At 67.0% G+C, this 110886-nt stretch carries 108 protein-coding genes and 4 pseudogenes (1 of these 112 only partly in view); 52 read left to right on the top strand and 60 right to left on the bottom strand.

What is annotated here, in order from left to right; translation table 11 throughout:
- The 18 genes from tssK to SF06_RS10875 form a co-directional block, all read right to left on the bottom strand.
- Positions 1-224 carry the 5' end (the start) of a type VI secretion system baseplate subunit TssK gene (gene tssK, locus SF06_RS10955; protein WP_039561377.1) on the bottom strand. The gene continues 1108 nt to the left of window position 1, outside the view, so the window shows 224 of its 1332 coding nt (coding positions 1-224); its start codon is at positions 222-224; the stop codon falls past the left edge of the window.
- Position 225: 1 nt separating this feature from the next.
- Complete coding sequence (gene tssJ, locus SF06_RS10950) at positions 226-693, bottom strand: type VI secretion system lipoprotein TssJ (RefSeq protein WP_039561375.1); 468 nt, start codon at positions 691-693, stop codon at positions 226-228.
- 5 nt (positions 694-698) lie between these two features.
- Positions 699-1859: a type VI secretion system-associated FHA domain protein TagH gene (tagH, locus tag SF06_RS10945; RefSeq protein ID WP_039561374.1), complete on the bottom strand. Its 1161-nt coding sequence runs from the start codon at positions 1857-1859 to the stop codon at positions 699-701.
- A gap of 13 nt (positions 1860-1872) precedes the next feature.
- Entirely contained in the window at positions 1873-2001 is a 129-nt protein-coding gene (locus SF06_RS18320; protein ID WP_139182011.1) for a type VI secretion protein, read from the bottom strand.
- 27 nt (positions 2002-2028) lie between these two features.
- Positions 2029-2679 (bottom strand): DUF2931 family protein, encoded by a 651-nt coding sequence (locus SF06_RS10940; protein WP_027590239.1) that lies wholly within the window; start codon positions 2677-2679, stop codon positions 2029-2031.
- Complete coding sequence (tssI, locus tag SF06_RS10935; protein ID WP_039561373.1) at positions 2676-6173, bottom strand: type VI secretion system tip protein TssI/VgrG; 3498 nt, start codon at positions 6171-6173, stop codon at positions 2676-2678. Before tssI ends, SF06_RS10940 begins: the two co-directional genes overlap by 4 nt.
- A gap of 14 nt (positions 6174-6187) precedes the next feature.
- Positions 6188-7660, bottom strand: a complete 1473-nt coding sequence (locus tag SF06_RS10930; RefSeq protein ID WP_039561389.1) for a sigma-54 interaction domain-containing protein — start codon at positions 7658-7660, stop codon at positions 6188-6190.
- 19 nt (positions 7661-7679) lie between these two features.
- Complete coding sequence (gene tssH, locus SF06_RS10925) at positions 7680-10226, bottom strand: type VI secretion system ATPase TssH (RefSeq protein ID WP_039561372.1); 2547 nt, start codon at positions 10224-10226, stop codon at positions 7680-7682.
- 4 nt (positions 10227-10230) lie between these two features.
- Entirely contained in the window at positions 10231-11229 is a 999-nt protein-coding gene (gene tssG, locus SF06_RS10920) for a type VI secretion system baseplate subunit TssG (RefSeq protein ID WP_039561371.1), read from the bottom strand.
- Positions 11193-12977 (bottom strand): type VI secretion system baseplate subunit TssF, encoded by a 1785-nt coding sequence (tssF, locus tag SF06_RS10915; RefSeq protein WP_039561368.1) that lies wholly within the window; start codon positions 12975-12977, stop codon positions 11193-11195. The genes tssG and tssF overlap by 37 nt, the downstream gene beginning before the upstream one ends.
- An 8-nt stretch (positions 12978-12985) precedes the next feature.
- Complete coding sequence (locus SF06_RS10910) at positions 12986-13258, bottom strand: PAAR domain-containing protein (protein WP_039561386.1); 273 nt, start codon at positions 13256-13258, stop codon at positions 12986-12988.
- A 14-nt stretch (positions 13259-13272) separates the two neighbouring features.
- Entirely contained in the window at positions 13273-13683 is a 411-nt protein-coding gene (gene tssE / locus SF06_RS10905) for a type VI secretion system baseplate subunit TssE (protein ID WP_039561367.1), read from the bottom strand.
- 3 nt (positions 13684-13686) lie between these two features.
- Positions 13687-15165 carry a type VI secretion system contractile sheath large subunit gene (tssC, locus tag SF06_RS10900; RefSeq protein WP_039561365.1) on the bottom strand — a complete coding sequence of 493 codons (1479 nt, stop codon included), beginning with the start codon at positions 15163-15165 and terminating at the stop codon, positions 13687-13689.
- 22 nt (positions 15166-15187) lie between these two features.
- Positions 15188-15673: a type VI secretion system contractile sheath small subunit gene (gene tssB, locus SF06_RS10895; RefSeq protein ID WP_039561363.1), complete on the bottom strand. Its 486-nt coding sequence runs from the start codon at positions 15671-15673 to the stop codon at positions 15188-15190.
- A 16-nt stretch (positions 15674-15689) separates the two neighbouring features.
- A complete protein-coding gene (gene tssA, locus SF06_RS10890) occupies positions 15690-17198 on the bottom strand; it encodes a type VI secretion system protein TssA (protein WP_039561362.1) in 1509 nt (502 codons plus the stop codon).
- Between the two features lie 272 nt (positions 17199-17470).
- A complete protein-coding gene (locus SF06_RS10885) occupies positions 17471-18367 on the bottom strand; it encodes a D-hexose-6-phosphate mutarotase (protein ID WP_027590230.1) in 897 nt (298 codons plus the stop codon).
- A gap of 91 nt (positions 18368-18458) precedes the next feature.
- The gene (locus tag SF06_RS10880) at positions 18459-19835 is read right to left on the bottom strand and encodes a TRAP transporter large permease (protein ID WP_039561359.1); all 1377 of its coding nucleotides are present in this window, start codon (positions 19833-19835) and stop codon (positions 18459-18461) included.
- Positions 19828-20382: a TRAP transporter small permease subunit gene (locus SF06_RS10875; RefSeq protein WP_039561356.1), complete on the bottom strand. Its 555-nt coding sequence runs from the start codon at positions 20380-20382 to the stop codon at positions 19828-19830. Before SF06_RS10875 ends, SF06_RS10880 begins: the two co-directional genes overlap by 8 nt.
- Before the next feature lie 195 nt (positions 20383-20577).
- On the opposite strand from SF06_RS10875, the gene SF06_RS10870 reads away from it, so the two are divergent.
- Positions 20578-21675 carry a TRAP transporter substrate-binding protein gene (locus SF06_RS10870; RefSeq protein ID WP_027590227.1) on the top strand — a complete coding sequence of 366 codons (1098 nt, stop codon included), beginning with the start codon at positions 20578-20580 and terminating at the stop codon, positions 21673-21675.
- Between the two features lie 116 nt (positions 21676-21791).
- Here SF06_RS10870 and SF06_RS10865 read toward each other — a convergent pair whose 3' ends face one another.
- A complete protein-coding gene (locus SF06_RS10865) occupies positions 21792-22190 on the bottom strand; it encodes an acyl-CoA thioesterase (RefSeq protein ID WP_027590226.1) in 399 nt (132 codons plus the stop codon).
- A 171-nt stretch (positions 22191-22361) separates the two neighbouring features.
- Here SF06_RS10865 and SF06_RS10860 point away from each other — a divergent pair, with 171 nt between their 5' ends.
- The 6 genes from SF06_RS10860 to SF06_RS10835 all read left to right on the top strand — a co-directional run bounded on the left by SF06_RS10860 (position 22362) and on the right by SF06_RS10835 (position 29709).
- Positions 22362-23330 (top strand): phosphate ABC transporter substrate-binding protein PstS, encoded by a 969-nt coding sequence (locus tag SF06_RS10860; RefSeq protein ID WP_039561355.1) that lies wholly within the window; start codon positions 22362-22364, stop codon positions 23328-23330.
- A gap of 158 nt (positions 23331-23488) precedes the next feature.
- A complete protein-coding gene (locus tag SF06_RS10855; RefSeq protein ID WP_039561353.1) occupies positions 23489-25771 on the top strand; it encodes an ABC transporter permease subunit in 2283 nt (760 codons plus the stop codon).
- Positions 25772-25780: 9 nt separating this feature from the next.
- Positions 25781-27469 (top strand): phosphate ABC transporter permease PstA, encoded by a 1689-nt coding sequence (gene pstA, locus SF06_RS10850; RefSeq protein WP_169745304.1) that lies wholly within the window; start codon positions 25781-25783, stop codon positions 27467-27469.
- Positions 27470-27527: 58 nt separating this feature from the next.
- Positions 27528-28361, top strand: coding sequence for a phosphate ABC transporter ATP-binding protein PstB (pstB, locus tag SF06_RS10845; RefSeq protein WP_027590222.1), 834 nt, complete (start codon positions 27528-27530; stop codon positions 28359-28361).
- Between the two features lie 143 nt (positions 28362-28504).
- Entirely contained in the window at positions 28505-29230 is a 726-nt protein-coding gene (gene phoU / locus SF06_RS10840) for a phosphate signaling complex protein PhoU (protein WP_027590221.1), read from the top strand.
- A 50-nt stretch (positions 29231-29280) separates the two neighbouring features.
- Complete coding sequence (locus SF06_RS10835; RefSeq protein WP_052199786.1) at positions 29281-29709, top strand: DUF2269 family protein; 429 nt, start codon at positions 29281-29283, stop codon at positions 29707-29709.
- A 78-nt stretch (positions 29710-29787) separates the two neighbouring features.
- Here the strand turns inward: SF06_RS10835 and SF06_RS10830 are convergent, their stop codons facing one another.
- Positions 29788-30441 (bottom strand): histidinol-phosphatase, encoded by a 654-nt coding sequence (locus SF06_RS10830; RefSeq protein ID WP_027590220.1) that lies wholly within the window; start codon positions 30439-30441, stop codon positions 29788-29790.
- Positions 30442-30648: 207 nt separating this feature from the next.
- Here SF06_RS10830 and SF06_RS10825 point away from each other — a divergent pair, with 207 nt between their 5' ends.
- Together SF06_RS10825 and ptsP are read left to right on the top strand one after the other, a co-directional pair.
- A complete protein-coding gene (locus SF06_RS10825) occupies positions 30649-31128 on the top strand; it encodes an RNA pyrophosphohydrolase (RefSeq protein WP_039561349.1) in 480 nt (159 codons plus the stop codon).
- An 18-nt stretch (positions 31129-31146) separates the two neighbouring features.
- Positions 31147-33426, top strand: a complete 2280-nt coding sequence (gene ptsP, locus SF06_RS10820) for a phosphoenolpyruvate--protein phosphotransferase (RefSeq protein ID WP_027590218.1) — start codon at positions 31147-31149, stop codon at positions 33424-33426.
- A 59-nt stretch (positions 33427-33485) separates the two neighbouring features.
- Here ptsP and SF06_RS10815 read toward each other — a convergent pair whose 3' ends face one another.
- Positions 33486-33695 (bottom strand): hypothetical protein, encoded by a 210-nt coding sequence (locus SF06_RS10815; protein WP_027590217.1) that lies wholly within the window; start codon positions 33693-33695, stop codon positions 33486-33488.
- Positions 33696-33968: 273 nt separating this feature from the next.
- Between SF06_RS10815 and SF06_RS10810 the strand changes: the two genes are divergently transcribed.
- From SF06_RS10810 to SF06_RS10800, 3 genes are all read left to right on the top strand, one after another.
- Positions 33969-34229, top strand: a complete 261-nt coding sequence (locus tag SF06_RS10810; RefSeq protein ID WP_027590216.1) for a DUF4212 domain-containing protein — start codon at positions 33969-33971, stop codon at positions 34227-34229.
- Positions 34230-34235: 6 nt separating this feature from the next.
- On the top strand, positions 34236-35987 hold the full coding sequence (locus SF06_RS10805) for a sodium:solute symporter family protein (RefSeq protein ID WP_039561346.1): 1752 nt from the start codon (positions 34236-34238) through the stop codon (positions 35985-35987).
- Between the two features lie 224 nt (positions 35988-36211).
- Positions 36212-36583: a hypothetical protein gene (locus SF06_RS10800; RefSeq protein ID WP_211253774.1), complete on the top strand. Its 372-nt coding sequence runs from the start codon at positions 36212-36214 to the stop codon at positions 36581-36583.
- Between the two features lie 15 nt (positions 36584-36598).
- On the opposite strand, the gene mtgA is transcribed toward SF06_RS10800, so the two are convergent.
- Positions 36599-37336 (bottom strand): monofunctional biosynthetic peptidoglycan transglycosylase, encoded by a 738-nt coding sequence (mtgA, locus tag SF06_RS10795; protein WP_051587395.1) that lies wholly within the window; start codon positions 37334-37336, stop codon positions 36599-36601.
- Positions 37337-37378: 42 nt separating this feature from the next.
- On the opposite strand from mtgA, the gene SF06_RS10790 reads away from it, so the two are divergent.
- The 5 genes from SF06_RS10790 to SF06_RS10770 all read left to right on the top strand — a co-directional run bounded on the left by SF06_RS10790 (position 37379) and on the right by SF06_RS10770 (position 41130).
- The gene (locus SF06_RS10790) at positions 37379-37750 is read left to right on the top strand and encodes a DUF423 domain-containing protein (protein WP_027590212.1); all 372 of its coding nucleotides are present in this window, start codon (positions 37379-37381) and stop codon (positions 37748-37750) included.
- A gap of 68 nt (positions 37751-37818) precedes the next feature.
- Positions 37819-38019, top strand: a complete 201-nt coding sequence (thiS, locus tag SF06_RS10785) for a sulfur carrier protein ThiS (RefSeq protein WP_027590211.1) — start codon at positions 37819-37821, stop codon at positions 38017-38019.
- 77 nt (positions 38020-38096) lie between these two features.
- Positions 38097-38891: a thiazole synthase gene (locus SF06_RS10780; protein ID WP_039561344.1), complete on the top strand. Its 795-nt coding sequence runs from the start codon at positions 38097-38099 to the stop codon at positions 38889-38891.
- A gap of 56 nt (positions 38892-38947) precedes the next feature.
- On the top strand, positions 38948-39652 hold the full coding sequence (trmB, locus tag SF06_RS10775; RefSeq protein ID WP_039561342.1) for a tRNA (guanosine(46)-N7)-methyltransferase TrmB: 705 nt from the start codon (positions 38948-38950) through the stop codon (positions 39650-39652).
- 137 nt (positions 39653-39789) lie between these two features.
- A complete protein-coding gene (locus SF06_RS10770) occupies positions 39790-41130 on the top strand; it encodes a DUF1329 domain-containing protein (RefSeq protein WP_039561340.1) in 1341 nt (446 codons plus the stop codon).
- Positions 41131-41178: 48 nt separating this feature from the next.
- On the opposite strand, the gene SF06_RS10765 is transcribed toward SF06_RS10770, so the two are convergent.
- The 7 genes from SF06_RS10765 to ilvA all read right to left on the bottom strand — a co-directional run bounded on the left by SF06_RS10765 (position 41179) and on the right by ilvA (position 47287).
- Complete coding sequence (locus tag SF06_RS10765; RefSeq protein WP_027590207.1) at positions 41179-41502, bottom strand: DUF3392 family protein; 324 nt, start codon at positions 41500-41502, stop codon at positions 41179-41181.
- A 185-nt stretch (positions 41503-41687) separates the two neighbouring features.
- Complete coding sequence (hemW, locus tag SF06_RS10760) at positions 41688-42854, bottom strand: radical SAM family heme chaperone HemW (RefSeq protein ID WP_039561339.1); 1167 nt, start codon at positions 42852-42854, stop codon at positions 41688-41690.
- Positions 42851-43444 carry an RdgB/HAM1 family non-canonical purine NTP pyrophosphatase gene (gene rdgB, locus SF06_RS10755; RefSeq protein ID WP_027590205.1) on the bottom strand — a complete coding sequence of 198 codons (594 nt, stop codon included), beginning with the start codon at positions 43442-43444 and terminating at the stop codon, positions 42851-42853. The genes hemW and rdgB overlap by 4 nt, the downstream gene beginning before the upstream one ends.
- Positions 43441-43857, bottom strand: coding sequence for a DUF4426 domain-containing protein (locus SF06_RS10750; protein WP_039561337.1), 417 nt, complete (start codon positions 43855-43857; stop codon positions 43441-43443). Before SF06_RS10750 ends, rdgB begins: the two co-directional genes overlap by 4 nt.
- A 26-nt stretch (positions 43858-43883) precedes the next feature.
- On the bottom strand, positions 43884-44504 hold the full coding sequence (gene metW, locus SF06_RS10745; protein ID WP_027590203.1) for a methionine biosynthesis protein MetW: 621 nt from the start codon (positions 44502-44504) through the stop codon (positions 43884-43886).
- Between the two features lie 10 nt (positions 44505-44514).
- A complete protein-coding gene (gene metX / locus SF06_RS10740) occupies positions 44515-45654 on the bottom strand; it encodes a homoserine O-succinyltransferase MetX (RefSeq protein WP_027590202.1) in 1140 nt (379 codons plus the stop codon).
- Between the two features lie 118 nt (positions 45655-45772).
- Entirely contained in the window at positions 45773-47287 is a 1515-nt protein-coding gene (gene ilvA, locus SF06_RS10735; RefSeq protein WP_027590201.1) for a threonine ammonia-lyase, biosynthetic, read from the bottom strand.
- Between the two features lie 148 nt (positions 47288-47435).
- Between ilvA and rpiA the strand changes: the two genes are divergently transcribed.
- Both rpiA and SF06_RS10725 read left to right on the top strand, forming a co-directional pair.
- A complete protein-coding gene (gene rpiA / locus SF06_RS10730) occupies positions 47436-48110 on the top strand; it encodes a ribose-5-phosphate isomerase RpiA (RefSeq protein WP_039561335.1) in 675 nt (224 codons plus the stop codon).
- 215 nt (positions 48111-48325) lie between these two features.
- A complete protein-coding gene (locus tag SF06_RS10725) occupies positions 48326-48661 on the top strand; it encodes a YegP family protein (RefSeq protein ID WP_027590199.1) in 336 nt (111 codons plus the stop codon).
- A gap of 67 nt (positions 48662-48728) precedes the next feature.
- Here the strand turns inward: SF06_RS10725 and SF06_RS19035 are convergent.
- The 3 genes and pseudogenes from SF06_RS19035 to crc all read right to left on the bottom strand — a co-directional run.
- Positions 48729-49322 (bottom strand): annotated as a pseudogene (locus SF06_RS19035) (methyl-accepting chemotaxis protein); the annotation flags it as partial.
- A gap of 309 nt (positions 49323-49631) precedes the next feature.
- A pseudogene (locus SF06_RS19030) lies at positions 49632-50648 on the bottom strand (methyl-accepting chemotaxis protein); the annotation flags it as partial.
- A 204-nt stretch (positions 50649-50852) separates the two neighbouring features.
- Positions 50853-51632, bottom strand: coding sequence for a catabolite repression control protein Crc (gene crc / locus SF06_RS10715; protein WP_039561330.1), 780 nt, complete (start codon positions 51630-51632; stop codon positions 50853-50855).
- Positions 51633-51865: 233 nt separating this feature from the next.
- Between crc and pyrE the strand changes: the two genes are divergently transcribed.
- Entirely contained in the window at positions 51866-52507 is a 642-nt protein-coding gene (gene pyrE / locus SF06_RS10710; RefSeq protein ID WP_027590196.1) for an orotate phosphoribosyltransferase, read from the top strand.
- Between the two features lie 246 nt (positions 52508-52753).
- A complete protein-coding gene (locus SF06_RS10705) occupies positions 52754-54229 on the top strand; it encodes a DUF3360 family protein (RefSeq protein WP_065365680.1) in 1476 nt (491 codons plus the stop codon).
- Positions 54230-54399: 170 nt separating this feature from the next.
- On the opposite strand, the gene argB is transcribed toward SF06_RS10705, so the two are convergent.
- The 4 genes and pseudogenes from argB to coaBC all read right to left on the bottom strand — a co-directional run bounded on the left by argB (position 54400) and on the right by coaBC (position 58458).
- Positions 54400-55302, bottom strand: coding sequence for an acetylglutamate kinase (argB, locus tag SF06_RS10700; RefSeq protein ID WP_039561327.1), 903 nt, complete (start codon positions 55300-55302; stop codon positions 54400-54402).
- 86 nt (positions 55303-55388) lie between these two features.
- Positions 55389-56771: pseudogene (locus SF06_RS10695) on the bottom strand (phosphomannomutase/phosphoglucomutase); the annotation flags it as partial.
- 15 nt (positions 56772-56786) lie between these two features.
- Complete coding sequence (gene dut / locus SF06_RS10690; protein WP_039561323.1) at positions 56787-57242, bottom strand: dUTP diphosphatase; 456 nt, start codon at positions 57240-57242, stop codon at positions 56787-56789.
- A gap of 7 nt (positions 57243-57249) precedes the next feature.
- Positions 57250-58458, bottom strand: coding sequence for a bifunctional phosphopantothenoylcysteine decarboxylase/phosphopantothenate--cysteine ligase CoaBC (gene coaBC, locus SF06_RS10685; protein ID WP_039561321.1), 1209 nt, complete (start codon positions 58456-58458; stop codon positions 57250-57252).
- Positions 58459-58620: 162 nt separating this feature from the next.
- On the opposite strand from coaBC, the gene radC reads away from it, so the two are divergent.
- The 3 genes from radC (at position 58621) to rpmG (ending at position 59909) form a co-directional block, all read left to right on the top strand.
- On the top strand, positions 58621-59295 hold the full coding sequence (gene radC, locus SF06_RS10680) for a RadC family protein (RefSeq protein ID WP_039561318.1): 675 nt from the start codon (positions 58621-58623) through the stop codon (positions 59293-59295).
- A gap of 211 nt (positions 59296-59506) precedes the next feature.
- Positions 59507-59743 (top strand): 50S ribosomal protein L28, encoded by a 237-nt coding sequence (rpmB, locus tag SF06_RS10675; RefSeq protein WP_027590190.1) that lies wholly within the window; start codon positions 59507-59509, stop codon positions 59741-59743.
- 10 nt (positions 59744-59753) lie between these two features.
- Entirely contained in the window at positions 59754-59909 is a 156-nt protein-coding gene (rpmG, locus tag SF06_RS10670) for a 50S ribosomal protein L33 (protein ID WP_003464575.1), read from the top strand.
- A 204-nt stretch (positions 59910-60113) separates the two neighbouring features.
- On the opposite strand, the gene SF06_RS10665 is transcribed toward rpmG, so the two are convergent.
- Complete coding sequence (locus SF06_RS10665; protein ID WP_039561310.1) at positions 60114-61304, bottom strand: alpha-hydroxy acid oxidase; 1191 nt, start codon at positions 61302-61304, stop codon at positions 60114-60116.
- A gap of 201 nt (positions 61305-61505) precedes the next feature.
- Between SF06_RS10665 and SF06_RS10660 the strand changes: the two genes are divergently transcribed.
- Positions 61506-62996, top strand: coding sequence for an aldehyde dehydrogenase (locus SF06_RS10660; RefSeq protein WP_027590188.1), 1491 nt, complete (start codon positions 61506-61508; stop codon positions 62994-62996).
- Positions 62997-63158: 162 nt separating this feature from the next.
- On the opposite strand, the gene SF06_RS10655 is transcribed toward SF06_RS10660, so the two are convergent.
- Both SF06_RS10655 and SF06_RS10650 read right to left on the bottom strand, forming a co-directional pair.
- A complete protein-coding gene (locus SF06_RS10655; RefSeq protein ID WP_039561308.1) occupies positions 63159-64697 on the bottom strand; it encodes a phospholipase D family protein in 1539 nt (512 codons plus the stop codon).
- A 29-nt stretch (positions 64698-64726) separates the two neighbouring features.
- Positions 64727-65686 (bottom strand): AraC family transcriptional regulator, encoded by a 960-nt coding sequence (locus SF06_RS10650; protein ID WP_039561306.1) that lies wholly within the window; start codon positions 65684-65686, stop codon positions 64727-64729.
- 150 nt (positions 65687-65836) lie between these two features.
- On the opposite strand from SF06_RS10650, the gene SF06_RS10645 reads away from it, so the two are divergent.
- Entirely contained in the window at positions 65837-67162 is a 1326-nt protein-coding gene (locus tag SF06_RS10645; RefSeq protein ID WP_039561304.1) for a tetratricopeptide repeat protein, read from the top strand.
- Positions 67163-67165: 3 nt separating this feature from the next.
- Here SF06_RS10645 and SF06_RS10640 read toward each other — a convergent pair whose 3' ends face one another.
- Together SF06_RS10640 and SF06_RS10635 are read right to left on the bottom strand one after the other, a co-directional pair.
- Positions 67166-68464, bottom strand: a complete 1299-nt coding sequence (locus tag SF06_RS10640) for an NAD(P)/FAD-dependent oxidoreductase (protein ID WP_039561302.1) — start codon at positions 68462-68464, stop codon at positions 67166-67168.
- A 73-nt stretch (positions 68465-68537) separates the two neighbouring features.
- Positions 68538-69026 (bottom strand): Lrp/AsnC ligand binding domain-containing protein, encoded by a 489-nt coding sequence (locus SF06_RS10635; protein ID WP_027591898.1) that lies wholly within the window; start codon positions 69024-69026, stop codon positions 68538-68540.
- Positions 69027-69160: 134 nt separating this feature from the next.
- On the opposite strand from SF06_RS10635, the gene SF06_RS10630 reads away from it, so the two are divergent.
- From SF06_RS10630 to SF06_RS10615, 4 genes are all read left to right on the top strand, one after another.
- A complete protein-coding gene (locus SF06_RS10630) occupies positions 69161-70462 on the top strand; it encodes a D-amino acid dehydrogenase (protein WP_039561300.1) in 1302 nt (433 codons plus the stop codon).
- A gap of 46 nt (positions 70463-70508) precedes the next feature.
- Positions 70509-70865, top strand: a complete 357-nt coding sequence (locus tag SF06_RS10625; protein ID WP_039561298.1) for a RidA family protein — start codon at positions 70509-70511, stop codon at positions 70863-70865.
- Positions 70866-70980: 115 nt separating this feature from the next.
- Positions 70981-71529, top strand: a complete 549-nt coding sequence (locus SF06_RS10620) for a cupin domain-containing protein (RefSeq protein WP_027591315.1) — start codon at positions 70981-70983, stop codon at positions 71527-71529.
- Positions 71530-71684: 155 nt separating this feature from the next.
- Positions 71685-72107 carry a c-type cytochrome gene (locus SF06_RS10615; RefSeq protein WP_027591314.1) on the top strand — a complete coding sequence of 141 codons (423 nt, stop codon included), beginning with the start codon at positions 71685-71687 and terminating at the stop codon, positions 72105-72107.
- 167 nt (positions 72108-72274) lie between these two features.
- On the opposite strand, the gene xpt is transcribed toward SF06_RS10615, so the two are convergent.
- Positions 72275-72847: a xanthine phosphoribosyltransferase gene (gene xpt / locus SF06_RS10610; RefSeq protein ID WP_027591313.1), complete on the bottom strand. Its 573-nt coding sequence runs from the start codon at positions 72845-72847 to the stop codon at positions 72275-72277.
- 212 nt (positions 72848-73059) lie between these two features.
- Here xpt and SF06_RS10605 point away from each other — a divergent pair, with 212 nt between their 5' ends.
- Positions 73060-73698, top strand: a complete 639-nt coding sequence (locus SF06_RS10605) for a peroxiredoxin (RefSeq protein ID WP_039561296.1) — start codon at positions 73060-73062, stop codon at positions 73696-73698.
- A gap of 28 nt (positions 73699-73726) precedes the next feature.
- Here SF06_RS10605 and SF06_RS10600 read toward each other — a convergent pair whose 3' ends face one another.
- The 7 genes from SF06_RS10600 to rph form a co-directional block, all read right to left on the bottom strand.
- The gene (locus SF06_RS10600; protein ID WP_052199784.1) at positions 73727-74020 is read right to left on the bottom strand and encodes a cyd operon YbgE family protein; all 294 of its coding nucleotides are present in this window, start codon (positions 74018-74020) and stop codon (positions 73727-73729) included.
- Positions 74010-74126, bottom strand: coding sequence for a cytochrome bd-I oxidase subunit CydX (gene cydX / locus SF06_RS17835; RefSeq protein WP_027591310.1), 117 nt, complete (start codon positions 74124-74126; stop codon positions 74010-74012). The genes SF06_RS10600 and cydX overlap by 11 nt, the downstream gene beginning before the upstream one ends.
- A 67-nt stretch (positions 74127-74193) precedes the next feature.
- The gene (gene cydB, locus SF06_RS10590) at positions 74194-75339 is read right to left on the bottom strand and encodes a cytochrome d ubiquinol oxidase subunit II (protein WP_039561294.1); all 1146 of its coding nucleotides are present in this window, start codon (positions 75337-75339) and stop codon (positions 74194-74196) included.
- A 10-nt stretch (positions 75340-75349) separates the two neighbouring features.
- Positions 75350-76924 carry a cytochrome ubiquinol oxidase subunit I gene (locus SF06_RS10585; RefSeq protein WP_039561290.1) on the bottom strand — a complete coding sequence of 525 codons (1575 nt, stop codon included), beginning with the start codon at positions 76922-76924 and terminating at the stop codon, positions 75350-75352.
- 32 nt (positions 76925-76956) lie between these two features.
- Entirely contained in the window at positions 76957-77142 is a 186-nt protein-coding gene (gene cydP, locus SF06_RS10580) for a cytochrome oxidase putative small subunit CydP (protein WP_039561288.1), read from the bottom strand.
- Positions 77143-77407: 265 nt separating this feature from the next.
- Positions 77408-77779, bottom strand: coding sequence for a DUF4870 domain-containing protein (locus SF06_RS10575; RefSeq protein ID WP_039561287.1), 372 nt, complete (start codon positions 77777-77779; stop codon positions 77408-77410).
- 6 nt (positions 77780-77785) lie between these two features.
- Positions 77786-78508: a ribonuclease PH gene (gene rph, locus SF06_RS10570; RefSeq protein ID WP_039561285.1), complete on the bottom strand. Its 723-nt coding sequence runs from the start codon at positions 78506-78508 to the stop codon at positions 77786-77788.
- A gap of 138 nt (positions 78509-78646) precedes the next feature.
- Between rph and SF06_RS10565 the strand changes: the two genes are divergently transcribed.
- The 5 genes from SF06_RS10565 (at position 78647) to SF06_RS10545 (ending at position 83153) form a co-directional block, all read left to right on the top strand.
- Entirely contained in the window at positions 78647-79510 is an 864-nt protein-coding gene (locus SF06_RS10565) for a YicC/YloC family endoribonuclease (RefSeq protein ID WP_027591304.1), read from the top strand.
- Positions 79511-79520: 10 nt separating this feature from the next.
- Positions 79521-80141 carry a guanylate kinase gene (gene gmk / locus SF06_RS10560; protein ID WP_027591303.1) on the top strand — a complete coding sequence of 207 codons (621 nt, stop codon included), beginning with the start codon at positions 79521-79523 and terminating at the stop codon, positions 80139-80141.
- Positions 80142-80248: 107 nt separating this feature from the next.
- Complete coding sequence (gene rpoZ / locus SF06_RS10555; RefSeq protein ID WP_027591302.1) at positions 80249-80515, top strand: DNA-directed RNA polymerase subunit omega; 267 nt, start codon at positions 80249-80251, stop codon at positions 80513-80515.
- A 68-nt stretch (positions 80516-80583) separates the two neighbouring features.
- On the top strand, positions 80584-82710 hold the full coding sequence (spoT, locus tag SF06_RS10550) for a bifunctional GTP diphosphokinase/guanosine-3',5'-bis pyrophosphate 3'-pyrophosphohydrolase (RefSeq protein ID WP_027591301.1): 2127 nt from the start codon (positions 80584-80586) through the stop codon (positions 82708-82710).
- A 62-nt stretch (positions 82711-82772) separates the two neighbouring features.
- Entirely contained in the window at positions 82773-83153 is a 381-nt protein-coding gene (locus SF06_RS10545) for a RidA family protein (protein ID WP_039561283.1), read from the top strand.
- Between the two features lie 59 nt (positions 83154-83212).
- Here the strand turns inward: SF06_RS10545 and SF06_RS10540 are convergent, their stop codons facing one another.
- Positions 83213-84058, bottom strand: coding sequence for an NAD-dependent epimerase/dehydratase family protein (locus SF06_RS10540; protein ID WP_039561281.1), 846 nt, complete (start codon positions 84056-84058; stop codon positions 83213-83215).
- A 140-nt stretch (positions 84059-84198) separates the two neighbouring features.
- Here SF06_RS10540 and exbB point away from each other — a divergent pair, with 140 nt between their 5' ends.
- The 6 genes from exbB (at position 84199) to SF06_RS10510 (ending at position 90920) form a co-directional block, all read left to right on the top strand.
- Positions 84199-85128: a tonB-system energizer ExbB gene (gene exbB / locus SF06_RS10535; RefSeq protein WP_039561279.1), complete on the top strand. Its 930-nt coding sequence runs from the start codon at positions 84199-84201 to the stop codon at positions 85126-85128.
- A gap of 3 nt (positions 85129-85131) precedes the next feature.
- The gene (exbD, locus tag SF06_RS10530; RefSeq protein ID WP_027591297.1) at positions 85132-85560 is read left to right on the top strand and encodes a TonB system transport protein ExbD; all 429 of its coding nucleotides are present in this window, start codon (positions 85132-85134) and stop codon (positions 85558-85560) included.
- The gene (locus SF06_RS10525; RefSeq protein WP_039561278.1) at positions 85557-86321 is read left to right on the top strand and encodes an energy transducer TonB; all 765 of its coding nucleotides are present in this window, start codon (positions 85557-85559) and stop codon (positions 86319-86321) included. The genes exbD and SF06_RS10525 overlap by 4 nt, the downstream gene beginning before the upstream one ends.
- 82 nt (positions 86322-86403) lie before the next feature.
- The gene (locus SF06_RS10520) at positions 86404-87336 is read left to right on the top strand and encodes a hydrogen peroxide-inducible genes activator (protein ID WP_027588902.1); all 933 of its coding nucleotides are present in this window, start codon (positions 86404-86406) and stop codon (positions 87334-87336) included.
- Positions 87333-89408 carry an ATP-dependent DNA helicase RecG gene (recG, locus tag SF06_RS10515; RefSeq protein ID WP_039561277.1) on the top strand — a complete coding sequence of 692 codons (2076 nt, stop codon included), beginning with the start codon at positions 87333-87335 and terminating at the stop codon, positions 89406-89408. The genes SF06_RS10520 and recG overlap by 4 nt, the downstream gene beginning before the upstream one ends.
- Before the next feature lie 84 nt (positions 89409-89492).
- A complete protein-coding gene (locus tag SF06_RS10510; RefSeq protein ID WP_027588900.1) occupies positions 89493-90920 on the top strand; it encodes an aminoacyl-tRNA deacylase and HDOD domain-containing protein in 1428 nt (475 codons plus the stop codon).
- Positions 90921-91032: 112 nt separating this feature from the next.
- Here the strand turns inward: SF06_RS10510 and SF06_RS10505 are convergent, their stop codons facing one another.
- The 4 genes from SF06_RS10505 to SF06_RS10490 form a co-directional block, all read right to left on the bottom strand.
- Positions 91033-91407, bottom strand: a complete 375-nt coding sequence (locus SF06_RS10505; protein WP_027588899.1) for a hypothetical protein — start codon at positions 91405-91407, stop codon at positions 91033-91035.
- Positions 91408-91533: 126 nt separating this feature from the next.
- Positions 91534-91806 carry an HU family DNA-binding protein gene (locus SF06_RS10500; RefSeq protein WP_027588898.1) on the bottom strand — a complete coding sequence of 91 codons (273 nt, stop codon included), beginning with the start codon at positions 91804-91806 and terminating at the stop codon, positions 91534-91536.
- A gap of 204 nt (positions 91807-92010) precedes the next feature.
- Positions 92011-93165, bottom strand: coding sequence for an NAD(P)/FAD-dependent oxidoreductase (locus SF06_RS10495; protein WP_039561276.1), 1155 nt, complete (start codon positions 93163-93165; stop codon positions 92011-92013).
- Complete coding sequence (locus SF06_RS10490; protein ID WP_027588896.1) at positions 93165-93332, bottom strand: rubredoxin; 168 nt, start codon at positions 93330-93332, stop codon at positions 93165-93167. Before SF06_RS10490 ends, SF06_RS10495 begins: the two co-directional genes overlap by 1 nt.
- A 133-nt stretch (positions 93333-93465) precedes the next feature.
- Between SF06_RS10490 and SF06_RS10485 the strand changes: the two genes are divergently transcribed.
- Entirely contained in the window at positions 93466-94011 is a 546-nt protein-coding gene (locus tag SF06_RS10485) for a chorismate--pyruvate lyase family protein (RefSeq protein WP_027588895.1), read from the top strand.
- 14 nt (positions 94012-94025) lie between these two features.
- Positions 94026-94916 (top strand): 4-hydroxybenzoate octaprenyltransferase, encoded by an 891-nt coding sequence (gene ubiA, locus SF06_RS10480; RefSeq protein ID WP_039561275.1) that lies wholly within the window; start codon positions 94026-94028, stop codon positions 94914-94916.
- Positions 94917-95030: 114 nt separating this feature from the next.
- Here ubiA and SF06_RS10475 read toward each other — a convergent pair whose 3' ends face one another.
- Positions 95031-95402, bottom strand: a complete 372-nt coding sequence (locus SF06_RS10475) for a COG4315 family predicted lipoprotein (RefSeq protein ID WP_039561272.1) — start codon at positions 95400-95402, stop codon at positions 95031-95033.
- Positions 95403-95556: 154 nt separating this feature from the next.
- On the opposite strand from SF06_RS10475, the gene phoB reads away from it, so the two are divergent.
- From phoB to SF06_RS10460, 3 genes are all read left to right on the top strand, one after another.
- On the top strand, positions 95557-96246 hold the full coding sequence (gene phoB, locus SF06_RS10470; protein WP_027588892.1) for a phosphate regulon transcriptional regulator PhoB: 690 nt from the start codon (positions 95557-95559) through the stop codon (positions 96244-96246).
- Positions 96247-96248: 2 nt separating this feature from the next.
- Positions 96249-97571: a phosphate regulon sensor histidine kinase PhoR gene (phoR, locus tag SF06_RS10465; protein ID WP_039561271.1), complete on the top strand. Its 1323-nt coding sequence runs from the start codon at positions 96249-96251 to the stop codon at positions 97569-97571.
- A gap of 67 nt (positions 97572-97638) precedes the next feature.
- Entirely contained in the window at positions 97639-98979 is a 1341-nt protein-coding gene (locus SF06_RS10460; protein ID WP_027588890.1) for a hemolysin family protein, read from the top strand.
- Between the two features lie 102 nt (positions 98980-99081).
- On the opposite strand, the gene ligB is transcribed toward SF06_RS10460, so the two are convergent.
- A complete protein-coding gene (ligB, locus tag SF06_RS10455; protein ID WP_039561269.1) occupies positions 99082-100770 on the bottom strand; it encodes an NAD-dependent DNA ligase LigB in 1689 nt (562 codons plus the stop codon).
- Between the two features lie 251 nt (positions 100771-101021).
- On the opposite strand from ligB, the gene SF06_RS10450 reads away from it, so the two are divergent.
- Positions 101022-101255, top strand: a complete 234-nt coding sequence (locus tag SF06_RS10450) for a hypothetical protein (RefSeq protein WP_037008330.1) — start codon at positions 101022-101024, stop codon at positions 101253-101255.
- Positions 101256-101258: 3 nt separating this feature from the next.
- On the opposite strand, the gene yccS is transcribed toward SF06_RS10450, so the two are convergent.
- Complete coding sequence (yccS, locus tag SF06_RS10445; RefSeq protein WP_027588888.1) at positions 101259-103454, bottom strand: YccS family putative transporter; 2196 nt, start codon at positions 103452-103454, stop codon at positions 101259-101261.
- Between the two features lie 243 nt (positions 103455-103697).
- Between yccS and SF06_RS10440 the strand changes: the two genes are divergently transcribed.
- The 3 genes from SF06_RS10440 to ald are packed head-to-tail and all read left to right on the top strand — an operon-like array spanning position 103698 to position 106903.
- Entirely contained in the window at positions 103698-105029 is a 1332-nt protein-coding gene (locus SF06_RS10440; RefSeq protein WP_039561266.1) for an NfeD family protein, read from the top strand.
- The gene (locus SF06_RS10435; protein ID WP_039561381.1) at positions 105029-105775 is read left to right on the top strand and encodes a slipin family protein; all 747 of its coding nucleotides are present in this window, start codon (positions 105029-105031) and stop codon (positions 105773-105775) included. Before SF06_RS10440 ends, SF06_RS10435 begins: the two co-directional genes overlap by 1 nt.
- A gap of 6 nt (positions 105776-105781) precedes the next feature.
- On the top strand, positions 105782-106903 hold the full coding sequence (gene ald, locus SF06_RS10430) for an alanine dehydrogenase (RefSeq protein ID WP_027588885.1): 1122 nt from the start codon (positions 105782-105784) through the stop codon (positions 106901-106903).
- A gap of 203 nt (positions 106904-107106) precedes the next feature.
- On the opposite strand, the gene SF06_RS10425 is transcribed toward ald, so the two are convergent.
- The 3 genes and pseudogenes from SF06_RS10425 to SF06_RS18735 all read right to left on the bottom strand — a co-directional run.
- Positions 107107-107406, bottom strand: a complete 300-nt coding sequence (locus SF06_RS10425) for a hypothetical protein (protein ID WP_027588884.1) — start codon at positions 107404-107406, stop codon at positions 107107-107109.
- A 127-nt stretch (positions 107407-107533) separates the two neighbouring features.
- A complete protein-coding gene (locus SF06_RS18740) occupies positions 107534-108400 on the bottom strand; it encodes a methyl-accepting chemotaxis protein (RefSeq protein WP_330220466.1) in 867 nt (288 codons plus the stop codon).
- A pseudogene (locus SF06_RS18735) lies at positions 108398-109165 on the bottom strand (MCP four helix bundle domain-containing protein); the annotation flags it as partial. The pseudogene SF06_RS18735 and the gene SF06_RS18740, both read right to left, overlap by 3 nt.
- 163 nt (positions 109166-109328) lie before the next feature.
- On the opposite strand from SF06_RS18735, the gene mdtD reads away from it, so the two are divergent.
- Entirely contained in the window at positions 109329-110741 is a 1413-nt protein-coding gene (gene mdtD / locus SF06_RS10415; RefSeq protein WP_039561261.1) for a multidrug transporter subunit MdtD, read from the top strand.
- Positions 110742-110886 lie beyond the last annotated feature (145 nt).

Here is a 110886-nt window from a genome sequence, read left to right as displayed (position 1 = left end):
TCGAACAGCGTGCCGTCGGGCAGCAGACCGCTGGCCCGGCTCAGCACCAGCTTGCCCATGTTGAGGAACTGCCGGTCGATCTCCAGGCCGAAGAAACCCCACGGATAGTGCCCCAGGCGCTGGGTGCGGCTCTTCAGCTGGTGGTCGTGATAGCGGTCGTTCTGCTGGAAGTGCTGCGGCTTGAGCAGCATGCCTTCCTGCCAGATCACCTTGTCCAGGGCCATGTCAGTCGTCCTCCGGCTCGGGGGTATCCAGGCGCCGCACGCCCTGGTCGTCGAGATGCAGGCGCACCTTGTGCAGCGCCTGCTCCTCGAGCGGAATGACCTGGCGCCAGCGGGTTTCCTGCAGGTCGCGATAGGCGGCCAGCACGCCGACGTAGCGGCTGCCGGGCTGCACGCGCACCTTCAGCGCACGCCAGCTGCCCGGGCGCAGCTCGAACTCTTCCTGGGTGACGAAATCCGGCGCCAGCGCCTGGCGCGGGTTCTGATAGAGGGCGAAGAAATCCGCGTTCTCGAAGGCCGCCGGATGGCGCAGCTCGATCAGCCGCACCACGATCGGCGACGGCCGGCCGCCGAGATCGGGGTTCAGGCTGTTGCTCGCGGTGGCGAACATATCCAGCTTGGTCAGCGACGAGGAGCAGCCGCCCAGGCACAGCAGGGCGCCGAGCAGGACCAGGGGAGCGAGGCGAAACATGGACATCATCCTTGCGAGTCGGTGTTCAGGGTGGCGATCAGACGGACCTGTTCTTCATAGGCTTGAGCGAAGTCACGGGCGAACAGGCGCTGGCCCCAGTCGCCGTTCTGGTCCAGTTGGCGATGCTCGTGGCAGTACGCGCGCCAGCGGCTGCCGGCCGTGACCGGCCAGGGCTTGCGTTCATGGTCGCTGCGCGCGGCGATCCGCTGCGGTGCGAAGTGCTCGAACATGGCCTGCACCGCGGCGCGGCTGGCGGCCAGCATTGCCACCTGATGGGCCTGCAGGTCACGGAAGGCGTTGGCCACCGCCTGCTCGCCCTTCAACTGGCCGGATTTGGGGGCGCGCAGCAGGGCCTGCATTGCTTCCTCGCTGTTGACCGCGTGCTTGAGCGGGTTGTTGCCGGCGCTCTGCACGGTGGTCTGTTGCAGGCGCAGTTCGCCCTTGAGCTCGCTGCGGGTGCGCAGGCTCTGCTGCAACTGACCGACACACTGGCGCAGCAGGCGGGCGGCCTGCAGTGCCACGGCCTGACGGGCCGGTTCGTCGAACGTCTCCAGCGGCATGCCCAGCGCTTCGCCCAGCTGCTGCCAGAAATCATCCCGGCTCGCACGGACCGGCGCCGGCGTAGCGGCTGGCGTGGCGGCGGTCGCCGGCACCAGCCGCGGCACCAGCAGGCTTTCCGCCTCCACGGCGGCGTAGTCCCGCAGCGGCGCCTCGCTGGCGGCGAGGGACAGCGACAGATCGAGGTCATGGGCCGCCGTTTCCGCTGCCGTGGCGTCCAGCCCGGCCAGCGGGTCAAGCTCCAGAAAGGCATCGTCCGGAATGATGCTGGCGCTCGTCAGCAGCGCGTCCTCCTCCATCCCTGGCACCAGGCGGGCACGAATCTCCACATCGCCCAGGCAGAAGATGGCGCCATGTTCGATCTTCTGCGGCACACCCTTGATCAGGCTGGCGCCGTTGTCCTTGAGGCGGATGCCGTTGCTGCTGGTGTCGGTGAGGAAATAATCACCGTCCCGGTGAGTCACCCGGGCATGTCGCCCCGAGATGACCCGCTTGCTGTCGGCAATCACCCAGTCGCAGTCCGCCGCCCGCCCGATCACGCCGCCGCGCGCGGTGAAGCGGGCGCTGGAGGCCGGCCCGGCCCCGACCCTTTCGAAAACCAGTTCCATGGTTTGCACTCCCTTACTTGCGTTGAGCCGCCTGGGGTTCGCCCAGCGGGCGGTAGTCGCTGTCGCTCCAGCGCGGGTTGGCGCAGCCGGCGAGGGTCAGCACGGCTAACAGCCAGACGATTGAACGTGCGCGTATCGACATGGGATTCCTCCTTGAATGGATGAGCGGCTACCAGGAGCCATAGGGCACTCCGTGCCGCTCGATATAGGCTTTGGAAATTTCGTTGAGCGGGCGGTGTTTTCCGCCGGACTTGCCGCCGTAAGGTCCGACCTTGCTGACCGAGGCCTGGTAGCGGGTGATTTCGATATCGCTCAGGCAGGGGCCGGTCAGCCACGCCTTGACGATGCCGCCGGGCGCCAGGCCGAGAGTGATGCTGTCGCGGTACAGCCCATCGACCTCCTGGCCATCGAACTGGCAATAGGCCCGGTGCGGCTTGAGCATTTCCTCATGCACCCACTCGGGAATGCGGATGCGGGCGTTGTAGGTCTGGGGTTCAACCAGCGACTGCCAGGTTACGAAGATCAATTCGGGCAGGTCGATGCCGGTCATATGGCGGCCGGAGCCGAGGCCGACCTGTTTGGGCCACCCAGCGGGCTTGCCGTTCAGCAAGGGCGGGCGGCGCATGGAACTCACCCCCCCGGACACGTCCTCGTATACCCAGCCGTGGCGGTCGACCACATCAATGTGCTCCACCCAGGTGTCCATGTAATCGGGGGCCATAGTTCCGACAAACCAGGCGTCGTAGGGAAGATCGGGGCGGCTGGGCAGGTTTGAGCAGCCCGCGAGCACGCAGGCTAGGAGTAGCCAGAGGGGTTTCATGCTGGGTGGTCCTTCCGAGGTTGGTTGCCGTAAACCAGGCGGCCTTTCGGAGCGGGCTTGTTGATTAGCAGGCCCTTGAGGGGTGTCCAATGCGCGGATAGGTGGATGTAGCGAGCGTACAAGTGGCGCTCCTCCTCAAACGACAGGTTGAGGGCGGAGCCTTGTGCCGCAGCCAGAAGTTTTTGAGCAATGGCACCCAGATCGGCCGAAATCGCAAGGCGGGTATCGGCTGGGTCCAGTGGCTCCAGTGGGACGTCATTTGCGGTGGCGATCTGGTGCATGGCCTGCAAATACACTCGCGCCAGCTCACCCCTGACCTGGCGGTTCACTTCCAACAGCACCAGATGCCGCTCGGAACTGGCCGTCGAGCGCTGGCGCGAGGGCGACAGCGGTCGGGTGCCGATGCGCAGGGAGCCGGCCGGCAATCCTTGCAGTTCCAGTTGCTCGGCCTCGGCGAGGGCTTCCTGCCAGGCTTTGCTCTGCTCGGGCGAGCGGCCCCAATAAAGCAATACGGGTCTGGGTTTGCCGATCAGCAGCCTTTCGGTCATCAGCGGCGGATAGCCACCGCCGATATCCGAATGGGCGCCCGGCAACTCGATCTCCTGATGACCTGGCGCAACGCTGTTGAGTGCAAAATTCCAGCGCTTCTCGTCACGGGCGGTCAGGTGCACCACCTTGCGCGCGCAATCGGGGGGCAGATACAGATTGAGTCCCGGATTGTCATCGTTGGCCGGGCTGAAATCGCCCTCCAAGGGGGCCACCAGGGCGGCCACGGTATCGAACAGGCCGATGAAGTTGAGGCGTACCCGGTTCCAGCTGAAGTCGGGAGCAAAGCCGGCAGTCTGGGGGCTAAGCAGCCCGGCGAGCACGCCTTTTTCAGCCTTGAGCACTTCGTTGGCGAAATGCCGGGCGGCGGCGCCGCCGCGGCTGAAGCCGAAGATGTCGAACTCAACTGCGTCGACCAGGAGCGCGGGATTTTTTCTCAACAAGTCCCGCAACTGGCGGCTGATGTGCGTGGGGCTGTCTTGCACCCTGGCCAGCACGCCGGTTGTCCCGCCCCCGGTGCCCTGGCCAATCAGTGAGTCCGCATCACCGCTGGTTGTACCGATACCTTCCAGATACGCCTTGATGCACGCCGAGGTCTCGCCCGCACTCAAGGCGCGGTTGGCATCGTCCTGATACAAGCGAAACAGTTCAGCCACATTGCTGTGGGCATTGCCGTAGCTGTTATCCGGCGTGCGACGAAACACGCCGTTTTCATCCGGGTCGTCAAAACCGAACCTGCGGCAATAGTCGATGGCGCCCTGCAGCGTGTCTGGATCGAGCAGCGTCTGGTCATCCCGACGGCATTGTTCGGTCAACCCGGAATTTGCTGTGTTGTTTCCAGTGCCATCGAAAAACACGCCAATGCGCAACGTGATGCGCTGCTCGGCGGTTTCTTCCGGTTGCACCCGCTCCTCTTCCTGCGCTTCGGTTTCTTCTTCCAGTGACTCGGCTTCCTCTTCTTCCCAGCGCGCTTCCTGCGCTTCGATCTCAGGCTGCGAGGCGGGAGGTTGAGCGGGGGCCTGCAGTGATTTGCTGGGCTGCGCCGTCCCTGGAACGCTCGCCAGCACCGGCATCAGAACCTGCGCGCCGGAGCCGTGGCCCGCATTGCCGCCCGAGTTGAGGCGAATCTGCACGCCGCTCAGGCTCACGCCGGAGGGGTCGAGTTTCAGCCAGCTGCCCCCGGCGGCGAGGCTCATTTCCTGGTCGGCATCGATAACCAGCTTCTTGCCCGCGAACAGATGGATTTCCCGCCCCGCATCGACGAACCGGCCTTCGCCGACCTTCACATGCTGGCTGGCGCCCACGGTCAGGTGATCATCGGCCTTCAGCTCGGTCATGCGAGCCTGATGGACCAGGCGGTGCTCCTCGCCCTGCACCTCCAGAAGACAATTGGCACCGATATGCTCATGCTGCTCATGGCCCACGTAGAGATGATGGTCATGGCCGATGTGCTGCTCCCAATCGCGTTGCGCGTGCAGGTAGATCTGCTCCGCGTCCTTGCGGTCATCGATGCGTACCTCGTTGAAGCCTTCGCCACCGGGTGTGCTCTGGCTTCTGAACACGCTGCGAGTCTTGTGCTCCGGGAGGGGATAAGGAGCCGGAAGCTCCGCGTGGTAGAGGCAACCGGTGACCAGTGGCTGGTCGAGATCTCCTTCGAGAAAACTGACCAGTACCGACATGCCCACCCGCGGCACAGCCAGGGCGCCGTAGCGGTCACCCGCCCAACCGGATGCGACCCGCAGCCAGCAGGAGCTGTGTGCGTCGTTCTGGCCGTCACGGTCCCAGTGGAACTGCACCTTGATCCGGCCCAGCGCGTCGCAATGAATCTCCTCGCCTACCGGCCCGCATACCACGGCTCTCTGGACTCCTGGCAGTCGCGGCCTGGAAAGTGCCTGGGGGCGGAACGGGGTATCCCAGGGTGTCGCCTTGAAGCGGTTGCGGTAGCCCGGAATGGCCCCGTCGCGCACCGCATCGCCATAGGCTTCCAGTACCTGTGGCTGACGCCCTTCGTGTTGTATTTCGGTGAGCAGCCACAGCTGGTTCCAGTCCCGGCGGGGATGTTCCTGCAGGTCGAGAAAATAACCGCTGGCCAGCTGCGGCTGATCGCTTTCGCCCTGGGCCAGCACGACATCATGGCGGTGTGCTTCCAGAGCACGTTGAGCCCGTTGGCGCCCGCGATCCCGGTCGCGGAATCCTCCCGGATAGCGATAGTCCTCGCGCTGCCCGCGTTGCGCGGTGCTTTCCAGGTGCAGGCGGGGCTGCAGGAAATCGTGATCGCGCAGGGCCACCGTCTCGGTGCGCGACTCCAGGCGCACCGAGAACGCCTGGATGGTGGGCTTCCCGCATGCCTGGCCCGAACCCGGGACATAGGGGGCCGGCTGGCCGAGGCAGGGAAAGGCAGTCTGATCATCGCCAAACACCAGCCGGTGGCCATCCGTGCTGTGTTCGAAGTGATAGTGCAGGCCTTCCTCGGCACACAGGCGCTGCAGGAAATCGAGGTCCGTCTCGGCGTACTGCACGCAGTACTGGCGCGCCGGGTAGTGGCTGCCCAGCTGGAAGCCCCGGCGATCAGCCGGAATACCATGCTCGTCGAGCAGCGTTTCCAGGATCTGCGGGACCGTGCGCTCCTGGAAGATGCGGCAGTTGCGGCGCAGGGCGAGCCGCAGCAGGTGGGGTCCCAGGTCGAGTCGATAGTGACTCAGCGCCGGGCTGCACGCCGTCTGCTCGATGCGTTGCACCAGGCCGTGAATGCCCCTGCCCTGCGCCGTATCCAGGCACAGAAAGGCTGGCTGCTGCAGCAGCGCCGCGAAATCCACATCAGGGTTGGGGCTGACCAACTCCAGGCTGAAGCGGTAGGGCTGGCTGACGCCTTCGTGTCCGACGAAGGCGAGTACCTGCAGGTCGTCGGCACCATTGGCAAGGTGCAGGGTGAAATCGGGGTGGGCCATGACTCCTCCGTGACTCACAGCCGCGCCGGGCCGATGCCTAGGCGTTCCATGCGATACAGCAGCGTGCGGCGCGGCAATCCCAGCTCCCGAGCCGCCTGGCTCTGGTTGCCGCCGGTGCGGCGCAGGCAGTCGAGGACCAGGCTGCGCTCCACCTGCTCCAGGCGCTCGCGCAGGGTCTGGGCGGTGCGCGGACTCGCCGGGGCCAGGTTGAGATGCTCCGGCCGCAGCTCGTTGCCCTCGCAGAGCAGCACGGCCCGTTCGACCAAGGCCTTGAGCTCGCGCACATTGCCCGGAAAGTCATGCCCGCTCAGTGTGGCCAGGGCATCCTCGCTCCAGCGGCAGGCATTGCGCTGCAGGAAGGCGCAGGCCTTGTCGGTGAAGTGCCGGGCCAGCTTGAGCAGGTCGTCGCCGCGCTCGCGCAGCGGCGGCAGGTCGATGGGAAAGCTCGCCAGGCGATAGAACAGGTCTTCCCGGAAGCGTCCCGCGGCCACTTCGCCCGGCAGGTTCCGGTGGCTGGCGGCGATGATGCGCACATCCACCCGGTGCGTCCGCGTGCTGCCCAGCGGGCGCACCTCGCCCTCCTGCAACACGCGCAGCAGCTTGGCTTGCAGGCTGAGCGGCATGTCGCCGATCTCGTCGAGGAACAAGGTGCCGCCATCGGCGGCATCGAACAGGCCCCGGTGGTCGCGGTCGGCGCCGCTGAAGGCGCCTTTGCGGTAGCCGAACAGCTCGCTTTCCAGCAGGTTCTCCGGCATGGCCGCACAGTTCTGCACCAGGAACGGCTGGCTGCGTCGCGAACCGTGGTCGTGGATGGCGCGGGCCACCAGTTCCTTGCCGGTGCCGGTTTCCCCGCGCACCAGCACGGTGATCGGCACGTGCAGCACCTTGCCGAGCAGCTGGTAGACGCGGCGCATGCCGGCACTGTCGCCGATCAGGCCGTAGGCGTTGCCGGTAACGGTCGGGCCGCTGGCGGCGGCCGCGCTGGCCGCCTCCGTGCGGACCGGCTCGGCCCGTTGCAGCAGGCGCAGCTGGTTGATGACGAAGCCGCCCAGCTCGGCCAGCAGCGCAGCGGCGGTCAGATCGCGGCGCTGGCGGCTGGCGCTGACCAACAGGCCCGCCACCTGCCCCTGGGCATCCGGCAGCGGCAGGCACAGCAGGCTGCGCCAGGGCCGCAGGCTGGCGGGCAGGAACCCTGTGGCGTGCAGGCTGGCGTCCAGTTCGTCGAGGGCCAGGGTGCGGTTCTGGCACAGGCAGTACTGCAGTAACTGCTCGCCGCGGTAGTCGCTGGGCAGGCTGGTGGCCGAGTGAACGGACACTTGGCCATCGAGGGATTCGGCGCTGAGCGTCAGGCGCGTGTGGCTGTCGTCGAGCAGGTACAACTGGCTCAGCTCGCTGCCGGCCAGCCGTGAGCTGGTGTCGACCAGCGTCTCCAGCAGCGCTTCCCGGCTGGCGCTGCGGGCCAGGCGGATCAGCGAGAGCAGCGGCATATCCGGCTGCGTCCAGGCTTCAAAGGCACTCACAGTTCAGCCCTCCGTCGTGGTCCAGGCCGACATGCAATTGTTGCAATGACGCACCGGTGGCCAAGGCCTCCAGCAGCTGGTTGACCACCAGCGGCTGCAGGTGCCGGTCGAGCAACTGATCGATCAGCCGGGCACCGCTGTCGCCCTGCTTGCAGCGCTCGGCCAGCTGCGTCACCAGCGCGGGGCTGTGGCTGAAACGCACCTGGCGCGCGGCCAGGCGTGCGCCAAAGCGCGCCAGCTTGAGTTCGATCAGCTCGTGCAGCAGCGCGTCGGACAGTGGGTAGTAGGGCACCACCTGCATGCGCGCCAGCAGCGCTGGCTTGAAGTGCCGGGATAGCGCCGGGCGAATGGCCTGTTCCAGGCTGTCGGCATCCGGTCGCTGTGTGTCGTCCGCGCACCGCTCGGCGATCTGCTCGCTGGCCAGGTTCGAGGTCAACAGGAACACGCAGTTGCGGAAGCTGATCTCCCGCCCCTCGCCGTCGTTGGCCATACCCTTGTCGAAGATCTGGTAGAAGAGGTTCAGCACGTCCGGGTGGGCCTTCTCCACCTCGTCGAGCAGGATCACCGAGTAGGGCTTCTGGCGAACCGCCTCGGTCAGCCGGCCGCCCTCGCCGTAGCCGACATAGCCGGGCGGCGCGCCGATCAACTGGGACACCGTATGGCGCTCCTGGAACTCGGACAGGTTGAGGGTGGTGAGGAAACGCTCGCCGCCGTACAGCAGGTCGGCCAGCGCCAGGGCGGTTTCGGTCTTTCCCACGCCGCTGGGACCGACCAGCAGGAAAACCCCGGTTGGCGCCTCCGGGTTGCTCAGCCCGGTGGCGCTGGCGCGCATGGCGCGGTCCAGCGCCTGTACCGCCTGTTCTTGGCCACGGATGCGCTGGCGCAGGTCGTCGGCGAAGCTGGCGATGCGGGTGTTGTGTTCCTGGGCCAGCTGCGTGGCGGGAATGCCGGTCCAGTGGCTGATCACCTCGGCCACCAGGCGCGGGCTGACTTCGTGGCTGACCAGCAACTGCTGTGCCTGGGCGACGGCCAGCTCGGCCTGCGTGGCAGCCAGCGCCGCGCGGGTCTCTTCATCCGGCGCTTCAGCGCACTGCTGGCGCAGGTCCAGCAGGCGACTGGCCAGCTGGCGTTGCTGTTCCCAGCGGTCGGCCAGCTGGCGTTCCTCCTCGGCCAGGCTCTGCAGCTGTTGCCGCAGACGCTCCAGAACGTCCGAATCGGCAACCAGGCCCGCCGCCTGGTCGCGCTGCTGCGCCTCCAACTGGCGCTGCCCGGCCGCCTGCTCGGCGCGCAGCCGCTCCAGCGCCTCGGGCGGCGTGGCAAGGCTGATGCGCACCCGAGCGCAGGCAGTGTCCAGCACATCCACGGCCTTGTCCGGCAACTGGCGCCCGGTCAGATAGCGGGCCGACAGCTCGGCCGCGGCCTGCACCGCATCGTCGCGCAGGTAGACGCCGTGGCTGCCGGCATACACCGGCGCCAGGCCGCGCAGGATGGTGACTGCCTCGGCGACGGTGGGCTCGTGGACCTGCACCGGCTGGAAGCGCCGGGCCAGCGCCGGGTCCTTCTCGAAGTACTGCTTGTACTCGCGCCAGGTGGTCGCCGCGATGGTGCGCAGCTCGCCCCGCGCCAGGGCTGGCTTGAGCAGGTTGGCGGCGTCGCTACCGCCGGACTGGGCACCGGCGCCAATCAGCGTATGGGCCTCGTCGATGAACAGGATGACTGGCGTGGGCGCGGCGGATACCTCGTCGATCACCGCCTGCAGGCGGCGCTCGAACTCGCCCTTGAGGCTGGCGCCGGCCTGCAGCAGGCCGAGATCCAGGGTCAGCAGCTCGACGCCGTGCAGCGCGGGCGGCACCTCACCCTGCACGATGCGCAGGGCCAGGCCCTCGACCAGCGCGGTCTTGCCCACCCCGGCCTCGCCGACCAGGATCGGGTTGTTCTTCCGTCGCCGGGTGAGGATGTCGATCATCTGGCGCAGCGCGGCGTCCCGACACAGCACCGGATCGAGCCGGCCGGCGCGGGCCTGGGCGGTGAGGTTGTGGGTGAAGCGGTGCAGGGCGGTATCGGCCGCGTGGCTCGGGCTGCTGGCCTGGGCCCGGGCGAACGCCAGCAGGCGCTCGACATTCAGGCGCGCCAGCAGCGGCTGGTAACGGGTGCCGGCATGGCGCAGCGGATTGCGCAGCAGGGCGAGCAGCAGGGCTGCCTGGTCGATGTGCGGCTGGCCCAGCTCCAGGGTGGCAAGCATCAGCGCGTCCTGCAGCCATTGCACCAGGCCGGCACAGAACACCGGGTTGCGGGTTTCCTCGCGCTCGCCGCGCGGCTGCAGGCTGGCGGCCAGTTCGCCAGGTGCCACGCCTGCATCCCGCAGGGCACGCAGCAGCAGGCTGTCGCCGCGCTCGAGCAGAACCAGCAGCAGGTCCTCCACCAGCACCTTGCCGCCGGCGCGGGCCACGCAGCGTTCGGCGGCCTGTTCCAAATCGCGCTGGCTGTCGGCGTCCAGCGCGCGGATGAGTTGTTGCAGGTCGACGGTCATCATCTCTCTATCCTTGAGCAGGGCTTAGGGTCACTTCAGCGGCGGAGCGGGGCTGGCCGAGCCAGCTGGTCCAGCCGAGGCGGCAGGGGTTGTGGGCGCCCAGGCCGAGTGCCGGACGGTGGTCTGTCTGCAGTTCCAGGCGGATGTCGTAATCCAGCGGGTCGCGCAGGGTGAAGCGCACCAGCGCCAGCAACGGCGCGTAGTGCGGGCCGTTGGGCAGGAATTCGTGGAAGCGTTCCCAGGACAGCCGGCGCACATGAATGCGGAACTTGCCGCTGCGGTCGCGCACCGAGTCGCCCAGCACCAGGTCGCTGCCCAGCCGGCTGTTGGCCTGGCCCAGGCGGCTCTGCTGCTCGGCCAGGATGCTCACCCGGCGCTCCAGGCACTGCTCGATGTGCACCGCCGGATGCTTGAAGTAGTAACGCAGTACCGACTCGATCAGCGCCGCCGAATGGGCGCGCAGGCTGAGCAAGCCCAGGTAGGGCAGCAGGCGTTTCCAGTTCAGCGCGGCGCTGGCGCGGATCGGCTCGCCGCCCAGGCCGATCAGCGCGAACAGCCGGGCGGAGAAGGGGTCCGTGGCGCCGGGGCGAAAGCGCGCGTGGTAGCGGTACTTCTCCCAGATCGGCAGCAGCAGCCGGTACAGGCGCTCGTTGAACAGGTCGAGGAAGTCGCGGGTCGGGTTGTCCTCGCCCAGCGCCTGTTCCGCGTAGAAGGCCGGCAGCGGCGAGCCGCTGCCGAACAGCCCCGGCAGGTTCACCTGCAGGCGCGCGCGCAGCTCGCCGTGTTCCTCGAAGAACTGCACCTGTTCGATGTCGGCGCCCGGAAAGCCCAGGCTGGGATTGGCCTGGAATTCAAGGCGCTGGTACAGACCGTCCTCGTCCAGCTGCGGATGCTGTTCACGCAGCCGTTCCAGCACCAGGCGCACAGCCTGGTAGAGGCTGTACTCGCGGATGCCACGGCTGAGCGCGGTCACAGCAATGGCTGCTGACCCATGCGCGGCGTCCATTGATACACCTCTCCCTGTGTGCTCTGCACGCGCAGCTCGTGGTACGAGTTGAGGCTGGTGTACAGGGCAAAGAATTCGTTGAGCACGGAGGCGAAGAGAAACAGCTCCCCCTCGCCGAGAAAGCCGTCCGCATCGAGCGTCAGCTCGGTGCGCACGCCGCGCACCGGCAGGCCGCGCAGCAGGCGGTCGACGTGCTGGTGGCGGATCTGCTTGAGTCCTTCCAGGCGGCGCTGGCTGACCCGCGCGGCGTGCTGGTCGTAATGGCGCGGCAGGTCGTAGGTGTCCAGGATCACCCGCAGCGCCTGCACGTCGGCCAGCGACAGGTAGTTGAGCGACAGGTTGGAAATCAGCTTCCACAGGTAGTCGCCCTGCAGTGGCGGTGCGTAGCAGGGCGTCACCGCGCCGATGTTGCGGAAGGTGAGAAACTGCGGCGTGCCTTCGCTGGGCAGGCAGATGTCGCCCGGCGCCAGCTCGCGCGGCAGGTCCTGGTTGGTGCAGGTCAGCTCGACGGACAGCGTCTCGTGGCGGTCCAGCCGGCGCGGGCTGAAGGCCAGCCAGGTTTCCAGGCCGTCGCCCACCGGCGAGGGGTGCTGGCGCACGCTGTACCAGGGCCGCGCCGTCGGGCTGTCGAAGCTGGCGTCGTGCTCGAAGGACTCGAACGGCACGTAGTCCTCGTAACCCATGCCGCCGGGTTTCCAGCCGGTGACCCGCTCCACGGCGAACACCCCGCAGTGCTTGGCGGCGAACTCGGCGGGGCGCAGCAGGTAGCGGTCCTGGCGGCCGTCCAGGCGGATCGGCATGGCGTCGTGGGCGAACAGGTTGACCACCGGTGTGCAGTACAGGCGCACGTTGTCCAGGCTCGGCCGGATGCGCTGCACGCCGGTCTTCTGGATATCGAAGCCGAGCAGCAGGCCGCGCGTGCGCTGGCGGGTCTCCTCGGGCAACTGGGCCAGGCGCTCGAGCCCGCCCACGTCGACGAACAGGAACTTGTCCGCAAAGGCGAAGAACTCCTGCAGGTGGCGGTAGCCGCGGAAGCTGTTGAGCGGGTAGGGCACCAGCGCCTCGTCCTCGCCGAAACCGGCCGGCTGCACGGCGTCGGTGTCCAGACGCACAGGCGGCAGCGGCTCGCCTTGCGCGTCCTGCAGCGGCTGCCCCTGTTCATCCAGCAGCACAACGTCGAGGCCGCCCAAGTGGCGCAGCAGGCTCAGGTACAGCAACTGGCTGATATAGCGTTCCCCGCTCAGGTGCAGGCGCAGGCGTTGCAGCGGCCATTCGCCCAGCTGGCCGGCGGTGAGGTCCAGACGCAGGTTGAGCCGCGCCCCCTGGCCCTGGATGGCGTAGTCGAGCCGGCTCAGGGCCAGCGGCAGCACCTCGATGGCGGCGGTGGTGCGAAAGCGGCAGCTCACGCCGTGCAGCGGTCTGGCCTCGACCGCCGTGCCGGCCGCCACCGGCTGGCTGGCGGCGCGCTTCAGGGGATCGAACTGCAGCATGCTGAAGGCCGGCAGCGGACGCAGGTAGTTGGGCCAGAGCAGCTGCATCAGCGAATGGGTCAGCTCCGGCAGCTCGTCGTCGAGCTTCTGGCGCAGCCGTCCGCCGAGGAAGGCGAAGCCCTCCAGCAGTCGCTCGACATCCGGGTCGCGGCCGCTCTGCCCGAGGAACGGCGCCAGCGCCGGATTGCGCTCGGCAAAGCGCCTGCCGAGCTGGCGCAGGGCGGTGAGCTCGCTCTGGTAGTAGTGGTTGAAGGACATGGGCGCGCTCAGCCGATCAGCACGGTGGGCGAGCCTGCCGTCACCGTATTGCCATGGCTGCCGATGGCGCCCTGTACCGCCGCTGGCTGCCCATTGACCAGCACGGTGGCCGAGCAGCCGGCCGCCAGCGTGGCGCCGCAACCCGTGGGATCGCCCAGGCGCGCAGCCGGCAGGCCATCGAGCAGCACATCCGGCGAGCCGGCGGCGATCGGCGTGCTGCCGTGGCCGGGCAGCGGACAGACGGTGGAATCGCCCAGGCGGGCGGCGGGTTTGCCTGACATGTTGGTGTACTCCCTTACTCGACCTGCATCTGGCCGCTGCCTTCCAGGCTGGCGGCGAAGCGCACTTCGCGCTGCACCCCGGCCACGTCCAACCGGGCTTCGATGGCGAAGGCCAGGCGCTGCGGATCGCCATGCCGGGGCAGGGCGGCCACGCGCACCTGGCTCAGGCGCGGCTCGTAGGCGGCGATGAAGCGTTGGATGGCGATGCGCGCCTGCTGCAGGGTGTCGTGCAGCGACAGGCGTTGATCATTGAGATCCGGCAGGCCATAGTCGGGCAGCGTCTGCACGCCACCGGCGCGGGTGCTGAGCATCCGCGCCAGATGGGCCGCCACGGAATCCATGACGGCCTGTTCCTGGCTCCAGCCGTTGCGGCGCCGGGCGCTTTCGCAATCCAGGCGCTCGAACAGGCTGCCGTATCCCGACATCGCTTAGTCCTTGTCCAGCTTGCCGACCAGCGACAGGGTGAAATCGGCGCCCATGTACTTGAAGTGCGGCCGCACATTGAGCGTCACCCGGTACCAGCCCGGCTCGCCGGCCACCTCGTTGACCACCACCTGGGCGGCGCGCAGCGGACGGCGGCTGCGTACTTCCGGATTGGGGTTCTCCTGGTCGGCGATGTACTGGCGAATCCAGGTGTTCAGCTCGCGTTCCAGGTCGGAGCGTTCCTTCCAGGCGCCGATCTGTTCGCGCTGCAGCACCTTCAGGTAGTGGGCCAGGCGATTGACGATGAACAGGTAGGGCAGCTGGGTGCCGAGCTTGTAGTTGAGCTCGGCCAGCCGGCCTTCCTCGCTGGTGCCGAAGAACTTGGGTTTTTGCACCGAGTTGGCCGAGAAGAACGCCGCGTTGTCGCTGCCCTTGCGCATGGTCAGGGCGATGAAGCCCTGTTCGGCCAGTTCGTACTCGCGACGGTCGGAAACCAGCACCTCGGTGGGAATCTTGGTCTCGATCTCGCCCATGCTCTCGAAATGGTGCAGCGGCAGGTCATCCACCGCGCCGCCGTTCTGCGGGCCGATGATGTTCGGGCACCAGCGGTACCTGGCGAAGCTCTCGGTCAGGCGGGTGGCCATGGCGTAGGCGGTGTTGCCCCACAGATAGTGCTCGTGGCTGCCGGCGACGTTCTCCTTGTAGACGAAGCTCTTCACCGGGTTTTCCTGGGGATCGTAGGGCGTGCGCAGCACGAAGCGCGGCAGGGTCAGGCCCACGTAGCGGGCGTCCTCCTGCTCGCGGAAGCCCTGCCATTTGGCGAATTGCGGGCCTTCGAAATGGTCCTGCAGGTCCTTCACGTCGGGCAGGCCGGTGAAGCGCTCCAGGCCGAAGAAGGCCGGACCGGCCGCCGCGATGAACGGCGCGTGGGCCATGCTGGCGACACTGGCCACGTATTGCAGGGTCTTGATGTCCGGCGCGCTGGGGTCGAAGTAGTAGTTGGCGATCAGCGCGCCGACCGGCTGGCCGCCGAACTGGCCGTACTCGGCGGTGTAGACGTGCTTGTACAGCCCGGACTGGACCACCTCGGGGCTGTCCTCGAAATCTTCCAGCAGGTCCTGCTTGGAGGCATTGAGGATCTCCAGCTTGATGTTCTCGCGGAAGTTGGTGCGCTCGACCAGCAACTGCAGGCCGCGCCAGGCCGATTCCAGCGCCTGGAGCTGCGGGTGGTGGAGGATCTCGTCCACCTGCCGGCTGAGGGTGGCGTCGATCTCGGCGATCATGCGATCGACCAGCGCCTTCTTCACCGGCTCGTTGTGGTTCTGCGGCTTGAGCAGTTCGGCGATGAAGGCGGACACGCCGCGCTTGGCGATGTCGTAGGCCTCGTCATCGGGGCTCAGGCGGGTCTGCGCGATGATGCGGTCGAGAATGCCGCCATCGGCGGACGTGGCGCCGTCGCGGACGGCGGCTGCGGGAGTGGTCATCGTGTGGCTTCCTTGTCGGTGATCAGGCGTCCAGGCCCAGCTCGTTCAGTACGCGGTCGCGGGCCTCCGGATCGGCCAGCACGCTTTCGATGGCCTTGCGAAAGGCCGGCGCGTTGCCCAGCGGGCCCTTCAGGGCGACCAGCGCCTCGCGCAGGGCCATCAGCTTCTTCAGCTCCGGCACCTGCTCGACCAGGCTGGCCGGGTTGAAGTCCTTCATGGAGTCGATGCGCAGCTGCACGGCCAGATCGTCCTCCGCGCCTTCCTGCAGGCGGTTGGGCACGCTGAAGGTCAGGCTCAGCTCCTGCTTGGCCAGCACATCGTCGAAGCTCTGCTTGTCGATGCCGATCGGCTTGCGCTCCTCAAGCTTGCGGTCGTCCGCGCGCTGGGTGAAATCGCCCAGCACCAGCAGCTTGAGGGGCAGCTCCTGCTCCTCCTGGGCGCCGCCGGTGGCGGGCTTGAAGGTGACGTTGATGCGTTCCTTGGGGGCTACCGCGCCTTCCTTGGCCATGCGTTTCTCCTTGTTTTCAATTCAGTGCCGCGTCGAGGTCGAGGCGGCATAACCGGCGATACAGCTCTTCCTTGCGTTCGCGCAGGCCCTGCTGCTCGTAGCAGCCATGCAGCTGGCGGGTGATCGCCAGGGCCAGCTCGGGCTCCCAGTGCTCCAGGCCATGGGTGCGCAGATCCTGATCCAGGGCTTCGAGCAGTGCCCTGGCCAGTTCGTGGCGGCCGGCCTGACGGCACAGGCGCGCCTGGGCCAGTTCCCAGTAGGCCTGCTCGCGCAGGCCGCGTGCCGTCTGCTGACCAGTCCGCAGCCACTGCACGGCAGCCCTGAGTCCCTGGTCGTGCAGCAGGGTCTGCGCCTGCCGAAGGCCGGCTTCCCAGGGCGCATCAGTGGCGGTGACGGGCGGCTCGCTGGCTGCGGGCGCGCTCGACAGCACATGCGCGCCCATCCAGGCCAGGGCCGCGGGGCCGGCGAACGGCGTGCCGTCGTGGAAGCGCAGCGCCTCCAGGCCCGGCAGGCGGCGCAGGAGGGCTGCGAGTTCGCTTTCCAGCGCCTGCATGGCCGCCTTGGCGTTGAGTGACTGCAAGCACTGCCAGGCGAGGTACTGGCCATCCAGCCAGAAGGGTGCACGTGCCAGGCTGGTTTCCAGCTGGATCAGCAGCTCGGCATGGCGGCCCTGGTTGATAAGGTCCTGGAAGTGATTCAGCCGCTCCCCTGGCAGACCGCGTAGCGTGGTGACCTTGTCTTGGTTGCAGGGTGGCAGGGCCTCGATGGGCAGCCAGAGCAGACAGCGGGACAAGCGTAGGGCGCGTGAGTCGGTCGGGTTGCGGCTCAGCCACCAGTCGCACAGCACGCGGGCCTGTTCCTGCAGGGTGCGCAGGGTTTTCTGGGCGTCCTTGTCGTTCTGCGGTGCCCTGCCGGGGCTGGCTGTGGGGGCGGCTGGCGTGACAGGTGTGGGCGCCGGGCTGGCGGGTGGGGCCTGCCGGCGCAGTTCCTGAAGCTGACGACGCAGCGGCAGCAGCGTGGGCGCCTGATCGCCCAGCCGTTCGGCCAGGCAATCGTCGAGCTGCCGCAGCAGGCCGTCCAGTTGCTCCGGCAGGGCGGGATCGACGGCCGCGTGCGGCTCGCCAAGGGCCTGTTCCAGGCGTGGCAGCAGCCAGCCCAGGGCCGCCAGACGGGTGCGCGGCTTGCCGGGAAACAAGCCATCCCATTGCTGGCTGCAGAGTTCCAGCACCAGGCCAAGGCCCGCGTTCAGGCCGTAAAGCGCGTGTAGCCGGTACAGCGCCCAGGTCAGCCAGGCGGCCACGCGCAAATCCTTGGAGTGTTCGCGCAGCAGCGTCTCGCAGCCGCTGCGCACCTGCTCCCAGTCGACTTCACCAGCGGCGTACAGGGCGCTGCTCTTGCCCAGTTCGCGTTCCAGCCGCTCATATTCCGGGGAATAACGGATATCCGTCCCGAAGGGATTTTCAGCCATGATGGGTATGCGAGCGAGATGCAAATAAGCATCCGCGCCAATGGGCAGGGGAGTCATTCCTTGACTTGCCTTTAATTGTCCAAAACAAACTTGGCTTAGTTGTGCAATTTCTTGCGCATAACAGGCGGGTGCCATGGAGCCCGCGAAGTTGGCGGGCATCCTAGGAAGAGATGTCGCACCGGGCAAGTTTGACGGAGAGAACCCGGTATCGTTTTGATCAATTGATTGGCCAGTGCACCTTCTATGGATAAGAGGGGTCTTGAAGTTGTTGTCTCTAATAAAAAATAAAGCCCGATAATTATCGGGCTTTATTAGAGTAATTATTCAAGTTAGTCGAGCGGACTTTCCCATAGACTCAAGCCGAGCGTATGTGCGCCTTGGGGGGGCAGCTCGATGCGATCCTCCAGCACGTTGGCCGTCTCGATGCACAGCATGCCGGTCCAGGCATCCTCGGCGAACTGCGATAAATATCGGCTTTTTCCTATCCACGGGTTCCACACCACCGCCGAGTGTGATCCGCTGCTCAGCAGGTGAATGCGACGCTGCCACCGGGGATCGCGAATGCTGAGCTGCGAGGGGACCCCCAGGTAGATGCGGTCGGTCTCCCCGTTGAAGGTCACTGGGCCCTGCTGCAGACGTGCCTGCCAGTCTTCCAGGGTTTCGATGTAGCGGCAGCCATGCAGGCCTTCCACCTGAACCTGGTGGATATCGCTGACCGCGAAGTAGCTGTGCAGGGCCTGGCTGACGAACAGGGGATGAGTGCCGTGATTGCGGCTGGTGAGCTGCAGGTGCAGGCGCTGATCGAGGCGGATCATCAGGCGCAGTTCCACGGCGTGCGGCCAGTCAGGCAGTGGCTGCTCGCGGCTGTCGAAGACGAACTCGATGCTGACCGTGTCGTCGTCCTGGCGGATGTCCTCCAGTCGCCAGTCGAGGGTGCGCACCAGACCGTGGGCTGGCGCGGAGCGGCCGCGATATTGCGCCTGGATCTCTTCGGGGTTGCGCTCCAGCGCGCCGAACCAGGGCCAGCACACCGGCACGCCGCCGCGCAGGCCCTGGCCGCGCCGGTATTCCGCCTGCTCGCTGAGCCAGATCAGCGGCGGCGCGTCATCGCGTTGGTAACTGAGCAGCTGCGCACCCTGCTCGGCGATCAGCAACTGTGCGCCCCGGTGGCGGATTCGCCAGCAGGCCAGCTCGCCAATCTGCTGATGTTCGATCTGTGCGGCCATGGCAAATCCTCTGGGGGCGGGGGTGGAACAGGATGGTTCCACAAAGCAAAACGCCCGTCGAGGACGGGCGTTTTGTGTGGCAGGCGCCTTTTTACGGGCCGTACACGGTTTCCGGCAGCCAGGTGATCAGCTGCGGCCAGATATAGCCGATCACCAGCATCGCCAGCTGGATGAAGATGAAGGGGATCACGCCCCTGTACATGGTCATGGTGGTCACCGAGGCGGGCGTCACGCTGCGCAGGTAGAACAGCGAGAAGCCGAACGGCGGGGTGAGGAACGAGGTCTGCAGGTTGATGGCGATCATCACGCCCAACCAGACCGGGTCCAGCCCCATGGCCAGCAGGATCGGGCCGACAATCGGCACCACCACGAAGCAGATCTCGATGTAATCGAGGATGAAGCCGAGGATGAAGATCACCAGCATCACCAGGAAGAAGGCGCCCATCACGCCGCCCGGCAGGTTATGGAGGACCTCCTCGATCACCGCCTCGCCGCCGAAGCCGCGGAACACCAGGGAGAACAGCGAGGCGCCGATGAGGATCAGGAACACCATCGCGGAGATCGAGGTGGTGCTGAAGGTGACGTCCTTGAGCTGCTGCAGGTTCAGCTTGCGCTTGCTCAGCGCCAGCAGGGTGGCGCCCACAGCGCCCACGGCGGCAGCCTCGGTGGGCGTGGCGAAGCCCATCAGGATGGAACCCAGCACCAGGCCGATCAGCAGCAGCGGCGGCAGCAAGGCGCCGAGCAGCTTGCCCCAGTTCACCGTGCCCAGCTCTTCCTGGGGCATGGGCGGCAGCTTGGCCGGCTTGATGATCGCCATGACGACCAGGTACAGGACGTACAGGCCGATCAGCACCAGGCCAGGGACCAGCGCGCCCATGAACAGGTCGCCCACCGACACGGTCTTCGGCGAGAAGATGCCCATCTTCAGCTGCGCCTGCTGATAGGCGCTGGACATCACGTCGCCCAACAGTACCAGCACGATGGAGGGCGGCACGATCTGGCCGAGGGTGCCGGTGGCCGCCAGGGTTCCGGTGGAGATCGCCGGATCGTAGCCACGGCGCAGCATGGTCGGCAGGGCCAGCAGGCCGAGGGTGACCACGGTGGCGCCGACGATGCCGGTGGAGGCCGCCAGCAGCGCGCCAACCAGGCAAACGGAGATCGCCAGACCGCCCGGCTTGGCGCCGAACAGGCGGGTCATGGACTCCAGCAGGTCATCGGCGATGCGCGACTTCTCCAGCATCACGCCCATGAACACGAACAGCGGCACGGCCAGCATGGTCTGGTTGTTCATGATGCCGAAGATGCGGTTTGGCAGCGCCGACAGGTAGCTGCCATCGAACGCGCCGATCATTACGCCGATACCGGCGAACAGCAGCGAGACGCCGCCCAGCACGAAGGCGACCGGGAAGCCGGTCATCAGGAAAACACAGATGCCCAGGAACAGCAGAAGGGCCATCGTCTCAGCCATGCTGCACCTCGGCTTGGTCTTCGAAGGGGAGGCGGCCGGCCAGACGGTAGGCGCCCTTGATCAGGTTGGAGATCGCCTGCAGCAGCAGGCTGATGACCAGCACCAGGATGATGCTCTTCTGCAGGTAAACGAACGGCAGGCCACCGGCTTCCGGCGAGCCCTCGAGGCTTGCCCAGGCGGCGCCGACGTAGCTCCAGCTCAGCCAGAGCAGGAAACCGCAGGTGGGCAGCAGCAGCACCAGGGTGCCGAACATATTGACCACTTCCTTGGTGCGCGTCGAAAAGCGCTGGTAGAGGATGTCTACCCGCACATGCGCGCCCTGTTGCAGCGCCCAGGCGGCGGCACCCATGAAGACCAGGGCATGGCCATACATCACCGCTTCCTGCAGGCCAGTGGCGCCGATGCCGAAGCCGTAACGCAGAATCACGACAACGGCGGTACCAACCACCAGGAAAACCGGTAACCAGGCACAGATGCGACCCAGCCAGGCGTTTATCGAATCGATAAGGCACGCGAAGGCCACGAGCGGGGGTGTTTTTGCGGACATGGTGAGTCCTTTATAGGAATGAAAAGCAGGCGGGGCGCGATTCTAGGCCTCGTGGTCGGCCAGGGGCAACGGCGGCGCGACTTTGGTCGCAGTGACGAAGCTGGAAACAAGGCGGCAGCCTATGCTAGTCGGGTCATAAAGCGCCTCGACGACTCGCCCCTCGCGATAGACATAACAACAACAAGGAGTTACTCCATGAAACGTCGTGACATTCTTGCCGCCGCCGGTGTTGGTCTGGCGGCCACCGCCCTGGCCGGATGCAAGCAGGAAACCGCGCCCGCCAGCACCGGCGAAACCACCCAACAGCAGCGTTTCAACTGGAAGATGGTCACCTCCTGGCCGAAGAACTTCCCCGGTGTGGGGGTGGGGGCGGAGCGCTTCGCCCAACTGGTCAACGAGATGAGCAATGGCCGGCTGACCATCAAGGTCTACGCCGCCGGCGAGCTGGTGCCGGCCATGGAAGTGTTCGACGCGGTCTCCCGCGGCACCGCCGAAATGGGCCACGGCGCGCCCTATTACTGGAAGGGCAAGGTCCCGGCCGCCCAGTTCTTCTGCGCCCTGCCGTTCGGTCCGAATGCCCAGGAAATGAACGCCTGGCTGCACCGTGGCGGCGGCATGCAGCTGTGGGAAGAAGTCTACAAGCCGTTCGGCATCCTGCCGCTGGCCTGTGGCGCCACCGGGGTGCAGACCGCCGGCTGGTTCAACAAGGAAATCAACAGCGTCGACGACTTCAAGGGCCTGAAGATGCGTACCCCCGGCCTGGGCGGCGAAGTGCTGACGCGCATGGGCGGCACCGTGGTCAACCTGCCGGCCGGCGAGATCTTCACCGCCCTGCAGACCGGCGCCATCGACGCCACCGAGTGGATCGGCCCGTACAACGACCTGGCCCTGGGCCTGCACAAGGCGGCCAAGTACTACTACACCCCCGGTTGGCAGGAGCCCAACGTCACCTTCGAGCTGGACATCAACCTCAAGGCCTGGGAAACCCTGCCGGCCGATCTGCAGGCCATCGTCCGCGCAGCCGCCCGCGATGTGAACGGCGACATGCTGGATGACTACAACGCCAAGAACATGGAAGCGCTGGAGCAACTGCGCGAGCAGGGTGTGGAAGTGCGCGAGCTGCCCGAAGCGGTGCTGGCGCGCCTGAAGGAAGTTGCTGCCCAGGCGGTGGAAGATTCCGCCGCTGCCGACCCCGCCGCGGCGAAGGTCTGGGCGCAGCAGAAGGCTTACATGGAACGCCTGTACGCCTACGCCGAGCTGAACGAGAAGAAGGTCTACAACATGCGTGGCTGACGCCGGCGCCGGTAACGAAACGCCAGCCCTCGGGCTGGCGTTTTGGTATGTGCCGCACAGAAACCTGTAGGAGCGACTTCAGTCGCGAGTTTCTGGGTGGACCCGCACGAAAGGCGTCAGCGGCTCGCCGGAATCGCCCGTGTACGGCGGCTGTCATCGATGGCCACGAACACGAACACCGCCTCGGTCACCTTGCGCCACTCCTCGGACTGCGGATCGTCGCTCCACACCTCGACGAGTATGCGTACCGAGCTGCGGCCGATGTGCTGCGTCTGCGTATAGAAGGACAATTGCGCGCCGACCACCACGGGGGTCATGAACGCCATGCGGTCGATGGACACCGTGGCTACGCGCCCGCCGGCCAGGCGGCTGGCCATTGCCGTGCCGGCCAGGTCCATCTGTGCGACCAGCCAGCCGCCGTAGATGTCACCGAAGCCGTTGGTGTCGCGGGGCAGGGCGGTGATCTGCATGGCCAGGTCGCCCTGGGGGGTGGGGTCGAATTCTTCGTTCGTCATGGCGGGCTCAGGCGCGGGATGGGCGTGCCGCGCAGTATACCGGCCGGAGTAGCGCGGCGAAGCGGCATGCGTCATGGTCATCCAACTGTCACATGCGCTTCATAGACTTGTCATGGGGCCTGCCAATACTGGCCACCGTTGCACATCACACCCTCAGTCCAGGAGCAAGGAATGAAAGTGAAGCGTTTGATGGCGGCCATGGGCCTGGCCGCAGTGAGCGTCGCCTCGACCGGCGCACTGGCGGCTGTCGATCCGGCACTGCCGAGCTATACCAAGACCTCCGGCGTGTCCGGCAACCTGTCCAGCGTCGGTTCCGACTCGCTGGCCAACCTGATGACCCTCTGGGCGGAAGAGTTCAAGCGCAACTACCCGAACGTCAACATACAGATCCAGGCCGCCGGTTCCTCCACCGCACCGCCGGCGCTGACCGAGGGCACCGCCAACATCGGCCCGATGAGCCGCCCGATGAAGGACAGCGAAAAGCAGGCCTTCGAGCAGAAGTACGGCTACAAGCCGGTCGAGATCCCGGTCGCCATCGACGCCCTGGCCGTATTCGTCCACAAGGACAACCCGATCAAGAGCCTGGACATCGCCCAGGTCGACGCCATCTTCTCCAGTACCCGCCTGTGCGGTGGTGAGCAGGACATCAAGACCTGGGGCCAGCTGGGCCTGACCGGCGAGTGGGCCAACAAGCCGATCCAGCTGTTCGGTCGCAACTCGGTGTCCGGCACCTACGGCTACTTCAAGGAAGTGGCGTTGTGCAAGGGTGACTTCAAGCCGAACGTCAACGAGCAGCCGGGCTCCGCCTCGGTGGTGCAGTCGATCTCCAGCACCCTGAACGCCATCGGCTACTCGGGCATCGGCTACCGCACCTCCAGCGTGCGCGCCGTGCCGCTGTCCAAGAAGGGCGGCGAGGCCTTCGAGGCTTCCGAAGCCAACGCCCTGGCCGGCAAGTTCCCCCTGGCGCGCTTCTTCTACGTCTACGTGAACAAGGACCCGAACAAGCCGCTGCAACCGCTGGAAGCCGAGTTCCTCAAGCTTGTGCTCTCCAAGCAGGGCCAGGACGTGGTCGTCAAGGACGGCTACATCCCGCTGCCCAAGAAGGTGGCCGACAAGGCGCTGAAGGACCTGGGTCTGTGACCTGACCGTCCCCGCCCGACTCCAGCAACGACCCGCGCCCCGGCGCGGGTCGTTGCGTTTGCGGCAGCGACGGCCGTCACCCGGTTGTCATGTTTCTGTCACACGACGGTTTTAAAGTGCGCTCGGGCCCCTCCGAGACGGCCCCGGATGTTTTCTTCATGAACGATATGGCTGAACACGACATGAGCGCTTCCTCACGGGCGCCGGGGCTGGATTTCGATACGCCGGCCCTCAGGCGCAAGCGGCGTCTGCGCGCCTTCAAGGATCGCCTGGCCCGCTGGTACGTCTCCATCGGTGGCCTGGCGGTGCTGGGCGCCATCACCCTGATCTTCTTCTACCTGGGCCATGTGGTGCTGCCCATCTTCCAGGGCGCCGAGCTGGGCGCCACGCAGGAACAGCGCCCGGGCTGGCTGGCCGAGCGTCAGCCGCCCCTGCTGCTGGCCATCGAGGAACAGAACCAGGTCGCCATGCGTCTGGACGCCAGTGGCCAGGTGCAATTCGTGGATGTGCACGCGGGTACGCTGCTCAGCGAAACGCGCCTGGCGCTGCCGGAAGGCCGGCGCATCGTCGCGCTGGGTGAAGACACCCCCGGCAGCCGCCGCTTCGTGGTCGGCCTTGACGATGGCAGCGCCCTGGTCGCGCAGCACGAATACCGGCTCAGCTACCCCGGCGGGGTGAAGACCATCAGCCCGGAGCTGATCTACCCGTTCGGCACCGAGCCCATTGCACTGGACACCCAGGGCCGCGCCCTGGAAAAGCTGGCCATCAGCGTCAACGGCGCCAGCCTGCAGCTGGCGGCGGTCGCCGGTGGCGAGCTGAGCACCCTGCGCCTGGAGCGCGAAGAGAACCTGTTCACCGGCGAGGTGAGCCTCAGCGAGCAGCGCTACAACCTGCCGGCGCTGGGCGAACCGATCGTGGCCCTGCAGCTGGAACCCCGCCAGCAGTGGTTGTATGCCTTCGGCGAGCGCGCCGAGGTGCAGGTCTTCGACCTGCGTCGCCAGGTGCTCAACGGCCGCTACAAGCTGGCCGGCGGCAACGCCCGCATCACCGCCGTGAGCCCGTTGCTTGGCGGCATCTCGCTGATGGTCGGTGACTCCAGCGGCGGCATCGGCCAATGGTTCATGGTGCGCGATGCCGATGGCCGCCACGAGCTGAAGAATGTGCGCAACTTCCGCCTGGGCGATGCGCCGATCCGCCAGATCCTCCCGGAAGAGCGCCGCAAGGGCTTCCTGGCCCTGGACGATGCCGGTCGTCTGGGCATCTTCCACAGCACCGCGCACCGCACCCTGCTGGTCGAAGCGGTGAGCGACGGTGCGGCCGTGGGCGCGCTGTCACCGCGCGCCGACCGCCTGCTGGTCGAACGTGACGGTCTGCTGCGCAGCGTGGCAGTCGACAACCCGCACCCGGAAATCTCCTGGAGCGCGCTGTGGGGTAAGGTCTGGTACGAAAGCTACGACGAGCCGAAGCACGTCTGGCAGTCCACCTCGGCCAACACCGACTTCGAGCCCAAGCTGAGCCTGGCGCCGCTGGCCTTCGGCACCCTCAAGGCGGCCTTCTACGCCATGCTGCTGGCCGCGCCGCTGGCCATCTGCGCCGCCATCTACACCGCCTACTTCATGGCCCCGACCCTGCGCCGCAAGGTCAAGCCGGTGATCGAGCTGATGGAGGCGCTGCCCACGGTGATCCTCGGCTTCTTCGCCGGCCTGTTCCTGGCGCCCTATGTGGAAGGCCACCTGCCGGGCATCTTCAGTCTGCTGCTGCTGATGCCGGTGGGCATCATCGGCGCGGCCTGGCTGTGGAACCGGCTGCCGGAAAGCATCCGCCTGCGCGTGCCGGACGGCTGGGAAGCGGCGCTGCTGGTGCCGGTGGTGATCGGCGTCGGCGCCTTCTCGCTGGGCATCAGCGGCCACCTGGAGAACTGGTTCTTCGGCGGCGACATGCGCCTGTGGCTCTCCAACGAGCTGGGCATTCCCTTCGATCAGCGCAACGCGCTGGTGGTCGGCCTGGCCATGGGCTTCGCGGTAATCCCCAACATCTACTCGATCGCCGAGGACGCCGTGTTCAGCGTGCCCAAGAGCCTCACCTACGGCTCGCTGGCCCTGGGCGCCACGCCCTGGCAGACGCTGACCCGCGTGGTGATCCTCACCGCCAGCCCGGGCATCTTCTCGGCGCTGATGATCGGCATGGGCCGCGCGGTGGGCGAGACCATGATCGTGCTGATGGCCACCGGCAACACGCCGATCATGGAAATGAACATCTTCGAGGGCCTGCGCACCCTGGCCGCCAACGTGGCGGTGGAAATGCCCGAGTCCGAGGTGGGCAGTACCCACTACCGCGTGCTGTTCCTCGCCGCCATGGTGCTGCTGCTGTTCACCTTCGTGATGAACACCCTGGCCGAACTGATCCGCCAGCGCCTGCGCGGCAAGTATGCGTCGCTGTAAGGGGGCGCCATGAAAGGTTCCGATACCGTGAAACAGCAAAACCTGAAAACCTGGTTCAAGAGCGGCACCCCCTGGGTGTGGCTGAACGCCGGTGCGGTGTCCATCGCCGTCATCATGACCCTCGGCCTGCTGGCGGTGATCGCCAGCCGCGGCCTGGCGCACTTCTGGCCGGCCGATGTGATCGTCGCCGACTACCAGGTGCCCGGCCAGGCGCCGCGCCTGCTTGCCGGCGAAGTGGTGGAAATGGAAGAGGTGCCGCGCGCCCGCCTGGCGGCCAGCGGCCTGCCGGTGAACGCCGAGGGCGGCGAGTTCATGACCCGCGAACTGCTCAAGGTGGGCAACCGCGAGGTCTACGGCGCCGACTTCAGTTGGGTGGTCGGTGAATGGCTGAGCAACATCCGCACGCCCGCCGAGCTGGTGGCCATCGAGCGCCGCGAATGGGGCAACTTCTACGGCTTCCTGGTCAACGTGAAGGAAGAGGGACGTCTGGTCGCCGAAGGCGACGCCGCCTGGCCTGAGCTGCAGCGCCGCCTGCAGCGGGTCGATGCGCTGCACGGCGAAATCAAGGATGTCGAGAAGCACCAGATCGGCCGCATCAACCATGGTCTGGAACGCCTGCGCCTGAAGACCCGCAAGCTGGAACTGGAAGGTCGCCTGGACGCCGCCGCACAGGCCGATCTGGCCGCCGAGAAGGCTCAGTGGGATGCCGAGTACCAGGTGCTGGAAGCGCGCCTGGGCGAGCTCTACCAGGCGTTCAACCGTGACAGCATCCGCGTGCGCACCGCCGATGGCCAGGAACTGGACATCAGCCTCGGCAAGGTGGTGCGCGCCTACCAGCCCAACGGCATGAGCCAGCTGGAGAAGATCGGCCACTACTTCGCCAAGCTCTGGGAGTTCGTCAGCGACGAACCGCGCGAGGCGAACACCGAAGGCGGCATCTTCCCGGCCATCTTCGGCACCGTGCTGATGACCCTGATCATGGCGGTGATCGTCACCCCGTTCGGCGTGCTGGCGGCGGTGTACCTGCGCGAATACGCCAGGCAGGGCGTGCTGACCCGGGTGATCCGCATCGCGGTGAACAACCTGGCCGGCGTGCCCTCGATCGTCTACGGCGTGTTCGGCCTGGGCTTCTTCGTCTACGTGCTGGGCGGCTCGCTGGACCGGCTGTTCTTCCCGGAATCCGCCCCGGCGCCGACCTTCGGCACCCCGGGCCTGCTGTGGGCCTCGCTGACCCTGGCGATCCTCACCCTGCCGGTGGTCATCGTGGCCACCGAGGAAGGCCTGGCGCGCATTCCGCGCGCGGTGCGCGAAGGTTCGCTGGCCCTGGGCGCTACCAAGGCCGAAACGCTGTGGAAGATCGTCCTGCCCATGGCCAGCCCGGCGATGATGACCGGCCTGATCCTCGCCGTGGCGCGCGCCGCTGGCGAAGTGGCGCCGCTGATGCTGGTCGGCGTGGTCAAGCTGGCGCCGTCGCTGCCGCTGGATGGCAACTACCCGTACCTGCACCTGGACCAGAAGATCATGCACCTGGGCTTCCACATCTACGACGTCGGCTTCCAGAGCCCGAACGTGGAAGCGGCGCGGCCGCTGGTCTACGCCACCGCGCTGCTGCTGGTGGTGGTGATTGCCACCCTGAACATGAGCGCGGTCTACATCCGCAACCACCTGCGCGAGAAGTACAAGGCGCTGGAACACTAATTCCGGAGGGCAGGCCGACGTCGGCCTGCCGCCGAGCAGTTTCGAACGGAGTGAGCCTATGCAATCCGAATCCCATACCCACGGCATCGATCTCGCCGCCCTGGGCCGCAACAAGCAGAGCCTGTCGCTGGCCGACGAGACCGTGGCCCTGGAAGTGCCCGGTCTGAACCTGTTCTACGGCCAGAAGCAGGCGCTGCACAACGTCAGCATGAACATCCCCAAGCAGCGCGTGACCGCCTTCATCGGCCCGTCCGGCTGCGGCAAGTCGACCCTGCTGCGCTGCTTCAACCGCATGAACGACCTGGTGGACGGTTGCCGCGTGGACGGCGAGATCCGTCTCGACGGCCAGAACATCTACCGCAAGGGCGAGGACGTGGCCGAGCTGCGCCGCCGCGTCGGCATGGTGTTCCAGAAGCCCAACCCGTTCCCCAAGAGCATCTACGAGAACGTGGTCTACGGCCTGCGCATCCAGGGCATCAACAAGAAGCGCACGCTGGACGAAGCCGTGGAATGGGCGCTCAAGGGCGCCGCGCTGTGGGACGAGGTCAAGGACCGCCTGCATGAGTCCGCGCTGGGTCTGTCCGGCGGTCAGCAGCAGCGTCTGGTGATCGCCCGCACCATCGCCGTGTCGCCGGAAGTGCTGCTGCTCGACGAACCCTGCTCGGCGCTGGACCCGATCTCCACCCTCAAGGTGGAGGAGCTGATCTACGAGCTGAAATCCCGGTACACCATCGTCATCGTCACCCACAACATGCAGCAGGCGGCGCGGGTTTCCGACTACACCGCGTTCATGTACATGGGCAAGCTGATCGAGTACGGCGACACCGATACCCTGTTCACCAACCCGGCGCAGAAGCAGACCGAGGACTACATCACCGGCCGCTACGGCTAGCCGGCCATGGCAAATCGCGCTGCGCGTTGTCGGCGGCGCTTGCCGTACTCGTTTGTACTGTCTGCGCGCCGCCTCCTAGCGCAACACGATTTGCCAAGGGCCGGCCTGTCCGGCGAGAGAAAACAGTTCGCAAGGGTTAGAACATGATCAACAAAGACAGCCACACCCAGCACATTTCCCAGCAGTTCAACGCCGAGCTGGAGGAAGTGCGCAGCCACCTGCTGGCCATGGGCGGCCTGGTGGAGAAGCAGGTCAACGATGCGGTCATCGCGCTGATCGAGGCCGATTCCGGCTTGGCCCAGCAGGTGCGCGACGTGGACGACCAGACCAACCAGATGGAGCGCGACATCGACGAGGCGTGCCTGCGCATCCTCGCCCGTCGCCAGCCGGCGGCCTCGGACCTGCGTCTGGTGATCAGCATCTCCAAGTCGGTGATCGACCTGGAGCGCATCGGCGACGAGGCCTCGAAGATCGCCCGCCGCGCCATCGAGCTCTGCGAGGAAGGCTCCGCGCCGCGCGGCTATGTCGAGGTGCGCCACATCGGCGATCAGGTACGGCGCATGGTGCGCGACGCGCTGGACGCCTTTGCGCGCTTCGACGCCGAGTTGGCCCTGTCGGTGGCGCAGTACGACAAGACCGTGGACCGTGAGTACAAGACCGCGCTGCGCGAGCTGGCCACCTACATGATGGAAGACCCGCGCTCCATTTCCCGGGTGCTCAGCATCATCTGGGCGCTGCGCTCGCTGGAACGCATCGGCGACCACGCGCGCAACATCGCCGAGCTGGTGATCTATCTGGTGCGCGGCACCGATGTGCGCCACATGGGTCTCAAGCGCATGCAGCAAGAGGTGCAGGGCAAGGCCGACTGAGCCACCGGCGACTCTCGGTCTAGACTCCTGCCGTCGACAGGGGGAGGACCATGGACACCGTGCTGAGCTTGCAGATACTGCTGGGCCTGCTGGCGCTCTCGTTGCTGGCGCTGACCGGCGCGCTCGCTGCGCTGCTCTGGCAGCGCTGGCGCGCCGACACCTGGCCTCGCTGGGCCGGGCGGGCCCGGCGGTTGCGCCTGGCGCCACCGGCTTTGCTGTTCCTCGTGCTGGCGGCGCCCGTGGTGGCCTGGTGGCTGCTGCACCTGCAGGCGGTGCCGCTCGGCGAAACCTGGGTGCTGGCCGGCGCCTGTTTGTATCTGCTGGCCGGCATCGCCTGGCTGCTGTTGGCGACACGGTTGTGGGCGCTGGGCAATGGCGCCGCGCAGGCGGCGCACGCTCTGCCGGTCGCCTTCGGTTCGGCTGTGGCGGCGCTGGTGCTGCAGGTGGTGATCTTGGGACTGATGGCGGTACGGCCGTAGGCAGAAGCCCTGTTCCAGGCTGACTTCCGTCGCAAGCACGGCGACAAGGGCGACGCTGACCGCCCCACAGGCTTGGTCTCAGCGCAGCGAGATCACCGGCCAGCCGCGGGCCTCGGCCTCGGCGCGTAGCACGGCGTCCGGGTCCACCGCCACCGGGTTGCTCACCCGGAGCAGCAGCGGCAGGTCGTTGCGCGAGTCGCTGTAGAACCAGCTGCCCTGCAGATCCAGCCCGTTCTCCGCCAGCCACCGCTCCAGGCGCACCACCTTGCCTTCCTGGAAGCAGGGAACGTCGACGCTGCGGCCGATGTAGCGGCCATCCTCCATGCCGCACTCGGTGGCCAGCAGGGTCTCCACGCCCAGCCGGGCGGCAATTGGCCCGGTAATGAAACGGTTGGTGGCGGTGATGATCACCACCCGGTCGCCCGCTTCCTGGTGGCGACGCAGCAGCGCCTCACCCTTGGCCAGGACGATCGGCTCGATGAACTCGGCCATGAACTCGCGATGCCAGGATGCGAGCTGGGCCATCTCGCTGCGGCCGAGGAGTTCCTGGCAGAAGTCCTGATAGGCTTGCACGTCGAGGCAGCCATCCAGGTAATCCTGATAGAAGGCATCGTTCCGGGCACGGTAGCTGTCGACTTCCACCAGGCCGCGCCGGCAGAGAAACTCGCCCCAGGCATGGTCGCTGTCGCCGGCCAGCAGCGTGTTGTCCAGATCGAAAAGAGCCAGGGCCACGAATCACCTCGGTACGGGAGCAAAAAGGCTGCAGAGCATAGCGGGTCCGCTCGCCACACTGAAGGGATGCACGGCCACCCCGCAACCCGTGCGCCGAGCGGCGTCGAACGCGGCGCCAACGAAACGGTGACAGAGCCAAGGCTTTGCTTTCAGGGCTCTTCGGTTTTATGGAACAATGCCGCCACTTGATTGGCGAGGTGATCCCAGGTGATCGACTCCGATGGTTTCCGCCCGAATGTCGGCATCATTCTGACCAATGATGTCGGTCAGGTGCTATGGGCGCGCCGCATCAACCAGGACGCCTGGCAGTTTCCCCAGGGTGGCATCAATCACCAGGAAACCCCGGAACAGGCGCTGTACCGGGAACTCAACGAAGAGGTCGGCCTGGAGCCTGAGGATATCCGCATCCTGGCCTGCACCCGGGGTTGGCTGCGCTACCGGCTGCCGCAACGCCTGGTGCGCACCCACAGCCAGCCGCTGTGCATCGGCCAGAAGCAGAAGTGGTTCCTGCTGCGCCTGCTCAGTGACGAAACGCGGGTACGCATGGATCTGACAGGCAAGCCGGAGTTCGACGGCTGGCGCTGGGTCAGTTACTGGTACCCACTGGGACAGGTGGTCACCTTCAAGCGCGAGGTCTACCGTCGCGCCTTGAAAGAGCTGGCCCCGCGCCTGCCCGCGCGGGACTGACACGGAGAGCCCACCAGCATGCTGAATACGCTGCGCAAGATCGTCCAGGAAGTGAATGCCGCCAAAGACCTCAAGGCGGCCTTGGGCATCATCGTGCAGCGTGTGAAGGAGGCCATGGGCAGCCAGGTCTGCTCGGTCTACCTGCTCGATCCCGAGACCAACCGCTACGTGCTGATGGCCACCGAAGGCCTCAACAAGCGCGCCATCGGCAAGGTCAGCATGTCGCCCAACGAGGGCCTGGTCGGTCTGGTGGGCAGCCGCGAGGAGCCGCTGAACCTCGAGCATGCCTCCGAACACCCGCGCTACCGCTACTTCGCCGAAACCGGCGAGGAGCGCTACGCCTCCTTCCTCGGCGCGCCGATCATCCACCACCGACGGGTGATGGGCGTGCTGGTGGTGCAGCAGAAGGAACGCCGTCAGTTCGATGAGGGCGAGGAAGCGTTTCTGGTGACCATGAGCGCACAACTGGCCGGGGTGATCGCCCATGCCGAGGCCACCGGCTCGATTCGCGGCCTGGGCCGCCAGGGCAAGGGCATCCAGGAAGCACGCTTCGTCGGCATTGCCGGCGCGCCTGGCGCGGCCATCGGCACTGCGGTGGTGGTGCTGCCGCCGGCGGACCTGGACGTGGTGCCGGACCGTCCGGCCGAGGACGTCGAGGCCGAACTCAAGCGCTACCAGACCGCCCTGGCCGCGGTGCGTGAGGAATTGCAGACCCTTTCGGCGAAGCTGGCCAACCAACTGCGCCCCGACGAGCGGGCACTGTTCGATGTCTACCTGATGATGCTCGACGACGCCGCGCTCAGTAAGGACGTGGTGCAGCTGATCAAGGGTGGTCAGTGGGCACAGGGCGCGCTGAGTCAGGTCATTCGCGCGCACGTCGATCGCTTCGAGCAGATGGGCGACCCCTACCTGAGCGAGCGCGCCTCGGACGTGCGTGATCTGGGGCGCCGGCTGCTGGCCCACCTGCAGCAGGAGCGTCAGCAGACCCTCGTCTATCACGACAACACCATCCTCGTCAGCGAGGAGCTGACCCCGGCGATGCTCGGCGAAGTGCCGGAGGGCAAGCTGGTCGGCCTGGTGTCCGTGCAGGGCTCGGGCAACTCCCATGTGGCGATTCTGGCGCGTGCCATGGGCATTCCCACCGTGGTCGGCGCAGTCGACCTGCCGTATGCCAAGGTCGACGGCATCGAGATGATCGTCGACGGCTACCACGGCGAAGTGTTCACCAACCCCGGCGCGGTGCTGCGCAAGCAGTACGGCGAAGTGGTGGAGGAGGAGCGCCAGCTGACCCAGGGCCTGGAGTCGCTGCGCAGCCTGCCCTGCGTGACCCTGGACGGCCAGCGCATGCCGCTGTGGGTCAACACCGGCCTGTTCGCCGACGTGGCGCGCGCCCAGCAGCGCGGCGCCGAGGGCGTCGGCCTGTACCGCACCGAAGTGCCGTTCATGAGCAACGAGCGCTTCCCCAGCGAGAAGGAGCAGGCGGCCATCTACCGCGAGCAGCTGGCTGCCTTCCACCCGCAGCCGGTGACCATGCGCACCCTGGACATCGGCGGCGACAAGTCGCTGTCCTATTTCCCGATCAAGGAACAAAACCCCTTCCTCGGCTGGCGCGGCATCCGCGTCACCCTCGACCATCCGGAAATCTTCCTGGTGCAGGTGCGCGCCATGCTCAAGGCCAGCGAGGGCCTGGAGAACCTGCGCATTCTCCTGCCGATGATTTCCGGCGTGCTGGAACTGGAGGAATCGCTGCACCTGATCCATCGCGCCTGGAGCGAGGTGCGCGACGAGGGCGTCAACGTGCCCATGCCGCCGCTGGGCGTGATGATCGAGATTCCGGCGGCGGTGTACCAGATCCGCGAGCTGGCCAGCCAGGTCGATTTCATCTCGGTCGGTTCCAACGACCTGACCCAGTATCTGCTGGCGGTGGACCGCAACAACCCGCGTGTGGCCGACCTCTACGACTTCCTGCACCCGGCGGTGCTGCAGGCGCTGCGCCAGGTGGTCGACGGCACCCATGCGGAGGGCAAGTCGGTGAGCATCTGCGGCGAAATGGCCGGCAACCCGCTGGCGGCGGTGCTGCTGCTGGCCATGGGCTTCGATAGCCTGTCGATGAACGCCACCAACCTGCCCAAGGTGAAGTGGTTGCTGCGCCAGATCACCGCCAGCAAGGCCCGCGAGCTGCTGGACGAGGTGATGCGCATCGACAACCCGCACGTCATCAACAGCACCCTCAATCTGGCGTTGCGCAACCTGGGCCTGGGCCGGGTGATCAATCCCGCCGCTGCCGTACAAGCCTGAGCGAGCCCCTAGGGGGCCGGCTTCATACCGGCGCCTGTCCCAGCCTTCGCCAAGCCCTTCTAGATCCCCTCGTCATGCTGAAAATCCTCGGTGGCGCGCGCCACCATGCGTCGCCAGTCGCCCGAGGCCGCGCCGAGCTGGCGTACGGCCTCCAGCAGAGTGAGGAAGGCGGCGTGCTGCAGCTGGGCGTCGCCCTGCGCGGCGGCCTGGTCGGCCTGTTGGCGGGCCTGTTGCAGCAAGCGCTCGAAGTGCTCGGAATCGAAGGGCATGGCAGTTACTCCGCGACGGGCTTCTGCGACCAGTAAAGCGAAGGAATGCTCCCGTTGGTCGTAAAGCCGATGGACTGCCTGAATTTGACTGCGGAGGCGGTCGCCTTTGCCTTCGGTCAGGGTGTCGAACGACGTGTCCGACCCTTGGTCGGAGCCGGCAAAGCCGCGTGGTAGCGCGCTTACGGCAAGACTAAGGTAGTAGACGTCGCGAAAACCGACTTCTGTACGATGTAGCTGCCTGCCCCCCAATAACAACAATGTGAGGAACATTAAATGGCAGATCACAAGTCAAACGCCGAAGCCTATTGGTCGGCTAACCTCCGCCTCATCCTGGGAAGCCTGGTTATCTGGGCCCTGTGTTCTTACGGATTCGGCATCATCCTGCGTCCCATGCTGTCGGGCATCATGATCGGTGGTGCCGATCTTGGCTTCTTCTTCGCTCAGCAAGGCTCGATCTACGTCTTTATTGCGTTGATCTTCTTCTATCGCTGGAAGATGAACAAACTCGATAAAGAATTCGGTCTCGAGGAGTAAGCCGGAATGAGCCAATTTGCAATCAACATGCTGTTCGTGGGGGCGTCGTTCGTCCTCTACATTGGTATTGCGCTCTGGGCGCGTGCGGGCTCCACCAAGGAGTTCTACGTCGCCGGCGGCGGTGTCGGGCCGATCCCCAACGGCATGGCCACCGCGGCGGACTGGATGTCCGCAGCCTCCTTCATCTCCATGGCCGGTCTGATCTCCGTCGGCTACGTCAACTCCTCGTTCCTGATGGGCTGGACCGGCGGCTACGTGCTGCTGGCCATGCTGCTGGCGCCTTACCTGCGCAAGTTCGGCAAGTTCACCGTGCCGGACTTCGTGGGTGACCGCTTCTACAGCAAGGGTGCTCGCCTCGTAGCGGTCGTCGCCCTGCTGCTGACCTCCATCACCTACGTGATCGGTCAGATGAGCGGCGCCGGCGTGGCCTTCGCCCGCTTCCTGGAAGTGAGCAGCGATGCCGGCATCTGGATCGCCTCGGCGGTGGTGTTCGTCTACGCCGTGATCGGCGGCATGAAGGGCATCACCTACACCCAGGTGGCCCAGTACGTGGTGCTGATCCTGGCCTACACCATCCCGGCCATCTTCATCTCCCTGCAGCTGACCGGCAATCCGATCCCGCAGATCGGCATGTTCGGTGACCATGTCGATTCCGGTATGCCGCTGCTGCAGAAGCTGAATGAAGTGGTGCGTGACCTGGGCTTCCAGGACTACACCGCCGACGTGTCCAACAAGCTGAACATGGTGCTGTTCACCCTGTCGCTGATGATCGGTACCGCCGGTCTGCCCCACGTGATCATCCGCTTCTTCACCGTACCGAAGGTTGCTGACGCCCGTTCCTCCGCTGGTTGGGCGCTGGTGTTCATCGCCCTGCTGTACACCACCGCTCCGGCCGTGGCCTCCATGGCTCGCCTGAACCTGCTCACCACCGTGTACCCGCAGGGTGTTGAACAACCGGCTCTGGAGTACTCCGAGCGTCCGCAATGGGTGAAGAACTGGGAAGAAACCGGTCTGATCAAATTCGAGGACAAGAACAACGACGGCCGCATCCAGTACTACAACCCGACCGCTGACTTCAGCGACCGTGGCTGGGCTGGCAACGAGCTGACCGTGAACTCCGACATCCTCGTACTGGCCAACCCGGAAATCGCCAACCTGCCGGGTTGGGTGATTGGCCTGATCGCAGCGGGCGCCATTGCTGCCGCACTGTCCACCGCAGCCGGTCTGCTGCTGGCCATCTCCTCGGCGGTCAGTCATGACCTGATCAAGACGATCATCAATCCGAACATCAGCGAGAAGAACGAAATGCTCGCCGCGCGGATCTCGATGGCCGTGGCGATCCTGGTGGCGACCTACCTGGGCCTCAACCCGCCCGGCTTCGCCGCGCAGGTGGTGGCGCTGGCCTTCGGTATCGCCGCGTCCTCGATCTTCCCGATGCTGATGATGGGTATCTTCTCCCGTCGCATTAACAGCGTTGGCGCGATCTCGGGCATGGTTGCCGGTCTGGCCTTCACCGTGATCTACATCTTCATCTTCCTGGGCTGGTTCTTCATCCCGGGTACCAACAGCCTGCCGAACACTCCGGACAACTGGCTGTTCGGTATCTCCCCGCTGTCCATCGGTAGCGTGGGTGCGGTCATCAACTTCGCCGTGGCCTTCGCCGTGGCGTACATGACCGCTCCGCCGCCGAAGGAAGTTCAGGACCTGGTGGAAAGCGTTCGCTTCCCGAAGGGTGCTGGCGCTGCTGTTGCTCACTGATTGACACGGCGTGACGAACCGGGACATGTTCCCGGTTCGGTTTGATCCAGGCGGGCTTCCCTTCAACAAGGAAGCCCGCCTTCATTTCGGGGATTCCTATGATTTGGCATTTGGTTGCATTGGGAGTGGCTGGCCTTGGCGCGGGTGGCATCGCCTACCTGTTGCGCAGGCTGAGCCGTAACAGACTGCCCGCCTGGTTTGTACCGGCCCTGGCCGGTTTTGGGATGCTGGCCTACCAGATCAACTACGAATACGACTGGGCCGCGCACAAGGAGAGCCAGTTGCCCGCAGGCTCAGTGGTGGTCGCGCAGGAGGAAGAACAGCAGATCCTGCGCCCCTGGACCTACCTGGTGCCACTGACCGTCGGGCTGACCGTGGTCGACACCACCAACATCCAGCAGCTCGAGCAGGACGGACAGCGCATTCGGCAGTTCATCCTCTACCGCTTCGAGAAGGAATATGTGGACCGTCTGGACCACCAGTCCCACCTGCTCAACTGCGATACCGCCGAACTGGTGCCGATCACCGGCCAGGGCGCGGGCGCGCTGCGGCAGCTGGAGCGCGACGACGCGCTGTACCGCGCCGTTTGTCAGTAATACCCTGCGCGCCGCTCACAGGCGCAGCAGGTAATCCGCACCGCCCAGCTGGCGCATCTGCTGGCGAATCCAGAAGGCCCGCCGGTCGATGTAGGCGCTGGGTCGGCCGGCGCTCCAGCGCCGCGGGTTGGGCAGGGTGGCCGCCAGCAGGCTGGCCTGGCGATCGCTGAGCCGGGCGGCCGACACCCGGAAATGGTGCCGGGCAGCCGCCTCGGCACCGAACACACCGTTCCCCCATTCCACGCTGTTCAGGTACACCTCGAGGATGCGCTGCTTGGGCCAGAGCGTTTCCACCAGCAGGGTGAACCACACCTCCAGGCCCTTGCGCACCCAGCTGCGCCCCGACCACAGGAACAGGTTCTTGGCCACCTGCTGGCTGAGGGTGCTGGCGCCACGCAGGCTGCCGCCGCGCCGGTTGTGTTGCAGGGCGTCGCGAATCGCCGGCAGGTCGAAACCCCAGTGCTCGGCGAAGCGCTGGTCCTCGGCGGCGATCACCGCCATCTTCAGGTTGTTCGGCAGGCGCTCCCAGGGTTGCCACTGGCGTTGCAGGTCCAGCGTGTCGCCCGCGCGCCAGGCCTCGATCTTGCGTTCCACCATCAGTGCCGTGCCCGGCGGCGGCACCCAGCGAAACACCAGCACCAGCGCCACGCTCAGCCCCAGCAGGCCGAGCGCCAGCAGGAACAGGCGCCGCAGCCAGCGCCGCACTGCGCCAGCGCGCCCGAGACGCGGGAAATTGGAGGGTCGGCGAGGCATCATAGGCGCCTTTGATTCTCTGACTGGCAAGGAGTTTGGCTCATGGGTCGCGTCTACCTGTTCCTGGCGGCGTTCTTCGGCTTCACCGGCGTGGCGCTGGGCGCCTTTGCCGCTCATGGTCTGCGCGGGCGTCTGACCGCCGCCCACCTGGAGGTGTTCCAGACCGGTGTGCATTACCAGCAGATCCACGCCCTGGCGTTGCTGGCCGTGGTGTTGCTGGCCGCGCGCGGCACCAGCCGTCTGCTGGCCGCCACCGGCCTGTGCTTCAGTCTGGGTATTGTGCTCTTTTCCGGCAGCCTGTACCTGATGACCCTGGCCGGGCTGAAACTGGGCCTGGTCACCCCGCTGGGCGGCGTGCTGTTCCTGATCGGCTGGGCTTGCCTGGGTCTGCTCGCCTGGCGACGCACTGCCTGATGGCGGCTTGGTCGCTGCCGGGGATCGGGCTAGAATGCCCGGCCCTTGCCCGCTGACAGCACACGACCATGCGCATCCATCTCAATGGTGAAGCCCGCGATACGCGCGACGGCCTGAGCATCGCCGACCTGCTGGCCGAGCTCGGCCTGACCGAGCGCCGCGTGGCCGTCGAACTCAATCTCGACATCGTCCCGCGCAGCCTGCACGCCGACACCCGCCTGCGGGAGGGCGACCGCCTGGAAATCGTCCACGCCATTGGCGGCGGCTAGCGATCGCGTCGCCAGGCCGCTCGTCCCATCACCGTCCGCGCACGACGCGGGCGTCTGTCCCCCTGGAGGAACCCGCGATGACCCTCGCCGCGCATGACCAACCCTTCACCCTTGCCGGGCGCACCTACCAGTCGCGCCTGCTGGTGGGCACCGGCAAGTACAAGGATCTGGAAGAAACCCGCCAGGCCATCGAGGCCTCCGGCGCGGAGATAGTCACCGTCGCGGTGCGCCGCACCAACATCGGCCAGAACCCCGGCGAACCCAACCTGCTGGATGTGATCAGCCCCGAGCGCTACACCATCCTGCCCAACACTGCCGGCTGCTACACCGCCGAGGAAGCAGTACGCACCTGCCGCCTGGCCCGCGAGCTGCTAGATGGCCACAACCTGGTGAAGCTGGAAGTGCTGGCCGACCAGAAGACCCTGTTCCCCAACGTGGTTGAAACCCTGGCCGCCGCCGAAACGCTGGTCAAGGAAGGCTTCGATGTGATGGTCTACACCAGCGACGACCCCATCGTCGCCCGTCGGCTGGCCGAGATCGGCTGCATCGCGGTGATGCCGCTGGCCGGCCTGATCGGCAGTGGCCTGGGTATCTGCAACCCGTACAACCTGCGCATCATCCTGGAGGAGTCGCCGGTTCCCGTGCTGGTGGACGCCGGTGTCGGCACCGCCTCGGACGCCACCATCGCCATGGAACTCGGTTGCGCCGCCGTGCTGCTCAACAGCGCCATCGCCCACGCCCAGCACCCGGTGCTGATGGCCCAGGCCATGAAGCACGCCGTGGAAGCCGGCCGTCTCGCCTACCTGGCCGGGCGTATGCCGAAGAAACTCTACGCCAGCGCCTCCTCACCCCTGGAAGGCCTGGTTCGCTGATCCGTCCCGCCCGGGGATGAGCCCCGGGCCCGCTTTTTTTCTCTGCCGGAAACACCATGACTGACACCGCCGATCTCCCGCCCGAGCACCGCCGCACCATCAAGAGCTTCGTGATGCGCGCCGGACGCATGACCACCGGCCAGCAGCGCGGCCTGGAACTGGGCTGGCCGAAATTCGGCCTGGAACTCGAGGGCGGCCTGCTCGATCTCAACCAGTTGTTCGGCCGCCAGGCGCCGCGTACCTTCGAGATCGGTTTCGGCATGGGCCAGGCCACGCTGGAGATGGCCGCCGCCGCCCCCGAGCAGGACTTCATCGGCGTCGAGGTGCACAGGCCCGGCGTCGGCGCGCTGCTCAACGGCCTGCTGCTGCAGAACCTCACCAACGTGCGCGTGTACAGCTGCGACGCGCTGGAAGTGCTGCGCACCTGCATTCCCGACGCCAGCCTGGACCGCGTGCTGCTGTTCTTCCCCGATCCCTGGCACAAGGCGCGACACAACAAGCGGCGCATCGTGCAGCCGGCCTTCGCCGAACTGGTTCGCCAGAAGCTCAAGGTCGGCGGTGTGCTGCATATGGCGACTGATTGGCAACCCTATGCGGAACACATGCTCGATATCTTGAGCGCCGCCCCCGGATATGCCAACCTCGCCGGCGACGCTGGCTATGTGCCACGCCCGGAGGAGCGCCCGGTGACCAAGTTCGAACGGCGCGGCGAACGCCTCGGCCATGGCGTCTGGGACCTGAAGTTCCAGCGAACCGCCTGAGACGGCCTCCAGCAGGACGGAAAACAACAACAACGCCGGAAGCACCGGCGCGCTGATTTTTCCTCACAGACAAACAATGGACGACGGCACGCCTGGCCGTCCCGCAGGACGGCACGCCATGTGCCAGGGAGCGAACTGTGTTGAAACCTATTGCCATGCTGTTACTGGCCGGCTGCGTGCTGCAGGCGCAAGCCGCCGTGTCGCCGGCCCAGGCCGAGCGTCTGGGTCGGGAGTTGACACCGCTGGGTGCCGAACGCGCCGGCAACCCCGAAGGCACCATTCCGGCCTGGACTGGCGGCATCACCCAGCCGCCGGCGGGCTACCAGCCGGGCAGCCACCATCCGGATCCCTACGCGGGCGACCAGCCGCTGCTGATCATCGACAAGCACACCCTCAACAACCACCGCGACCGGTTGCCGGAAGGGATGCAGCGTTTGCTGACCCTCTACCCGGACTACGCCGTGCGCGTCTACCCGACCCGCCGGAGCGCCGCGCTGCCGGAGCGCCTGTACTCCGCCACCCGCCAGAACGCCACCCAGGCGCAGCTGATCTCCGGCGGTAACGGCATCCAGGGCGCCGCCGCCGGCGTGCCCTTCCCGCTGCCGCAGAATGGCCTTGAGGCCATCTGGAACCACATCACCCGCTACCGGGGCGAGCAGCTGCGCATGCTGACCAACCAGGCGGCGGTGTTGAGCAACGGCAGCTACAACCTGCTCAAGCTCGACCGGGAAATCTACTTCGTCTACAACCGCGAAGGCATGACCCCCGGCGAGCTGGACAACACCCTGTTCCACTACAAGTACAAGATCACCGCGCCGGCCAAGCTGGCCGGCTCGGCGCTGGTGGTGCAGGAAACCCTCGACCAGGTGCTGGCGCTCCGCAAGGCCTGGCGCTTCAACCGCGGCGAGCGCCGCGTGCGCCGCCTGCCGTCGCTGGCCTACGACTCGCTGCAGCCGGACACCAACGGCATGGCCACCGCCGACATGGTGGACGCCTACAACGGCGCGCCGGACCGCTACGAGTGGAAGCTGCTGGGCAAGCGCGAGATGATCGTGCCGTACAACAGCTACAAGGTGCACCAGCAGCGCATTCCCTACGATGAGATCCTCGGCGCCAAGACGGTCAACTCCGCGCTGCTGCGCTATGAGCTGCACCGTGTCTGGGTGGTCGAGGCCGACCTGCGTATCGGCTTCAAGCACCCCTATGCCAAGCGGCGCTTCTACATCGACGAGGACAGCTGGCAGATCCTGGCGGTGGACCTGTACGACGAGTCCGGCGAGCTGATCGGCCTGCAGGAAGCCCATCCGATCAACTATTACGAAGTCCCGGTGTTCCTGAGCACACTGGAGACCGTGTACGACTTCAAGGGTGGCCGCTACTTCGTCGACGGGCTGGACAACAACGAGCCGCCCTACGATTTCGGCGTGCGCCTGACGCCGCGCGACTTCTCGGCTCAGGCCCTGCGCCTGGGTAACTGACCCCCGGCGGGCAAAAGGAACGGCGCACTTCGGTGCGCCGTTTTCGTTTCAGCGCCGGTCCGCCGCCACGCCCAGCAGCAGGAAGGCCACCAGCACCACCGGCGCCAGCGTGTAGTTGTTGAAGTAGGCCAGGCCCTGGGCCAGCCAGGGGCTGGTGAAGACCAGGCCGAAACCGTAGACCAAGGCGCAGAACACCACGAACAGCAGTGTGCGCAATACGAAGTTGAGCCCGCCGATGGTGCGCTGCAGCCAGGCGTTGAGGTGCGGGCCGAACAGCACCAGCAACGTGGCCAGCAGGGCCAGGGCGATCTCGCTCAAGTGGCCGCGACACCAGCGCGACAGGCTGATGATCAGGTCCAGAAACATGTCCATCGGTTACCGCTCCGTGAATGACGAAGGCGCCTTTATAACCGCTCTGGAACGCACTCCGAAAGCCAAGCGGTCTCGAGCCCCGCTTTTCTAGGCGCGGCTTCAGCCGCGATGCTTTTTCGCGCGCGCATCCCAAAGCTCGCGACTGATGTCGCTCCTACAGGTTTGGTGCGCTAGCGAAGTGGCTGCTACGGCAGGAACAGCTGAAGCAGGTCGTTGAGGAACAGTTGGCCCTGTGCCGTGGCCACCAGGCGCTGGGCGTCGGGGCTGAGCAGGCCGCGGCGCTCGGCTTCGCGGCGGGCTTCGTTCAGCTCCCGGAGGTCGAGGCCGGTGCGTTCGGTGAACAGCGTCGCTGGCACGCCCTGGGTCAGGCGCAGGGCGTTCATCAGGAACTCGAACGGCAGTTCGTCCGGCGCCAGGACGCGGCGACCGGCCTCGAAGGCCTTGTCCGGGTCCAGATAGTCCTTGGGCAGGCGGGTGTTCCAGGTGCGGTGGATGACCTCGTCGGTCCCGCTGAGCTTGCCGTGGGCACCGGCGCCCAGGCCGAGGAAGTCGCCGAAGGTCCAGTAGTTGAGATTGTGGCGTGCCTGACGGCCGGGCTGCGCATAGGCGGACGTCTCGTACTGGGCATAGCCATGCTCGACGAGCAGTGCCTGGCCGGCCTCCTGGATGTCCCAGAGGATGTCGTCCTCGGGCAGCTGTGGCGGCTGGCTCCAGAACACCGTGTTCGGCTCCAGGGTCAGTTGGTACCAGGAAAGGTGCGTCGGCTGCTGGGCGATGGCGGTGCGCAGGTCTTGCAGGGCATCGTCGAGGCTCTGCTCCGGCAGGCCGTGCATGAGGTCGAGGTTGAAGTTGTCGAAGCCGGCCGCCCGCGCCATGTCGGCGGCGCGAATGGCTTCGTCGCCATCATGGATGCGTCCCAGCGCCTTGAGCTTGTCGGCCTGGAAGCTCTGCACGCCGATGGACAGCCGGTTGATGCCCAGGCTGCGGTAGTCGCGGAATTTTTCCTGCTCGAAGGTACCCGGGTTGGCTTCCAGGGTGATCTCGATGTCTGGCGTGAAGCCCACGCGCCGTTCCAGGCCGGCGAGGATGCGTTCCAGCGCCTGGGGTGAGAACAGGCTGGGCGTGCCGCCGCCGAAGAACACCGAGACCAGCTTGCGGCCATGGACCTGGTCCAGGCGCTGGCCAAGCTCGGCCAGCACGGCGTCCACGTATTCACGCTCCGGCAGTTGCGGACCGGCGGCGTGGGAGTTGAAGTCGCAGTAGGGGCATTTGCGCACGCACCAGGGGATGTGCACATAGGCCGCCAGCGGCGGCAGCCGGAAACCGCTGGCGTGGTCCGCAGCGCCGCTCATAGGCCCAGGCGCGCGCGCAGCTGCGCCATGGCGCGGGCCCGGTGGCTGAGCTGGTTCTTTTCCGCGGGCGGCAGCTCGGCGCTGGAGCATTCGCGCTCCGGCACCCAGAACAGCGGGTCGTAGCCGAAGCCGTGCTCGCCACGGGCCGCGTGCAGGATGCTGCCGTGCCACAGACCTTCGCAGAGGATTGGCAACGGATCGTCGGCATGCCGCACCAGCGCCAGGGCACAGACGAACTGGGCGGTGCGCTGCTCGTCCGGCACGTCGCGCAGGACCTCGAGCAGCTTGGCGTTGTTGGCCGCGTCGCCCGCGCCGCCGGCGTAGCGCGCCGAGTAGATGCCGGGCGCGCCGCCCAGGGCGTCCACCGCCAGGCCGGAGTCGTCGGCCAGCGCCGGCAGGCCGCTGATGCGCGCCGCATGGCGCGCCTTGAGGATGGCGTTCTCGACGAACGACAGGCCGGTTTCCTCCGGCTCGACCGTGGAGAACTCACCGATCGAGCGTACCCGCACCTGCGCGCCCAGCATGGCTTGCAGTTCCTTGAGTTTGCCGGCGTTGTGGCTGGCCAGCACCAGTTCGCTGAAGAGGCTCATCGATCGGGGAAGAATTCCTGGTTGAAGGAGAAACTGTTGCGCGGCCCGCCGGCGCTCTGCACGTTGACCGTGAAGCTGAGGGTTTCCTCGCCGATGGGGAATTGCGCCAGGTAGTAGACCGCCTCGCCCTCGCGCACCTGACGGAAACTGAGGTTGGTGATCTGGCCCATCAGGTTGCGCACCTGACCGCTGACGGTGGCGGTGATCGGCTTGCCGGCCTTGAGCACGGCGATGTTCAGCACGCCCTGGTTGCCGGCACGGGTCAGCCCGGCGGCGGCGGCGATTTCCGGCTGCAGGAAGCTGGAGTTGAACGCGCTGTAATGTACGTCCAGGTCATCGAAGCTGTACTTGCGTTCGGCCAGGGCCGGCAGCGCCAGGCAGAGGCTGAAGAACAACAGGAATAGACGGCGCATGGTGAGGTCTCCTCGGAAACGTGGGGTCAGGGGGCGACCGGGTGATCCTGCAGGCCGGGGCTGCTGAGCCGGTAGATGCCGATCTCACCCAACAGATTAGGCCACAGGCGGCTGCCCCAATCGTGGCGGTGCTGGCGATCCACAGCCAGGCGCTCGAGCACCCGCGCCTGGCGCTCGCGGCACAGCTGCTCGAAATCCTCGAAGGTGCAGAAGTGGATATTCGGTGTGTTGTACCAGGTGTACGGCAGGAACTCGGACACCGGCATGCGGCCCTTGGTGGTGAGGTACCAGCGGCAGCGCCAGTGGCCGAAGTTGGGGAAGGTGACGATGCAGGTCTTCCCCACCCGCAGCATCTCGTCGAGGATGCGGTCCGGGTAGTGCACGGCCTGCAGCGCCTGGGTCATCACCACCACATCGAAGCTGCCTGTGGCGAAGTTGCCCAGGCCCTTGTCCAGGTCCTGTTCGATGACATTGACGCCACGCTCGACGCAGCGGGCGATGTTGTCCGGGTCGATCTCCAGGCCGTAGCCGGTGACCTGCTTGTGGTCACGCAGCCAGGCCAGCAGTTCTCCGGTGCCGCAGCCGAGGTCGAGCACCCGGCTGCCGGCGGGAATCCACTCCTGGATGATGTCCAGATCGGCGCGCATGGGGACTTCCTCAGATGGCAATGCGGTTCATGTAGCTGCTGAACACCTGCTGATAGCGCGGCACCGGCAACAGGAAGGAGTCGTGGCCCTGGGGCGCGTCGATCTCCACGTAGCTGACGTTCTTGCGCGCCGCCAGCAGGGCGTCCACCAGCTCCCGCGAACGGGCCGGGGAGAAGCGCCAGTCGGTGGTGAAGGACATCAGGCAGAAGTCCGCCTTGGCCACCGCCAGCGCCCTGGCCAGGTCGCCGCCATGCGCGGCCGCCGGGTCGAAGTAGTCCAGCGCCTTGGTCATCAGCAGGTAGGTGTTGGCGTCGAAGCGGGTGGAGAACTCGTCGCCCTGATAGCGCAGGTAGCTTTCCACTTGGAATTCCACACTGTGGAAGTCGTAGTTGAGGCGATCGGTCTTCAGCTCGCGGCCGAACTTGGCACCCATCGCGTCATCGGACAGGTAGGTGATGTGGCCGACCATGCGCGCCAGGCGCAGGCCGCGGCGGGGCAGCACGTCGTGCTCGTAGAAGTGGCCGCCGTGGAAATCCGGGTCGGTGAGGATCGACTGACGCGCCACCTCGTTGAAGGCGATGTTCTCGGCCGACAGGCGCGGCGCCGAAGCGATGCACAGGCAGTGGCGCACGCGCTCGGGATAGCTCATGGTCCATTGCAGCGCCTGCATGCCGCCGAGGCTGCCGCCGACCACCGCCGCCCACTGTTCGATGCCGAGCCGATCGGCCAGGCGTGCCTGGCTGTTCACCCAGTCCTCTACGGTGACCACCGGGAAATCGGCGCCGTAGGGCTTGCCGGTAGCCGGATTGAGGCTGGCCGGGCCGGTGGAGCCGTTGCAGCCGCCCAGGTTGTTGAGCGCCACCACGAAGAAGCGGTTGGTGTCGATGGGCTTGCCCGGCCCGATGCAGCTGTCCCACCAGCCTGGCTTGCGGTCTTCGGGGCTGTGGTAGCCGGCGGCATGGTGATGGCCGGACAGGGCGTGGCAGATCAGCACCGCATTGCTGTGCGCGGCGTTGAGCGTGCCATAGGTTTCGTAGATCAGCTGGTAGTCGGCCAGTTCGCGTCCACAGGCCAGGGCCAGCGGCTCGGCGAAATGTGCAATACGGGGCTCGACCAGACCCACGGAATCTTCGGGAAAGACAGACGACATCGACCCGGCTCGTGTGCAGGAAGGGAAGCGGCACAGTCTACTGTGTGGCGCGCCGCAATTCACCCTTGGCGCGGCAAGGGCAGTGCAGGCCGGCACGCAGCCGGCCATGCCGGCGGCCTCAGCCGAGGAACAGCTGGTAGGCCGGGTTGTCGCTTTCGTCCCAGTAGGGGTAGCCGATGGCATCCAACGCCGCCGGCAACAGGTGCAGCTCCTCTTCCGGCACCTGCAGCCCGGCCAGCACGCGGCCGTCGGCGGCGCCGTGGTTGCGGTAGTGGAACATGCTGATGTTCCAGCGCCCGCCCAGCTTGTTGAGGAAGTTGAACAGCGCGCCCGGGCGCTCGGGGAATTCGAAGCGCAGCACCCGCTCGCCGCGCACGCCGTTGGCGCGCCCGCCGACCATGTGCCGCACGTGCAGCTTGGCCAGTTCGTCGTCGGTCAGGTCCAGCACCGGGAAACCTTTCTCGCGCAGGCCGTCCACCAGCGCCTCGCGCGGGTCGTGCTCGGGGTGGGTCTGCACGCCGACGAAGATGTGCGCCTCGCTGGAACTGTTGTAGCGGTAGTTGAACTCGGTGATCTGCCGCTTGCCGATCGCCTGGCAGAACTGCTTGAAGCTGCCTGGCTGCTCGGGAATGGTCACCGCGATGATCGCCTCGCGCTTCTCGCCCAGCTCGGCCCGTTCGGCCACATGGCGCAGGCGGTCGAAGTTGATGTTGGCGCCCGAATCGACCGCCACCAGCACCTGCCCGGCCACGCCTTCGCGGGCCACGTACTTCTTGATGCCCGCCACGCCCAGCGCGCCGGCCGGTTCGGTGATCGAGCGGGTGTCGTCGTAGATGTCCTTGATCGCCGCGCACAGCTCATCGGTGCTGACGGTGATCACTTCGTCGACGAAGTGCCGGCACACCGCGAAGCAGTAATCGCCGATCTGCGACACCGCCACGCCGTCGGCGAACAGGCCCACCTGCGGCAGCACCACCCGTTCGCCGGCCGCCATCGCCTGTTGCAGGCAGTTGGAGTCCTCCGGCTCTACGCCGATCACCTTGGTCTCGGGGCGCAGGTACTTCACATAGGCCGCGATGCCGGCGATCAGCCCGCCGCCGCCCACCGGCACGAAGATGGCGTCCAGCTGGTTCTGCTGCTGGCGCAGGATCTCCATGGCCACGGTGCCCTGGCCGGCGATCACCTCTGGATCGTCGTAGGGGTGGATGTAGACCAGGCCCTTTTCCTCCACCAGCTTGAGCGAGTGGGCCAGCGCCTCGGGGAAGGCGTCGCCGTGCAGCACCACCTTGCCGCCCCGCGCACGCACGCCCTGCACCTTGAGCTCCGGCGTGGTGCGCGGCATGACGATGGTCGCCTTGATGCCCAGGTGGCGCGCCGCCAGCGCCACGCCCTGGGCATGGTTGCCGGCCGAGGCGGTGACCACGCCGCGCGCCCGTTCTTCCTCGGTGAGCTGCGCAATGCGGTTGTAGGCGCCACGAATCTTGAACGAGTACACCGGCTGCAGGTCTTCGCGCTTGAGCAGAATCTGGTTGCCCAGGCGTTCCGACAGCTGGCGAGCGGGTTGCAGAGGGGTTTCCTCGGCGACGTCGTAGACGCGCGAGGTGAGGATCTTCTTGACGTACTGTTCGAGCATCGTGGCGGTCTTGAGCGGCGGTTGCGGGAGCCGGGAAGTCTACTCCTCCGCTTCGTCGGACGCACCGTCCGCGCCGGCCGGCTCCTCGCCCGCCGTGGACTTGGGGGTATAATCCGCGCCCTCCCGTCTCTCCCCCAGGCACCTCGCGATGACCCAGGATCAGCTCAAGCAGGCCGTGGCCCAGGCCGCTGTCGATCACATTCTTCCCCGCCTCGAACGCAACAGCGTGATCGGCGTGGGCACCGGCTCCACCGCCAACTTCTTCATCGACGCCCTGGCGCGCCACAAGATGGACTTCGACGGCGCGGTGGCCAGCTCGGAAGCCACCGCCCAGCGCCTGAAGAATCATGGCATTCCGGTGTACGACCTCAATTCGGTGGCCGAGCTGGAGTTCTACGTCGATGGCGCCGACGAGGCCAACGACCGCCTGGAGCTGATCAAGGGCGGCGGCGCGGCGCTGACCCGCGAGAAGATCGTCGCCGCCGTGGCGCGCACCTTCATCTGCATCGCCGACGCCAGCAAGCGGGTGCCGGTGCTGGGCAACTTCCCGCTGCCGGTGGAGGTGATTCCCATGGCGCGCAGCCATGTGGCGCGTCAGCTGGTCAAGCTGGGCGGCGACCCGGTGTACCGCGAGGGTGTATTGACCGACAACGGCAACGTGATTCTCGATGTGCACAACCTGCACATTCTTGATGCGGTGAAGCTGGAAGCCGACATCAATGCCATCGTCGGCGTGGTCACCAACGGCCTGTTCGCCGCGCGCCCGGCCGACCTGCTGCTGCTCGGCACTCCGACCGGCGTGCAGACCCTGACCCGGACCTGAACGCCGGGCCTGCCGTAGGGTGGATCGCGCTTCATCGATCCAGCAGCGCGCCGTGCCGGCGCGATGGCGGACAAGGAAAACGTTGTCCACCCTACGGTGCTGCGCCCCCACCGCGCAACGTTAGGGCCACCGTGGCCGGCTGCTACCGACGAAACGCAGCCGTGCGCGAAGCGGCCTACGCTTGTTGGCAGGCACACAGCACAGGAGGTGTCGCCATGCCGCCCGGCAAGTTCCATCTGAAGAAGGTCAGCAATGGCCAGTTCCACTTCAATCTGCTGGCCAGCAACGGCCAGGTCATCCTCTCCAGCGAACAGTACAAGGCACGCGACTCGGCGCTCAACGGCATCGATTCCGTGCGCCGCAACGCCAAGCGCGACGGCGCGTTCGAAGTGAAGGAGAGCAGCAACGGCAAGCACTACTTCGTGCTCAAGGCCAGCAACGGCCAGGTGGTCGGCCAGAGCCAGATGTACGCCAGCCTGGCCAGCGCCGAACAGGGCTGCGAATCGGTCCGCCGCTATGCGCCCGAGGCCCTGCTGACCGAGGACCTGTGAGCAGGCTGTGAATGAAAAACGCCGCGCTCCGAGGGGCGCGGCGTTTTTCCAGAGTGTCGGCGTGCGATCAGATGCGGAAGCGGCTGACCATCGCGGTCAGCTGGTTGCCCAGGCGCGCCAGCTCGGTACTCGACTTGGCGATTTCCTGCGAGGCGACGGTGGTCTGCTCGGTCACGTCGCGCACGCTGATCACGCTGCGGCTGATCTGCTCGGCCACCACGCTCTGCTGCTCCGCGGCGGCGGCAATCTGCTGGTTCATCGACTGGATATTGGAGACACCCTTGTTGATGCTGCCCAGCGCGGCACCGGCCTTGCGGGTCAGCTCCACGCTGCTGCCGGCCAGGCTGTGGCTGCTGTGCAGGCTGCTGGCGACCCGCTGCGTACCGTTCTGCAGGCCGGCGACCAGCTCCTCGATCTCCTCGGTGGACTGCTGGGTGCGCTGCGCCAGGGTGCGCACCTCGTCGGCGACCACGGCGAAGCCGCGTCCGGCTTCACCAGCCCGCGCGGCCTCGATGGCGGCGTTGAGTGCCAGCAGGTTGGTCTGTTCGGCGACCGCCTTGATCACGTCCATGACGCTGCCGATCTTGTTGCTTTCATGCTCCAGCTGGGCCATGGCCTCGGTCGAACGATTGACCTCGCCGGCCAGGCGCTCGATCTGCGCGACGACCTCGTTGACCACCCGGTCGCCTTCGCGGGCCTGGTTGTCCGCTTCGTTGGCTGCCCTGGCCGCCAGTTCGGCGTTGCGCGCCACGTCCTGCACGGTGGCGGACATCTCGTGCATCGCGGTGGCCACCTGATCGGTCTCGGTCTTCTGTTTGCCGACGCCGGTGCTGGTCTGCTCGGTTACCACCGACAATTCCTCGGCGGAGCTGGCAATCTGCGTGGCGCTGTCGCGAATACGACCGATCAGCTCGCGCAGCGTGCCGGCCATGTCCTGGATACCCTGCTGCAGGACACCTAGCTCGTCACGGCGGGTAATGCGGGCATCGCTGGTCAGATCGCCGTCGGCGATGCGGCGGGCGATCTCCAGGGTCTCCTGCAGGGGCTGGGTGATCTGGCGGGTGATCACCACGGCCGCAAGCAGGCTGAGCAGCAGCGCACCCAGCGCGCCGCTGATTTGCAGCAGGCGTGCCTGATTGCTGTCGTTGTCACGATGGACCATCTGGTTCTGTTGCAACTGCTCGGTCAGGTGCAACAGTCCGTTGGCATGCTCAGTCATGCGCGGGCCGATCTCCTTCATGGCGCGCAGGCTACGCTTGTAGTCGTCCAGCGAGGCGAAGTAACCCTGCAGTGCGCTCTTGAGTTGCTGCAGGTCGGTGGGGAATAGGCGCACGAATAACGGCTCGATCTGTTCCAGGGAGGCCAACGTGGTCTTCATCTGGTTGTCCAGGGTGCGCTCGCGATCGGCCGAACCGGTCATCATGAAACCACGCACCTCGTAGCGGGTCACCAGCATCTGATCGTTGAAACCCGTGAATGCCTGGAACAGGCGGGCGCGCTGATCAGCGGACTCCTGCTCATCGATGCGGGCACGCACCGCATTGATGCGACCAACCACCAGGTTGCCTTGGGCAATCATGTCCCGCCGTGCGGACTGGGTGCTGGCGACGGCGGCCAGCATCTGTTCCAGAGCCTGCTGATAGCCGGTGATCCCGTTGGTCATGTCCTTGAGCAGCCGGATGTCAGAAGGGGAAACAGCGATTTTCAGGAAGCGTTCGTGAAGGTCGCGCAGCGCCTTCAGGTCGGCCTGCGCGGTGCGTGCCGCCTGCTCGTCGCCGTCGGTGAGCATGTACTCCAGGCGGCTGATCTGCACCCGGTTGGTGGCGGCGCCGATGTCGGTAACCAGCACCATGCGGTCGCTGCGCTGAATCATATTGCTCAGGCTGTTCCAGCCGATCAGCGCCAGGGCCAGGGTGAATATCAGCACGAGGCCAAAGCCCAGTCCCAGCTTGCGACTCACGCTCAGGTTTCCAAACCAGTTCAACATTCAAATCTCCAGAGTTCCGGGTATCGGCGGAAGGGCAGAGCTGGAGAATTATTCTTGGCGCCAGCTTTTCGCCGCATTTGTGGGCGATATCGGCCGAGCAATGTTCAGCTTGAATGGCGTCCGCCAGGCGAAACGCAGTTTCGGAATAGATGAAATCCAGAAAAAACGCCGCATGAACAGGCGGCGTTTCAGGTGGGCTGAGGCTCAGACGCTCAGCAGCCAGTCGTAATCGACGGTCAGCGGTGCGTGCTGGGAAAAGCGCGGCTGGCGAGGCAGCTTGGCCGCGCGCACGAAGCGGCGCATGCCGGGAGTCAGCAGCTGGTAGTCCAGGCGCCAACCAAGGTTGAGCGTCTCGGCCTGCTCGCTGTCCGGCCACCAGCTGTACAGATCGCCCTCGCGGCTGACCTCGCGCAGTGCGTCCACATAGCCCATGGTGCCCAGCACCTGGTCCATCCAGGCGCGCTCGGGCGGCAGGAAACCGGGCAGCTGCTGGCAGTCGCGCCAGTTCTTCACGTCCAGCTTCTGGTGCGCCAGGAACAGCGAGCCGCAATACAGGTACTCGCGGCGCTTGCGGCGCTGCTTGTCGAGGTAATGGGCGAAGTCTTCCATGAACTTGAACTTCTGGTTCAGCTGCTCGTCGCCGCCATGCCCGCTGGGCAGCAGCAGGCTGGCGATGCTCAGCTTGTCGAAGTCCGCCTGCAGGTAGCGTCCGTAGCGGTCGCACAGCTCGAAGCCCAGGCCGCTGATCACCGCCTTGGGCTGCAGGCGCGAATAGATCGCCACGCCACCCTGGCTGGGCACTTCCGCTTCGGCGGCGTACAGGTAGTAGCCATCCAGCTGGAAGGCCGGGTCTTCGAGCTCGTAGGCGGAGGCGCGCGTGTCCTGCAGGCAGATCACGTCTGCATTCTGGGCCTGCAGCCAGCTGAGCAGGCCACGTTCGGCGGCTGCCTGAATGCCATTCACGTTCAGGTTGATGATCCGCATAGGTATCCCAATAGGTAGGGCGGGGGCGAGCGGAAACGGATTCCGGCCCCGGGGAACCGCTGGATAAGCGGTTCAGGTGTTCACAGAAAACCGGCTTCGTGAGCCGGTCGGCAAGATGCCGCGAATCTTATCACTGCCTGACGCCGGAGCGCAGCCGGCGCCTGCAAATGCGGCGGGCGCGGCGCGGGTGTATCATGCCGCGCGTTTGCAACCGGCCAACTTCGGATTTCCTCATGCAGGCGTATCAGCGCGACTTCATTCGTTTTGCCATCGAGCGCGGTGTTCTGCGTTTCGGCGAGTTCACCCTCAAGTCCGGGCGCACCAGCCCCTACTTCTTCAATGCCGGGCTGTTCAACAGCGGCGCCGCGCTGGCCCAGCTGGGGCGGTTCTACGCCGAGGCCGTGGTCGACAGCGGCCTGGCCTTCGACGTGCTGTTCGGGCCGGCCTACAAGGGCATTCCCCTGGCGGCGGCCACCGCCGTGGCGCTGGCCGAGCAACACGACCGTGACCTGCCCTGGTGCTTCAACCGCAAGGAAGCCAAGGACCATGGCGAAGGCGGCACCCTGGTGGGTGCGCCGCTGCAGGGCCGCGTACTGATCATCGACGACGTGATCACCGCCGGCACCGCCATTCGCGAGGTCATGCAGATCATCAAGGCCCAGGGCGCTACGCCGGCCGGCGTGCTGATCGCCCTCAACCGCCAGGAGCGCGGCCAGGGCGAGCTGTCGGCGATCCAGGAAGTCGAACGCGACTTCGGCATGCCGGTGGTCAGCATCGTTTCGCTGGAGCAGGTGCTCGAATACCTGGCCGGCGACGCCCAGCTCAAACAGTACCTGCCGGCGGTGGAAGCCTACCGCGCGCAATACGGCGTCTGAGCAGGCCGCCTGTCATCCGGACACGCGCCCGCTCGTCCGAAATGCCGGTGCCGGGGCGCGCGTCCCGGCGCCGTGCGCTTCCAAGCGCAAGAGCCCTCACTCCCCGCTACAGGGGCGCGCAACGCGGTTAGGGTGGCGGCGCTAGCAAAAAACGCCGTCCGCTCACAATAGGGTAATGGTCGGGGCGAGGATTGCCGCCACGACCTGTATCTTGCGCGCGCTTTTTGTATGCGCGCGGACTCCGATATGAACGACAAGACCCAGAGCTATCAGGCGCTCCACAAGCCCAGCACGGCGTTCGCCCGGCGGGCGGACTACCTGGAGCACGAGCTGACCATCATGGCGCCGCGGCGCTGGCGGCCCAACCTGCCCTTCCGCGACTACCGCTTCGAGTACGAGGACTGGGTGCCGGCGATGGCCGCCACCATCGGCAAGATCGTCATGGTCGCCGCGGTGGTCGCCGCCTTCGCCGGGCCGCTGGGCCTGTCCAACGACTTCGTCATCGAGAACGTGCGCTACGAGATGCTGATCGCCGCGCTGCTGTTCGTGGTGCTGTTCTCCGGCTTCCTGATTCCCACCGCCAACCTGGCCGGCACCCACGGGCCGCTGATTCCGCTGATCCCGCTGATCGTCGCCTCCGGCGGCCACCCCATGGCGCTGGGCATCATGGTCGGCGTGCTGGGCTTTCTGCTCGGCGTGCTGCGCGGCGGCAGCCTGCTGGCGCGGCTGACCAGCGACGGCGTGTGTGGTGGCCTGCTGCTCTACCTGGGCTTCATCGGCATGACCTCGCAGATCAAGTCGCTGTTCGCCTGGGCCAATGGCTTCGACATGGGCTACCTGGCCTTCGTGGTGGTGCTGGCCACCATCGTGCTGTATGCCTACCTCGAACACCTGCGCGCGCGCTGGCTGGCGATTCCGCTGGGTTGCGCGATGGCGGCGCTGATCGCCTTCGCCCTGGGCGCGCCGTTCGAATTCCATACCGAACCGGGCATTCCCAACCTCAACCCCATGTACTGGTGGGGCGAGAACAGCGGCTGGCAGCTCGGCCTGCCGCAGCTGGAGCATTTCGTCGCCGTGGCGCCGTTCGCCGTGCTGGCGGTGGCCATGTGGTCGCCGGACTTCCTCGGCCATCGCATCTTCCAGCAGCTCAACTACCCCCACAAGGCGCAGAAGGTGCTGATGAACATCGACGACACCATGTGCGTCGCCGCCGCGCGCCAGGCGGTCGGCACCGCGCTGGGCGGCGGCAACCTGGCCTCGTCCTGGGGCACCTACATGGTGCCGGCGGCCATCGCCAAGCGGCCCATCCCGGCCGGGGCGATCCTCACCGGCCTGCTGTGCGTGGTGGCGGCGCTGTGGGGCTACCCGATGGACCTGGCGATCTGGCCGCCGGTGCTCAGCGTGGCGCTGATGGTCGGCGTGTTCCTGCCGCTGCTGGAAGCCGGCATGCAGATGACCCGCGAGGGCAAGACCTCGCAGTCGGCGGCCATCGTGATCTTCTCCTCGGCGCTGGTGAACCCGGTGTTCGGCTGGTCGCTGACCGTGCTGCTCGACAACCTCGGGCTGATCGGCGACAAGGAGCGCGGCCAGGGCCTGGGCCATCTGCAGCGCTGGATCATCCCGCTGGTGATGTTTGCCGTACTCTGCGGCGTGATGGCCGCCATCGGCATGTTCCCGGGCGTGCCGGCACTGGTGGAATCGTTCCGCAGCCTGGGCGCGTAATGTAGGGCGATCGGCGCCGTGCCGGCGCGTTGGTGGACAATGAAAAACGTTGTCCACCCTACTAGGCGTTTCGGCGCAGGCCGAAGCCAAAGGCTCGCGAATGAATTCGCTCCCACGGTCCACATGAAAAAGGGGAGCCCTCGGGCTCCCCTTTTTGCATTCCGACCGCCTCAGGCGGGACGGTTGTTGGTGATCAGCGTACCGACGCCGGAGTCGGTGAAGATCTCCAGCAGCACCGCGTTGGGCACGCGGCCATCCACGATGTGCGCGCTGTGCACGCCACCCTGCACGGCTTCCAGGGCGCAGCGGATCTTCGGCAGCATGCCGCCGTAGATGGTGCCGTCGGCGATCAGGGCATCCACCTGCTCGGTGGACAGGCCGGTCAGCACCTTGCCCGACTTGTCCATCAGGCCGGCGATGTTGGTCAGCAGCATCAGCTTCTCGGCCTTCAGCGCCTCGGCCACCTTGCCGGCCACCAGGTCGGCGTTGATGTTGTAGGACTCGCCGTCCTTGCCCACGCCGATCGGCGCGATCACCGGGATGAAGTTGCCGTTCACCAGGCGGTTGATCAGTTCGGCGTTGATGCTTTCCACCTCGCCGACCTGGCCGATGTCGATGATTTCCGGCTGGGTCATTTCCGGGGTCTGGCGGGTCACCTTGAGCTTGCGGGCGCGAATCAGGTTCGCGTCCTTGCCGGTCAGGCCGAGGGCCTGGCCGCCGTGACGGTTGATCAGGTTGACGATGTCCTTGTTCACCTGGCCGCCGAGCACCATTTCCACCACGTCCATGGTGGCGCTGTCGGTGACGCGCATGCCGTCGATGAAGTGGCTCTCGATGGACAGGCGCTTGAGCAGGTCACCGATCTGCGGGCCGCCGCCGTGCACCACCACCGGATTGATGCCCACCGCCTTCATCAGCACGATGTCGCGGGCGAAGCCGGTCTTCAGCTCGTCGCTTTCCATGGCGTTGCCGCCGTACTTGATCACCAGCGTCTTGCCGACGAAGCGGCGAATGTAGGGCAGCGCCTCGGACAGGACCTTGGCGACTTGGGCGGCATCATCACGGCTGAGCATGCGGAACTCCGATGGAACCAATCAGGGTAGGGGGCGAATAACGGCAATTAGACGCCAGGGTGTCGGGAAAAGTCAGCGACGCCGCCTCAGAAAGGCAGCGTCAGGTCGGGGGCGACGCGTTGCAGGCGTTCGCGGAACACCGCCTGGATGCGCGCCAGTTCCTCGGCGTTCTCCGCCTCGAAGCGCAGCACCAGCACCGGTGTGGTGTTCGAAGCGCGCACCAGGCCCCAGCCGCGCGGGTAATCCACACGCACGCCGTCCAGGGTGGCCACATCGGCGTCGGCGCCCCAGTCGGACTCGGCCTGCAGGGCGGAAATGATGCCGAACTTGCTCTCGTCGGTGACCTTAACGTTGATCTCCGGCGTGGCCAGATCGCCCGGGAAGCCGGCGAACAGTTCATCGGCCGCCTGCGCCTGATGGCTGAGGATCTCCACCAGACGGGCACCGTTGTACAGGCCGTCGTCGAAGCCGAACCAGCGTTCCTTGAGGAACATGTGACCGCTCATCTCGCCGCCCAGCAGGGCGCCGGTTTCGCGCATCTTCTTCTTGATCAGCGAGTGGCCGGTCTTCCACATGCGCGGCTGGCCGCCGTGGCTGCGCACCTGCGCGGCCACATGGCGGGTGCACTTCACGTCGTAGATGACTTCCGCGCCAGGGTTGCGCGACAGCACGTCACGGGCGAACAGCATCAGCAGGCGGTCGGCGAAGATCATGTTGCCCCGCTCGGTGATGACCCCCACGCGGTCGGCGTCGCCGTCGAATGCCAGGCCCAGGTCGGCCTGTTCGGCGCGTACGCGCTCGATCAGGTCTTCCACGTTTTCCCGATGGCTCGGGTCCGGGTGGTGGTTGGGGAAGGTGCCGTCCACCTCGCAGAACAGCGGGATGACGGTGCAGCCGATGGCTTCGAACAATTCCTGCGCCACCACGCCGCCGATGCCATTGCCGCAGTCGATCACCACCTTCATGGGGCGCGCCAGCTTCACATCATTGCGGATGTAGTCCACATAGGCCGGCAGGATGTCGATCGCTTCCACGCGGCCCTGGCCGCTGGCCAGGTCACCGCTGTCGATACGGGTCTTGAGGGCGGTGATCTGCTCGTTGGCCAGGGTGTCGCCGGCCACCACGATCTTGAAACCGTTGTAGTCCGGCGGGTTGTGGCTGCCGGTGATCATGATGCCGGTGCGGCCGGGCAGGGTGTTGGTCGCGAAATACAGCACCGGAGTCGGCACCATGCCCAGGTTGCTGACCTGGCAGCCGCAATCCACCAGGCCGCGGATCAGCGCGTCGAGCAGCTCGGGGCCGGACAGGCGACCGTCGCGGGCCACGGCCACGCGCGGCTCGCCCTTGGCCAGGCTTTCCGAACCGACGGCGCGGCCCAGCCAGTAGGCGGTTTCGGCGTTCAGGGTCTGGCCGACGATGCCGCGCACGTCATAGGCGCGGAAGATGCTGGCCGGAAGGTTGGGTGCTTGCATGTCGAGTTCCTTTCAATGGCTGCCGGAATGGCCGAAACCACCCGCGCCGCGTTCACTGTTGTTGAATTCGTTGACCAGCTCGAAATGGGCCTGGACCACCGGCACCAGCACCAGCTGGGCCAGGCGCTCGCCGACCTTGAGGGTGAAGCTGTCGCTGCCACGGTTCCAGCAGGAGACCATCAGCTCGCCCTGGTAGTCCGAGTCGATCAGGCCGACCAGGTTCCCCAGCACGATGCCGTGCTTATGGCCCAGGCCCGAGCGCGGCAGGATCAGCGCGGCCAGGCCCGGATCGGCGATGTGGATGGACAGGCCGGTGGGAATCAGCACGGTCTGGCCGGGCTCCAGGGTGAGGTCGTCCTGGAGCATGGCGCGCAGGTCGAGGCCGGCGGAGCCGGGGGTGGCGTAGCTGGGCAGCGGGAAGTCGCTGCCCAGGCGGGGATCGAGGATCTTGGCTTGCAGGGCGTGCATGAAGGTCTCAGCGGGTTTGGTAGCGGTCGGCGATGAAGGCGATCAGCTGGCGGGCGATCTTGCCCTTGCTGGTCTGGGCGAAGGCGGTCTGCCGCAGTTGGCGGTCGATAACGGTGATAGCGTTCTCTTCGCTGTTGAAGCCGATGCTGGGGTTGGCGACGTCGTTGGCGACGATCAGGTCGAGGTTCTTGGCCTTGAGCTTGCCGGCGGCGTACTCGAGCAGGTTCTCGGTCTCGGCGGCGAAGCCGACGCTGAACGGGCGATCCGGGCGGCCGGCCAGGGTGGCGAGGATGTCCGGGTTGCGCACCATCTGCAGGTACAGGCCGTCGCCGCTGTTGGGGTCTTTCTTGAGCTTGTGCGCGGCCACCACTTCCGGGCGGTAATCGGCCACGGCGGCGGCGGCGATCAGGATATCGGCCGGCATGCTGGCTTCGCAGGCGGCCAGCATGTCACGGGCGCTGACCACGTCGATGCGCTGCACGCGGTCCGGGGTGGGCAGGAACACCGGACCGCTGACCAGCGTCACCTGGGCGCCGGCTTCCACCGCCGCTTCGGCGAGGGCGAAGCCCATCTTTCCGGAGCTGTGGTTGGTGATGTAGCGCACCGGGTCGATGTTTTCCTGGGTCGGGCCGGCGGTGATCAGCAGGCGCACGCCATCCAGCACGTTGCGCTGGAAGCAGTCGGCGGCCCGTTGCGCCAGATCGTCGGCTTCCAGCATGCGGCCCATGCCGATGTCGCCGCAGGCCTGGCTGCCGGCGCCGGGGCCGAACAGGCGAATGCCGCGCTGCTGGAGCAGTTCGGCGTTGGCCTGGGTGGCCGGGTCGCGCCACATGGCCTGGTTCATGGCCGGCGCCAGCGCCACCTGGGCGTCGGTGGCCAGCACCAGGGTGGTCAGCAGGTCGTTGGCGATGCCCTGGGCCAGGCGCGCCATCAGGTCGGCGGTGGCTGGGGCGATCAGCACCAGGTCGGCCCAGCGCGCCAGTTCGATGTGGCCCATCGCCGCTTCGGCGGCGGCGTCCAGCAGGTCCAGATGCACCGGGTGCCCGGACAGCGCCTGCAAGGTCAGGGGCGTGATGAACTCCCGGCCACCCTGGGTCATCACCACGCGCACCTCGGCGCCCTGGTCGCGCAACCGGCGCACCAGTTCGGCACTCTTGTAGGCGGCGATACCACCACCCACGCCCAGGACGATGCGTTTCCGATACAACCGCTGCATAGCCTGCCTTTTATAGAGGGATAAGGAGAGGGGGACGCGGCACGCTGCCGCGCATGCGGTGGGCTACGATAGCACAGCCCTCGGGGGGCTTCGGAGCGGTTAGCGGCGCGTTTTTTCCAGCCGGGAATACGGATTTCCCCCCCACGACGACAAGGAGACGTCATGAGCATTCGCAACTGGCCGGCGGCCGAGCGGCCACGGGAAAAACTGTTGGAACAGGGGCCGGCGGCGCTGTCGGATGCCGAACTGCTGGCCATTTTCCTGCGCACCGGCGTGGCCGGGCGCAGCGCCGTCGATCTGGCGCGGCACCTGCTCAGCGAGTTCGGCAGTTTACGGACCCTGCTGGAGGCGGATCTGCCCAGCTTCAGCGCCCATCTGGGCCTGGGGCCGGCCAAGTACGCGCAGCTGCAGGCCGTGCTGGAGATGTCGCGCCGGCATCTGGCGGAGCGTCTGCGCCGCGACTCGGCGCTGGAGAGCCCGCAGGCGGTGCGCGACTACCTCAAGGCGCAGCTGCGCCACGAGCAGCACGAGGTGTTCGGTTGCCTGTTCCTGGATGCGAAACATCGGGTGCTCGCCTACGAGGCGCTGTTTCGCGGCACCATCGACGGCGCCAGCGTCTATCCCCGACAGGTGGTCAAGCGTGCGCTGGTGCATAATGCCGCCGCGCTGATCCTCACCCACAACCATCCGTCCGGCGTAGCCGAGCCGAGCCAGGCGGACCGGGTGCTGACAGAGCGTCTCAAGGAGTCGCTGGCGCTGGTGGATGTGCGGGTGCTGGACCACTTCATCGTGGGTGACGGCGAGCCGCTGTCGATGGCCGAGCGGGGCTGGATGTGAGGGCTCGCCGTGTGTGGCGCGCCATGGCAATTCTTGCGAGCCACTAGACCTTCTGGTATAAAGCAGCGCTCTTTTCTGGGGGCCCGGTTCCTGCTCGCGCAGTGGCCGCCGAACGACCCCGGCGAATCTGGCGCCCAGCGCGTCAAAAGAAGCAGAGATCAAGCGGCCAACCCATGCCGGGTTGGGCATGTGGTTTATAGAGGGCTGAGGCATGTCGAGAGTCTGTCAAGTTACCGGTAAGGGTCCGGTAACCGGGAACAACATTTCCCACGCTAACAACAAAACCCGTCGTCGTTTCCTGCCGAACCTGCAGCACCACCGTTTCTGGGTCGAGTCCGAGAAGCGTTTCGTGCGTCTGCGTGTTTCCGCCAAGGGCATGCGCATCATCGACAAGCGCGGCATCGACGCAGTTCTGGCTGAACTGCGCGCCCGCGGCGAGAAGGTATAAGGAGACTGTCATGCGTGAACTGATCCGTTTGGTGTCCAGCGCCGGTACCGGCCACTTCTACACCACCGACAAGAACAAGCGCACCACTCCCGACAAGATCGAAATCAAGAAGTTCGATCCGGTTGTGCGCAAGCACGTGATGTACAAGGAAGCCAAGATCAAGTAATTGATCGGCTTTCGCTGAAAGAGCCCGCTTCGGCGGGCTTTTTCATGCCTGGGATTTTTGCATCAGGGGCGCCCTTTTCGGCGGCCAACTGCGTTGAACTCCTCCCCGCCGTTGCGGCCGACCGGTGGCCAACGGACGGCATGGGCAATCGTAGGGTGGTCAATGCCTCGCATTGGCCACCAACCCGCCGCAACGGCGGGCCGTTCAGCCCGCCAGTACCGACCGCAATGCCAGCAACTTGCTGCGATCCAGCTCCGCCAGCCTGGGCGTACCCACCAGCCCCAGCACGCGGCGCAGTTCCTGCTCCAGCAGGTTCAGCGCGTGGGCCGCGCCGGCCTGGCCGCCGACCGCCACGCCGAACAGGGTGGCGCGACCGAGCAGCACGGCGTCGGCGCCCAGCGCGCAGGCCTTGGCGATGTCGCTACCGCGGCGGATGCCGCTGTCCAGCAGGATGGCCAACTGGCCGCGCACGGCCTCGGCAATCGCCGGCAGGCAGTCGAGGGTCGCCGGCGCGCCATCCAGTTGGCGGCCGCCATGGTTGGTCACCACGATGCCGTCCAGGCCCATGGCCACGCAGCGGCGGGCGTCGGCGGCGGTCTGCACGCCCTTGAGGATCAGCCGGTGCGGCCAGCGCGTGCGCAGTTGCGCCAGGCTGTCCCAGCAGAGGCCCGTCTCCATCTTGTGGGCCATGAAGTGCGCGGCGCCGGCGGTGTTGCTGGCATCCGCCGGCAGATAGGGCAGCAGGTTGCCCATCTTCGGCATGCCCTGCGGCCACAGCGCCTGGCGAATCCAGCCCGGGTGGCGCAGCACGTCGAACTTGTTGCGCCAGGTGAGCTGCAGCGGGCGGGCGAAGTTGCGTCGGTCCCACTCGCGGTTGCCGATCAGCACCGCGTCGCTGGTCAGCAGCAGGGTGCGCACGCCGGCGGCCTCGGCGCGGCGCAGCAGGTCTTCCTGTACGTCGGCGTCATTGAGCCAGTAGAGCTGGAACCACAGCTCGCCATCCGGCACGGCGGCGGCCACTTCCTCCAGCGAGTTGCTGGACACGGTGCTCAGGCTGAATGGCACACCCTTGTCACGGGCGGCGCGGGCCAGGGCGATGTCGGCGTCCTTGTGCAGCATGCCGTTGAAGCCGGTCGGGCCGATGGCCAGCGGCAGCGGCCGGGTGGTGCCGAACAGCGGGCGGGAGGTGTCCAGCTCGGCGCAGGAGATCAGCGTCGAGGGGAGCAAGCCGATGTCGGCAAACGCCTGGCGGTTGCGGCGCAGGGTGATTTCTTCCTCGGCGCCGCCGGCCAGGTACTCCCAGGCGAAGTTCGGCAGCCGACAGCGGGCCATGTGTTCCAGTTCGGCGATGCTCTGGGCTTGATCGAAACGGGTGTCGGAGCGGTAGCGGCGCATGAATGATCCTGATACGGCAAGGCGGACGGCCGACAGGTTACCCGAGCGTGCCGCTGGTCGGCAGAGGCGTTACTGCCAAAGCGGGCGGCTAGGCTGAATCGTTTGATAAAACACACGCATAGACGGTTGCGTCAAAAATATTGAAAAGGCCGCGCCCTCTGCGTAGGGTTCGAGGCCGTAATCCCTTCAGAGGAACCTGCCATGAGCCAGACCCGCCAGGACTGGGAGCGTCGCGCCCGCGAGCTGCGCATCGAGACGCGTGCCTTCATCGACGGCCACTACCGCGCGGCGGTGGAGGGCGACACCTTCGACTGCCAGAGCCCGATCGACGGGCGCAGCCTCGGCCAGGTGGCCAGCTGCGGGGTGGCGGATGCCGAACTGGCTGTGCAGGTGGCGCGCGAGCGCTTCGAGTCCGGCGTCTGGTCGCGGCTGGCGCCGGTCAAGCGCAAGCAGGTGATGATCCGCTTCGCCGAACAGCTCGAGGCGCATCGCGAGGAGCTGGCGCTGCTGGAAACCCTGGACATGGGCAAGCCGATCACGGACGCGCTGAAGGTGGACATTCCCGCCGCCGCACGGGCGATCCGCTGGAGCGGCGAGGCGATCGACAAGCTCTACGACGAGGTGGCGGCCACCCCCCACGACGAGCTGGGGCTGGTCACCCGCGAGCCGATCGGCGTGGTGGCGGCCATCGTGCCCTGGAACTTCCCGCTGCTGATGGCCTGCTGGAAGCTCGGTCCGGCGCTGGCCGCCGGCAACTCGGTGGTGCTCAAGCCGTCGGAGAAGTCGCCGCTCACCGCGATCCGCGTCGCGCAGCTGGCGGTCGAGGCCGGCATTCCCTCCGGGGTGTTCAACGTGCTGCCCGGTTATGGCCACACCGTCGGCAAGGCGCTGGCCCTGCACATGGAGGTGGATTGCCTGGTGTTCACCGGCTCCACGCGCATCGCCAAGCAACTGATGATCTACGCCGGCGAGTCCAACATGAAACGCGTCTGGCTGGAGGCCGGCGGCAAGAGCCCGAACATCGTCTTTGCCGATGCGCCGGACCTGCAGGCCGCGGCCGAGGCGGCCGCCAGCGCCATCGCCTACAACCAGGGCGAGGTGTGTACCGCCGGCTCGCGCCTGCTGGTGGAAAACAGCATCAAGGACGACTTTGTCGCCCGGGTGGTGGAGGCCCTCAAGACCTGGCAGGTGGGGCACCCGCTGGACCCGGCCACCAAGGTCGGCGCCCTGGTGGACAAGCAGCAGATGGAAACCGTGCTCGGCTACATCGAGGCCGGGCATCGGGACGGCGCGAAGCTGCTATGCGGCGGCCAGCGGCTGCTGGAGGACAGCGGTGGCACCTACGTGGCGCCGACCCTGTTCGACGGCGTGGACAACGCCATGAAGATCGCCCGCGAGGAAATCTTCGGGCCGGTGCTCTCGGTGCTCGGCTTCGACAGCGACGAGGAGGCGGTGCGGATCGCCAACGACACGCCCTATGGCCTGGCGGCGGGTGTATGGACCAGCAACCTGTCGCGCGCCCATCGGGTGGCCAAGGCGCTGCGCGCCGGCAGCGTGTGGGTGAACCAGTACGACGGCGGCGACATGACCGCGCCGTTCGGCGGCTTCAAGCAGTCCGGCAATGGCCGAGACAAGTCGCTGCACGCTTTCGACAAGTACACCGAGTTGAAGGCGACCTGGATCAAGCTGTAGCAGCCCGCGCCCCGCCGCGCCGTGCCGGCGCGATGGTGGACAAGAACGGCGTTGTCCACCCTACGCCTGTCGCACCGCTCTCCACCGATCCACCCAGCGCGCCACGCGGCGCGGCATGGCGGGCGGCACGGCGCTGACCGGCCCACGATCCGCCAATCACAGCTACAGCATCTTCTCCAGCCCCAGCCGGCGCGCCAGCCAGGCGTGCAGGTGGCGCCACAGGCTGCCGGGCTCGCGGCGCAATGTTTTCAGCTCGCCATCCTCGTCGGTGGCCAGCCAGACCAGTCGGTCGCCGTCGAAGGCCACCTGGTAGCTCACACCGTGGCTCATACCCTCCAGCAACAGCTCGCGCACCTGTTCGGCCAGCGCCGGGCTGTCGACCAGCACCCCGACCTCGGTGTTCCACAGCACCGAGCGCGGATCGAAGTTGAACGAGCCGATGAACACCTTGCGCCGGTCGATGACCAGCGCCTTGCTGTGCAGGCTGGACTCCGACGAGCCGCCGAAGCTGTAGCTGCTTTCCTCGTCGGGCTGGCGCCGCAGCTCCCATAGCTGGATGCCAGCCTTGAGCAGACTGCGCCGGTAGGGCGCGTAGGCGCCGTGGACGATGGGCACATCGGTGGCTTCCAGCGAATTGGTCAGCAGGCGCACATCCACGCCGGCCCGGGCCGTCTGACTCAGGTTGAGCAGCCCCTGCCGCGCCGGAATGAAATAGGAGGACACCAGCAGCAGCTCCTCACGCATGTCCTGCAGGTGGGGCTCCAGCTGGGTGATCAGCAGCCATTCGGGATCCGGCTCGGCCTGGGCCAGCAGCTTGTTCGGCGCATCCCACAACGCCAGGCCGTGGGCCCAGGTGAGGGCCTTCAGCCAGTTTCCCAGCTGCGGCGCGTGGCGGTAGTCCACCAGGCGTGCGTAGCGCTGCGGGTCCTGCTGGCGGGCCCGGGCGATGTCGTTGGCCAGCCGCTTCCGCGCCTTGACGAGTTGCGGCGCCTCCGGCTCGCGGCGCAGGAAGTGCTTGAGCGGCACGCTCAGCCGGTGGTTCCAGTACTGGTCAAAGCTCACCGCCAGCTGCGCGGCCACCGGGCCGCCGGCCAGCAGGTCGATGTCGGTGAAGTTCAGGTAGGGCTCGGCATCGAAATACTCGTCGCCCAGGTTGCGCCCGCCCACGATGGCCAGGCTGCTGTCAGTCAGCCACAGCTTGTTGTGCATGCGCCGGTGCTGGCGGTTGAGGTTGAACAGCCGGCCGAGCAGGCGCGTGGGGCCGGTGGTGCGCCCCACGTGCAACGGATTGAACACGCGCACCTCGATGTTCGGATGCGCAGCCAGCACGGCGATCTCGTAGTCGCGGCCGTCGCTGGTCAGGTCATCGAGCAGGATGCGCACCCGCACGCCGCGGTCGGCCGCGGCCAGCAGTTCCTGCACCAGCAGGCCGGTGCTCAGGCCGTCGTGGAAGATGTAGTACTGCAGGTCCAGGCTGCTGCGCGCAGCGCGGATCAGCTCGGCGCGGGCGCGAAAGGCGTCGTCGCTGGCGGCCAGCAGGTAGAAACCGGAATGCCCGCGTGGCTGGCTGGTCGCCTCCCGGGCCAGCCGCTCGGACAGCGGCGAGTCGCCGGGCTGCAGCGCCTGGCTGGTGCGGGGCGGTTCGGCGAGGCTGGCACAGCCGGCCAGGCTCAGCAGGCCGAGCAGCAGGAGTAGGCGCACCGGGTTTCCTTTTCGGCGGGGCGGTCCTCTCAGCGTAGCGGCGGATTGGCGCTGTGCTGGCGACGCCAGGTGGCCGGGGGCACACCGAAGTGGTGGCGGAAGGCGCGATTGAGCGCCGCTTCCGAGCCGTAGCCGACGTCGGTGGCGATGCGCGCCAGCCCACGGCCTTCACGCAACTGGCGGGCCGCCAGCTGCAGACGCCAGGCGCACAGGTAGCGCATCGGCGGTTGTTCGAGCAGGTGCGTGAAACGCGCGGCGAACGCCGAGCGCGACAGGCCCACCGCGCGCGCCAGCGCCTCGGTGGTCCAGGGTCGGCCCGGTTCGCCGTGCAGCAGGGCCAGGGCGCGGCCGATCTGCGGGTCGCGCAGGCCGGCCAGCCAGCCGCTGTGCGTCTCGGGCAGGGTCTCCAGATAGCTGCGCACCGCCTCGATGAACAGCAGTTCGGCCAGGCGGGCGAGCACGGCGGCCGAGCCGGGGTGCTGGCCGGCCACTTCCGCGACGGCGCGGCGAAACGACAGGTCGATCCAGGTGCCCGGCGCCACGCGCAGGCCAAGGCTGGCCGGCAGCAGGCGCAGCAGCGGGTTGTCCGGCACCTCGCAGCCGATGAAGCCGCAGATCAGCCGCGTGCGCGCCCCGCCGCCGCCGTGGCGCAGGCGCGCCAGTCCGCCGCCCAGCGCGGGTTGCACCAGCGGCTCGATACGTTGCGCCGGCAGCCGTGGGTCGCTGCTCAGCACATGGGGCGGGTTGCGCGGCAGCAGGATGATCTCGCCGGCGCCCACCGCCAGCGGCGGCTGGCCGTCCAGGCCGAGCCACAGGCGACCGTCGAGCACGTAGTGGTAGGCCATCAGGCAGGCGGGTATCTGCCCGGGCAGCGGGCAGTCCTCGGGGCCGACCTGGGCGCGGATGCTCCAGGGTTCGGTGAACTCGGCCTGCAGGAAGGCACCCGCGCACAGGCGCACGGCTTCGAGCAGCTGGGACAGCGCATCCACAGGGGCCTCACGTTCATCGTCAGCCGGCGGCTGGATCAAGAATGCCGGCGGCCGGGCTATAGGCGGCCACCGGCCTCCTTTCTAACGTAGCACCCACGCGCCCGGCACGACGGCGCCGGACGCGACGACGGCTAGCATGAGGATTTCATCATGACCATGCGTGATCACCTGGGGCTGGCGATGTCCGGCGCCGACACCAACAGCCTGGCCTGCTACCAGAGCGCCCTGGCCCACTTCCAGTGTTACGTCGGCGACCCGCTGGCCGAGCTTGACGATGCCTTGGCGCAGCGCCCGGAGCTGCTCATGGCCCACGTGCTGAAGGCCTGGCTGAACCTGCTGGGCACCGAAGCCCAGGGCCTGGCGGTGGCCGCCGAGGCGCACCGCGCGGCCAGCGCCCTGCCGGGCAACGCCCGCGAGCGCGCCCACCTGGCGGCGCTCGGCGAACTGCTGGCCGGCCGCTGGCACGCCGCCGGCCGGGTGCTCGAGGACCTGAGCATCGCCTGGCCGCAGGACATCCTGGCCCTGCAGGCCGGCCATCTGATCGACTTCTACACCGGGCAGCAGCGCCTGCTGCGCGACCGCATCGCCCGGGCGCTGCCGGAGTGGCAGGCGGAGATGCCGGGCTATCACGCGCTGCTCGGCATGCACGCCTTCGGCCTGGAGGAAAACGCCGACTACGCCGGCGCCGAGCGCGCCGGGCGGCGCGCCGTGGAGCTGCAGCCGCGCGACGGCTGGGGCCAGCATGCGGTGGCCCATGTGCTGGAGATGCAGAACCGCACCGACGAGGGCATCGCCTGGATGCGCGAGCGGGTGCCGTACTGGGCCGGCGACAGCTTCTTCCAGGTGCACAACTGGTGGCACCTGGCGCTCTACCACCTGGATCGGGAAGAGATCGACGAGGTGCTGGCGCTGTTCGACGGGCCGATCTTCGGCGGCCGCTCCCCGCTGGCGCTCGACCTGGTGGATGCCTCGGCGCTGCTCTGGCGCCTGCAGCTGCTGGGCGTGGAGTTGGGCGCGCGCTGGCAGCCGCTGGCCGACCTGTGGGAGGCGCATGCCGATGCCGGCAACTATGCCTTCAACGATGCCCACGCGCTGATGGCGTTTCTCGGCGCCGGTCGCGACCCGGCCATCGAGCGGTTGTTCGCCGCCCAGCGGCGCGCCCTGGCCGGCGAGGGCGACAACCGGCAGTTCACCGCCGAGGTGGGCCAGCCGCTGTGCCAGGCCATCCAGGCTTTCGCCAGCGGCGAGTATGCCGAGTGCGTGCGTCTGCTGCGCCCGTTGCGCCTGATCGCCCAGCGCTTCGGCGGCAGCCACGCGCAGCGCGACCTGCTCGATCTGACCTTGCTGGAGGCGGCGCGCCGCAGCGGACAGGAGGCCCTGGCGCGGGCGCTGGTCAACGAGCGGCTGCAGCTGCGCCCGGACAGCCCGCAGACCCGCCGGCTGGCGCTGCGCCTGGCCCCGGCGCGTGCGGCATAGCCGTTACAGCAGTTCCTTCAGGCGATACCAGAGCATGCCCAGCGCCAGCAGGGGCGAGCGCAGGTGACGGCCGCCGGGGAACGTCAGGTGCGGCACCCGGGCGAACAGGTCGAAGCCGCCGCCCTGCTGGCCGGCGATGGCTTCGGCCAGCAGCTTGCCGGCCAGGTGGGTGGCGTTCAGGCCGTGGCCGGAGTAGGCCTGGGCGAAGTAGACGTTGTCCCGCCCCGGCAGGCGGCCGATCTGCGGCAGGCGGTTGGCGCCGATGCCGATCATGCCGCCCCACTGGAAGTCGATGCGCACGTCGGCCAGCTGCGGGAACACCTTGAGCATCTTGGGCCGCATGTAGGCGGCGATGTCTCGCGGGTCGCGGCCGGAATAGTGGCAGGCACCGCCGAACAGCAGGCGGTGATCGGCGGACAGACGAAAATAATCCAGCGCCACGCGCTGGTCGCACAGCGCCATGTTCTGCGGGATCAGCTGGCGGGCGCGCGCTTCGCCCAGCGGCTCGGTGGCGATGATGTAGCTGCCGGCGGGCAGCACCTTGCCGCCCAGGGTCGGCTCCAGGTCGCCCAGGTAGGCGTTGCCGGCCAGCACCAGGCTGTCGGCTTCCACCTGGCCATGCGGCGTGTGCACACGCACCCGGGCGCCGTAGTCCAGGCGGGTGACCGGCGACTGCTCGAACAGGCGCACGCCGAGCTGCGCGGCTGCGGCCGCCTCGCCCAGCGCCAGGTTGAGGGGGTGCAGGTGGCCCGAGCCCCGGTCGATCATGCCGCCCACGTAGCGTTGGGAGTCGATCACTTGCGGCAGCTCCGCCGCGTCGAGCAGGCGCAGCTCGTGCGGGTAGCCGAGGGCGAGCAGATCCTCGCGTTCGGCGGCGAAGTCCTCCAGATGCGCGGGCGTGTTGGCCAGGTCGCAATAACCCCAGGTCAGGTCGCAGTCGATGGCGTGGCGTTCGATGCGCCGGCGCACCAGCTGCACCGCCTCCAGCCCCATGCGCTTGAGTTCGCGCACGCCGTCGGCGCCGAGTTGGGGGGCGAAGCGTTGCAGGTCGTGGCCCAGGCCGCGAATGAGCTGGCCGCCATTGCGGCCGCTGGCGCCCCAGCCGATCTGCCGGGCCTCCAGGAGGATCACCGACAGGCCGCGCTCGGCCAGTTCCAGCGCGGTGTTCAGACCGCTGAAGCCGCCGCCGACGATGCACACATCGGCGCGCTGGCCGCCTTGCAGGGTGGGGAATTCCAGCGAGCGGTTGCGGCTGGCGGCGTAGTAGGACGGGGCGTGCAAGTGTGGCGGCGCGGCGCTCATGTGCGGAATTCCGTGGCGGCTGTGCGGGAATTTTTACGCAGGGTAGTCGCCACGCCGGCTCGCCGACAAGCTGTTATCCCGGAACCGGCAGTTGCAGGGTTTCTTTCAGCTCCTCCATGACGATGTAGCTCTTGGATTCGCGCACATGGGGCAGCTTGAGCAGGATGTCGCCGAGCAGCTTGCGGTAGGAGGCCATTTCCGAGATGCGCGCCTTGATCAGGTAGTCGAAGTCGCCGGACACCAGGTGGCACTCCAGCACCTGCGGCAGCTTGAGCACGGCGCGGCGGAATTCCTCGAAGATGTCCCCGGACTTGTAGGCCAGGTTGATTTCCACGAATACCAGCAGACCGGCCTTGAGCGTGTGGGGATTGAGCCGCGCGCTGTAGCCGAGGATCACCCCTTCGCGCTCCATGCGCCGCACCCGCTCGGTGCAGGGCGTGGTGGACAGACCGACCCGCTCGCCCAGCTCGGTGAAGGAAATCCGCCCCTCCTCCTGCAGGATGCGCAGGATGTGACGGTCGATCTTGTCCAGTTCACGACGCACCTGGTGTTCGCTGCGCATAGTGAATCTTCCTGTGTGAAGCGGATTGGCTGAAGGTTTATCGCCAATATAGTTCGCTAAATGGTGAATAACACCAGCCAGCAATTCGTAGACTCGGCTCATCACAAGTGGGCTCCAACAGCGGGGAGGTCGCGATGCGCGTACTGGTACTGGGTGGCGGTGTCATCGGCACGGCGAGTGCCTACTATCTGGCCCGTGAGGGCTTCGAGGTGGTGGTGGTCGACCGCCAGCCCGGGCCCGCGCTGGAAACCAGCTACGCCAACGCCGGCCAGGTGTCACCCGGCTATGCCGCGCCCTGGGCCGCGCCCGGCGTGCCGCTCAAGGCCATCAAGTGGCTGTTCCAGCGCCACGCGCCGCTGGCGATCCGCTTCACCGCCGACCCGGCCCAGTACCTGTGGATGGCGCGCATGCTGCGCAACTGCACGGCTGCGCGTTACGCGGTCAACAAGGAGCGCATGGTGCGCCTGGCCGAGTACAGCCGCGATTGCCTGGACGAGCTGCGCGCCGAAACCGGCATCGCCTACGAAGGGCGCCAGCTGGGCACTACCCAGCTGTTTCGCAGCCAGGCGCAGCTGGACGCGGCGGCCAAGGACATCGCCGTGCTGGAACGCAGCGGCGTGCCCTACGAACTGCTCGACCGCACCGGCATCGCCCGCGTCGAACCGGCGCTGGCGACGGTGACTGATCGGCTGGCCGGCGCCCTGCGCCTGCCCAACGATCAGACCGGCGACTGCCAGCTGTTCACCTCGCGGCTGGCCGAGCTGGCGCGCGGCCTGGGGGTGGAGTTCCGTTTCGGGTGCTCGCTGCAGCGCTTCGAGCAGCAAGGCGGGCGCATCACCGGCGCCTGGATCGATGGCCGCCTGGAGACCGCCGACCGCTATGTGCTGGCGCTGGGCAGCTACAGTCCGCAACTGCTCGCGCCGCTGGGCATCCGCCTGCCGGTCTACCCGCTCAAGGGCTACTCACTGACGGTGCCGATCAGCAATCCGGACGCAGCCCCTGCCTCGACCATCCTCGACGAGACCTACAAGATCGCCATCACGCGCTTCGACCAGCGCATGCGGGTCGGCGGCATGGCCGAGATCGCCGGCTATGACCTGCGGCTGAACCCGCGCCGGCGGCAAACCCTGGAGATGGTCACCCACGATCTCTACCCGCACGCCGGCGAGCTGGCGCGGGCCGAGTTCTGGACCGGCCTGCGTCCGGCCACCCCGGACGGCACGCCCCTGGTCGGCGCCACGCCGCTGGGCAATCTGTTTCTCAACACCGGACATGGCACCCTCGGCTGGACCATGGCCTGCGGCTCCGGGCGGCTGCTGGCTGACCTGCTGGCCCGCAAGCGGCCGCAGATCCGTACCGACGGGCTGGATCTATTCCGCTACACCGGTGGTGGCTCACGGGCCTCCGGCACTGGCGAGCCGCTGTCGGCGCACTGAACGGTTCCGCTAGACTGCGCCGACTTCCCCGCACCGGAGCCCGGTCATGTCCATTGAGCGTCTGCACGTCGCCTCGCGTTACAGCGAGGCGGTTATCCATAACGGCGTGGTGTACCTGTCCGGCCAACTGGCCGATGACCTGTCCGGCGACATCCGCCAGCAGACCCGCGAGACCCTCGCCGCCATTGACCGCCTGCTGACCGAGGCCGGCAGCGACAAGACCCGCATCCTGTCCGCCACCCTCTATCTGCGCGATATCGACGCCGACTACGCCGGCATGAACGCCGAATGGGACGCCTGGGTCGCTCCGGGCGCCGCGCCGGCGCGCGCCACGGTGCAGGCCCGCCTGTATGCCCCGGAGGTGCGGGTGGAGATCCAGATCGTCGCTGCGCAGGCGGGCTAGCGTCGTCCGGACTTCACGGCGACGGGCGCACGCAACGGCTGTTGTAAATACTGAACACTGTTGCCATGATACCGCGCACTTTTTGCCCGTCCCGTTCCGGAGGAGGAACCTGTCATTGGACGTCGGTGTTCGACTGCAATCCATTCGCAAGATGAAGGGTCTTTCCCAGCGTGAGCTGGCCAAGCGCGCCGGGGTGACCAACAGCACCATCTCGATGATCGAGAAGAACAGTGTCAGCCCCTCCATCAGTTCGCTGAAAAAGGTGCTGTCGGGCATTCCGATGTCGCTGGTGGAATTCTTCTCGCTGGACCTGCAGGAAGAAAACCGCACCCAGGTGGTCTACAAGGCCGACGAGCTGATGGACATCGGCGGCGGCTCGGTCGCCATGCGCCTGATCGGCAAGGCCTTCCCCAACCGCGCCCTGTCCATGCTCGACGAGACCTACCCGCCGAACAGCGACACCGGCGAGGAAATGCTCTACCACGAAGGCGAGGAAGCCGGCGTGCTGGTCGCCGGTCGCCTGGAACTCACGGTGGGCGACGAGGTGTACGTGCTGGAATGTGGCGACAGCTACTACTTCCAGAGCAACCAGCCGCACCGTTTCCGCAATCCCTATGAAGTACCCGCCCGGCTGATCAGCGCCACCACGCCGGCGAACTTCTGAAGCCCGCAAGGCCCGCGACGCCGCGGGCTGTGCGACGCAATGCCGCAACCCTGCATTGGCCGCGGGGTTGTTTCGGCGGGTCGGCCTTGCCGTTATACTGTCGCCCGCTCGCGAACCGTGGCCGCGAGCGTTTCTAGCCACGATGAGGGTGTAAGGTGAACTGGACTAAGAAGATTCTGGTGGCCAACGCTGCCGTATTGGCCCTGTGGGCGGTGAGCGCTCAGGCTACGACCAATGAAGCGATCGCCGAGCGTCTGAAGCCGGTGGGCGAAGTCTGCATCCAGGGTCAGGAGTGCAAGGGCGTGGGTGCCGTTGCCGCCGCCGCTGGTGGTGCCGCACGCAGTGGCGCCGACGTGGTCGCCAAATTCTGCAACGCGTGCCATGGCACCGGCCTGCTGAACTCGCCGAAGAACCATGACACCGCCGCCTGGAAGGCCCGTGCCGATGCCAAGGGTGGTCTGGACGGTCTGGTGAAGAGCGCCATCGCCGGCCTGAATGCCATGCCGCCGAAGGGCACCTGCAGCGACTGCTCCGATGACGAGATGCGCGCTGCCATTCAGGAAATGTCCGGCCTGTAAGCCGAGCTTCCTGCACGAAAAAGCCGCCCGAGGGCGGCTTTTTCGTTTGCGGGACGCAGGCCGCCGTGGCGGCGGCAATGGTGGACAGGGAAAGCGCTGTCCACCCTGCGTGTGAGCGACGCAGTCCTATGGCGGTCGGCGTCGTTCCGGCCGCCGTTCGGGGTCGCTTAATCGATGAACGTCACCTGGCCACCTTCCAGCGACTGGATACGCGCCAGAGACTCGATGCGCAGGCCCATGCCTTCAAGTTCGGCGCGACCGGGCTGGAAGGACTTTTCGATGACGATGCCCAGGCCGGCGACGCTGGCCCCGGCCTGCTGGATGATCGACACCAGCCCCTTGGCCGCCTGGCCGTTGGCGAGGAAGTCGTCGATCACCAGCACGCGGTCGCTCGGGCTCAGGTAGCGCGCGGCGACGGCGATGGTGCTCTCCACCTGCTTGGTGAACGAATACACCTGGGCGGTCAGCAGATCGTCCTTGAGGATCAGGGAGCGGTGCTTGCGGGCGAAGACCACCGGCACGCCCAGCTCCAGGCCAGCCATCACCGCGGGCGCGATGCCGGAGCTTTCCAGGGTCAGGATCCGGGTGACGCCGGCGTCGCGGAAACGCCGGGCGAATTCCTGGCCGATCTGATGCATCAGCAGCGGGTCGATCTGATGATTCAGGAAGGTATCGACCTTCAGTACCTGATCGGACAACACCACACCGGCGGTGCGGATCTTTTGTTTCAACAGTTCCACGGAGGGACTCCGGCTTCGCGAGAAAGCCGCGCATTCTCGCTGATTCCCCGTCGCGCCAAAAGCGGCCCGGACTTCAGCCGGTCTGTTTTTTTTGGACGGAATGTCCGCTTATTCCTTATTTGAATAAATAAATTTTTATTTATTCTTTTTCTTTTTCGTCACGCGGCGGCAGATTGGATCGCACTTCCTCACGACCCCCAGGAGTTGCAACCATGAGCATCCGCCTCGGCGACATCGCCCCCGACTTCGAACAGGAATCCAGCATCGGCCGCATCCGCTTTCACGAGTGGCTGGGCGACAGCTGGGGCATCCTGTTCTCCCACCCGGCCGACTTCACTCCGGTGTGCACCACCGAACTGGGCTTCACCGCCAAGCTGCAGGACGAATTCGCCAAGCGCAACGTCAAGGCCATCGCCCTGTCGGTGGACCCGGTGGATTCCCACATCCGGTGGATCGATGACATCAACGAGACCCAGAACACCCGGGTGAACTTCCCGATCCTGGCCGACGCCGACCGCGCTGTATCCGAGCTGTACGACCTGATCCACCCGAACGCCAGCGACACCCTGACGGTGCGCTCGCTGTTCGTCATCGACCCGAACAAGAAGGTGCGCCTGACCATCACCTACCCGGCCAGCACCGGTCGCAACTTTCACGAGATTCTGCGCGTGGTGGATTCGCTGCAGCTCACCGACAACTACAAGGTGGCCACCCCGGCCAACTGGCAGGACGGTGACGAGGTGGTGATCGTGCCGTCCCTGAAGGACGAGACCGAGCTCCGCGAGCGCTTCCCCAAGGGCTATCGCGCGGTGCGTCCGTACCTGCGTCTGACCCCGCAGCCCAACAAGTAGTCGGCCTTCCGGTGGCGCAGCGCTGTTCTCAGCCCTGCGCCTGCCAGAGGATCAGGTAACCCAGCCCCATCAGCAGCCAGCCGCCCAGCGGATGGAACAGCGTGCGCCACAGGCGGCTATGCGGATCGAAGCCGACGCCGTGGATGAAACCGCTGGAGATGCCCCACATCACCAGCATCAGCAGGCTGTGGCTGTAGCCGCCTTCGGCATCCAGCATGGCCGCCGGGTGGATCAGCAGCAGCAGCGCCAGCGGCGAGGCCAGCAGCAGGGAGGCGGCGCGGCTGGCGCCGCGTCGCAACCAGGGGCGGGTGTCACTCGCCACCGACGGTTTCCTCGTCGAGGTTCTGGGTGGTTTCCAGCCACAGGGCATTGATGATGCCGAAGCTGCACGCCAGCAGTACGCCGAGAATCCAGGCGAAATACCACATGTTCGTTCTCCTTGGCCCTGAGCGGGCGCGTCTGGCGGCCGGTGCGCACGGCTCCGGCCGCCGGGTTTCAGTACAGGCCGTGCGGGTTGGCGTCGATGGTCTGGCTGGTCACGCGGCCCCACATGCGGATGTAGCACCACAGGGTGTAGAGCAGGATCAGCGGCACGAAGAGGGCGGCCACCACCAGCATGATGCCCAGGGTCTTCTGGCTGGAAACCGCGTCCCAGAGCGTCAGGCTCGAGGCCGGATCGATGCTCGACGGGAACACGAAGGGGAACAGCGCGAAGCCGGCGGTGCAGAGGGTGCCGACGATCGCCAGGCTGCTGCCCAGGAAGGCCACGCCGCCACGGTTGAACTGCGCGCCGAGCAGCGCCAGCAGGCCGCCGGCCAGGCCGAGCAGCGGGGCGACGCGGGTCAGCGGGTACTGGGCGTAGTTGGCCAGCCAGCCGCTGTTATCCATGACCACCTGTTTGTGCAGCGGATTGAGCGCCAGGCCCAGGTCGGCGAAGCCGCCGGCCAGGCGCATGCCCGGCAGGCCGCCGAGGATCAGCCACAGGCCGGCGCCGCCGAAGGTCAGCAGGAACAGCAGGGCGCAGAGGCGGGTGGCCAGGCGCGAACGCTGGTGCAGCTCGGCGTCGGTGCGCAGCATCAGCCAGGCGCCGCCGTGGGCGCAGAGCATGCTCAGGCTGACCAGGCCGGCGAGCAGGGCGAACGGGTGCAGCAGGCCGAAGAACGAGCCTTCATAGCTGGAGCGCATCAACTCGTCGAGGCGGAAGGGCAGGCCGAGGAACAGGTTGCCGAAGGCCACGCCGAACAGCAGCGCCGGTACCGCGCCGCCGGTGAACAGCGCCCAGTCCCAGGCGTTGCGCCACTTCTGATTCTCCAGCTTGCTGCGGTAGTCGAAGCCGACCGGCCGGCAGAACAGCGCGAACAGCACCAGCAGCATCGCCCAGTACAGCCCGGAGAAGGCCACCGCGTAGACCATCGGCCAGGCAGCGAACAGCGCGCCGCCGGCAGTGATGAACCACACCTGGTTGCCATCCCAGTGGGGGGCGATGGTGTTGATCGCCGCGCGCCGCTCGTTGTCGGTCTTGCCAACGAAGGGCATCAGCGCCATGGCGCCCATGTCGAAGCCGTCGGTGAGGGCGAAGCCGATCAGCAGCACGCCGATCAGCACCCACCAGAGCAGTTTCAGGGTTTCGTAATCGAACATGGCAATCTCCTCAGGCCTTGGCCGCTTGGGCGGCGGCCAGACGCTCGAAGTGGTAGCGGCCGGTGTGCAGGCTGGACGGGCCGAGACGGGCGAACTTGATCATCAGGTACATCTCGATCACCAGCAGCAGGCTGTAGAAGGCAATCAGCGCGACCAGCGAACCCCAGACGTCGCCGCTGGACAGGCTGGAGGCCGACAGGTGGGTGGGCAGCACCTCGCCGATCGACCAGGGCTGGCGGCCGTGCTCGGCCACGTACCAGCCGGTCTGCGCGGCGATCCACGGCAGCGGCAGGGCCAGCAGGGCGAAGCGCAGCAGCCACGGCTTGTCCTCGGCGTTGCGCTTGACCGACGCCCAACTGGCCAGCACGAACAGCAGCAGCATCAGGAAGCCGGAGGCGACCATGATCCGGAAGGTCCAGAACAGGCTGGGCACATGCGGGATGGTGTCCAGCGCGGCCAGCTTGATCTGCTCCTCGCTCGCGTCCACCACGTTGGCGGTGTACTTCTTCAGCAGCAGGCCGTAGCCCAGGTCCTGCTTGACCTCGTTGAAGGCGGCGATGGCTTCCGGCGACTTGTCACCGGCGCGCAGCGCCTCGAGCCGCGCATAGGCGGTCATGCCGTTGCGAATGCGCCCCTCGTGCTCGGCGATCAGGTCCTTGATGCCCTTGACCTCCTCGTCCAGCGAGCGGGTGGCGATCAGCCCCAGCGCGTAGGGGATCTTCACCGCGTAGTCGGTGCGCATCTCCTCCTGGTTGGGCAGGCCGAACAGGGTGAAGCTGGCTGGCGCCGGGTGGGTGTCCCATTCGGCCTCGATGGCGGCCAGCTTGGTCTTCTGCACGTCGCCGATTTCGTAGCCGGATTCATCGCCAAGAATGATCACCGACAGCGACGCAGCCAGGCCGAACACCGCGGCGATGGCGAACGAACGGCGGGCGAAGCCGAGGTCGCGCTTCTTCAGCAGGTACCAGCTGGAGATCGCCAGCACGAAGATCGCGCCGGTGACGTAGCCGGCCGACACGGTGTGCACGAACTTGACCTGCGCCACCGGGTTGAACAGCAGGGCGCCGAAATCCACCAGCTCCATGCGCATGGTCTCGAAGTTGAACTCCGAGCCGACCGGGTTCTGCATCCAGCTGTTGGCGATCAGGATCCACAGCGCCGACAGGTTGGAACCCAGCGCCACCAGCCAGGTGACAGCCAGGTGCTGCACCTTGGAGAGGCGGTCCCAGCCGAAGAAGAACAAGCCGATGAAGGTCGATTCGAGGAAGAACGCCATCAGCCCCTCGATGGCCAGTGGCGCGCCGAAGATGTCACCCACGTAGTGGCTGTAGTAGGCCCAGTTGGTGCCGAACTGGAATTCCATGGTCAGGCCGGTGGTGACGCCCAGGGCGAAGTTGATGCCGAACAGCTTGCCCCAGAACTTCACCATGTCCTTGTAGACCTGCTTGCCGGTCATCACATAGACCGACTCCATGATGGCCAGCAGGAAGGCCAGCCCCAGGGTCAGGGGCACGAACAGAAAGTGGTACATCGCGGTCATGGCAAATTGCAGACGCGACAGGTCGACGACGGTTTCCGAGATCATCTCGGCGCCTCCTCGGGTGGGACGGAAAGGAATTACGGCTGCGTTGCGGGGCCGAACAGACGTTCGCTGACGCGCTCGCTGCCATTGACCGGCACGGTGGGTTCAGTGAACCAGACCGCCTTGAGGGTGAGCAGGATGGCCAGCTTGATCAGCAGGATGATGCCGATCTCGCGAACCAGCCGGGTTTGCCAGGGGGATTGCGGAGAGGGTTGCGACATGACGGAGCTCCTGAAACGGCTTGCCACCGGGGTACGGCGAACCCTGGCTCGGCGAGTCAGATCCGGGGTTCCGGTTGCAGGCGTTGGCTCGTCCATGCATCGCATCGAAGCAGGTGCACAGGCGAAACGGTATACGGAGCGGATTGTACTCCTGGGGGTATGTGTTGGGGGCGGGCGGGGCATTTGGTCGCAGCGCGACGGCGTGCAGCGCTCTGGTATCTGGCAAGCGGAAAGTAGAAGGCCCCGCATTCACGGGGCCTTCGGTTCACTTCACCAATCGCCAACAGAGTGGATAACGGTAGGCCGCCCCGTCGTTGGCCTTGATACCGGCGATGATGGTGACGACCAGCGCAAACACGCCGACCAGCACCATCAGCGGAAAGCCGATCAGAATCCAGGCCAGCAGCCCGCAGATCATGAAGGCCACGCTGACCGTGATCTGGAAATTCAGCGCTTCCTTGCCCTGCTGGTCGACGAAGGGGTCGAGGTCCTTCTTCAGTTGCCAGACGATCAGCGGCCCGATCACGTTGCCGATCATCGGCGCCAGGAACCAGGCGAACGCCGCGTAATGGCAGAGCATCGCCCAGCGGCGGGCGTCCGGGCCGGGTGGCGGAATCAGGGACTGGTCGTCATGCATGATGGCTTACTCGGTTTCCAGGGCGACGCGCTGCAGGGCGAACAGTTCGTGCAGGCCGTCGCGGGCCAGTGCCAGCATGGCGCTCAGTTCCTCGGGCTGGAACGGCTCGCCCTCGGCGGTGCCCTGCACTTCGATGAAGCCGCCGGCGCTGGTCATCACCACGTTGAGGTCGGTCTCGGCGGCGGAATCCTCCAGATAGTCCAGGTCGAGCACCGGCTCGCCCTGGTAGATACCCACGGAGACGGCGGCGACCATCTGCTTGAGCGGGTCCTGCTTGAGCTGGCCGCGCTTCTTCATGGCGGCCAGGGCGTCGACCAGCGCCACCATGGCGCCGGTGATCGAGGCGGTGCGGGTGCCGCCGTCGGCCTGGATCACGTCGCAGTCGACGTACAGGGTGTTTTCGCCCAGCTTGCCCATGTCCAGCGCCGCGCGCAGCGAGCGACCGATCAGGCGCTGGATCTCCAGGGTGCGACCGCCCTGCTTGCCACGGCTGGCTTCGCGCTGGGTGCGCTCACCGGTCGCACGCGGCAGCATGCCGTACTCGGCGGTCAGCCAGCCCTGGCCCTGGCCCTTGAGGAAGCGCGGCACGCCGCTTTCGACGCTCACCGTACAGATGACCTTGGTGTCGCCGAACTCCACCAGCACCGAGCCCTCGGCGTGCTTGGTGTAGTGGCGGGTGAGGCGAATCGCGCGCAGCTCGGTGGCGGCGCGGCCGCTGGGTCGCTTCATGGGTACGTCCTGCTGGGAATGAAATCAGCCGGCATTATAGGTGTCTGACGCAGCGAAGACAGTCTCGCCGTGGGCGATGTGGTCGCACTGCGCTACAATTCCGCCCCTTTCGCAACCCGACCCCCGAGAGGTAAGCCCATGGTGCACAGCATGACCGCCTTCGCCCGCAGCGAGCGCGCGGGGGCCTATGGCACCCTGAGCTGGGAGCTGCGTTCGGTCAACCACCGCTATCTGGAACCGCATCTGCGCCTGCCGGATGCCTTCCGCGACCTGGAAGGCCCGGTGCGCGAGGCGCTGCGCCAGGGCCTGTCGCGTGGCAAGGTGGAATGCACCCTGCGCTTCACCGAAGCCGGCAGCGGCCAGTCGCTGCAGGTCGACCGCGAGCGCGCCGCGCAGCTGATCACCGCCGCCGAGGAGGTGGCCGCGCTGATTCGCCAGCCCGCCTCGATCAATCCGTTGGAAGTGCTGGGCTGGCCGGGCGTGCTGGTCGGTGACGCCACCGATCCGCAGGCGCTGAATGCCGCCGCGCTGGAGCTGTTCGGCGAGGCACTGGCCCAGCTGCGCGAAGGCCGCGCGCGGGAAGGCGCCGAGCTGGCGCGCCTGCTGGAGGAGCGTCTGGATGCCATCCGCGCCGAAGTCGCCACGCTGCGCGAGCAGGTGCCGCAGATGCTCGGCCTGCAGCGCCAGAAGATCCTCGACCGCTTCGCCGAGCTGAAGCTGGAGGCGGACGGCCAGCGCCTGGAGCAGGAGCTGGTGATGCTGGCGCAGAAGAGTGACGTGGCCGAGGAGCTGGACCGGCTGAACACCCATGTCGGCGAGGTGCGCCGCGTGCTCAGGTCCGGCGGCGCCGCCGGCCGGCGTCTGGACTTCCTGATGCAGGAGCTCAACCGCGAGGCCAACACCCTGGGCTCCAAGGCCTACGACCCGCGCAGCACCCAGGCGGCAGTGAATCTCAAAGTGCTGATTGAACAGATGCGCGAACAAGTGCAGAACATCGAGTAACGAGAACGACATGAGCGCCAGCAGCGGTACCCTCTACATCGTTTCCGCGCCCTCCGGGGCCGGCAAGACCAGCCTGGTCAAGGCCCTGATCGACAGCATGCCGCAGGTGCGCGTGTCGGTTTCGCACACCACCCGCGCCATGCGCCCGGGCGAAGTGGACGGGGTGAACTACCACTTCGTCGAGCGCGAACGCTTCCTGGGCATGCTGGAGCAGGATGAGTTCCTCGAGCATGCCGAGGTGTTCGGCAACCTGTATGGCACCTCGCAGCGCTGGGTCGAACACACCCTGGCCGAGGGCTTCGATCTGATCCTGGAAATCGACTGGCAGGGCGCTCAGCAGGTTCGCCGCCTGATGCCCGACGCCCGTTCCATCTTCATTCTGCCGCCGACCCAGCAGGCCCTGCGCCAGCGCCTGACCAATCGGGGCCAGGACAGCGACGAGGTGATCGAGCGGCGCATGCGTGAGGCGGTCAGCGAGATGAGCCACTACGTCGAATACGACTACCTGGTGATCAACGACGATTTTGCCCACGCGCTGGATGACCTGAAGGCCGTCTTCCGTGCCAACCAGCTGCGCCAGCAGCGCCAGCAGCAACGCCACCTGGCGCTGCTCGACGCGCTGCTGGGCTGACGGGCGTCCGTCGGGCCGGCGCTTGCCGCTGGCCCCGCGCCTTCTTTAGACTACCGGGTCCGCTCGCCCAGCCCGGGCACGGCCCCCACGCTACTCAGAGGAACACCATGGCCCGCGTTACCGTTGAAGACTGCCTGGAAAACGTCGATAACCGCTTCGAACTGGTCATGCTGGCAACCAAGCGCTCCCGTCAGCTGGCTACCGGCGGCAAGGAACCGAAGGTCGCCTGGGAAAACGACAAGCCCACCGTGGTTGCCCTGCGCGAAATCGCCAGCGGACTGGTGGACTACGACGTCATCGCCCAGGAAGAGCTGATCGAGGAAGAACCGATCTTCGCCGCGTTCGAGGAAGAGGCCAAAGACGAGGCCCTGTAAGATGCGTGCGCGAGGTCGTTCGCAGCCGCTGCTGCCGATGGAGTATGCTGTCGGCAGGAGGTGCCGCCATGGCTGGTAATCTCGACGCCCTCGCTGATCGCATCTCGTCCTATCTGGCGGCGGACCAGGTCAATCTGGTCCGGCGAGCCTACTATTACGCCGAGCAGGCCCACGACGGCCAGCGCCGGCGCAGTGGCGAAGCCTACGTCACCCACCCGCTGGCGGTGGCCAACATCCTGGCCGAAATGCACATGGACCATCAGAGCCTGATGGCCGCCATGCTGCACGACGTGATCGAGGATACCGGCATCGCCAAGGAAGCCATCAGCTCGCAGTTCGGCGAAACCGTCGCCGAGCTGGTGGACGGGGTCAGCAAGCTGACCCAGATGAAGTTCGAGAACAAGGCCGAAGCCCAGGCCGAGAACTTCCAGAAGATGGCCCTGGCCATGGCCCGCGACATCCGCGTCATCCTGGTCAAGTTGGCCGACCGCCTGCACAACATGCGTACCCTGGATGCCATGCCGCCGGAGAAGAGCCGGCGCATCGCCCGTGAAACCCTGGAAATCTACGCGCCCATCGCCAACCGGCTGGGCATGCACAACATGCGCGTGGAATTCGAGGACCTGGGGTTCCGGGCGATGCATCCGATGCGCTGCGAGCGCATTCGCGCGGCGGTGCGCGGTGCGCGCGGCAACCGCAAGGAAATCGTCGCCAAGATCGAGGAGTCGCTCCAGCACTGCCTGGAGCGCGAGGGGCTGCCCGGCCAGGTCAGCGGCCGCGAGAAACACCTGTTCAGCATCTACAAGAAGATGCGCGGCAAGCGCAAGGCGTTCGCCGACATCATGGACGTGTACGCGTTCCGCATCGTGGTCGACAAGGTCGACACCTGCTACCGGGTGCTGGGCGCCGTGCACAGCCTGTACAAGCCGCTGCCCGGGCGCTTCAAGGACTACATCGCGATTCCCAAGGCCAACGGCTACCAGTCGCTGCACACCACGCTGTTCGGCATGCACGGCGTGCCCATCGAGATCCAGATCCGCACCCAGGAAATGGAGGACATGGCCAACAACGGCATCGCCGCGCACTGGCTGTACAAGTCCAGTGGCGACGACTCGCCGCGCAGCAGCCATGCCCGCGCGCGCCAATGGGTCAAGGGCATCCTCGAACTGCAGCAGCGCGCCGGCAATTCGCTGGAATTCATCGAGAGCGTGAAAATCGACCTGTTCCCGGACGAGGTCTACGTGTTCACGCCCAAGGGTCGCATCATGGAGCTGCCGCGCGGCGCCACGGCGGTTGACTTCGCCTATGCGGTGCACACCGACGTGGGCAACACCTGCATTGCCTGCCGCATCAACCGGCGCCTGGCGCCGCTCTCGCAGCCGCTGGAAAGCGGCGAAACGGTGGAGATTGTCACCGCCCCCAGCGCCCGGCCGAATCCGGCCTGGCTGAACTTCGTGGTCAGTGGCAAGGCGCGCACCCACATCCGTCACGCCCTCAAGCAGCGTCGCCATTCGGAGTCGGTCAGCCTCGGCGAGCGGCTGCTGAACAAGGCGCTGGCCAGCTTCGAAACCGATCTGGAGCATATCCCCGCGCAGCGTATCCAGGCGGTGCTGGTGGAGTACAAGCTCAGCGAGTTCGAGGACCTGCTGGAAGATGTCGGCCTCGGCAATCGCATGGCGCTGGTGGTGGCGCGCCAGCTGATGGAAGGCAGCGAGGAAATGGAGCTGGCCGCGCAGGCGCCGGACAGCGAGGGTCCTCTGGCGATCCGCGGTACCGAAGGCCTGGTGCTGAGTTACGCCAAGTGCTGCACGCCGATCCCGGGCGACCCGATCGTTGGCCATCTGTCGGCCGGCAAGGGCATGGTGGTGCACCTGGATGGTTGCCGGAACATCGCCGAAATCCGCACCAATCCCGAGAAGTGTGTGCCCCTGACCTGGTCGCGGGAGGTGAGCGGCGAATTCAATGTCGAGCTGCGCGTCGAGCTGGAGCACCAGCGCGGCCTGATCGCTCTGCTGGCCGGCAGCGTCACCGCCGCCGACGCCAACATCGAGAAGATCAGCATGGACGAGCGCGACGGCCGGCTCAGCGTGGTGCAGATGGTGGTCAGCGTCCGCGACCGCGTGCATCTGGCGCGGGTCATCAAGAAGCTGCGTGTGCTGATGGGCGTGTCGCGCATCACCCGCGTGCGCGCCTGACGCCTCAACTTTGTCTTCGTGGCCGCTGATCCTCGGTGGCCGTTTTCTTCAGGGAGCCCTCCATGAGCAAGACCGTGATCAGCACCGATAAGGCGCCCGCCGCCATCGGCACCTATTCCCAGGCCATCAAGGCCGGCAACACCGTGTACCTGTCCGGGCAGATCCCGCTTGATCCGGCCAGCATGCAGCTGGTCGAAGGCTTCGAGGCCCAGGCCGTGCGCGTGTTCGAGAACCTCAAGGCGGTGGCCGAAGCGGCCGGCGGTTCGCTGAACGATATCGTCAAGCTGAACATCTACCTGACCGATCTGGGCAACTTCGCCACCGTCAACGAGGTGATGAGCCGCTACTTCCAGCAGCCTTATCCGGCCCGCGCCGCCATCGGCATCAACAGCCTGCCGCGCGGCTCGCTGGTGGAAATGGACGGCGTGATGGTGATTGGCTGATCGGCGTTGTTGCGGCCGCCGAAACGGCGGCTCGGTGGACAAGCAAAACGTTGTCCAGCCTACGATTCCCCATACCCCTCCCGATAGCTCGGATAGCGCGGCGCCCAGCCCAGGCTGCGCGCGCGCGCATTGCTGCAGCGCTTGCTGCCGGCGCGGCGCTGCATCGGCGCGCCGGGCGGCGTATTGATGTCGAACCGCGCGCGCAGCCACTCCGCCACCTCATGCAGCGGCGCCGGTTCGTCATCCACGCCGAGGTAGATCGTCTCCAGCCGTTCCCCGTGCGCATCAGCCTGCGCCAGGTAGGCCAGCAGCGCGGCGGCATCGTCGCGGTGAATGCGGTTGCTGTACAACGGTGGCTCTGCCGTAGGCGTCAGGCCGGCGCGCAACTGATCGACCAGCCAGCGGCTGGTGCCCTCATACAGGCCGGCCAGGCGCACCACGCTGGCCGGAATGCCGCTGCTCAGCGCCAGCCGCTCGGCCTCCAGCAGGACGCGTCCGGTGAAGCCCTGTGGCTCGCAGGGGGATGCCTCGTCCACCCATTCGCCGCTGTGCTGCCCGTACACCGCCGTGCTGGAGACGAACAGCAGGCGTCGCGGTCGCTGGCCATGCTCCGTCAGCCAGCCCAGCACATGGCGCAAGCCGTCGACATAGGCGGCGCGGTAGGCCGGCTCATCGGAGCGGTCGGCCGCCGCGGCATACAGCAGGTAGTCCGGTGCCTGTGCGGGCCAGCCGGCCGGACACTGCGCCTGGGCCAGATCCCCCGCGAGCGGGTGGATGGACGGCGGCAGTCCTGCGACCTGTCGTCGCAGTCCCTGTACAGACCAGCCCTGGGCGGCGAGCGTGGAGCCGGTACGGCAGCCCAGGTCGCCGCAACCGGCGATCAGAAGGCGGGGAAATTCGGGCATTGGATGAGTCCCATCAAGGCGATGCGATTGTCAGGTGAACGACAATCCACTTTGAATTAACGAGAATTAATTGCAATAATCTCGGCCGTTTTTGCTGCTGCCTCATGGCAGGGTTTCGCTTTCAGTTCAGGTCAGGCCTCATGAACAGAACCGCCACTCGCGCTCAGTCCCTTTTCGCTGCCTTGCTGGTCGGCTGCCTGCTGGTGCCAACCGTGCAGGCACAGACGCCGGCGCCCACTCCCCCGGCCGAGCAAGCGGTCGCCAGCGAAGGGCCCGCCAGCGCCGGCGGGCCGCAAGACAACACGAATCCCGCGAGCCCTGCCGCAGGCGAGGCGACGCCGCCCCAGCCGGTCGAGGTCGAGCATGGCCTCAGCCATGACCTGTCACCCTGGGGCATGTATCAGGCCGCCGACTGGGTGGTCAAGGCGGTGATGATCGGCCTGGTGCTGGCCTCGGTGATCACCTGGACCATCGCGCTAGCCAAGGGGCTGGAGCTTGGCCGTGCCAAGCGGCGTCTGCGCGTGGAGCTGAGCACGCTCAAGACCGCGCGCAACCTGAAGCAGGCTGCAGAGCAGCCGCGCGTCCCGCTCAGTCTTACCGACCAATTGGTCGAGGAGGCGCGCCATGAACTGGAACTGTCCGGCAAGGCCGACAAGGAAGGCATCAAGGAACGCGTGGGCTTTCGCCTCGACCGTCTGGTGGCCGCCAGCGGCCGGCAGATGTCGCAGGGTACCGGTGTGCTGGCCTCGGTCGGCTCGGTGTCGCCCTTTGTCGGCCTGTTCGGCACCGTCTGGGGGATCATGAACAGCTTCATCGGCATCGCCAAGAGCCAGACCACCAACCTCGCCGTGGTGGCGCCCGGTATCGCCGAGGCGCTGCTGGCCACCGCCATCGGCCTGGTCGCAGCGATTCCGGCGGTGGTGCTCTACAACATCTTCGCCCGTGCCATTTCCGGTTTCCGGGCACAGCTGGGCGATGCCGCTGCCGAAGTATTGCTGCTGGTCAGCCGTGACCTGGATCACCAGGCCGCCGGCGAGCGCCAGGTGCCCCACGTGGTGAAGGTAGGCTGAGCCATGGGCATGCAGCTGAAGGAAGGTGGCGGCGACGATCTGGCGGAGAACAGCGAGATCAACGTCACCCCGTTCATCGACGTCATGCTTGTGCTGCTGATCATCTTCATGGTGGCGGCGCCCCTGGCCACCGTGGACGTGAAGCTGGACCTGCCGGCCTCCAGCGCCAAACCGGCCAAGCGCCCGGACAAGCCGATCTACCTGAGCATCAAGGAAGACAACAGCCTGTACGTGGGCAACGAGCAGGTGACTCTGGAGCGCCTGGGGTCGGTGCTGGACCTGGCCACCGAGGGTGACAAGGGCACCACCATCTTCGTACGCGGCGACACCGCGCTGGAGTACGGCAACCTCATGGAGATCATCGATGGCCTGCGCAGTGCCGGCTATCTGAAGATCGGTCTGGTCGGCCTGGAGACGGTTGGCGCGCAATGAGCGAGTCGCACAGCTTCGACCGCTGGGTTCTCAGCCTGCTGATCGTGCTGCTGGTGCACTTCGGCCTTGCCTTCGCGCTGCTCTGGCAACCCCAGGCGGCGCCGCTGGCCGCCATGCCGGCGCCGGCCATGATGCTGGAGCTGGCGCCGTTGCCCGAGGCGCCCACGCCGAGCCCGCCGCAACCGGAACCCCAGCCGGAGCCCGAGCCCGAACCTGAAATCGAGCAGCCCAAGCGCGTCGAGGCGCCGGAGCCGGAAATCGAGCTGCCGCCACCGCCGCCGCCGAAACCCAAGCCCAGGCCGAAGCCGCCCAAGCCGAAGAAGCCCGAGCCGAAGCCGGAACCCAAACCGGAGCCCACGCCTGAACCGAAGCCGGCCGAGGACGTGCCCCCCGCCCAGCCCAGCCAGCAGGCGCGCGCGCCGGAAGCCTCAGCCGCCCAGTCGGCCAGTAGTCAGGTCGCGCAGGGTCAGCCCACCTGGGAAAGCCTGCTGCTCGGGCACCTGAACCGTCACAAGCGCTACCCGCACGATGCGCGCCAGCGCGGTCAGGAAGGCACGGTGAAGGTGCGCATGGTCATCGACGGTCGCGGCCGGGTGCTCGACCACCAGGTGCTTGCCGGTTCCGGCAGCCGTTCGCTGGATCGCGCCACGCTGCAGATGATCCGGCGTGCCCAGCCGCTGCCCGCGCCGCCCGCGGAGTTGCTGAAGAATGGCAGCCTGGAAGTGATCGCGCCGTTCGTCTACTCGCTGGAGCGCGGCTAAGGGTCGCAGTCCATTGGCGGGCGTCTCTTGGTTCCATGCAAGGCAGCCGCTATGCTTGCGGCCAGCCCAATGGAATTCCGCTATGACGCTCACTGAACTGCGCTACATCGTCACCCTCGCCCAGGAGCAGCACTTCGGGCGCGCCGCCGAACGCTGCCACGTCAGCCAGCCGACGCTTTCGGTGGGCGTCAAGAAGCTCGAGGACGAGCTGGGCGTACTGATCTTCGAACGCAGCAAGAGCGCGGTGCGGCTCACGCCAGTAGGCGAGGGCATCGTCGCCCAGGCCCAGAAGGTGCTCGAGCAGGCCCAGGGCATCCGCGAACTGGCCCAGGCCGGCAAGAACCAGTTGGCCGCACCGCTCAAGGTCGGTGCCATCTATACCGTCGGCCCCTACCTGTTCCCGCACCTGATTCCGCAACTGCACCGGGTCGCCCCGGACATGCCGCTGTACATCGAGGAAAACTTCACCCACGTGCTGCGCGACAAGCTGCGCACCGGCGAGCTGGACGCGATCATCATCGCGCTGCCGTTCCAGGAAGCCGATGTGCTGACCAAGCCGCTGTACGACGAGCCTTTCTACGTGCTGATGCCGGCCGCGCATCCCTGGACCGCGCGCGCCACCATCGACGCCGAGCAGCTCAACGACAAGAGTCTGCTGCTGCTGGGCGAGGGGCACTGCTTCCGCGACCAGGTGCTGGAAGCCTGCCCGACCAGCCGCAAGGGCGATGCCGCGCAACACACCACGGTGGAATCCAGCTCGCTGGAGACCATCCGCCACATGGTGGCCTCAGGGCTGGGTGTCTCGGTGCTGCCGTTCTCGGCGGTGGAGAGCCACCACTACGCGCCGGGCGTACTGGAGACCCGGCCGCTGACACCGCCGGTGCCCTTCCGCACCGTGGCCATCGCCTGGCGCGCCAGCTTCCCGCGGCCGAAGGCCATCGAGGTGCTGGCCGATTCCATCCGCCTGTGTTCGGTGGCCCGGCCACAAGCCCTGGGCACCGCCGAACCCGCATGAGCGAACTGGCGCAGGTCCCGGTTACGGCCCTCAAAGGGGTGGGTGCGGCGCTGGCGGAGAAGCTGGCCAAGGTCGGCCTGGAAAATCTCCAGGACGTGCTGTTCCACCTGCCGTTGCGCTACCAGGACCGCACCCGTGTCACGCCGATCGGCGCCCTGCGTCCCGGCCAGGATGCGGTGGTCGAGGGCGTGGTGGCCGGCGCGGATGTGGTCATGGGCCGGCGGCGCAGCCTGCTGGTACGCCTGCAGGATGGCAGCGGCACGCTGAGCCTGCGCTTCTTCCATTTCAGCCAGGCGCAGAAGGACGGCCTCAAACGCGGCACTCCACTGCGCTGTTATGGCGAGGTGCGCCCCGGGGCCACCGGCCTGGAAATCTACCATCCGGAATACCGCGCCATGAGCGGCGCCGAGCCGGCGCCGGTCGAGCAGACGCTTACCCCCATCTATCCAACCACCGAAGGCCTGACCCAGCAGCGCCTGCGTACCCTGAGCGAGCAGGCGCTGGCGCGGCTCGGCCCCAACAGCCTGCCCGACTGGCTGCCGGCGGAGCTGGCCGAGGAATACCGGCTCGGCCCGCTGGCCGAGGCGATCCGCTACCTGCACCGCCCGCCGCCGGATGCCGACCTGCACGAACTGGCCGAGGGCCAGCACTGGGCGCAGCAGCGCCTGGCGTTCGAGGAGCTGCTCACCCACCAGCTATCCCTGCAGCGCCTGCGCGAGAGCATTCGCGCCCAGCAGGCCCCGGCGCTGCCGCCGGCCACGCGCCTGCCGGAGTTGTATCTGCAGGGTCTGGGTTTCGCGCCCACCGGTGCGCAACGCCGCGTCGGCGCGGAGATCGCCTACGACCTGGCGCAACCTGAACCCATGCTGCGCCTGGTGCAGGGTGACGTGGGCGCCGGCAAGACGGTGGTCGCCGCGCTGGCGGCCCTGCAGGCGCTGGAAGCCGGCTACCAGGTGGCCCTGATGGCGCCCACCGAAATTCTCGCCGAGCAGCACTTTCTCAACTTCAGCCGCTGGTTCGAGCCACTGGACATCGACGTCGCCTGGCTGGCCGGCAAGCTCAAGGGCAAGGCGCGCGCCGCCGCGCTGGAGCGGATCGCCGGCGGCTGCCCGATGGTGGTTGGCACCCATGCGCTGTTCCAGGACGAGGTACGCTTCGCCAAGCTGGCGCTGGTGATCATCGACGAGCAGCACCGCTTCGGTGTGCAGCAGCGCCTGGCGCTGCGCCAGAAGGGCGTGGATGGCCGGCTGTGTCCGCACCAGCTGATCATGACCGCCACGCCGATCCCGCGCACCCTGGCGATGAGCGCCTACGCCGACCTGGACACATCGATCCTCGACGAGCTACCGCCCGGCCGCACGCCGGTGAACACCTTGGCCATCGCCGACAGCCGCCGCCCGGAAGTCATCGAGCGGGTGCGCGCGGCCTGCCACGAAGGACGCCAGGCCTACTGGGTGTGCACGCTGATCGAGGAATCCGAGGAACTGACCTGCCAGGCGGCGCAGACCAGCTACGAAGAACTGTCCGCCGCGCTGGGCGAGCTGCGTGTCGGCCTGATCCACGGGCGCATGAAGCCGGCCGAGAAGGCGGCGGTGATGGAGGCGTTCAAGGCGGGTGACATCCAGTTGCTGGTAGCCACCACGGTGATCGAAGTGGGCGTGGATGTGCCCAACGCCAGCCTGATGATCATCGAGAACCCCGAGCGTCTGGGACTCGCCCAGTTGCACCAGCTGCGCGGTCGCGTCGGTCGGGGCAGTGCAGTCAGCCACTGTGTCCTGCTCTATCATGCGCCGCTATCGCAGCTGGGCCGTGAGCGACTGGCGATCATGCGCGAGACCACCGACGGCTTCCTGATCGCCGAGAAGGACCTGGAGCTGCGCGGTCCCGGCGAGATGCTCGGCACCCGGCAGACCGGCCTGCTGCAGTTCAAGGTTGCCGACCTGATGCGTGACGCCGACCTGTTGCCGGCGGTGCGTGAGGCTGCGCAACAGCTGCTGGCGCGCTGGCCGCAGCATGTGGGCCCCCTGCTGTCGCGCTGGCTGCGGCACGGCCAGCAGTACGGCCAGGTGTGACAATTTTGTGATTGGCCACCCTTGGGAAATCCGAGGCAGCGCCGATATGCCTTGCAAACACCCGTTTCAGACCCGGATGTACCCATGAACGAGTGCACCATCGTCCCGGCCGAACAGCCTTCGACCGCTCCCTTATTGATCCAGCAGCTGCTGCGCCGCCTGGCCGTACCCTTGCGCACCCGACCCGAGGAGCCGGGTATTCCGCCGGCACAGCGTATCCAGGCCGTGCTGCTGGAAGACAACCTGGGCGCCGCCCTGGTGCTGTATCCGCGTAACCAGCTGCTCGATCTCAAGCGCCTGGCCGCCTTCAGCGAGCGGCAGTTGGGCCCGGTACGCCCGGAGCGCCTCAAGCGCATGCTCAGCCGTCATGGCCTGGGCTGCCTGCCGGCGCTGCCGGCGATTACCAGCTCTCCCTGTCTGTACGACGAGCGTCTGCTGGAGCAACCGGTGCTGCTGATCGAGTCGGGCGCCCCGGGGTTGCTGCTGGAGATCGGCCGCGAGCATTTCCAGATGCTGCTGGCCAAGGCGCGCCCCGGCCGCTTCGGTGAACCCCTGGGCAACATCCGCCCGAACCTCGACCGACCGGGCGACGACAGCAGCGAAATCGATCAGGCGGTGAAGACCTTCACCGCCCGCCGCATCCAGCAGCGTCTCGGCGAGACCATGGAGATTCCGCCGCTGACCCGCACCGCGCAGCGCATCATCAAGCTGCGCGCCAACCCGAATGCCACCATCGAAGACATCACCTCGGTGGTGGAAACCGATCCGGCGCTGGCCGCGCAGGTGATGCGCTGGGCGAGCTCGCCGCTGTATGCCGCGCCCGGCAAGGTGCGTTCGGTGGAAGAAGCGATCATCCGTGTGCTCGGCTTCGACCTGGTGATCAACCTGGCGCTCGGCCTGGCCCTGGGGCGCCACCTCAGCCAGCTCAGTGATCCCAACCAGCAGAACACGCCCTACTGGCAGCAGGCGATCTATACCGCTGCGCTGATCGAGGGGCTGACCCGGATGATTCCTGCCGGCCAGCGTCCGGAAACCGGCCTGGCCTATCTCGGCGGGCTACTGCACAACTTCGGCTACCTTCTGCTGGCGCATATCTTCCCGCCGCACTTCAACCTGATCTGCCAGCACCTGGAAACCAACCCGCACCTCTGGCACGGCCACATCGAGCAGCATCTGCTGGGCATTACCCGCGAGCAGATCGGCAGCTGGATGATGCGTAACTGGGAGATGCAGGAAGAGATCTTCACCGCGCTGCGCTTCCAGAACGACCCGGATTACGCCGGGCCGCACTGCGCCTACGCCAATCTGGTGTACCTGGCGGTCAACCTGCTGCGCGGCCAGAAGATCGGCCATGGCCTGGAGCAGCCGATCCCCGAGGCGCTCTATCAGCGCCTGGGCATCACGGCCGAGCAGGCCGAGGATGCCTTGCAGAAGGTGCTGCGCGCCGAAGCGGCGCTGCGCGAAATGGCCAGCCAGTTCCAGCAGTCGCGAGACGACGAGCCGCAGGAGTAGGGCTGCCCCGTAGGGCAGTCAGCGCTGTTCTGGCCGCCGCGGCGCGCCGGGAGAGTGGAAAGGAAGGTGTGTCCGCGTTAGACCGCGGTTCAGTAGCCGGCCAGTGTCGGGATCAGGCCTTCTTCTTCGGCTTCAGGTACTTGGTCAGCCCCTGGAACCACATCACCAGCATCGGATTGCCCTGGATCTGGATGTCCTTGTCCTGGATGCCCTTCATGAAGGCCAGCTGCTTGTTCTTGGCGGTGAGGGTGGCAAAGCCGTAGGCCGCGTCACGAAAGCCCAGGGCGAAGGCCGGCTGAGTGGCGGGTCCGCGTTTGCTGGTGATCCGCTGATCCTTGACGATGAAATGGCGGGCCACCCGGCCATCCAGGGTGTGCAACTGGAACACCAGGTCCTTCTCGGCCAGCTGCTGCTGGAACTCGGGGTTGGTGTGGCTGGCCTTGTTCATCAGGCGGCCCAGCATCCAGAGTAGAAAACGAAATTTCATCGCGGCCTCGAAAGGGGGTAATTGTTGTTAAGCGCGCGATTCTAGCGGCCAAATAACGCCCCAGCAGCCGAACTTGTGTAGAAAAATGCAAACAACGGCCCGCCAGGCAGGCGGGCCGTGTAGCGATCAGTTGATGGCGTCGCGTAGCGACTTTCCGGGTTTGAACGCCACGGTGTTGCTTGCCTTGATCTTCACGGGTTCACCGGTTTGCGGATTCTTGCCGGTGCGGGCGCCCCGGTGGCGTTGCACAAAGGTGCCAAAGCCGACCAGGGTGACGCTTTCCTTGCGGTTCAGCGCATCGGTGATTTCTTCCAGGACGGCGTTGAGCACACGATTGGCCTGCTCGCGGGTGAGATCGGCCTTGTCCGCGATGGCGGCGGCGAGTTCCGGTTTGCGCATAAAGTGATGCCTCTTCGACGGTGTCATTGTTGTTCTTGTTGTTGTGTCCGTGCTGTTCGGGTGAACAGCGCCCCGTGCTGCGGGGGCTCTAGCCCGCGGCAGTCACTTCGAGGATGGCATGTGCCCACGGGCCACGCCAGTCCTCGAACGTCGCCTGAGGTGCCAACCGCTGCCCAGAACCGACGGAACGTCGTGCGGCGCGCCTCAATCGAGCAGCGACGGCAGTTCCCGGTTGAGTGCCAGACGCCCCTGCACGGCCTCTCCACTCAGGCCGTAACCCAGCAGGGTGCCGTCGGCATCGCGACACAGCGCGCGCCAGTCGAGGCCCTCGCCCTCCAGTTGCCACTCGCCGGTGCGGCCCGGGGGCGGCGGCGCCACCACCAGCGGACAAGCCGGGGTCTTGACCGTCACCGGCATGGGGCCGTAGCGCACCTCGCTCGGCTCGCCCGCCAGCGTGCGGGCCAGGGCGCGAGCGCCGGCCATCAGCGGCATCACGTAAAGCAGGTTGAGGCCTTCGACCTCGGCGCAATCGCCCAGCGCATAGATGTGCGGTGCGGAGCTGCGCAGCTGCCGGTCGACACGGATGCCGCGCCCAGTGGCCAGGCCTGCCGCCTGGGCCAGCGCGGTGCGCGGGCCCAGGCCTATCGCCGAAAGCACCAGGTCGCAGTCCAGGCGCGTCCCGTCGGACAGCAGCGCCTGCAGGCCGTCGCCGGCCTGGTTCAGGCTGGCCAGCGTGCGGCCCAGATACAGGCCCACGCCGAGCTGCCGCAGCGCATCGCTCAGAGCGTCGCCCAGCGCCGGTTGCAGCAGTTCCGGCATCGGTTGCTCGGACAGACCGACCAGGTCCACCTCGTAACCACCCAGGCGCAGGTCGTTGGCGAACTCGCAGCCGATCAGCCCGGCGCCGAGGATCAGCACCCGCCGTTTGCCCTTCAGCGCGGCGCGAAAGCGTGCGTAGTCCTCCAGGTCGTTGACGGTGAGAATGCGCCCGGTGGCATCGCCATCCACCGGTACCCGCACGCACTCGGCACCCAGCGCCAGCACCAGGTCGCGGTAGTCGACGGGCTCGGCATCCAGCCACAGGCGGCGGGCCTGCGGGTCGATGGCGGTCACTCGGGTGTGGGTGCGGATCTCGGCATGCAACTGCTCGGCCAGCGCGCCCGGTTCGGCCATCACCAGCGCCTCGGCATCCTGGCCCTTGGCGAAGGCGGTGGAGAGCATCGGCTTGGAATAGGAACGGCCGTCGTCGGCGCTGATCAGCAGCAGCGGGGTCTGCACATCGAGCTTGCGAAACTCCCGGGCCAGGCCGTAGCCGGCCAGCCCGGTGCCGACTATCACCACGGGTTTGGGTTGCGCCATCAGGCCACTTCCATCATCACGAAGTCGCTCTTGCTGACCCCGCAGTCGGGGCATACCCAATCCTCGGGCACCTGTGCCCAGGGGGTGCCGGGGGCGATGCCGTCTTCGGGCCAGCCCTTGGCTTCGTCATAGATCAGTCCGCATACCGCGCATTGCCAGGTCTTCATCTGCATTGTCTCGCTGGGTTGCCACGAACCGGCACGCTATCCCAAGCACCGCGATGCGCCAAGGGTGGCGGACCCTTTCCTTGGTAGGGTGCGGTAGACTGCCGGCCTTCGTACCCCAACTGCCGATTCAATCGTGTCCGACCTTTCTCCCTGGCTGACCGCCGATTGCCTGGCCGCCCCGCTCGATGCCAGCGTGCGGGACTGGCTGTTCGAGCCGGGCTCCCTGACCCTGCGCCTGACCACCCTCGCCGGCGGCGATTTTTCCGTGCGCCCGCTGCTGGAAGGCTGGCACGGGTTGCGCGACGACGAATGCGCCGTGCTGGGCCTGGCGCCCGGCAGCACCGGGTGGGTGCGCGAGGTCTATCTTTGCGGGCACGGCGAGCCCTGGGTGTTCGCCCGCAGCGTGGCCAGCCGCGAGGCACTGCAGGCGCTGGAGCTGGACCTGCAGCACTTGGGCAAGCGCCCGCTGGGCCATCTGCTGTTCAGCGACAAGGCCTTCGGGCGCAGCCCCTTCGAGATCTGCCACTACCCGCCCGCCTGGCTGCCCGCCGAGGCGGCTCAGGCCGGACTCTGGGCGCGGCGCTCCTGCTTCCAGCGCGGTTCGGTCGGCGTGCTGGTCGCCGAGATCTTCCTGCCGCCGCACTGGCGGGCGGTACGCGCCGCCGACGGCAACCCCTAGTCACCGGAGAACCCATGTACACGCAGCTGCTGCAATCGTTCAATCGCCTGCATCCCCGCGCCTGGGACTTCGTCCAGCTGATGCGCCTGGACAAGCCGATCGGCATCTACCTGCTGCTCTGGCCGACCCTGGCGGCGCTGTGGATTGCCGGCGAGGGTGCGCCGAGTGTCGCCCACGTGGCCATCTTCACCCTGGGGGTGATTCTCATGCGCTCGGCCGGCTGCGTGATCAACGACTTCGCCGACCGCAACTTCGACGGCCATGTGGCACGCACCCGTACCCGGCCGCTGGCCACCGGCAAGGTGCGGGTAAAGGAAGCCTGGCTGCTGTTCGCCGTGCTGGTGGCGCTGAGTTTCGGCCTGGTGCTGTTGACCAACGCCGTCACCGTGTGGCTGTCGTTCGGCGCCCTGGCGGTGGCCGCGCTGTACCCGTTCATGAAGCGCTACACCTACTATCCGCAGGTGGTGCTCGGCGCCGCGTACTCCTGGGGCATCCTCATGTGCTTCACCGCCGAGCGCGGCGTGCTGCCGCCGGAGGCCTGGGTGCTGTTCATCGCCAACGTGGTGTGGACCGTCGGCTACGACACCTACTACGCCATGGCCGACCGCGAGGACGACCTGAAGATCGGCGTGCGCTCGACCGCCATCCTGTTCGGCGAGGCTGACCGGCTGATCATCTTCACCCTGCAGTGCCTGTCGCTAGTGTTCCTGCTGCTGGCCGGCGCGCGTTTCGGGCTCGGCCTGTATTTCCACCTCGGCCTGGGCGTGGCGCTGGCCTGCTTCCTCTGGGAGTTCTGGCGCACCCGCAACCGTGAGCCGCTGGTGTGTTTCCAGGCCTTCCTGCACAACCACTGGGCCGGGCTGGCGATCTTCCTCGGCGTGGTGGTGGATTACCTGCTGCGCTAGCGCCTCCCATGGCCCGGGAGCCTGCGGGAGGGGCTTCAGGCGATGCTTTTGCGCCGGCGCCACCGCAGCCTGGGGGACAAGTCCGCTCCGCTCCCACAGGCGTTTCACGACGGCCTACGGCTTGGCCACATGCCAGACGCCCATCAGCGTGTCGCCGGTGGTGTCGCCGGGCTGCTTGTCCTTGGCGTAGGTGTACAGCGGCTTGCCGTCGTAGGCCCATTGCATCGTGCCATCCTGGCGGGTGACCAGGCTCCATTTGCCGCTCGGCTGTGCGCCTTCCGCGGCGATCAGCGGTGGCCAGATGTCCGCGCATTGCTCGGTGCAGTTGGACTGCCCCTCGCTGTCCTTTCCGTAGGTGTAGAGCGTCATGCCCTGCGGGTCGACCAGGCGATCATCCTGGACCGAGGCAGGCGCCTGGGCGTGGGCCAGGCCGGAAAGCAGCGTCAGTGCGACGACAGCGCTGAATAACGGGATCGGCATTTTCATGGCAGGTACCCCTCGCGATATTCATCCGGTTGGAGTGCCTGCGACGGTTGTTTGCCGGGAGCGTCCGACGCACGGCGCGCCACTCAACTGTCACACCGCTGCAACAATTCCGTTATCTAATGCCCGGCATTGACCGGAATCGCATAGGGAAACCATGGCAGGCAAGACCATTCTGATCGTCGATGACGAGGCGCCGATCCGCGAGATGATCGCGGTGGCGCTGGAGATGGCCGGCTACCAGTGTCTGGAAGCGGCCGACAGCCAGCAGGCGCACAGCCTGATCGTCGATCGCAAGCCGGACCTGATCCTGCTCGACTGGATGCTGCCCGGGACCTCGGGCATCGAACTGGCGCGGCGCCTGAAGCGCGACGAGCTGACCGCCGCCACGCCGATCATCATGCTCACCGCCAAGGGCGAAGAGGACAACAAGGTGCAGGGCCTGGAGGTCGGCGCCGATGACTACATCACCAAGCCGTTCTCGCCCCGCGAGCTGGTGGCGCGCCTGAAGGCCGTGCTGCGTCGCACCGGCGCGGATGACGACGAGACGCCCATCGAGGTGGGCGGCCTGCGCCTGGACCCGGTCAGCCACCGGGTGACCATCGATGGTCGCGCGGCCGAGATGGGACCCACCGAGTACCGCCTGCTGCAGTTCTTCATGACCCACCAGGAGCGCGCCTATACCCGTGGCCAACTGCTGGACCAGGTCTGGGGTGGCAATGTGTATGTGGAAGAGCGTACCGTCGACGTGCATATCCGCCGGCTGCGCAAGGCGCTAGGCAGCGACTACGAGTCGCTGGTTCAGACGGTGCGCGGCACCGGTTACCGTTTCTCCACCCGAGCCTGAATGTGAAAGCCAATCCTGCCGCTGTGCTGTTGCGCCACGGCCTGCTGCTGCTGGCGGCGACCCTGTTGCTCGGCCTGATCAGCGGCGCCTGGGGTTGGAGCCTGGCGCTGTGGCTGGCCGCCTATCTGGCCTGGGTGCTGCGTGACCTGCTGCGTCTGCAGCGCTGGCTGGAAAACGCCAATCCCCGCGACGAGGTGCCCGAGGCGCGCGGCCTGTGGGAAGCGCTCTACGACCGCATCTACCTGCTGCAACGCCGCAACCGCGAGGCCCGCGAGCGGCTGCAGGCGGTGATCGATCGTGCCCAGCAGTCCACCACCGCCCTGCAGGATGCGGTGGTGATGCTCGACAGCGATGGCAACCTGGAATGGTGGAACCCGGCCGGCAGCCGCCTGCTTGGCCTCAAGAGTCCGCAGGACAGTGGCCAGCCGGTGATCAACCTGGTGCGCCACCCGCGCTTCAAGGAGTACTTCGAACGCAAGGAGTTCGCCGAGCCGCTGAGTCTGCGTTCGCCGGTGGACCCGAACCTGCACCTGCAGATCTTCATCACCCTGTATGGCCAGCGCGAGCACCTGATGGTGGTGCGCGACGTGACGCGCATGCAGCAGCTGGAGCAGATGCGCAAGGACTTCGTGGCCAACGTCTCCCACGAACTGCGCACGCCGCTGACGGTGATCAGCGGTTACCTGGAAACCCTGCTCGACCATGCCGATACCCTGGCGCCGCGCTGGCTGCGCCCCATGCAGCAGATGCAGCAGCAGGCCACGCGCATGTCACACCTGCTGGACGATCTGCTGCTGCTGGCGCGTCTGGAGGCCACCGATTACCCGGCCGAGAACCAGCCGGTGGCGGTCGAGCGCCTGTTGCAGACGATCCGCACCGATGCCGTGGCGCTGTCCGGCACGCGCGGTCACCGCATCTCCCTGGAGGCCGAGGCCGGCCTGCTGCTCAAGGGCTGCGACAGCGAACTGCGCAGCGCCTTCTCCAACCTGGTGTTCAACGCGGTGAAGTACACGCCGGCTGGCGGTGAGATCCATGTTCGGTGGTGGAGCGACGAGCAGGGCGCGCACCTGGCGGTGCGCGACAGTGGCATTGGCATCGAAGCCAAGCACCTCCCGCGCCTCACCGAGCGCTTCTACCGGGTGGACGCCAGCCGTGCCGCCGACACCGGCGGTACAGGGCTCGGCCTGGCCATCGTCAAGCATGTGCTACTGCGCCATCGCGGGCGACTGGAAATCGTCAGCCAGCCCGGCAAGGGCAGTACCTTCACCTGCCATTTTCCGCTGACCCAGCGGGTGCGCCACACGGCGCAAAGCGCCTCCGATTGACCGTCGGGCTTGAAAAAGCCCATCTGAATAGCCATCTTGCGCGAATCATTGGCCAACCCGAACCACCATGGACCCTTCCCCTAGTCTCAGCGTTTCCACCTACTTCGCCGATTTCGGCCTTGTCCTGTTCGCCTTCTTCCTCGTTCTGCTCAACGGTTTCTTCGTGGCCGCCGAATTCGCCATGGTCAAGCTGCGCTCGACCAAGGTGGAGGCCATCGCCAGCCAGCATGGCTGGCGCGGACACATCCTGCGCACCGTGCACCGCCAGCTCGACGCCTACCTGTCGGCCTGCCAGCTGGGCATCACCCTGGCCTCGCTGGGCCTGGGCTGGGTCGGCGAGCCGGCCTTCGCGCACCTGCTCGAACCGCTGTTCGCCGCCCTCGGCGTGACCAACCCGGTGGTCATCCATGGCGCCGCCTTCGCGGTCGCCTTCTTCATCATTTCCTACCTGCACATCGTGGTCGGCGAGCTGGCGCCCAAGTCCTGGGCCATCCGCAAGCCGGAGCTGCTGTCGCTGTGGACGGCGGTGCCGCTGTACCTGTTCTACTGGGCCATGTACCCGGCGATCTTCCTGCTCAACGCCAGCGCCAACGCCATCCTGCGCTTCGCCGGCCAGGGCGAGCCGGGGCCGCACCACGAACATCACTACAGCCGCGACGAGCTGAAGCTGATCCTGCATTCCAGTCGCGCCCACGACCCCAGCGACCAGGATATCCGCGTGCTGGCTTCGGCGGTGGAGATGGGCGAGCTGGAGGTGGCCGACTGGGCCAACTCCCGCGAGGACCTGGTGTACATCAAGCGCAACGCGCCGCTTGAGGAGCTGTTCGGCACCCTGCGTCGCCACAAGTACAGCCGCTACCCGGTGTACGACGAGGCCAGCGGCGAGTTCATCGGCCTGGTGCACATCAAGGACCTGCTGCTGGAACTGGCCCGCCTCGGCGAGCTGCCGCAGCAGCTGGACCTGGACGAGGTGATCCGCCCGGTGGAGCGCATCTCCCGGCACATGCCGCTGACCACCCTGCTGGAGGAGTTCCGCAAGGGCGGCGTGCACTTCGCCCTGGTGGAGGAAGCCGACGGCAAGGTGATCGGCTACCTGACCATGGAGGACGTGCTGGAAGCCCTGGTCGGCGACATCCAGGACGAACACCGCAAGGCCGAGCGCGGCGTGCTGGCCTACCAGCCGGGCAAGCTGCTGGTGCGCGGCGACACCCCGCTGTTCAAGATCGAGCGCCTGCTGGGCGTCGACCTGGACCACATCGAGGCGGACACCCTGGCCGGGCTGATCTACGAAACCCTCAACCGCATGCCCGAGGAGGAGGAAGCCCTGGAAACCTCCGGCCTGCGCATCATCGTCAAGAAGATGAAGGGACCCAAGGTAGTGCTGGCCAAGGTGGTCAAGCGCGACTGAGTACCTGTGGATGCACCAACAGCTCGCGGACAAGTCCGCTCCCACCGGCGCAATTCCGTGGGAGCGAATTCATTCGCGAGCTGTTAGCGCGGGTCACCTTGCTCACCGGGGCGGCTGTGATCTCGCGGCGAACCCGCTGACACCGGCTTCCGCCAACTGCGCCGCCAGCGCCTGCACGGCGGGATGCTGGAAAAAGCGCTGGGCCTGACGGGCGCGTTGCGCGCTCAGTCCCGCTTGCCGCCGCCACTCGTCTTCCGAGCGGCTGGACAGGCGTCGCCAGTCATCTTCCGCTGCCAGCTGAATGCCGGACGGCATGCCGAGTGCGATCAGCCAGCGTTCGAGCGGGCGCCGGCGCGCCCGTTCGGCGCCCTCCAGTAACGGCCTGGCCCGTATGCCCGGTACCTGCGCAAGATCGCCGGGTGCGAGGCGCATCCAGGCCAGCAGTCCGTGGTCCAGGAGCCCGGCCTCCAGCAACGCGCGCCAGCTGCCCGGGCCGAGCCCGGACAGATCCAGCCCCTGCCGGCTCGACAGCCATTCCAGGCGAGCCAGGAACTGCCCTGCGCAGCCCGGCGTCGGGTGCCAGCAGCTCAGCGGGTGGTAGGCGGTGATGTCCGGCGCGTCCACCGCCTCCCGCAGCGGCGAGCGCCAGACCACGCCGTCCAGCCGGGGGATGCTGCCGCCGGCCAGGCCGATGGCGACCTGGTCGCCGGGTCGGATGTCCAGCGAGCGCCAGCGCGACAGCGAGCCGGCCGAGACCTTGCGCACGCTGCGGTCATCCAGCCGTGTCGGTTGCAGATGCAGCAGCGGCGTGATGCGTCCACTGCGCCCGATCCGGAACTCGATCTCGCGCACCTCGCCCAGCGCCTGGCGCGCTGGATATTTCCAGGCCGCCGCCCAGCTCGGCGGCTGTGCCTGCCAGTGCTGGCCATGCGGGCGTGCGGCCTGGCGCAACACCACGCCATCGGTGGCGAAGGGCAGGTCGCTTCGGAACCAGTGTTCCCGCCAGCGCCGCGCCTCGCCGGTATCGGCGACGCGATGGCTGAAGGCCGGGCTGTCGGCGAATCCCAGGCTTTCCAGCCCGGTCAGTCGCTGCGCGGGATCGGCGGGGCCGTCCGGCCAGTCCCAGACGAAAAGGCCGATGCCGGCAGCCTCCTCGGCGCCAAGCGTCTGCCGGGCCAGCAGGCCGGCGACCCGCGCCCGAGCGCCCTGGCCGCCGCGTTCGGCCTGCACATGACCGGGCACACGCCAGTACAGCTCGCCGTGCAGCACGGCGTCGAGCGCTTGCGGCAGGCGCTGCGGCACGGCCGGCAGCTTGCGTACCCGCTGGGTCCAGTCCTGGCCATGCCGACCGTCGCCCCGGCTGATGGCCTGTGCCAGCTGGCCGGCGCGGTACACCAGGGTGACCGCCACGCCATCCACCTTGGGCTGAATCCACACTGCCTCGCGGCGGGCCAGCCAACCCTCGATCTCATCGTCCGCCAGCTTGCTTAACCCGGTCTGCGGCACGGGGTGGGCGACGGGGCCAGCCAGCCCGGCCAGGGGCTGCGGTGCGGGCGGCGCCTGTTCCGGAAAGCAGTCGCGCCAACGGGCGAAGCGCTGGCTGGCCTGGTCGTAGAGCTCGTCGGCAATGGGTGAGCGACCGTCGCGGTGATAGGCGCTGTCCCACTGCGCCAATTGGTCGGCGAGCTGATGCAGTTCGGCGTTGGCGCGTTCGACGGACCAGTCGGGGCAGGCCTGGGCGAGCGGCATGCACAGGCTGAGCGCCGCGAGCAGCGGGCGAAGGAAGGGCATGGGTGCGTCCTTGCACGGGAGATCGGCCCGGGAGCATAGCCAAGCGGTTGGCAGATCGCCGTGGGAGGGGTTTGAGCCGCGACCGGATCGGCACGGTGGTGGGTTGCGGCCGAAGCGGCTCCTGTAGACAGCGGCTCGGGCACTCTCGCGGCCGTTCGCAGTCAGACAAGCGTGGCCCGGTAGTGAACGGGGCCGTTTCCGCAAAAAATCCGGCTGGTCTAGTCCGGCCCCAGGTTCATGGAGGTAAACCCATGCGTCTTGCGCATCTCATTCTGCCGGCGCTGCTCGGTGTCGTGCTGGTGGGCTGTGGTCCCGATGAAGAGGATCGGATCGATACCACCCCGGCCCCGCAGACCAACGAGCCGGTCCAGCCGGTTCCGCCGCCGGCCGAGCCGGCGCCGCCCACCACGCCCACTCCGCCGCCCACCACACCCAGCGGTGTGCCGGAGGAAAGCGACATGAACACCAACCCCGCCCAGGACTGAGCCTCACCCGCCCTGGCGCACGCTGGCCGCCTGTTCGCGTTTGAGCAGGTGGCTGCCCAGCGTGCGCAGGCGGGCCAGTTGCCGGCAGATCAGCGCCAGCTGGGTCTGCACCAGGCGGTGATTGTCATCCAGGCTGTCCGGCAACTGCTCCAGTTGTTCGGCCAGGGCCTGCTCTTCCTCGTTGTGCACGGCCAGCACCGAATTGCCGGTCAGCCCCCCCGCAATTTCCTCCAGCGCCGCGACGATGCGCGCGCCGGCCTCCTCCAGCAGGGTCGCGTCCTGATCCGTGCCCAGCGGCGCGCGGTGGGCGCCCAGCGCCGACAGATAGCCCAGCAGGGTGTGGGTGACCACCAGGAAGCGGAAACCCTGCTCGGTGTCCCGGCGGAAGTGCCCCGGTTCCATGAGCATGTTGGACAGCGTGGTGGACAGCGCCGCGTCGGCGTTGTGTGCGTTGCGTCGCGCCACCCGGTAGGCCAGGTCGTCGCGCTTGCCGCTCACGTACTGGGCGAGGATTTCGCGCAGGTATTCGGCATGGCTGGTCAGCGTGCTGGCCAGCAGGCGGTCGAGGCGTCGGCCCTGCCAGTCCGGCAGGATCAGGAACACCGCGACAATGGCGATCAGGCTGCCGAGCAGGGTGTCGAACAACCGCGGCCAGATCAGCCCGTAGCCATCGCCGATCTGGTTGAAGCTGAGCAGCACCAGCAGGGTGATGGCGGCCGTGGCGACGGTGTAGCGGCTGGCGCGGGTGGCGAAGAACAGCACGCCGGCGATCACCGCCAGGAACGCCTGTAGCAGCGCCTGGGGGAACAGGCTGATCAACGCCCAGCCACACACCAGGCCGATCAGCGTGCCGAGGATGCGCTGCACCAGCCGCGTGCGGGTTGCGCCGTAGTTCGGCTGGCAGACGAACAGGGTGGTGAGCAGGATCCAGTAGCCCTGGGTCGGATCGATCCAGTGCAGGATGCCGTAGCCGGCGCACAGCGCGATGGACAGCCGCAGGGCATGGCGGAACACCAGCGAGGTGGGCGTCAGCTGCAGGCGGATACGCTGCAGCGCTTCGCGCAGGCTGCGCGGCGAGCGGTCGAACAGGCTGGGATCCTGCTCGTCGGCCAGGGCATCCGGGTTGCTGGCGCCGGCCAGCTTGCGCTCCAGGGTTTCCAGGTTGTTGGCCAGTGCGTTCACCGAACGCAGCAGCTTGCGCCACTCCGGCCGGTTCTGTTCGCGCAGATGCGCCAGCGAGGCCTGCAGGTCGTCCAGCGCGGCGCGGCTTTCGCCGTGGTCGAAGGGTTCGCGCAGGCGGATGGCCCGACCCAGGGTGCGGCAGGCATTGCCCTGCTGGTTGAGCAGGCGCTGGCAGCGGAACATGACGTCGCTGTGAAAGAACGCCTCGGCCAGCTCGTTGTACGGGTAGTGCGAGGAGCTGGCCCGTTCATGGATGTCCTGGGCGGTGAAGTACAGGCGCAGGTAGCGGCTCAGGCGCGCCGAGGGCCGACCGTTGGCGAAGCGGTGCAGCAGGATCTCCTTGGCCTGGTTCAGCGCGTTGACCACCCGCCCGTTCTGCCGCGCCAGCTCCAGGCGACGCTCCTCGACATCCAGCTGGCGCAGCGGCTCGAGCAGGCTGCTCTTGATCTTCAGGTACAGGCCCAGCTCCTCGAACAGCCGCGCCAGGCCCTGCTGAACCGGCTGGTGCACGAACAGCGCCGCCCACAGCACCGACAGCGCGCCGTACCAGGCCGCGCCGGCCAACAGCAGCAGCGGTTCGTGCCAGAAGCTGCCGGGTACTCCGCCGCGCTGTTCCACGCCGATCATGGTGTAGATGGCCAGGATCAGCGTCGCCCAGCCGAGGGTCGCGTAGCGCGGGCCGACCGCGCCGAGCATGGTCAGCGCGAAGGTGGCGACCGCCAGCCCGCTGACGAACAGCCAGGGATGCAGGAACAGCAGCTGCACCGAGAAGGCCGCCACGGCGAAGCACAGCAGCGTCACCGCCACCGCCTGCAGGCGGCCCAGCCAGTTGTCGTCGGTTTCCGCCAGCGCGCTGGCGATCACCCCGAGGAACAGCGGGATCACCAGGTCCAGGCGGCCTTCCAGCAGGCCGACCAGCATGGCGCCGGCCAGCGCGATGAACACGCGCAGGCTGTAGGCGAGGGTGTCAGTACTCCACAGGCGCTGCAGGGAATGACGAAGGGACGGCGAGGGCATCGAAGGCTCCGCTACGACGGGAACGCGGCCAGAGTAGCGAATTGGCCGCTGACGTGACACCGCTGATGGGTGGGTGCTGGGGCGTGGATCCCGCACGGGCTGGCCCCCTCTCCCATCCAGGGGGAGGGGAGCCAGGCGACACGCCGCAGGATCGCCTTCCTCGCGGCAGCGAGCCAGCCCTCCGGCGGCCCTCGTCTATCCTGAGCAGACCGATCCCTGCCAGGAGGTATTGCCGTGCGACGCATGCTGCTCGGCATGTTGCTGGTGCTGTCCGCCGGGCTGGCCCAGGCCGTCCCGGCACCCGTGTGGGTGCTGAGCGTCGAGGGGGTGATAGGTCCGGCCAGCGCCGACTACCTGGTACGTGGCCTGGCCCGCGCTGCCGAGCAGGGCGCGCAACTGGTGGTGCTGCGCATCGACACGCCCGGCGGACTGGACAGCTCCATGCGCGACATCATCAAGGCGATCCTCGCCAGCCCGGTGCCGGTGGCCAGCTACGTCGCGCCCAGCGGCGCGCGGGCCGCCAGCGCCGGCACCTACATCCTCTACGCCAGTCATGTGGCCGCCATGGCGCCGGGCACCAACCTGGGCGCGGCCACCCCGGTGGCGGTGGGCGGTGCGCCGGGCGGGCCGCCGCAACAGCCGTCTCCCGAAGGCGAGCAGGCACAGAAGCCGGACGACGCCATGACCCGCAAGCAGGTCAACGACGCCGCCGCCTACATCCGCGGCCTGGCGCAGCTGCGCGGGCGCAATGCCGAGTGGGCCGAGCAGGCGGTGCGCGAGGCGGGCAGTCTGACCGCCGAGGACGCCCTGAGGCTGAAGGTCATCGACCACCTGGCCGCCGACCTGCCGGCGCTGCTCGCCCAGCTGGACGGCAAGACCCTGCAGACCGCCGCCGGGCCGCGCAGCCTGGCTGCCGCGGGCGCGCCCCTGGAAGCGCACCAGCCAGACTGGCGGACACGCATACTCTCCGTGATCACCAATCCCAGCGTGGCGCTGGTGCTGATGATGATCGGCATCTACGGGCTGATCTTCGAGTTCTCCAGCCCGGGCACCGGCATCGGCGGAGTGATGGGCGGCATCTGCCTGATCCTCGGCCTCTATGCCCTGCAGCTGTTGCCGGTGAACTATGCCGGCGTGGCGCTGATCCTGCTCGGGCTGGTGTGCATGGCCGCCGAGGCGTTCCTGCCCAGCTTCGGCGTGCTCGGTTTCGGCGGCATCGCGGCGTTCGTGTTCGGCGCGCTGATCCTCATCGACACCGAGGTGCCCGGCTTTGGTATCCCGTTGTCGGTGATCCTGGTCACCGCGGCCGCCAGTGCCGCGTTGATGCTGGCGATCCTCGGCATGGCGCTGCGCGCCCGCCGGCAGCGCCAGGTGGCCGGCGACGCGGGGCTGGTGGGCAGTCTGGTGCGCGTCGACGCGCTGGAGAACGACCCTCGCCAAGGCTGGGTGAGCCTGCAGGGTGAGCGCTGGCAGGTGCGCAGCGGCGAACCGCTACAGGTCGGGCAACGGGTGCAGGTGCTGGCGCGCGACGGTCTGACGTTGCGGGTAAGTCCCGACCGGGAGGTGGAACCATGATGGGTTATTCATTCAGCTTCGGCGTGCTGCTGATGCTGCTGGTCGCGTTGGTGTTGTCGGCGTTCCGTATCCTGCGCGAGTACGAGCGTGGCGTGGTGTTCCAGCTAGGCCGCTTCTGGAAGGTCAAGGGGCCGGGGCTGATCCTGGTGATTCCCGGCCTGCAGCAGATGGTGCGCGTCGACCTGCGTACCCTGGTGCTGGATGTGCCGACCCAGGACGTGATCTCCCGCGACAACGTCTCGGTGAAGGTCAACGCCGTCATCTACTACCGGGTGCTGGATGCGCAGAAGGCGATCATCCAGGTCGAGGACTACCACGCCGCCACCAGCCAGCTGGCGCAGACCACCCTGCGCTCGGTACTCGGCAAGCACGAGCTGGACGACATGCTGGCCGAGCGCGAGCAGCTCAACACTGATATCCAGCAGGTGCTCGATGCGCAGACCGACGCCTGGGGCATCAAGGTCTCCAATGTGGAGATCAAGCACGTCGACCTGGACGAATCCATGGTGCGCGCCATCGCCCGACAGGCCGAGGCCGAACGGGAGCGGCGCGCCAAGGTCATCCACGCCGAGGGCGAATTGCAGGCCTCGGAAAAACTCATGCAGGCCGCCGAGGTGCTGTCTCGCCAGCCCGGCGCCATGCAGCTGCGCTACATGCAGACCCTGAGCTCGATCGCCGTGGACAAGAACTCCACGATCATCTTTCCCCTGCCGATCGATCTGCTCGGCGGGTTTCGACGGGAGTGACCGTCCATGGAAATCGGCGTACCCAAGGAAATCAAGCCGCAGGAAAGCCGCGTCGGTCTGACCCCGGCCGCCGTGGCCGAGCTGGTCGGCCGCGGCCACAAGGTGCTGGTGCAGAGCCAGGCCGGCAGCGCCATCGGCTTTCGTGATGCGGACTACCAGGCGGCCGGCGCGCTGATCGTCGCCGATGCCGACACGCTGTTCGGTGCCTGCGAGCTGATCGTCAAGGTCAAGGAGCCACAGGCCCAGGAGCGCGCCTGGCTGACCCCCGAGCACTGCCTGTTCACCTACCTGCACCTGGCCGCGGATCGCCAGCAGACCGAGGACCTGCTCAACAGCGGCGCGCTGTGCATCGCCTACGAAACGGTCAGCGATGCGCAGGGCGGCCTGCCGCTGCTAGCGCCGATGTCCGAGGTGGCCGGGCGCATGGCCATCCAGGCCGGCGCCCATTGCCTGGAAACGCCGCAGGGCGGGCGCGGCGTGCTGCTCGGCGGCGTGCCCGGCGTGCCGGCGGGGCGGGTGACCATTCTCGGCGCCGGCGTGGTGGGTAGCCAGGCGCTGGCGATGGCGGTCGGCCTGGGTGCCGATGTCAGTGTGTTGGACACCCGTATCGAGGCGCTGCGCCGGCTGGACGCCCAGTACGGCAATCGCATTCACACCCTGTACGCCAGTCGCGACGCGGTGGAAAAACGCGTGCTGGGCGCCGATCTGGTGATCGGCGCGGTGCTGATACCCGGCGCCGCAGCGCCCAAGCTGATCGATGCCGACCTGGTGCGCCGCATGTTGCCGGGCTCGGTGCTGGTCGACGTGGCCATTGACCAGGGCGGCTGCGCGCAAACCTCGCGACCCACTACCCATGACGCGCCCACCTACGTGGTCGACGAGGTGGTGCACTACTGCGTCAGCAACATGCCCGGCGCGGTGGCGCGCACCGCCACCCTGGCGCTGAACAACGCCACCCTGCCGTTCGTCATCGAGCTGGCCGAGAAGGGCTGCAAGCGCGCCCTGCAGGAAAATCCGCGGCTGCGCGATGGGCTGAACCTGGCGCGCGGCTGTGTCACGCACCCCGGCGTTGCCGAAGCGCACGGGTTGGCCTGTCATCGGGCGGAAGAGGTGCTGGCGCAGTCGTAGGGATGTTGCAGGATGTGCGGGTAGTGGCCTGTGGGGGCGGACTTGTGCGCGAGCTTTCCATGCCCGCTGGCGCCTGGCCGGCCGCGCCAGAAGCTCGGGATTGAGTTCGCTCCTACAGCCCGGAGCGTGCAGAATCCTGTAGGGCCGGCTTTGCGCCGGCCGGTGGAGCATCGGCCTGGCAACCAGGGTCGGGCCCGATCACGTCAGGGGTTCAGATGATGCAGGCACTGGCTGGCGGCCTGGCCGAGGCGTTCGCGGGTGCGGTCGTCCAGATTGGCCTGGCCTTGCAGCTGGCGGATCTCCGCGTCGCTGAATTCGCTGCTGACCCGCTCGGCCGAGCATTCGCAGTAGGCGCGGGCCTTGGCCGGGGGCGTGTTGGCATCGGCGCTGCGCACGCACTCGTCGACGAACTGTTTCCGCGCGGCGTCAGGCCAGTTGGCCGCGAGCAGCGGGGTGCTGGCAAGCAGGGAAAGGGACAGCAGGGCCAGGGACGGAATACGCATCGAAAAACTCCTGTACGAAAGAAACCCGATGCAGCTGTGAGGCCCGGGCGGCGGCAGAGTTCCGTTGCGCTGCACCCGCCTGCCCGCAAGGGCTGTGGATAACCCTTAGGGGCTCGCGGGCCGAAGGTCAGCTCAGGCGGAAGCGGCCGACCAGCTCGCGCAGCCGCTCGGTCAGCGCTTCCAGGTGCTGGCCGGCTTCGCCGGCCCGGCGGGCGCTGGCCGCCACTTTCTCGGAGTTGCCGTTGATGCTCTCCAGGTTGCGGTTCAACTCCTGGGTGACCTGGTTCTGCTGTTCCACGGCAGTAGCGATCTGGATGTTCAGATCGGAGATTTCCACCACCGATCGGCTGATCTCGCGCATCGAGCCCCCGGCCGCGCCGGCCTGCTCGACGCTCTGCTGCATGCTGGTCTGGCCGCGCTGCATGCTGTCGCCGATCTGCGCACTGCGGTTCTGCAACTGGGTGATGATGCCGTTGATTTCGCCGATGGAGTCCTGGGTGCGCCGGGCCAGGTTGCGCACCTCGTCGGCCACCACCGCGAAGCCACGGCCCTGCTCGCCGGCGCGGGCGGCCTCGATGGCCGCGTTGAGCGCCAGCAGGTTGGTCTGATCGGCAATCTGACTGATCACGTCGGAGATCGCGCCGATGGCCGTGCTGTCCTGCTGCAGGACGCTGGCCAGACGGCCGGCTTCCTCGATCTCGGCGGCGGCCTGGGTCAGCTGGCCGATGGCCCCGCTGACCACCTGGTCGCTGCTGTGGGCCTGGCCGCTGGCCCGGCTGGCGACCTCGGCGGCGTGGGTGGTGGTGCGCGCCATCTCCTGGAAGGTGGCTTCCATCTGGTTCATCGCCGAGGCGATCTGGCCGATGTCGTGCTGCTGGGCATCGAGGATCCGCGAGCCGTCACGCGACAGGCCAAGTACCTGATCGGTCGCCAGGTCCAGTTCCTTCAGACGCACCTGCACTTCGCTGACCAGCGTGGCGATGCCCTGCTGCATGGCGTGAAAGTCCCTGGCCAGCGCACCCAGCTCGTCCTCGTCGAACTCGCGCAGGCGCAGCGCTTCGCTCAGATCGCCCTGGCCGACGCGGTGCATCTGGCCGCTGAGCAGTTGCAGCGGACGCTTGATCTTGCCGGTGATCAGCCAGCCCATGGTCAGGGTGAACAACAGCAGCAGCACACCGAACAGCGCCTGCAGCAGCTGCTGGCGCTGGAGCGCGGCCAGCTGTTCGGTCTTCAACTGCTCGGCTTCGCTGACGATCTCGGTCTGCAGGTCGGCCAGCAGGCCGACCAGGCGGTCGAACGGCGCCAGCATCGGACCGAGGATGGTGCGGCGGGCCTCGTCGATGCGCCCCTGGCCGATCAGGCCGATGTAGTTGTCCTGCATGCGATGGTAGTCCTGCATGCCGGCGCTGAAGTCACGGATGAAGCGATTCAGGGCGGGGGTGCTGGCCAGGGCTTCCATCTGGCGCAGGTAGCGATCCACGGCGCGGTTGTTGGCCTCGACCTTCTCGAGGATGACCCGGTGCTCGGCAGGATTGACGGTCAGCCCGTAGTCCAGAGCGAAGCGCCGGTAGGTGACGGTGCTGTAGCGCAGGTGGGAAATGGTGGCGAGCAGGCTGATGTTGCGATCGACCACGCTTTCCAGCCGGTCACCTACCCGGCTGATGCCGACCTGCAGGTAGAGGCTGAAGGCGAACAGCGCGGCGAGAATGGCGCCGAAGGAGAGGGCGAGGGTGCGCTGGATGGAGAGACGGGACAACATTGGAGGCCTCACGCGGGTGTTCGAGGCGCACAGGGCGCCGGTGCGCGGCAATCTGCCAGCACTGTTGGCTGATTGCCAGTAGAGAGTGACTAGACGGTCAATAGTGGCGGCCAATCGCCAGGGCGCATCCGTTAAACTGGCGCCCCCGTTTCCGGAACTCGCCATGACTTCGCATCCGCTGGACGAACGCACCGCCCGGATCCTGCCCTGGCTGGTCGCGGTGGCGTTCTTCATGCAGACCCTGGACGGCACCATCCTCAACACCGCGCTGCCGGCCATGGCCGCCGATCTGGCGGAGGACCCGCTGCGCATGCAGGGCGTGGTGATCGCCTACATGCTCACCGTGGCGCTGCTGATTCCGGCGTCCGGCTGGATCGCCGATCGTTTCGGCACGCGGCGGATTTTCTTCAGCGCGATCCTGCTGTTTTCCGTCGGGTCGTTGCTGTGCGCCCTGTCGTTGAGCCTGCCGCAGTTGATCGGTGCGCGTATCGTGCAGGCCCTGGGCGGCGCCTTGATGATGCCGGTGGGGCGGCTGGTAGTGCTGCGCGCCTACCCGCGCAGCGAGCTGGTGCGGGTGATGAGCCTGGTGACCATTCCCGGCCTGATCGGCCCGTTGCTGGGGCCGACCCTCGGCGGCTGGCTGGTGGAGTACGCCAGCTGGCACTGGATCTTCCTGATCAACCTGCCGGTGGGCGCGCTGGGCGCCTGGTTTGCGCTGCGTTTCATGCCCGACCTGCGCGGCGCTCAGCGCAGCCAGTTCGATACCCTGGGTTTCCTGCTGTTCGGCGCGGCGATGCTGCAGATCACCATCGCTCTGGAAGGCCTGGGCGACCTGGGCATGCCCACCGCGCGGGTGCTGCTGTTGCTGTTCGGTGGCGCGGCCTGCCTGGCCGCCTACTGGCTGCGCGCCGGGCGCATCGAGCGACCGCTGTTCTCGCCGACGTTGTTTAACACGCGCAGCTTCGCCGTGGGCATTCTCGGCAATCTGTTCGGCCGGCTGGGCAGTGGCGCGCTGCCGTTTCTGGTGCCGCTGCTGCTGCAGGTGGCGCTCGGGTACTCGCCGGCCGAAGCGGGCATGAGCATGATTCCGCTGGCGCTGGCCGCCATGGCCATCAAGCCGTTGGCCAAGGGGCTTATAGATCGTTTCGGCTACCGTTGCCTGCTGGTGGGTAACACCCTGCTGCTCGGTGCACTGATCGCCAGCCTGGGCGTCACCGGCGAGGACACGCCGCTGGCGTTGCTGCTGGCACAACTGGCGCTGATCGGCGCCTGCAACTCGCTGCAGTTCAGCGCCATGAACACCATCGCTCTGATCGACCTGCAGGACCATCAGACCAGCAGCGGCAACAGCCTGCTGGCGGTGGTGGTGCAACTGGCGATGGGGCTGGGCGTGGCCTCGGCGGCGGCATTGCTGGGCGGTTTCAGCACGCCGCAGCGCGATGTGCTCGGCGCCTTCCAGCTGACCTTCCTGTGCCTGGGCGGACTGTCGATGCTCGCCGCGGCGATCTTCCTGCAGCTGGGCAAGCGCGACGGCAGCAGCGGCCACCTACCGCCGAGGGTACAGGCGCCGGACTAAAGGCTGTCCCGCATCGCCCGGTGGGAGTGAATTCGACCGCCCAAAGCTCGCGGACCAGTCCGCTCCCACGAAAGCGCGCGGGTCCGCACCGCTTGTGGGAGATTCTATGTTGCCCTGCAAGCGCTTTAGGCAGTTCGAGGGATGT

The organism is Pseudomonas flexibilis (assembly GCF_000802425.1).
Taxonomy (GTDB): Bacteria; Pseudomonadota; Gammaproteobacteria; order Pseudomonadales; family Pseudomonadaceae; genus Serpens; species Serpens flexibilis.
Note: the sequence above shows the minus strand (reverse complement) of the source record. Positions and strands in the feature narration are given on the sequence as shown.

What these genes read in the sequence shown, in the direction of transcription:
- SF06_RS10750 (WP_039561337.1), bottom strand. Translation starts at nt 43,857, where the DNA reads ATGCGCCGTCTATTCCTGTTGTTCTTCAGCCTCTGCCTGGCGCTGCCG.
- SF06_RS10665 (WP_039561310.1), bottom strand. Translation starts at nt 61,304, where the DNA reads ATGCGCCGCTACCGCTCCGACACCCGTTTCGATCAAGCCCAGAGCATC.
- rdgB (WP_027590205.1), bottom strand. Translation starts at nt 43,444, where the DNA reads ATGAGCCTCTTCAGCGAACTGGTGCTGGCCAGCCACAACGCCGGCAAA.
- SF06_RS10635 (WP_027591898.1), bottom strand. Translation starts at nt 69,026, where the DNA reads ATGCGCAGCGAACACCAGGTGCGTCGTGAACTGGACAAGATCGACCGT.
- SF06_RS10630 (WP_039561300.1), top strand. Translation starts at nt 69,161, where the DNA reads ATGCGCGTACTGGTACTGGGTGGCGGTGTCATCGGCACGGCGAGTGCC.
- metW (WP_027590203.1), bottom strand. Translation starts at nt 44,504, where the DNA reads ATGCGCGCCGATCTGGACATCATCCAGGAGTGGATTCCCGCCGGCAGC.
- SF06_RS10940 (WP_027590239.1), bottom strand. Translation starts at nt 2,679, where the DNA reads ATGAAACCCCTCTGGCTACTCCTAGCCTGCGTGCTCGCGGGCTGCTCA.
- SF06_RS10815 (WP_027590217.1), bottom strand. Translation starts at nt 33,695, where the DNA reads ATGCCCTTCGATTCCGAGCACTTCGAGCGCTTGCTGCAACAGGCCCGC.
- SF06_RS10805 (WP_039561346.1), top strand. Translation starts at nt 34,236, where the DNA reads ATGAGCCAATTTGCAATCAACATGCTGTTCGTGGGGGCGTCGTTCGTC.
- tssI (WP_039561373.1), bottom strand. Translation starts at nt 6,173, where the DNA reads ATGGCCCACCCCGATTTCACCCTGCACCTTGCCAATGGTGCCGACGAC.
- SF06_RS10490 (WP_027588896.1), bottom strand. Translation starts at nt 93,332, where the DNA reads ATGAAGACCTGGCAATGCGCGGTATGCGGACTGATCTATGACGAAGCC.
- tssE (WP_039561367.1), bottom strand. Translation starts at nt 13,683, where the DNA reads ATGTCGGGATACGGCAGCCTGTTCGAGCGCCTGGATTGCGAAAGCGCC.
- SF06_RS10870 (WP_027590227.1), top strand. Translation starts at nt 20,578, where the DNA reads ATGAAACGTCGTGACATTCTTGCCGCCGCCGGTGTTGGTCTGGCGGCC.
- SF06_RS10865 (WP_027590226.1), bottom strand. Translation starts at nt 22,190, where the DNA reads ATGACGAACGAAGAATTCGACCCCACCCCCCAGGGCGACCTGGCCATG.
- SF06_RS10855 (WP_039561353.1), top strand. Translation starts at nt 23,489, where the DNA reads ATGAACGATATGGCTGAACACGACATGAGCGCTTCCTCACGGGCGCCG.
- rpoZ (WP_027591302.1), top strand. Translation starts at nt 80,249, where the DNA reads ATGGCCCGCGTTACCGTTGAAGACTGCCTGGAAAACGTCGATAACCGC.
- SF06_RS10800 (WP_211253774.1), top strand. Translation starts at nt 36,212, where the DNA reads ATGCTGGCCTACCAGATCAACTACGAATACGACTGGGCCGCGCACAAG.
- mtgA (WP_051587395.1), bottom strand. Translation starts at nt 37,336, where the DNA reads ATGCCTCGCCGACCCTCCAATTTCCCGCGTCTCGGGCGCGCTGGCGCA.
- phoB (WP_027588892.1), top strand. Translation starts at nt 95,557, where the DNA reads ATGGCAGGCAAGACCATTCTGATCGTCGATGACGAGGCGCCGATCCGC.
- SF06_RS10520 (WP_027588902.1), top strand. Translation starts at nt 86,404, where the DNA reads ATGACGCTCACTGAACTGCGCTACATCGTCACCCTCGCCCAGGAGCAG.
- SF06_RS10585 (WP_039561290.1), bottom strand. Translation starts at nt 76,924, where the DNA reads ATGATCTCGGAAACCGTCGTCGACCTGTCGCGTCTGCAATTTGCCATG.
- SF06_RS10705 (WP_065365680.1), top strand. Translation starts at nt 52,754, where the DNA reads ATGAACGACAAGACCCAGAGCTATCAGGCGCTCCACAAGCCCAGCACG.
- SF06_RS10930 (WP_039561389.1), bottom strand. Translation starts at nt 7,660, where the DNA reads ATGCCGCTGCTCTCGCTGATCCGCCTGGCCCGCAGCGCCAGCCGGGAA.
- SF06_RS10440 (WP_039561266.1), top strand. Translation starts at nt 103,698, where the DNA reads ATGCTGCTCGGCATGTTGCTGGTGCTGTCCGCCGGGCTGGCCCAGGCC.
- rph (WP_039561285.1), bottom strand. Translation starts at nt 78,508, where the DNA reads ATGAAGCGACCCAGCGGCCGCGCCGCCACCGAGCTGCGCGCGATTCGC.
- tssB (WP_039561363.1), bottom strand. Translation starts at nt 15,673, where the DNA reads ATGGCCAAGGAAGGCGCGGTAGCCCCCAAGGAACGCATCAACGTCACC.
- SF06_RS10495 (WP_039561276.1), bottom strand. Translation starts at nt 93,165, where the DNA reads ATGGCGCAACCCAAACCCGTGGTGATAGTCGGCACCGGGCTGGCCGGC.
- argB (WP_039561327.1), bottom strand. Translation starts at nt 55,302, where the DNA reads ATGCTCAGCCGTGATGATGCCGCCCAAGTCGCCAAGGTCCTGTCCGAG.
- SF06_RS10565 (WP_027591304.1), top strand. Translation starts at nt 78,647, where the DNA reads ATGGTGCACAGCATGACCGCCTTCGCCCGCAGCGAGCGCGCGGGGGCC.
- cydP (WP_039561288.1), bottom strand. Translation starts at nt 77,142, where the DNA reads ATGTCGCAACCCTCTCCGCAATCCCCCTGGCAAACCCGGCTGGTTCGC.
- SF06_RS10605 (WP_039561296.1), top strand. Translation starts at nt 73,060, where the DNA reads ATGAGCATCCGCCTCGGCGACATCGCCCCCGACTTCGAACAGGAATCC.
- SF06_RS10505 (WP_027588899.1), bottom strand. Translation starts at nt 91,407, where the DNA reads ATGAAATTTCGTTTTCTACTCTGGATGCTGGGCCGCCTGATGAACAAG.
- ilvA (WP_027590201.1), bottom strand. Translation starts at nt 47,287, where the DNA reads ATGCTCGAACAGTACGTCAAGAAGATCCTCACCTCGCGCGTCTACGAC.
- yccS (WP_027588888.1), bottom strand. Translation starts at nt 103,454, where the DNA reads ATGCCCTCGCCGTCCCTTCGTCATTCCCTGCAGCGCCTGTGGAGTACT.
- SF06_RS10835 (WP_052199786.1), top strand. Translation starts at nt 29,281, where the DNA reads ATGGACACCGTGCTGAGCTTGCAGATACTGCTGGGCCTGCTGGCGCTC.
- SF06_RS10780 (WP_039561344.1), top strand. Translation starts at nt 38,097, where the DNA reads ATGACCCTCGCCGCGCATGACCAACCCTTCACCCTTGCCGGGCGCACC.
- SF06_RS10625 (WP_039561298.1), top strand. Translation starts at nt 70,509, where the DNA reads ATGTCCATTGAGCGTCTGCACGTCGCCTCGCGTTACAGCGAGGCGGTT.
- dut (WP_039561323.1), bottom strand. Translation starts at nt 57,242, where the DNA reads ATGCACGCCCTGCAAGCCAAGATCCTCGATCCCCGCCTGGGCAGCGAC.
- SF06_RS10575 (WP_039561287.1), bottom strand. Translation starts at nt 77,779, where the DNA reads ATGCATGACGACCAGTCCCTGATTCCGCCACCCGGCCCGGACGCCCGC.
- mdtD (WP_039561261.1), top strand. Translation starts at nt 109,329, where the DNA reads ATGACTTCGCATCCGCTGGACGAACGCACCGCCCGGATCCTGCCCTGG.
- ald (WP_027588885.1), top strand. Translation starts at nt 105,782, where the DNA reads ATGGAAATCGGCGTACCCAAGGAAATCAAGCCGCAGGAAAGCCGCGTC.
- SF06_RS10540 (WP_039561281.1), bottom strand. Translation starts at nt 84,058, where the DNA reads ATGCCCGAATTTCCCCGCCTTCTGATCGCCGGTTGCGGCGACCTGGGC.
- SF06_RS18320 (WP_139182011.1), bottom strand. Translation starts at nt 2,001, where the DNA reads ATGTCGATACGCGCACGTTCAATCGTCTGGCTGTTAGCCGTGCTGACC.
- SF06_RS10425 (WP_027588884.1), bottom strand. Translation starts at nt 107,406, where the DNA reads ATGCGTATTCCGTCCCTGGCCCTGCTGTCCCTTTCCCTGCTTGCCAGC.
- tssJ (WP_039561375.1), bottom strand. Translation starts at nt 693, where the DNA reads ATGTTTCGCCTCGCTCCCCTGGTCCTGCTCGGCGCCCTGCTGTGCCTG.
- SF06_RS10435 (WP_039561381.1), top strand. Translation starts at nt 105,029, where the DNA reads ATGGGTTATTCATTCAGCTTCGGCGTGCTGCTGATGCTGCTGGTCGCG.
- pyrE (WP_027590196.1), top strand. Translation starts at nt 51,866, where the DNA reads ATGCAGGCGTATCAGCGCGACTTCATTCGTTTTGCCATCGAGCGCGGT.
- SF06_RS10475 (WP_039561272.1), bottom strand. Translation starts at nt 95,402, where the DNA reads ATGAAAATGCCGATCCCGTTATTCAGCGCTGTCGTCGCACTGACGCTG.
- ligB (WP_039561269.1), bottom strand. Translation starts at nt 100,770, where the DNA reads ATGCCCTTCCTTCGCCCGCTGCTCGCGGCGCTCAGCCTGTGCATGCCG.
- SF06_RS18740 (WP_330220466.1), bottom strand. Translation starts at nt 108,400, where the DNA reads ATGCAGCAGGGCATCGCCACGCTGGTCAGCGAAGTGCAGGTGCGTCTG.
- ubiA (WP_039561275.1), top strand. Translation starts at nt 94,026, where the DNA reads ATGTACACGCAGCTGCTGCAATCGTTCAATCGCCTGCATCCCCGCGCC.
- recG (WP_039561277.1), top strand. Translation starts at nt 87,333, where the DNA reads ATGAGCGAACTGGCGCAGGTCCCGGTTACGGCCCTCAAAGGGGTGGGT.
- SF06_RS10545 (WP_039561283.1), top strand. Translation starts at nt 82,773, where the DNA reads ATGAGCAAGACCGTGATCAGCACCGATAAGGCGCCCGCCGCCATCGGC.
- hemW (WP_039561339.1), bottom strand. Translation starts at nt 42,854, where the DNA reads ATGAGCGGCGCTGCGGACCACGCCAGCGGTTTCCGGCTGCCGCCGCTG.
- exbB (WP_039561279.1), top strand. Translation starts at nt 84,199, where the DNA reads ATGAACAGAACCGCCACTCGCGCTCAGTCCCTTTTCGCTGCCTTGCTG.
- thiS (WP_027590211.1), top strand. Translation starts at nt 37,819, where the DNA reads ATGCGCATCCATCTCAATGGTGAAGCCCGCGATACGCGCGACGGCCTG.
- tagH (WP_039561374.1), bottom strand. Translation starts at nt 1,859, where the DNA reads ATGGAACTGGTTTTCGAAAGGGTCGGGGCCGGGCCGGCCTCCAGCGCC.
- cydX (WP_027591310.1), bottom strand. Translation starts at nt 74,126, where the DNA reads ATGTGGTATTTCGCCTGGATTCTCGGCGTACTGCTGGCGTGCAGCTTC.
- SF06_RS10525 (WP_039561278.1), top strand. Translation starts at nt 85,557, where the DNA reads ATGAGCGAGTCGCACAGCTTCGACCGCTGGGTTCTCAGCCTGCTGATC.
- SF06_RS10910 (WP_039561386.1), bottom strand. Translation starts at nt 13,258, where the DNA reads ATGTCAGGCAAACCCGCCGCCCGCCTGGGCGATTCCACCGTCTGTCCG.
- spoT (WP_027591301.1), top strand. Translation starts at nt 80,584, where the DNA reads ATGGCTGGTAATCTCGACGCCCTCGCTGATCGCATCTCGTCCTATCTG.
- tssH (WP_039561372.1), bottom strand. Translation starts at nt 10,226, where the DNA reads ATGATGACCGTCGACCTGCAACAACTCATCCGCGCGCTGGACGCCGAC.
- SF06_RS10880 (WP_039561359.1), bottom strand. Translation starts at nt 19,835, where the DNA reads ATGGCTGAGACGATGGCCCTTCTGCTGTTCCTGGGCATCTGTGTTTTC.
- rpmB (WP_027590190.1), top strand. Translation starts at nt 59,507, where the DNA reads ATGTCGAGAGTCTGTCAAGTTACCGGTAAGGGTCCGGTAACCGGGAAC.
- tssG (WP_039561371.1), bottom strand. Translation starts at nt 11,229, where the DNA reads ATGGACGCCGCGCATGGGTCAGCAGCCATTGCTGTGACCGCGCTCAGC.
- SF06_RS10725 (WP_027590199.1), top strand. Translation starts at nt 48,326, where the DNA reads ATGCCGCCCGGCAAGTTCCATCTGAAGAAGGTCAGCAATGGCCAGTTC.
- ptsP (WP_027590218.1), top strand. Translation starts at nt 31,147, where the DNA reads ATGCTGAATACGCTGCGCAAGATCGTCCAGGAAGTGAATGCCGCCAAA.
- pstB (WP_027590222.1), top strand. Translation starts at nt 27,528, where the DNA reads ATGCAATCCGAATCCCATACCCACGGCATCGATCTCGCCGCCCTGGGC.
- pstA (WP_169745304.1), top strand. Translation starts at nt 25,781, where the DNA reads ATGAAAGGTTCCGATACCGTGAAACAGCAAAACCTGAAAACCTGGTTC.
- SF06_RS10500 (WP_027588898.1), bottom strand. Translation starts at nt 91,806, where the DNA reads ATGCGCAAACCGGAACTCGCCGCCGCCATCGCGGACAAGGCCGATCTC.
- SF06_RS10640 (WP_039561302.1), bottom strand. Translation starts at nt 68,464, where the DNA reads ATGAGCGCCGCGCCGCCACACTTGCACGCCCCGTCCTACTACGCCGCC.
- SF06_RS10885 (WP_027590230.1), bottom strand. Translation starts at nt 18,367, where the DNA reads ATGGCCGCACAGATCGAACATCAGCAGATTGGCGAGCTGGCCTGCTGG.
- trmB (WP_039561342.1), top strand. Translation starts at nt 38,948, where the DNA reads ATGACTGACACCGCCGATCTCCCGCCCGAGCACCGCCGCACCATCAAG.
- metX (WP_027590202.1), bottom strand. Translation starts at nt 45,654, where the DNA reads ATGTCGTCTGTCTTTCCCGAAGATTCCGTGGGTCTGGTCGAGCCCCGT.
- SF06_RS10645 (WP_039561304.1), top strand. Translation starts at nt 65,837, where the DNA reads ATGACCATGCGTGATCACCTGGGGCTGGCGATGTCCGGCGCCGACACC.
- crc (WP_039561330.1), bottom strand. Translation starts at nt 51,632, where the DNA reads ATGCGGATCATCAACCTGAACGTGAATGGCATTCAGGCAGCCGCCGAA.
- SF06_RS10460 (WP_027588890.1), top strand. Translation starts at nt 97,639, where the DNA reads ATGGACCCTTCCCCTAGTCTCAGCGTTTCCACCTACTTCGCCGATTTC.
- rpmG (WP_003464575.1), top strand. Translation starts at nt 59,754, where the DNA reads ATGCGTGAACTGATCCGTTTGGTGTCCAGCGCCGGTACCGGCCACTTC.
- phoU (WP_027590221.1), top strand. Translation starts at nt 28,505, where the DNA reads ATGATCAACAAAGACAGCCACACCCAGCACATTTCCCAGCAGTTCAAC.
- rpiA (WP_039561335.1), top strand. Translation starts at nt 47,436, where the DNA reads ATGACCCAGGATCAGCTCAAGCAGGCCGTGGCCCAGGCCGCTGTCGAT.
- radC (WP_039561318.1), top strand. Translation starts at nt 58,621, where the DNA reads ATGAGCATTCGCAACTGGCCGGCGGCCGAGCGGCCACGGGAAAAACTG.
- tssF (WP_039561368.1), bottom strand. Translation starts at nt 12,977, where the DNA reads ATGTCCTTCAACCACTACTACCAGAGCGAGCTCACCGCCCTGCGCCAG.
- exbD (WP_027591297.1), top strand. Translation starts at nt 85,132, where the DNA reads ATGGGCATGCAGCTGAAGGAAGGTGGCGGCGACGATCTGGCGGAGAAC.
- tssA (WP_039561362.1), bottom strand. Translation starts at nt 17,198, where the DNA reads ATGACTCCCCTGCCCATTGGCGCGGATGCTTATTTGCATCTCGCTCGC.
- SF06_RS10660 (WP_027590188.1), top strand. Translation starts at nt 61,506, where the DNA reads ATGAGCCAGACCCGCCAGGACTGGGAGCGTCGCGCCCGCGAGCTGCGC.
- tssC (WP_039561365.1), bottom strand. Translation starts at nt 15,165, where the DNA reads ATGACCACTCCCGCAGCCGCCGTCCGCGACGGCGCCACGTCCGCCGAT.
- SF06_RS10510 (WP_027588900.1), top strand. Translation starts at nt 89,493, where the DNA reads ATGAACGAGTGCACCATCGTCCCGGCCGAACAGCCTTCGACCGCTCCC.
- SF06_RS10765 (WP_027590207.1), bottom strand. Translation starts at nt 41,502, where the DNA reads ATGGACATGTTTCTGGACCTGATCATCAGCCTGTCGCGCTGGTGTCGC.
- SF06_RS10860 (WP_039561355.1), top strand. Translation starts at nt 22,362, where the DNA reads ATGAAAGTGAAGCGTTTGATGGCGGCCATGGGCCTGGCCGCAGTGAGC.
- cydB (WP_039561294.1), bottom strand. Translation starts at nt 75,339, where the DNA reads ATGTTCGATTACGAAACCCTGAAACTGCTCTGGTGGGTGCTGATCGGC.
- SF06_RS10450 (WP_037008330.1), top strand. Translation starts at nt 101,022, where the DNA reads ATGCGTCTTGCGCATCTCATTCTGCCGGCGCTGCTCGGTGTCGTGCTG.
- gmk (WP_027591303.1), top strand. Translation starts at nt 79,521, where the DNA reads ATGAGCGCCAGCAGCGGTACCCTCTACATCGTTTCCGCGCCCTCCGGG.
- SF06_RS10790 (WP_027590212.1), top strand. Translation starts at nt 37,379, where the DNA reads ATGGGTCGCGTCTACCTGTTCCTGGCGGCGTTCTTCGGCTTCACCGGC.
- coaBC (WP_039561321.1), bottom strand. Translation starts at nt 58,458, where the DNA reads ATGCAGCGGTTGTATCGGAAACGCATCGTCCTGGGCGTGGGTGGTGGT.
- SF06_RS10810 (WP_027590216.1), top strand. Translation starts at nt 33,969, where the DNA reads ATGGCAGATCACAAGTCAAACGCCGAAGCCTATTGGTCGGCTAACCTC.
- SF06_RS10875 (WP_039561356.1), bottom strand. Translation starts at nt 20,382, where the DNA reads ATGTCCGCAAAAACACCCCCGCTCGTGGCCTTCGCGTGCCTTATCGAT.